Source organism: Paenibacillus aceti (assembly GCF_003614185.1).
Lineage (GTDB): Bacteria > Bacillota > Bacilli > Paenibacillales > Paenibacillaceae > Fontibacillus > Fontibacillus aceti.
Map to the genome: position 1 here is coordinate 1,165,830 of NZ_KZ987724.1, position 115,343 is coordinate 1,281,172.

102 protein-coding genes, 3 pseudogenes and 2 riboswitches (2 of these 107 cut by a window edge) are annotated in these 115,343 nt (G+C 49.8%); of the genes and pseudogenes, 74 read left to right on the forward strand and 31 right to left on the reverse strand.

All coding sequences use genetic code 11. The features are described 5' to 3' along the window. On the reverse strand, nucleotides 1-318 hold the 5' end (the start) of the coding sequence (locus tag BFJ94_RS05200; RefSeq protein ID WP_188831461.1) for a chymotrypsin family serine protease. The gene continues 816 nt to the left of window position 1, outside the view; the window shows 318 of its 1,134 coding nt (coding positions 1-318); the start codon lies at nucleotides 316-318; the stop codon falls past the left edge of the window. A 149-nt stretch (nucleotides 319-467) separates the two neighbouring features. Then, a riboswitch (Fluoride riboswitch) is annotated at nucleotides 468-528 on the forward strand. 70 nt (nucleotides 529-598) lie between these two features. Between BFJ94_RS05200 and BFJ94_RS05205 the strand changes: the two genes are divergently transcribed. Continuing rightward, a complete protein-coding gene (locus tag BFJ94_RS05205) occupies nucleotides 599-1,933 on the forward strand; it encodes a voltage-gated chloride channel family protein (RefSeq protein WP_120465097.1) in 1,335 nt (444 codons plus the stop codon). A 63-nt stretch (nucleotides 1,934-1,996) separates the two neighbouring features. Here the strand turns inward: BFJ94_RS05205 and BFJ94_RS05210 are convergent, their stop codons facing one another. Further along, complete coding sequence (locus BFJ94_RS05210) at nucleotides 1,997-2,416, reverse strand: DUF4183 domain-containing protein (protein WP_120461708.1); 420 nt, start codon at nucleotides 2,414-2,416, stop codon at nucleotides 1,997-1,999. A gap of 489 nt (nucleotides 2,417-2,905) precedes the next feature. Between BFJ94_RS05210 and BFJ94_RS25595 the strand changes: the two genes are divergently transcribed. The 5 genes from BFJ94_RS25595 (at nucleotide 2,906) to BFJ94_RS05240 (ending at nucleotide 6,856) form a co-directional block, all read left to right on the forward strand. After that, nucleotides 2,906-3,472, forward strand: coding sequence for a DUF4183 domain-containing protein (locus BFJ94_RS25595; protein WP_205571017.1), 567 nt, complete (start codon nucleotides 2,906-2,908; stop codon nucleotides 3,470-3,472). Nucleotides 3,473-3,718: 246 nt separating this feature from the next. Continuing rightward, the gene (locus BFJ94_RS05225; RefSeq protein WP_120461709.1) at nucleotides 3,719-4,597 is read left to right on the forward strand and encodes a radical SAM/SPASM domain-containing protein; all 879 of its coding nucleotides are present in this window, start codon (nucleotides 3,719-3,721) and stop codon (nucleotides 4,595-4,597) included. A 43-nt stretch (nucleotides 4,598-4,640) separates the two neighbouring features. Then, complete coding sequence (locus BFJ94_RS05230; protein WP_120461710.1) at nucleotides 4,641-5,555, forward strand: helix-turn-helix transcriptional regulator; 915 nt, start codon at nucleotides 4,641-4,643, stop codon at nucleotides 5,553-5,555. A gap of 527 nt (nucleotides 5,556-6,082) precedes the next feature. Next, a complete protein-coding gene (locus BFJ94_RS05235; protein ID WP_162944183.1) occupies nucleotides 6,083-6,562 on the forward strand; it encodes a DinB family protein in 480 nt (159 codons plus the stop codon). Between the two features lie 27 nt (nucleotides 6,563-6,589). Next, nucleotides 6,590-6,856: a zinc ribbon domain-containing protein gene (locus BFJ94_RS05240; protein WP_120461712.1), complete on the forward strand. Its 267-nt coding sequence runs from the start codon at nucleotides 6,590-6,592 to the stop codon at nucleotides 6,854-6,856. An 81-nt stretch (nucleotides 6,857-6,937) separates the two neighbouring features. Here the strand turns inward: BFJ94_RS05240 and BFJ94_RS05245 are convergent, their stop codons facing one another. The 5 genes from BFJ94_RS05245 to namA form a co-directional block, all read right to left on the reverse strand. After that, nucleotides 6,938-7,570 (reverse strand): type 1 glutamine amidotransferase family protein, encoded by a 633-nt coding sequence (locus tag BFJ94_RS05245; protein WP_120461713.1) that lies wholly within the window; start codon nucleotides 7,568-7,570, stop codon nucleotides 6,938-6,940. 74 nt (nucleotides 7,571-7,644) lie between these two features. Beyond that, nucleotides 7,645-8,607 (reverse strand): helix-turn-helix transcriptional regulator, encoded by a 963-nt coding sequence (locus BFJ94_RS05250; protein ID WP_120461714.1) that lies wholly within the window; start codon nucleotides 8,605-8,607, stop codon nucleotides 7,645-7,647. 98 nt (nucleotides 8,608-8,705) lie between these two features. Continuing rightward, entirely contained in the window at nucleotides 8,706-9,548 is an 843-nt protein-coding gene (locus BFJ94_RS05255) for a 1,4-dihydroxy-6-naphtoate synthase (protein ID WP_120461715.1), read from the reverse strand. Nucleotides 9,549-9,550: 2 nt separating this feature from the next. Beyond that, nucleotides 9,551-10,258, reverse strand: a complete 708-nt coding sequence (locus BFJ94_RS05260; protein ID WP_240431896.1) for a futalosine hydrolase — start codon at nucleotides 10,256-10,258, stop codon at nucleotides 9,551-9,553. Nucleotides 10,259-10,260: 2 nt separating this feature from the next. Then, on the reverse strand, nucleotides 10,261-11,283 hold the full coding sequence (namA, locus tag BFJ94_RS05265; protein WP_120461716.1) for an NADPH dehydrogenase NamA: 1,023 nt from the start codon (nucleotides 11,281-11,283) through the stop codon (nucleotides 10,261-10,263). A 223-nt stretch (nucleotides 11,284-11,506) separates the two neighbouring features. Here namA and BFJ94_RS05270 point away from each other — a divergent pair, with 223 nt between their 5' ends. The 4 genes from BFJ94_RS05270 (at nucleotide 11,507) to BFJ94_RS05285 (ending at nucleotide 13,956) form a co-directional block, all read left to right on the forward strand. Then, nucleotides 11,507-12,121 (forward strand): TetR/AcrR family transcriptional regulator, encoded by a 615-nt coding sequence (locus BFJ94_RS05270; protein WP_120461717.1) that lies wholly within the window; start codon nucleotides 11,507-11,509, stop codon nucleotides 12,119-12,121. A gap of 97 nt (nucleotides 12,122-12,218) precedes the next feature. Then, the gene (locus BFJ94_RS05275; RefSeq protein ID WP_120461718.1) at nucleotides 12,219-13,037 is read left to right on the forward strand and encodes a hypothetical protein; all 819 of its coding nucleotides are present in this window, start codon (nucleotides 12,219-12,221) and stop codon (nucleotides 13,035-13,037) included. A gap of 57 nt (nucleotides 13,038-13,094) precedes the next feature. Further along, nucleotides 13,095-13,202: riboswitch (guanidine-I (ykkC/yxkD leader) on the forward strand. Between the two features lie 87 nt (nucleotides 13,203-13,289). Continuing rightward, complete coding sequence (locus tag BFJ94_RS05280; RefSeq protein ID WP_120461719.1) at nucleotides 13,290-13,640, forward strand: DMT family transporter; 351 nt, start codon at nucleotides 13,290-13,292, stop codon at nucleotides 13,638-13,640. 1 nt (nucleotide 13,641) lies between these two features. Next, on the forward strand, nucleotides 13,642-13,956 hold the full coding sequence (locus tag BFJ94_RS05285) for a DMT family transporter (protein WP_120461720.1): 315 nt from the start codon (nucleotides 13,642-13,644) through the stop codon (nucleotides 13,954-13,956). A 12-nt stretch (nucleotides 13,957-13,968) separates the two neighbouring features. On the opposite strand, the gene BFJ94_RS05290 is transcribed toward BFJ94_RS05285, so the two are convergent. From BFJ94_RS05290 to BFJ94_RS05300, 3 genes are read right to left on the reverse strand one after another with little or no spacing between them, the layout of a single operon-like run. After that, nucleotides 13,969-14,697, reverse strand: coding sequence for an Rv2686c family ABC transporter permease subunit (locus BFJ94_RS05290; RefSeq protein WP_120461721.1), 729 nt, complete (start codon nucleotides 14,695-14,697; stop codon nucleotides 13,969-13,971). After that, entirely contained in the window at nucleotides 14,694-15,401 is a 708-nt protein-coding gene (locus tag BFJ94_RS05295) for a fluoroquinolone export ABC transporter permease subunit (protein WP_120461722.1), read from the reverse strand. The genes BFJ94_RS05290 and BFJ94_RS05295 overlap by 4 nt, the downstream gene beginning before the upstream one ends. Continuing rightward, nucleotides 15,398-16,252 carry an ABC transporter ATP-binding protein gene (locus tag BFJ94_RS05300; protein ID WP_120461723.1) on the reverse strand — a complete coding sequence of 285 codons (855 nt, stop codon included), beginning with the start codon at nucleotides 16,250-16,252 and terminating at the stop codon, nucleotides 15,398-15,400. Before BFJ94_RS05300 ends, BFJ94_RS05295 begins: the two co-directional genes overlap by 4 nt. Nucleotides 16,253-16,456: 204 nt before the next feature. On the opposite strand from BFJ94_RS05300, the gene BFJ94_RS05305 reads away from it, so the two are divergent. Then, nucleotides 16,457-17,050, forward strand: coding sequence for a TetR/AcrR family transcriptional regulator (locus BFJ94_RS05305; protein ID WP_162944185.1), 594 nt, complete (start codon nucleotides 16,457-16,459; stop codon nucleotides 17,048-17,050). 72 nt (nucleotides 17,051-17,122) lie between these two features. Here BFJ94_RS05305 and BFJ94_RS05310 read toward each other — a convergent pair whose 3' ends face one another. Continuing rightward, a complete protein-coding gene (locus BFJ94_RS05310) occupies nucleotides 17,123-17,314 on the reverse strand; it encodes a hypothetical protein (RefSeq protein ID WP_120461725.1) in 192 nt (63 codons plus the stop codon). Continuing rightward, on the reverse strand, nucleotides 17,307-18,464 hold the full coding sequence (locus BFJ94_RS05315) for a DUF4062 domain-containing protein (protein ID WP_120461726.1): 1,158 nt from the start codon (nucleotides 18,462-18,464) through the stop codon (nucleotides 17,307-17,309). The genes BFJ94_RS05310 and BFJ94_RS05315 overlap by 8 nt, the downstream gene beginning before the upstream one ends. A gap of 280 nt (nucleotides 18,465-18,744) precedes the next feature. Between BFJ94_RS05315 and BFJ94_RS05320 the strand changes: the two genes are divergently transcribed. Then, nucleotides 18,745-19,341, forward strand: a complete 597-nt coding sequence (locus BFJ94_RS05320; protein ID WP_120461727.1) for a nitroreductase family protein — start codon at nucleotides 18,745-18,747, stop codon at nucleotides 19,339-19,341. 624 nt (nucleotides 19,342-19,965) lie between these two features. On the opposite strand, the gene BFJ94_RS05325 is transcribed toward BFJ94_RS05320, so the two are convergent. From BFJ94_RS05325 to fadR, 3 genes are all read right to left on the reverse strand, one after another. Further along, entirely contained in the window at nucleotides 19,966-20,949 is a 984-nt protein-coding gene (locus BFJ94_RS05325; protein WP_120461728.1) for an electron transfer flavoprotein subunit alpha/FixB family protein, read from the reverse strand. A 49-nt stretch (nucleotides 20,950-20,998) separates the two neighbouring features. Beyond that, nucleotides 20,999-21,766, reverse strand: coding sequence for an electron transfer flavoprotein subunit beta/FixA family protein (locus tag BFJ94_RS05330; protein WP_120461729.1), 768 nt, complete (start codon nucleotides 21,764-21,766; stop codon nucleotides 20,999-21,001). 116 nt (nucleotides 21,767-21,882) lie between these two features. Then, entirely contained in the window at nucleotides 21,883-22,464 is a 582-nt protein-coding gene (gene fadR / locus BFJ94_RS05335) for a fatty acid metabolism transcriptional regulator FadR (RefSeq protein ID WP_120461730.1), read from the reverse strand. Between the two features lie 131 nt (nucleotides 22,465-22,595). Here fadR and BFJ94_RS25745 point away from each other — a divergent pair, with 131 nt between their 5' ends. From BFJ94_RS25745 to BFJ94_RS05385, 9 genes are all read left to right on the forward strand, one after another. Further along, entirely contained in the window at nucleotides 22,596-24,887 is a 2,292-nt protein-coding gene (locus tag BFJ94_RS25745; RefSeq protein ID WP_229717076.1) for a (Fe-S)-binding protein, read from the forward strand. A 154-nt stretch (nucleotides 24,888-25,041) separates the two neighbouring features. Then, the gene (locus tag BFJ94_RS05345; RefSeq protein WP_120461731.1) at nucleotides 25,042-27,441 is read left to right on the forward strand and encodes a 3-hydroxyacyl-CoA dehydrogenase/enoyl-CoA hydratase family protein; all 2,400 of its coding nucleotides are present in this window, start codon (nucleotides 25,042-25,044) and stop codon (nucleotides 27,439-27,441) included. Nucleotides 27,442-27,458: 17 nt separating this feature from the next. Continuing rightward, nucleotides 27,459-28,640, forward strand: coding sequence for an acetyl-CoA C-acyltransferase (locus BFJ94_RS05350; protein ID WP_120461732.1), 1,182 nt, complete (start codon nucleotides 27,459-27,461; stop codon nucleotides 28,638-28,640). 130 nt (nucleotides 28,641-28,770) lie between these two features. Further along, a complete protein-coding gene (locus BFJ94_RS05355) occupies nucleotides 28,771-30,555 on the forward strand; it encodes an acyl-CoA dehydrogenase FadE (RefSeq protein ID WP_120461733.1) in 1,785 nt (594 codons plus the stop codon). Between the two features lie 27 nt (nucleotides 30,556-30,582). Then, on the forward strand, nucleotides 30,583-32,268 hold the full coding sequence (locus BFJ94_RS05360; RefSeq protein WP_120461734.1) for a long-chain-fatty-acid--CoA ligase: 1,686 nt from the start codon (nucleotides 30,583-30,585) through the stop codon (nucleotides 32,266-32,268). 234 nt (nucleotides 32,269-32,502) lie between these two features. Continuing rightward, nucleotides 32,503-32,919: a PaaI family thioesterase gene (locus BFJ94_RS05365; RefSeq protein ID WP_229717077.1), complete on the forward strand. Its 417-nt coding sequence runs from the start codon at nucleotides 32,503-32,505 to the stop codon at nucleotides 32,917-32,919. A 529-nt stretch (nucleotides 32,920-33,448) separates the two neighbouring features. After that, the gene (locus BFJ94_RS25750) at nucleotides 33,449-33,700 is read left to right on the forward strand and encodes a hypothetical protein (protein ID WP_240431897.1); all 252 of its coding nucleotides are present in this window, start codon (nucleotides 33,449-33,451) and stop codon (nucleotides 33,698-33,700) included. Nucleotides 33,701-33,826: 126 nt separating this feature from the next. Beyond that, on the forward strand, nucleotides 33,827-34,345 hold the full coding sequence (locus BFJ94_RS05375) for a GNAT family N-acetyltransferase (protein WP_229717079.1): 519 nt from the start codon (nucleotides 33,827-33,829) through the stop codon (nucleotides 34,343-34,345). A gap of 315 nt (nucleotides 34,346-34,660) precedes the next feature. Continuing rightward, nucleotides 34,661-35,173 carry a hypothetical protein gene (locus BFJ94_RS05385; protein WP_120461735.1) on the forward strand — a complete coding sequence of 171 codons (513 nt, stop codon included), beginning with the start codon at nucleotides 34,661-34,663 and terminating at the stop codon, nucleotides 35,171-35,173. A 52-nt stretch (nucleotides 35,174-35,225) separates the two neighbouring features. On the opposite strand, the gene BFJ94_RS05390 is transcribed toward BFJ94_RS05385, so the two are convergent. Further along, nucleotides 35,226-35,984 (reverse strand): class I SAM-dependent methyltransferase, encoded by a 759-nt coding sequence (locus BFJ94_RS05390; RefSeq protein ID WP_120461736.1) that lies wholly within the window; start codon nucleotides 35,982-35,984, stop codon nucleotides 35,226-35,228. Between the two features lie 205 nt (nucleotides 35,985-36,189). On the opposite strand from BFJ94_RS05390, the gene BFJ94_RS05395 reads away from it, so the two are divergent. From BFJ94_RS05395 to BFJ94_RS05405, 3 genes are all read left to right on the forward strand, one after another. Next, nucleotides 36,190-36,744, forward strand: a complete 555-nt coding sequence (locus tag BFJ94_RS05395) for a DNA topology modulation protein (protein WP_120461737.1) — start codon at nucleotides 36,190-36,192, stop codon at nucleotides 36,742-36,744. A gap of 48 nt (nucleotides 36,745-36,792) precedes the next feature. Then, nucleotides 36,793-37,077, forward strand: coding sequence for a hypothetical protein (locus tag BFJ94_RS05400; RefSeq protein WP_120461738.1), 285 nt, complete (start codon nucleotides 36,793-36,795; stop codon nucleotides 37,075-37,077). 631 nt (nucleotides 37,078-37,708) lie between these two features. Beyond that, complete coding sequence (locus BFJ94_RS05405) at nucleotides 37,709-38,902, forward strand: bis-aminopropyl spermidine synthase family protein (protein ID WP_120461739.1); 1,194 nt, start codon at nucleotides 37,709-37,711, stop codon at nucleotides 38,900-38,902. 57 nt (nucleotides 38,903-38,959) lie between these two features. Here BFJ94_RS05405 and BFJ94_RS05410 read toward each other — a convergent pair. Continuing rightward, nucleotides 38,960-39,366 (reverse strand): annotated as a pseudogene (locus BFJ94_RS05410) (diadenylate cyclase); the annotation flags it as partial. 283 nt (nucleotides 39,367-39,649) lie between these two features. Between BFJ94_RS05410 and BFJ94_RS05415 the strand changes: the two are divergent. From BFJ94_RS05415 to BFJ94_RS26355, 9 genes and pseudogenes are all read left to right on the forward strand, one after another. Continuing rightward, nucleotides 39,650-40,270: a TetR/AcrR family transcriptional regulator gene (locus BFJ94_RS05415; protein WP_120461740.1), complete on the forward strand. Its 621-nt coding sequence runs from the start codon at nucleotides 39,650-39,652 to the stop codon at nucleotides 40,268-40,270. A gap of 45 nt (nucleotides 40,271-40,315) precedes the next feature. Continuing rightward, entirely contained in the window at nucleotides 40,316-40,864 is a 549-nt protein-coding gene (locus BFJ94_RS05420) for a GNAT family N-acetyltransferase (protein ID WP_120461741.1), read from the forward strand. 187 nt (nucleotides 40,865-41,051) lie between these two features. Beyond that, nucleotides 41,052-41,984, forward strand: coding sequence for a DUF4261 domain-containing protein (locus BFJ94_RS05425; protein ID WP_120461742.1), 933 nt, complete (start codon nucleotides 41,052-41,054; stop codon nucleotides 41,982-41,984). Between the two features lie 129 nt (nucleotides 41,985-42,113). Continuing rightward, a complete protein-coding gene (locus BFJ94_RS05430; RefSeq protein WP_229717081.1) occupies nucleotides 42,114-42,548 on the forward strand; it encodes an SRPBCC family protein in 435 nt (144 codons plus the stop codon). Nucleotides 42,549-42,550: 2 nt separating this feature from the next. Further along, nucleotides 42,551-42,907 (forward strand): ArsR/SmtB family transcription factor, encoded by a 357-nt coding sequence (locus BFJ94_RS05435; RefSeq protein WP_120461743.1) that lies wholly within the window; start codon nucleotides 42,551-42,553, stop codon nucleotides 42,905-42,907. A 198-nt stretch (nucleotides 42,908-43,105) separates the two neighbouring features. Then, a complete protein-coding gene (locus BFJ94_RS05440; RefSeq protein ID WP_120461744.1) occupies nucleotides 43,106-43,558 on the forward strand; it encodes a MarR family winged helix-turn-helix transcriptional regulator in 453 nt (150 codons plus the stop codon). 45 nt (nucleotides 43,559-43,603) lie between these two features. Continuing rightward, the gene (locus tag BFJ94_RS05445; protein ID WP_120461745.1) at nucleotides 43,604-44,836 is read left to right on the forward strand and encodes an MFS transporter; all 1,233 of its coding nucleotides are present in this window, start codon (nucleotides 43,604-43,606) and stop codon (nucleotides 44,834-44,836) included. Nucleotides 44,837-44,924: 88 nt separating this feature from the next. Next, nucleotides 44,925-45,866, forward strand: a complete 942-nt coding sequence (locus BFJ94_RS05450) for an alpha/beta hydrolase (RefSeq protein WP_120461746.1) — start codon at nucleotides 44,925-44,927, stop codon at nucleotides 45,864-45,866. A gap of 18 nt (nucleotides 45,867-45,884) precedes the next feature. Beyond that, nucleotides 45,885-45,980 (forward strand): annotated as a pseudogene (locus BFJ94_RS26355) (hypothetical protein); the annotation flags it as partial. Nucleotides 45,981-46,525: 545 nt separating this feature from the next. On the opposite strand, the gene BFJ94_RS05455 reads toward BFJ94_RS26355, so the two are convergent. Beyond that, the gene (locus BFJ94_RS05455) at nucleotides 46,526-46,711 is read right to left on the reverse strand and encodes a TetR-like C-terminal domain-containing protein (protein WP_120461747.1); all 186 of its coding nucleotides are present in this window, start codon (nucleotides 46,709-46,711) and stop codon (nucleotides 46,526-46,528) included. A 56-nt stretch (nucleotides 46,712-46,767) separates the two neighbouring features. Here BFJ94_RS05455 and tnpA point away from each other — a divergent pair, with 56 nt between their 5' ends. The 3 genes from tnpA to tnpC are packed head-to-tail and all read left to right on the forward strand — an operon-like array spanning nucleotide 46,768 to nucleotide 49,061. Further along, entirely contained in the window at nucleotides 46,768-47,076 is a 309-nt protein-coding gene (tnpA, locus tag BFJ94_RS05460) for an IS66 family insertion sequence element accessory protein TnpA (RefSeq protein ID WP_120461666.1), read from the forward strand. Then, complete coding sequence (gene tnpB, locus BFJ94_RS05465) at nucleotides 47,070-47,423, forward strand: IS66 family insertion sequence element accessory protein TnpB (protein WP_120461667.1); 354 nt, start codon at nucleotides 47,070-47,072, stop codon at nucleotides 47,421-47,423. The genes tnpA and tnpB overlap by 7 nt, the downstream gene beginning before the upstream one ends. 57 nt (nucleotides 47,424-47,480) lie before the next feature. Further along, the gene (gene tnpC, locus BFJ94_RS05470) at nucleotides 47,481-49,061 is read left to right on the forward strand and encodes an IS66 family transposase (RefSeq protein WP_120465091.1); all 1,581 of its coding nucleotides are present in this window, start codon (nucleotides 47,481-47,483) and stop codon (nucleotides 49,059-49,061) included. 34 nt (nucleotides 49,062-49,095) lie between these two features. Here the strand turns inward: tnpC and BFJ94_RS05475 are convergent, their stop codons facing one another. Next, nucleotides 49,096-49,611 (reverse strand): TetR/AcrR family transcriptional regulator, encoded by a 516-nt coding sequence (locus BFJ94_RS05475; RefSeq protein WP_162944187.1) that lies wholly within the window; start codon nucleotides 49,609-49,611, stop codon nucleotides 49,096-49,098. Nucleotides 49,612-49,795: 184 nt separating this feature from the next. Between BFJ94_RS05475 and BFJ94_RS05480 the strand changes: the two genes are divergently transcribed. Then, entirely contained in the window at nucleotides 49,796-50,524 is a 729-nt protein-coding gene (locus BFJ94_RS05480) for an ABC transporter ATP-binding protein (protein ID WP_120461749.1), read from the forward strand. Then, nucleotides 50,521-51,576, forward strand: coding sequence for an ABC transporter permease (locus BFJ94_RS05485; protein ID WP_120461750.1), 1,056 nt, complete (start codon nucleotides 50,521-50,523; stop codon nucleotides 51,574-51,576). Before BFJ94_RS05480 ends, BFJ94_RS05485 begins: the two co-directional genes overlap by 4 nt. Nucleotides 51,577-51,646: 70 nt before the next feature. On the opposite strand, the gene BFJ94_RS05490 is transcribed toward BFJ94_RS05485, so the two are convergent. Both BFJ94_RS05490 and BFJ94_RS05495 read right to left on the reverse strand, forming a co-directional pair. Next, nucleotides 51,647-52,804, reverse strand: coding sequence for an MFS transporter (locus BFJ94_RS05490; protein ID WP_120461751.1), 1,158 nt, complete (start codon nucleotides 52,802-52,804; stop codon nucleotides 51,647-51,649). A 51-nt stretch (nucleotides 52,805-52,855) separates the two neighbouring features. Continuing rightward, a complete protein-coding gene (locus tag BFJ94_RS05495; protein ID WP_120461752.1) occupies nucleotides 52,856-53,392 on the reverse strand; it encodes a GbsR/MarR family transcriptional regulator in 537 nt (178 codons plus the stop codon). A gap of 272 nt (nucleotides 53,393-53,664) precedes the next feature. Between BFJ94_RS05495 and BFJ94_RS05500 the strand changes: the two genes are divergently transcribed. The 9 genes from BFJ94_RS05500 (at nucleotide 53,665) to BFJ94_RS05540 (ending at nucleotide 65,197) form a co-directional block, all read left to right on the forward strand. Next, nucleotides 53,665-54,795: a betaine/proline/choline family ABC transporter ATP-binding protein gene (locus tag BFJ94_RS05500; protein WP_120461753.1), complete on the forward strand. Its 1,131-nt coding sequence runs from the start codon at nucleotides 53,665-53,667 to the stop codon at nucleotides 54,793-54,795. 15 nt (nucleotides 54,796-54,810) lie between these two features. Further along, nucleotides 54,811-55,464: an ABC transporter permease gene (locus BFJ94_RS05505; RefSeq protein WP_120461754.1), complete on the forward strand. Its 654-nt coding sequence runs from the start codon at nucleotides 54,811-54,813 to the stop codon at nucleotides 55,462-55,464. Between the two features lie 25 nt (nucleotides 55,465-55,489). Continuing rightward, entirely contained in the window at nucleotides 55,490-56,413 is a 924-nt protein-coding gene (locus BFJ94_RS05510; protein WP_120461755.1) for an osmoprotectant ABC transporter substrate-binding protein, read from the forward strand. Nucleotides 56,414-56,426: 13 nt separating this feature from the next. Then, nucleotides 56,427-57,104: an ABC transporter permease gene (locus BFJ94_RS05515; RefSeq protein ID WP_120461756.1), complete on the forward strand. Its 678-nt coding sequence runs from the start codon at nucleotides 56,427-56,429 to the stop codon at nucleotides 57,102-57,104. Between the two features lie 95 nt (nucleotides 57,105-57,199). Then, nucleotides 57,200-58,645, forward strand: coding sequence for a serine hydrolase domain-containing protein (locus BFJ94_RS05520; RefSeq protein ID WP_120461757.1), 1,446 nt, complete (start codon nucleotides 57,200-57,202; stop codon nucleotides 58,643-58,645). A gap of 180 nt (nucleotides 58,646-58,825) precedes the next feature. Next, on the forward strand, nucleotides 58,826-60,385 hold the full coding sequence (locus tag BFJ94_RS05525; RefSeq protein WP_162944189.1) for a TerB N-terminal domain-containing protein: 1,560 nt from the start codon (nucleotides 58,826-58,828) through the stop codon (nucleotides 60,383-60,385). Nucleotides 60,386-60,396: 11 nt separating this feature from the next. Next, entirely contained in the window at nucleotides 60,397-61,740 is a 1,344-nt protein-coding gene (locus BFJ94_RS05530; RefSeq protein ID WP_120461759.1) for an ATP-binding protein, read from the forward strand. Then, entirely contained in the window at nucleotides 61,737-63,935 is a 2,199-nt protein-coding gene (locus BFJ94_RS05535) for a DEAD/DEAH box helicase (RefSeq protein WP_120461760.1), read from the forward strand. Before BFJ94_RS05530 ends, BFJ94_RS05535 begins: the two co-directional genes overlap by 4 nt. 644 nt (nucleotides 63,936-64,579) lie before the next feature. After that, nucleotides 64,580-65,197 carry a pyroglutamyl-peptidase I gene (locus BFJ94_RS05540; protein ID WP_120461761.1) on the forward strand — a complete coding sequence of 206 codons (618 nt, stop codon included), beginning with the start codon at nucleotides 64,580-64,582 and terminating at the stop codon, nucleotides 65,195-65,197. Between the two features lie 70 nt (nucleotides 65,198-65,267). Here BFJ94_RS05540 and BFJ94_RS05545 read toward each other — a convergent pair whose 3' ends face one another. Further along, a complete protein-coding gene (locus BFJ94_RS05545) occupies nucleotides 65,268-66,161 on the reverse strand; it encodes a helix-turn-helix transcriptional regulator (RefSeq protein WP_120461762.1) in 894 nt (297 codons plus the stop codon). Nucleotides 66,162-66,293: 132 nt separating this feature from the next. On the opposite strand from BFJ94_RS05545, the gene BFJ94_RS05550 reads away from it, so the two are divergent. The 3 genes from BFJ94_RS05550 (at nucleotide 66,294) to BFJ94_RS05560 (ending at nucleotide 69,274) form a co-directional block, all read left to right on the forward strand. Beyond that, nucleotides 66,294-67,040: a sugar phosphate isomerase/epimerase family protein gene (locus BFJ94_RS05550; RefSeq protein ID WP_120461763.1), complete on the forward strand. Its 747-nt coding sequence runs from the start codon at nucleotides 66,294-66,296 to the stop codon at nucleotides 67,038-67,040. A 120-nt stretch (nucleotides 67,041-67,160) separates the two neighbouring features. Then, a complete protein-coding gene (locus tag BFJ94_RS05555) occupies nucleotides 67,161-67,697 on the forward strand; it encodes a superoxide dismutase family protein (RefSeq protein ID WP_120461764.1) in 537 nt (178 codons plus the stop codon). Nucleotides 67,698-67,945: 248 nt separating this feature from the next. Next, complete coding sequence (locus BFJ94_RS05560; protein ID WP_120461765.1) at nucleotides 67,946-69,274, forward strand: right-handed parallel beta-helix repeat-containing protein; 1,329 nt, start codon at nucleotides 67,946-67,948, stop codon at nucleotides 69,272-69,274. 84 nt (nucleotides 69,275-69,358) lie between these two features. Here BFJ94_RS05560 and BFJ94_RS05565 read toward each other — a convergent pair whose 3' ends face one another. Next, the gene (locus BFJ94_RS05565) at nucleotides 69,359-69,538 is read right to left on the reverse strand and encodes a hypothetical protein (RefSeq protein ID WP_120461766.1); all 180 of its coding nucleotides are present in this window, start codon (nucleotides 69,536-69,538) and stop codon (nucleotides 69,359-69,361) included. Nucleotides 69,539-69,910: 372 nt separating this feature from the next. Here BFJ94_RS05565 and BFJ94_RS05570 point away from each other — a divergent pair. Both BFJ94_RS05570 and BFJ94_RS25755 read left to right on the forward strand, forming a co-directional pair. After that, nucleotides 69,911-71,080: pseudogene (locus tag BFJ94_RS05570) on the forward strand (family 8 glycosyl hydrolase); the annotation flags it as partial. A gap of 27 nt (nucleotides 71,081-71,107) precedes the next feature. Then, entirely contained in the window at nucleotides 71,108-71,488 is a 381-nt protein-coding gene (locus tag BFJ94_RS25755) for a discoidin domain-containing protein (RefSeq protein WP_229716983.1), read from the forward strand. A gap of 141 nt (nucleotides 71,489-71,629) precedes the next feature. On the opposite strand, the gene BFJ94_RS05575 is transcribed toward BFJ94_RS25755, so the two are convergent. Together BFJ94_RS05575 and BFJ94_RS05580 are read right to left on the reverse strand one after the other, a co-directional pair. Beyond that, entirely contained in the window at nucleotides 71,630-74,929 is a 3,300-nt protein-coding gene (locus BFJ94_RS05575) for a DEAD/DEAH box helicase (protein ID WP_120461767.1), read from the reverse strand. Nucleotides 74,930-75,036: 107 nt separating this feature from the next. Next, nucleotides 75,037-75,375, reverse strand: a complete 339-nt coding sequence (locus tag BFJ94_RS05580) for a helix-turn-helix domain-containing protein (protein WP_120461768.1) — start codon at nucleotides 75,373-75,375, stop codon at nucleotides 75,037-75,039. Nucleotides 75,376-75,545: 170 nt separating this feature from the next. On the opposite strand from BFJ94_RS05580, the gene BFJ94_RS05585 reads away from it, so the two are divergent. From BFJ94_RS05585 to hemG, 3 genes are all read left to right on the forward strand, one after another. Beyond that, the gene (locus BFJ94_RS05585; protein WP_120461769.1) at nucleotides 75,546-76,646 is read left to right on the forward strand and encodes a hypothetical protein; all 1,101 of its coding nucleotides are present in this window, start codon (nucleotides 75,546-75,548) and stop codon (nucleotides 76,644-76,646) included. A 73-nt stretch (nucleotides 76,647-76,719) separates the two neighbouring features. Then, nucleotides 76,720-77,475, forward strand: a complete 756-nt coding sequence (locus tag BFJ94_RS05590; protein ID WP_120461770.1) for a MerR family transcriptional regulator — start codon at nucleotides 76,720-76,722, stop codon at nucleotides 77,473-77,475. Nucleotides 77,476-77,613: 138 nt separating this feature from the next. Beyond that, nucleotides 77,614-79,005, forward strand: coding sequence for a protoporphyrinogen oxidase (hemG, locus tag BFJ94_RS05595; protein WP_120461771.1), 1,392 nt, complete (start codon nucleotides 77,614-77,616; stop codon nucleotides 79,003-79,005). 427 nt (nucleotides 79,006-79,432) lie between these two features. Here the strand turns inward: hemG and BFJ94_RS25315 are convergent, their stop codons facing one another. Next, nucleotides 79,433-79,675 (reverse strand): hypothetical protein, encoded by a 243-nt coding sequence (locus tag BFJ94_RS25315; RefSeq protein WP_162944191.1) that lies wholly within the window; start codon nucleotides 79,673-79,675, stop codon nucleotides 79,433-79,435. Between the two features lie 57 nt (nucleotides 79,676-79,732). On the opposite strand from BFJ94_RS25315, the gene BFJ94_RS05600 reads away from it, so the two are divergent. After that, entirely contained in the window at nucleotides 79,733-81,457 is a 1,725-nt protein-coding gene (locus tag BFJ94_RS05600) for a proline--tRNA ligase (RefSeq protein WP_120461772.1), read from the forward strand. Between the two features lie 318 nt (nucleotides 81,458-81,775). Here the strand turns inward: BFJ94_RS05600 and BFJ94_RS05605 are convergent, their stop codons facing one another. Next, a complete protein-coding gene (locus BFJ94_RS05605; protein WP_120461773.1) occupies nucleotides 81,776-83,008 on the reverse strand; it encodes an aminopeptidase in 1,233 nt (410 codons plus the stop codon). Between the two features lie 223 nt (nucleotides 83,009-83,231). Between BFJ94_RS05605 and BFJ94_RS05610 the strand changes: the two genes are divergently transcribed. The 7 genes from BFJ94_RS05610 to BFJ94_RS05640 all read left to right on the forward strand — a co-directional run bounded on the left by BFJ94_RS05610 (nucleotide 83,232) and on the right by BFJ94_RS05640 (nucleotide 94,207). Beyond that, a complete protein-coding gene (locus BFJ94_RS05610; protein ID WP_120461774.1) occupies nucleotides 83,232-85,136 on the forward strand; it encodes an assimilatory sulfite reductase (NADPH) flavoprotein subunit in 1,905 nt (634 codons plus the stop codon). Between the two features lie 27 nt (nucleotides 85,137-85,163). Continuing rightward, nucleotides 85,164-86,894: an assimilatory sulfite reductase (NADPH) hemoprotein subunit gene (gene cysI / locus BFJ94_RS05615; protein ID WP_120461775.1), complete on the forward strand. Its 1,731-nt coding sequence runs from the start codon at nucleotides 85,164-85,166 to the stop codon at nucleotides 86,892-86,894. 968 nt (nucleotides 86,895-87,862) lie between these two features. Then, entirely contained in the window at nucleotides 87,863-89,239 is a 1,377-nt protein-coding gene (locus tag BFJ94_RS05620; RefSeq protein WP_120461776.1) for an extracellular solute-binding protein, read from the forward strand. A gap of 115 nt (nucleotides 89,240-89,354) precedes the next feature. Continuing rightward, complete coding sequence (locus tag BFJ94_RS05625; RefSeq protein ID WP_120461777.1) at nucleotides 89,355-90,248, forward strand: carbohydrate ABC transporter permease; 894 nt, start codon at nucleotides 89,355-89,357, stop codon at nucleotides 90,246-90,248. An 18-nt stretch (nucleotides 90,249-90,266) separates the two neighbouring features. Then, nucleotides 90,267-91,148, forward strand: coding sequence for a carbohydrate ABC transporter permease (locus tag BFJ94_RS05630; protein WP_120461778.1), 882 nt, complete (start codon nucleotides 90,267-90,269; stop codon nucleotides 91,146-91,148). A gap of 12 nt (nucleotides 91,149-91,160) precedes the next feature. After that, nucleotides 91,161-93,005, forward strand: coding sequence for a cache domain-containing sensor histidine kinase (locus BFJ94_RS05635; protein WP_120461779.1), 1,845 nt, complete (start codon nucleotides 91,161-91,163; stop codon nucleotides 93,003-93,005). Continuing rightward, nucleotides 93,002-94,207, forward strand: a complete 1,206-nt coding sequence (locus tag BFJ94_RS05640; protein ID WP_120461780.1) for a response regulator — start codon at nucleotides 93,002-93,004, stop codon at nucleotides 94,205-94,207. The genes BFJ94_RS05635 and BFJ94_RS05640 overlap by 4 nt, the downstream gene beginning before the upstream one ends. An 82-nt stretch (nucleotides 94,208-94,289) precedes the next feature. Here BFJ94_RS05640 and BFJ94_RS05645 read toward each other — a convergent pair whose 3' ends face one another. Next, nucleotides 94,290-94,889 (reverse strand): TetR/AcrR family transcriptional regulator, encoded by a 600-nt coding sequence (locus BFJ94_RS05645; RefSeq protein WP_120461781.1) that lies wholly within the window; start codon nucleotides 94,887-94,889, stop codon nucleotides 94,290-94,292. Then, on the reverse strand, nucleotides 94,829-99,124 hold the full coding sequence (locus BFJ94_RS05650) for a 2-hydroxyacyl-CoA dehydratase (protein ID WP_120461782.1): 4,296 nt from the start codon (nucleotides 99,122-99,124) through the stop codon (nucleotides 94,829-94,831). Before BFJ94_RS05650 ends, BFJ94_RS05645 begins: the two co-directional genes overlap by 61 nt. 199 nt (nucleotides 99,125-99,323) lie before the next feature. On the opposite strand from BFJ94_RS05650, the gene BFJ94_RS05655 reads away from it, so the two are divergent. Next, the gene (locus BFJ94_RS05655) at nucleotides 99,324-100,028 is read left to right on the forward strand and encodes a DsbA family oxidoreductase (protein ID WP_120461783.1); all 705 of its coding nucleotides are present in this window, start codon (nucleotides 99,324-99,326) and stop codon (nucleotides 100,026-100,028) included. A 261-nt stretch (nucleotides 100,029-100,289) separates the two neighbouring features. On the opposite strand, the gene cls is transcribed toward BFJ94_RS05655, so the two are convergent. After that, the gene (gene cls / locus BFJ94_RS05660; RefSeq protein ID WP_120465105.1) at nucleotides 100,290-101,741 is read right to left on the reverse strand and encodes a cardiolipin synthase; all 1,452 of its coding nucleotides are present in this window, start codon (nucleotides 101,739-101,741) and stop codon (nucleotides 100,290-100,292) included. Nucleotides 101,742-102,301: 560 nt separating this feature from the next. Between cls and rsgA the strand changes: the two genes are divergently transcribed. Together rsgA and BFJ94_RS05670 are read left to right on the forward strand one after the other, a co-directional pair. After that, complete coding sequence (gene rsgA / locus BFJ94_RS05665; RefSeq protein ID WP_229716985.1) at nucleotides 102,302-103,546, forward strand: ribosome small subunit-dependent GTPase A; 1,245 nt, start codon at nucleotides 102,302-102,304, stop codon at nucleotides 103,544-103,546. 504 nt (nucleotides 103,547-104,050) lie between these two features. Beyond that, nucleotides 104,051-104,782, forward strand: coding sequence for a tyrosine-protein phosphatase (locus BFJ94_RS05670; RefSeq protein ID WP_240431934.1), 732 nt, complete (start codon nucleotides 104,051-104,053; stop codon nucleotides 104,780-104,782). Nucleotides 104,783-105,225: 443 nt separating this feature from the next. Here BFJ94_RS05670 and BFJ94_RS05680 read toward each other — a convergent pair whose 3' ends face one another. Further along, nucleotides 105,226-106,068, reverse strand: a complete 843-nt coding sequence (locus BFJ94_RS05680) for a helix-turn-helix transcriptional regulator (RefSeq protein ID WP_120461786.1) — start codon at nucleotides 106,066-106,068, stop codon at nucleotides 105,226-105,228. A gap of 202 nt (nucleotides 106,069-106,270) precedes the next feature. On the opposite strand from BFJ94_RS05680, the gene fabF reads away from it, so the two are divergent. The 8 genes from fabF to BFJ94_RS05720 all read left to right on the forward strand — a co-directional run. Beyond that, a complete protein-coding gene (gene fabF / locus BFJ94_RS05685) occupies nucleotides 106,271-107,506 on the forward strand; it encodes a beta-ketoacyl-ACP synthase II (RefSeq protein WP_120461787.1) in 1,236 nt (411 codons plus the stop codon). Between the two features lie 180 nt (nucleotides 107,507-107,686). Continuing rightward, entirely contained in the window at nucleotides 107,687-108,715 is a 1,029-nt protein-coding gene (gene murB / locus BFJ94_RS05690; protein WP_120461788.1) for a UDP-N-acetylmuramate dehydrogenase, read from the forward strand. Nucleotides 108,716-108,982: 267 nt separating this feature from the next. Next, a complete protein-coding gene (locus BFJ94_RS05695) occupies nucleotides 108,983-109,360 on the forward strand; it encodes a hypothetical protein (protein ID WP_120461789.1) in 378 nt (125 codons plus the stop codon). Nucleotides 109,361-109,514: 154 nt separating this feature from the next. Next, the gene (locus BFJ94_RS05700; protein ID WP_162944195.1) at nucleotides 109,515-110,552 is read left to right on the forward strand and encodes a hypothetical protein; all 1,038 of its coding nucleotides are present in this window, start codon (nucleotides 109,515-109,517) and stop codon (nucleotides 110,550-110,552) included. Nucleotides 110,553-110,920: 368 nt separating this feature from the next. Continuing rightward, nucleotides 110,921-112,066, forward strand: a complete 1,146-nt coding sequence (locus BFJ94_RS05705) for a TolB-like translocation protein (protein ID WP_120461791.1) — start codon at nucleotides 110,921-110,923, stop codon at nucleotides 112,064-112,066. A gap of 5 nt (nucleotides 112,067-112,071) precedes the next feature. Next, nucleotides 112,072-112,932 carry an ABC transporter ATP-binding protein gene (locus BFJ94_RS05710; RefSeq protein WP_120461792.1) on the forward strand — a complete coding sequence of 287 codons (861 nt, stop codon included), beginning with the start codon at nucleotides 112,072-112,074 and terminating at the stop codon, nucleotides 112,930-112,932. 17 nt (nucleotides 112,933-112,949) lie between these two features. After that, complete coding sequence (locus BFJ94_RS05715) at nucleotides 112,950-114,200, forward strand: hypothetical protein (protein ID WP_120461793.1); 1,251 nt, start codon at nucleotides 112,950-112,952, stop codon at nucleotides 114,198-114,200. Between the two features lies 1 nt (nucleotide 114,201). Then, nucleotides 114,202-115,343, forward strand: partial view of an ABC transporter permease gene (locus tag BFJ94_RS05720; RefSeq protein WP_120461794.1) — the 5' portion only. It continues 751 nt past the right edge of the window; the window shows 1,142 of its 1,893 coding nt (coding positions 1-1,142); it begins with the start codon at nucleotides 114,202-114,204; the stop codon falls past the right edge of the window.

The following is a 115,343-nucleotide window of genomic DNA, read 5'->3' on the forward strand; positions in this document are numbered from 1 at the left end:
GATGACAGGGCGGATGCGCTTCATAAATTTTCCGCTGTCTACGCCGTTCTTCTTGAAGCCCTTGGAACGTACCACCCGGACAGGGACGCCGGAGATTTTCTTGGCGATTACGGGGGGCGTTTGCCGGGAATGTGTATTTTTACGCTTACGGCCTGCTGCGGTGGCTTTCGCCGGGGTAGCGTAGACGATGACAGCTGCTCCTTTTCCCGGTTTGCCGGGCTCCTTCAGACCGACGCCAATTCCGTGAATTCCCTGCTGCTTCAGCATATGGTTAGCGATACGTTGCTTCAATAAATAGGCTTTGCGAAAACTGGTCAATAGTAGTCACCTTTCTCTCTCGCTTTTTGTTTTATTGTATGCAGGGGGCAAGGCATCTGCCTGCCCAAGCTTGAGCAGCTTGACTCTACATTGAGGTACCGATTGACGCTATAACGTGAATGTAATATAATTTGGTAGTAAATTGAGTGAAACGAATAGGCGATGGAGTTCGCCATAACCGCCATGAAGGCTAATGACTCCTACCAGGAATGGGTATCCTGGTAGGAGTCTGTTTTTTTGAGCTATGGCGGCAGATTATTTAGAGAAGAGGAACTATGCTATGAAAGAACTAAATGGGGAGAGATGGGGAAGTCTGCTGTACAGATACCCGCATATTGCTTATCTGGGGTCTTTTATCAAATGGATTGTACTCGGGGGGATCATTGGCATTCTTGCCGGAAGCGCCTCGGCCTTCTTCCTGCACAGTCTCGATTATGTGACACAGCAGCGTCTATCGCATCCGTGGCTATTATTCCTATTACCTGTGGGCGGGGTGCTAGTCAGCTATTTATATATGAAATTTGGTGGTAACAGCTCTAAGGGGAATAATCTGATCTTGGAAAATATTCAGAACAGTAATGAGACGATCCCGCTGCGAATGGCTCCGCTCGTATTGTTCGGGACGCTGCTCACTCATTTGTTTGGCGGTTCGGCTGGGCGTGAAGGCACAGCGGTACAAATGGGCGGAAGTCTGGCGGAATGGTTCGGTAAAATCATCAAGATCAACCCGATGGACCGGCGTATTCTGCTGATGTGCGGCATTAGCGGCGGCTTCGGCTCGGTGTTCGGAACTCCGTTAGCCGGCGCGGTCTTCGGCCTTGAAGTAATAGCCATCGGGATGATCAGCTATCGGGCGCTCATCCCTTGTTTTGCTGCCAGCTTCGTCGGTGATATTGTGGCGACTCATGTATGGGCTGTCCATCATACGGGCTATTCTGTAGATCTGTTCCCAAGCTTATCCGCGATGGTGCTGCTTAAGGTGCTGATCGCGTCTGCCATCTTCGGTCTGGTGGGGCTCTGCTTCAGTGAATTAACTCATTTCCTGAAAAAAACCTTTACCCGCCTGTTTAAGAACCCGATGCTTAAATCGGCTGTCGGCGGCCTGATCATTATCGCCCTCGTCTATCTTGTCGGAAGTCGCGACTATTTGGGTTTGGGCATACCGTTAATTACTAGCTCACTCTCGGAGGGAGTATCGCCATTTGCTTTTCTGTGGAAGCTACTGTTTACTTCCCTTACGCTCGGCACCGGATTCCAGGGCGGAGAGGTCACGCCACTATTCGTGATCGGGTCAACTCTGGGGCATACGCTTGGTGACTTGCTTCATATATATGCACCTTTTCTGGCTGCGCTTGGCTTTATTGCGGTCTTCTGTGGGGCGACAAGCACGCCGATCGCGTGCTTCATTATGGGGATCGAGATATTCGGCTCTGAGGGAGCGCTGTATATGTTCATCGCTTGTATCGTAAGCTATGTATTCTCCGGCCACACAGGGATCTATACTTCCCAGCAAATCGGCGTTTCGAAGAGCTCTCTGCTGCAGATTGATACGGACACTTCCCTGAATGATTGGAGGAAGATCAAGAGGCAGCCTCGGGATTCTAGTAAAGAATAGCTTGTTTAAAGAATGAGCCGCAGTTGGGCTGCGGCTCATTCGGTTTCGGGGCATAGGTTACTTTTAGGAGGTTATAGTGATGATTGGTGCTGAAATATCCGGCGGTGTCGAGAGAGTCGAAGTTACGTTGGCGAAGCTGACGACCTCTAATTGAATAGGCGTGCCCGCGGAAAGATCCGGAGTCGTTGCGTTTAACACAAGACTGCCCGTAGACAATGTTGACAGAGATTGCTGCTGGAGGACGCCGTTGATATACACATTATAATAATCATTAGCGGTTAGCGTCGGCAGTGTCGTAATCGCAGTATCCGAATCATCGACGAAGCTTGCTGCCGGAATCGTCGTGTCAGTAGCTCCCAGCATCGGTGCGGTTAAGGTTGCAAAATAACGGGTCGTGTCCGGGTTCAGGTTTGTCGTAACGCCACCACCACTGGCGATAGGCGCGCTGGCTGTAGCCGTAAATACAGGTTTAATAACTCCCATTTGTGCTCACTCCTTCTTAATCTATGATGAAATCGAGAGATTCTCGATTCATAACATATAATGATTTTTTTGTAGAATGGAGACGGCCTTTCGCCGTCCAGATTAATTTCAAACATTTGACCAGGTCTAGGTAAAATGTCCATTTCCCCGCTACGTATTCTACATAAGATAACATAGTCATTGATCATGGATGAGGGGGTGGAGCTATTGTATTTACGCATCGTGAACAGGCGGGGAGCCAGGAAAGCGCGGGGGGCGAAACGACACCAAAAGTATACAGTGAAGCGAGCTTTGAAGGCTCATTATGTAAGATCGGCTAGACAACATAGCAAGAAATTTGCTGCTTGCAAGAGAGGGCACAGAAAACGGTCTTTGAGACCTCATAGAGAAGTGTTAAAATGTCATATTCCTCATGTTATCTCGAAGGATAAGGTGGATGAGTTACCGATCCAACACTCGGAAACCCGGGGTGGGACGGATCAGCATCAAATGATGAGGATACCAGGCCCGAAGGGGCCAGCAGGACCGGTAGGACCACCCGGGCCGGAAGGTCCGAAGGGTTCAGCAGGCCCGCCCGGGCCTCCAGGACCCCAGGGACCTCCGGGAATTCCAGGTCCGGTTGGCCTTCAGGGATCGGCAGGCGAACCTGGTCCGTCAGGTCCTCCGGGGCAACAGGGGCTGCGAGGATTTACCGGTGATCCGGGTCCTCCAGGACCTCAGGGTCCGCCGGGACCACCCGGGCCCCCTGGGCCGACAAATTTAAGCGTCATCGTGCTCACATTCCGGTATTTTTATTTTCCAGAGACCGATCTGCAATCCACTGTTGTCATCCCCGTAGATCAGTTCCAGAATGATGATGGAGATCTCGCAGTTCAGTTCCTGGAGCCTCAACCTAACCATTCCTCGAATCTGTATATTAACGGAATCCTGCAGGAAGGGAGGCTATACGAAGTTACCGCGGATTCCTTGATCCTTGAATTAGGCGATGATACGGTATCTGCGGGTACGCCGATTATTATCGAGCAGGTGAGAATCAACTTGCGCATTACCGAATAACTGGATCGGGTGGGCTGTCGTGCTGGAATCAGCTGGATTCATGCGGAGGGCGTGGATTCAGTATGATGCGGTGCGGCAGTCCCATCTGCGTAGCCAAGGTTTTATATTGCGTTGCGCCATCTTTTATAATGGAATAGCCGTGACTTTTGTTGCCGATCAGATAGAATAGAATTAGAGTTGGAGTTGGAGATGGCAGGTTTGCTTAACCTACCGAGTAGAGCTTGAGAATGGAGAAGATAGAACTGTATGAAGAAATTCAAGAAATTTTATATTGAGACGACGAGTGTTTGCAATTTAGCTTGCAGCTTCTGTCCACCGACCCAAAGACAAGCCCGCTTCATTAAGGTGGAGGATTTCTGTAAAATATTAGACGATATTAAGCCGTATACGGATTACATATATTTTCATGTCAAGGGTGAACCGTTGCTTCATCCCAAAATCGATCACTTGCTTGATCTAAGTCACGAAAAGGGCTTCAAAGTGAATATTACGACGAACGGAACGCTGCTTCACAAAGCCGCTCCCAAGCTTCTCGGCAAGCCAGCGCTGCGGCAAATGAACTTCTCCCTGCACAGCTTCGACGGTCATGCGGGGTCAGAGAACCGCGAGGGGTATTTGCGGGAAATTTTCAACTTCGTTCGCAAAGCGACGGCAGCATCGGATTTAATTGTGTCCTTCCGGCTCTGGAATCTGACGAGGGATAATGTGGAGAACAGCATCCGTCACCGCAATCGGGCGACGCTCGCCTTGATTGAAGAGGAATTCGGTCTTGATTACCGGATTGAGGAGAGGGTTATGCCAGGCAGTGGCATGAAGATCGCGGAGCGAATTTATCTGAACCAGGATATTGAATTCGATTGGCCGGATCTGAAGGCCGAGGAGGATGACGGCCGTGGATTCTGCCATGGGCTGCGCAATCAGGCGGGGATTCTCGTAGATGGGACGGTCATTCCTTGTTGTCTCGATGGAGAGGGAGTCATTAATCTCGGTAATGTGTATGAATCGCCCTTCGCTGAGATTATCGAGGGGGAGCGGGCTACCCGGCTGTATGAAGGTTTCTCCCGCAGGGAAGCGGTGGAAGAGCTATGCCGCAAATGCGGCTACCGGCGCAGATTCGGAAGTTAAACAGCGAACACATCAGTTAACAGACTGTGATGCAGGAGGGGCCATGTCTAAAATTACACGTTTGTTTGAAATCGTCTATATTTTGCTGGATCGGCGGAATGTGACTGCGAAGGAACTGGCTGATTATTTCGAGGTGTCTCCGCGAACGATCTATCGCGATCTCGACATTCTTAGCGAAGCTAACATACCGATCTACACGAATAAAGGCAAAGGCGGCGGAATCTGTCTATTAGAGAATTATGTCCTCAATAAATCACTGCTGTCCGAGCAGGAACAGCGGGATATTCTGTCGGCGCTGCAGGGCATGAAGGCTACTCACTATCCTGAGCTAAACCAGATTCTCGATAAAATGAGCGGCATATTCGGACTTCAGCAAGCAAGCTGGGTTGAGGTGGATTTTACAGACTGGAGTGATCAGAAGCAGGGGCAGTTCCAGCTGATTAAGACGGCCATTCTGGAACGGAGAAGATTGTCCTTCGATTATTACGGATCGAGCAACTGCGCGAGAACTTCGCGAATCGTAGAGCCACAGCAGCTATGGTTCAAGGCCAAAACCTGGTATTTGAAGGCATATTGCCTGGAGAAGCAGGGGATGAGGGTGTTCAAGCTATCCCGGATGAAGCGATTGCAGCTTCACGACGAGACTTTCCATAGAAGTAACTATGAGCTTGCTAATGATGAACAGGCACCTATAGACTGCACTGCCCAGCTGCCTATTGTTACCGTCAAACTGAAATTAGATCAGGCTCTATCCTACCGAGTCTATGACGAATTTGAAGAAGAGCAAGTCGAGCGCAGCGCGGAGGGAGACTTCATAGTGACGGTCAGCTATCCGGAGAATGAATGGGTGTATGGTTATATTCTGTCTTTCGGGACCATGGCAGAGGTATTGGAGCCGCCTCGTTTGCGGGAGATTATCAAGGATAAGTTGCAGGGGATGCTAGAGAACTATAGTTGATTTGGGGGATGCCTAGGGGCATCTTCTTTTAGTTGCATTTTATACAGTTAAAATCCCTATTTTCTCAGGAATCCAGGGAAAGTATTCTTCTAGCTGTACTTTATGCAATTAAAGGGAGGACGGAGTTGATTAGTGGTGTTTTAACTGTACTTTATGCAATTAGAACCATCAGCGGTGGATTCTCCTCAGATCGGGGCTTGGGCAAGGGAATAGTTGTATTTTCGCAGTTATATTCTAGTCTGAGGCCTATTACACGGGAGATAAGTGTATTTTTACAACTATTTGTACTTACTGCAATACGAGTTAGCAAGGGCGTGTGCGAGCGTCTACTTTTTTGACATGAAAAAGAGTTAATATGACATAATGCTGTCAGTTGATCGCTTCTATAATGTAGATAAGTTGAACTAAAGAAGGACTGGAACATTTCACCCGGCGGCAAGTGGCATCTGTGCAAGCATTAGTTCAACAGCTGAGCTGTATGGGGAATGGGGATTTATTTTCATAGGGGAGGAAGGAGGGGGATACACATGGCCAAGACGAATGCTGAACTGGTTCAGGAGTATGATGGCTTTATCGGATTTATCGATTCGTTGGAGGATGTGCTTGAGGACGGGAAGTGGGGTCTTCCAATTGCGGAGGGGAAGTGGACCGTGAAGGATATCGTCTGCCATTTGATGAAATGGGACAAGTATTTCTATGAGGAAGCGATTCATAAGATTGAGTTGAATGAGCCAGTGACGGTCAAGCATCTGGACTTTAATGAGTTCAATGCGCAGGCGGTGGAGTATGCCAAGTCCCGCACGCGGAAGGAAATCTGCGATGAATTTGTAGAGTACCGCAAGAGAATTATTAGCTCAATTTCCGGACTGCAAGATGAAGACTACCTGCGAACCTATATCGATGGGGACGGGAAAAAATTCAGTATCTGCGGCTATTTGCGGAGCTTCATTCCACATGATAAGAAGCACAAGAAGCAGATCGAGAAATTTATGAGCATGATCGCGTGAATTACAATCCCGAACGGAGGAATTACGATGAATGAAATGAAACTTTGTCAGAGCTGTGCCATGCCGATGAATCAGCCAGACGCGCAATACGGAACTGAAACGGACGGCACGAAAAATGCGGATTATTGTCATTATTGCTATGAGGACGGGAAGTTTACCTTTCACGGTACGATGGAAGAGATGATCAATATTTGTGTACCTCATATGGTATCGAATGAGCCGGGAGGAATGAATGAGGAAGCGGCCCGTTCCATGTTACAGGGAATTCTTCCTCAGTTGAAGCGCTGGAAATAGGACCGTGATAATAATGAGCTGTAGCTAAAGGCATTATTAGTTCTAGCTACAGCTTTTTATTATTCAATTCTTGAGTTTGCCTCAATTCTTAATCGAGTCCATTAACTTGAAAAAGAACTCAGATTGATGCGTTTTATTAAGGTTATACCATGCATGCAATGTTTCTGGTGCAAATACATCCAGAACTTTTAACACTTCCATCGCAAATTCCAGAGGAGCTATTCCTGATGAAGTCACTAAATTATGATCAGATACTGCCGGCACCAACTCATAGAAATCTTCCCCTTTATAATTAGGGCAGACCATTTTTAAATACTCCAGGTTATTGCTGGTATGCTTTCTTGAGTTCAGGTATCCACTATTCGCGAGCCCCTCGGTTGCACCACATATTGCAGCGACAATAGCACCAATCTCTAAGGCCTCGCCAATTTTTTTCAAGATAGGCTGATGAATAGTCTCTCCCCATGTATTCCCACCCGGTAAAATGATAAGATCTTTACTCTCTAGAATACACTCAGCAAGGGAAATATCCGGTTTTACTTTCAGTCCCCCCATTGTGGTAATCATATCTTTAGTGGCACCTACCGTAACTATTTTTAAGGGAGCTAAATCTCTTCTGAAAAATCTCCCTGAGTTTAGTTCAGCAACTAAATATCCATATTCCCAATCTGACATCGTATCAAATACATAAAGATAAGCATTGTTTACTGGCATCATAACACTCCCATATATAGTGAATTGAGCTTATTATAAAACAACTTCCCTGACAGCTAGCGTCAGGGAAGTCATCATGCTTGATAAAATTCAATGAACTCTGAAAGAACTTCAATAAGTCTTTGTTTAAGACTGATGGGCTCAATAATTTGAATGGATTTACCGTATGGTAGAAGCAAATAAGGAACATGCTTATGTAGGATGTCTTTTTCAAAAAGGAAGACGGCTTGATTCGAGGTCTGCTCCTGCAAATAATTCCCTAAAAACCAATGTTGGCAAATGTCATATAACGTATTTTCATTTCCCGTGATAACCAAAGGGATCATCTCTTCTGTATCAGCTATGGAAGGGAGGAGGTTTTTCAAAAAAAAGTCATGGGCCGGAAAATGATCTGGGCGGTTAAACTGATGTTCAGTTAGCAGAAGATGTTCAATTCGCTCTACTCTAAAACTACGGATATCGTTTCTAAGATGGCAAAATCCGATTACGTACCATTTATGATTCCAATAAATATTTTTGTATGGATCAATCATTCTACATTTTGATTCATTCTCGTTACATTTATGGTATCGAATTTCTACAGAGTATTCTTCAGTTATAGCCTTCTCCAGCAACTTCAAGTAAGTGTCCGTCGAGCGCGAATTTATTCGGCCTATTACATTTAAACTGGTTACTTGATGATTTAGTCTGGCTTCTTGCTCTTGATTAGAGTATTTGCTTAGCTTCGAAATCGCTCTATCTAGTGCTTCTCCTCCATAATATCCGGCTTCCTCTGCAAAAATAGCTGCATGAAAAAGGGAGGTCTTTTCCTCCAAATCGAAAAAAAGAGGGGCCTCCATAAAATCATTTAATAAAGTATACCCACCATGATGTCCTGTGTCTGAGATAATAGGTACGCCGCTTATTGAGAGAGTGTCTATATAACGGTATACAGTTCTTATGTTCATCTCTAACTTTTCGGAAATTTGTTTGGCAGTAATTTTTTTACCTGATTGGAGCATCCATAAAATAGCTAGTAAATTATCGATTTTAGGCATACCAAGCCGCCTTTCGTTGCTGTACTTAAATAAGATAAAATAGTCAAGGTAGCCTGGTAAGGAGATCCATAAGCAGGCTGCCTCGACTATTTAGATTCCTATATTCTCAATGCCGCCGGATCAATCGCCGGAACCAGCTCCTCATCGGCTGCACGGCTGAGCAATGCAGTGATTGCGGCATAGCCATCTTCGCCAAGATCCGCCGAGTATTCGTTCACGTAGAGGTTGATATGCGCCTTCGTCACTTCGGGCGACATCTCTTGCGCATGGCTCAGCACATACTCTGCCGAAGCTTCGGGATGAGCCCAGGCGTATTCCACGGATTGTTTGATCCAGCCGCTGATAGAAGCGAGATCAAGTGAGCGGTCGGCGATAATCGCACCTAATGGAATCGGCAGGCCCGTATCCTCTTCCCACCAGTTGCCGAGATCGGCCATGAGCTGAAGCCCATAGGATTTGTACGTGAAGCGCGCTTCATGGATGACGAGTCCGGCATCGATGGAGCCGTCTTGAACGGCTGGCATAATCTTGTCGAACGGCATGACGATAATTTCGCCGACGCCTCCTGGCACATGCTGCGCGGCCCAGAGCCGGAACAGCAGATAAGCCGTAGAGCGTTCGCTAGGTACAGCGACCCGGCGTCCCGAGAGGGAAGCGGGATCGCCCAGCTGCTCAGAATTTCCCTTAGTCAGCACGAGCGGACCGCAGCCGCGGCCGAGTGCGCCGCCGCACGGGAGCAGGGCGTATTTGTCCAGCACCCACGGCAGGGCGGCATAGGAGATCTTCATAATATCTCCGCCGTTGCCGGCAGACGCCCATCCATTTGTGCGGTCAATATCGGCATAGGTCACTTCAAATTCGGGAGTTCCCGGAATTAGCCCATGCACCAGAGCATGGAATATAAAAGTATCATTAGGACAGGGTGAAAATGCAATCTTCATCGTTATAATACCTCCGCTAAAAAATAGCTGGCTCTCTCCAGGGCCTGCAGAGCGTCGCCAATCCGCCAACTCTCACGATCACGCGGGCCGACGGCGTTGGAGATCGCCCGGATCTCCATCACTGGAATGCCCAGGCGATGCGCAGCAAAGGCCGCACCGTAGCCCTCCATCGCTTCTGCTACAGCTCCGGGAATCCGCCTGGACAACTCGTCGGCGGTAGTCTGGCTGCCGGTCACCGTGGATAGGGTGAGAATCGGCCCACAACAAGCAGGCCATCCAGCGGCCGTGATCGCGTTCATCAGGCGCTCGGGAAGGGCGGGTTCCACCGGAATCCGCGAGGAGCCGAAGCCCAGCTCGTCCACGCTGGAGAAGCCGTCCCCGGTCTCCGCGCCAAGATCGGCAGCAATGATGCTGTCGGCGATGGCGATCGAGCCGATATCGGCCAGGCCCGGGAATCCGCCGCCGATTCCGGCGCTGATGACGAGATCATACTGCGGGTTCACTGCCAGATAGGCGGCAGCCTCCGCCGCCGCCGATATCGGTCCCACCCCGCATAACTGTACGTCGAACTTCGCTTTGCCTTCTTGCCCTTGCTCGATCTCAGCCTTGGCAACGCCGCGAAGTACGGCCTCTCGCTCGGCCTCCACTGCGGTCATAATTAAGATGTGCTTGTAGGGGGACACTGTCTCAGTTCTAGTCATAAAGTCCATTATTAAAACGCCCGTTCATAGGGCTTCGGTGGCTGCACATCGGCTCCCATTGCGCCTAATTCCTTGGCGGCGTTCAAGGCCCAATACGGGTTGCGCAGCAGCTCGCGGCCAAGGAAGACCAGATCGGCGCGGCCGTTGCTAACGATCTCCTCAGCGTGATGAGGACTAGTAATAAGGCCGACGGTTCCGGTGGAAATCTCAGCTTGATGCCGGATTTGCTCCGACAGATTCACCTGATAGCCCGGGAAAATATCGATATGGGCAGGGACGACAGCCCCTGAGCTGCAGTCGATCAAGTCAACGCCCTGTTCTTTCATTCTACGGGAATAATCAATATAATCCTCCACATTGCTGCCGCCTTCAACATAGTCCTTCGCCGAGACGCGGACGAAGAGCGGACCGTCCCATTCCTGCTGCACAGCTTCAATCACTTCGCTGAGCAGACGGTAGCGGTTGTCGGCGCTTCCGCCGTATTCATCCTCGCGATGGTTGGCCAGAGGCGAGAGGAATTCATTAATCAGATATCCATGGGCGGCGTGGATTTCAATGACATCAAAGCCGGCGGCTTTGGCCCGGCGAGCTGCATCGCGGAACTTCTGTACGATCTGCCTGATCTCTGCCTGATTCACTTCCTTCGGTGTTTTCATTTTATCGAAAGGAATGGCCGACGGGGCAAGAATGGTCTCCTCCAGATTAGCCTTGCGGCCTGCGTGCGCGAGCTGAATACCAGCTTTAGCGCCATTTTGCTGAATTAGAGATACGAGTCTCTGCAATCCCTCGATATGCTCGTCATCCCAGATGCCGAGATCCTGATAGGAGATGCGGCCTTCCGGCGATATCGCGGTCGCTTCGATGATGATCAGGCCAACACCGCCCGCCGCACGAGTTGGGTAGTGGACAAGATGCCAGTCAGCAACCTTGCCGTCCTGGTTCGGTGAAGAGTACATGCACATCGGTGACATAACGACCCGATTCCTGAATGTCGTATTCTTGATCGTAAAAGGCGAGAATAGCTTTCTATCCATATTCGTCTGCACTCCTTTTTTGTCTATTTTAAAGTATAAGTATGTAACTCTAATAACTCTGCAATTATAATGTTAAAACATTGGGGAGCAGGTTACAAGCGGGAGCAAATGAGAGAATGGCATAACCTTCAAAGGATTCTTGAATTTTTTATGAAAACGCTTGACGGGTAAACGATAGTTTGCTACGTTTTAGGTAAACGATCGTTTACTTGGAGGGCCGATTATGATTGATACGAAAGAAAGGATACTGCAGGTTGCATTGAAACTCTTTGCTCGCGATGGCTATGAGGGTGTATCCGTAAGGAATATTGCAGACGTTCTTGGCATCACAAAAGGAGCATTATATAAGCATTACGAAAGTAAGCAGGATATCTTTGACAGCATTATCAAACGCATGAAGGAAAGCGATACAGAAAAAGCAAAGAAATTTGATGTGCCTGTAGGAACTTTTGAAAATGCAGGAGATGCCTGTCGCAATATTGCTTTTGAGAATATCAAGGCTTTCAGCATTGAAATGTTTAAATATTGGACTGAAGATGAGTTTGCATCAAATTTCCGTAAAATGCTGACATTGGAACAGTATCGTAATCCGGAAATGGCTATACTGCTCAATCAGTATTTAACCGGTGGCGTTGTTGGCTACGCAAAAGATTTAATCAGAGAGTCTTTGCTTAATACAAGAAATAGTGAGAAAGATGCAGAAATTGTTGCCTTGGAATATTTTGCACCAATTTATATGTTAATGGGATTGGCTGACAATTCCGACGACAAGGACACAGCTTTGAAAATGGTCGAAAAACATATTGATTATTTTATGGAAATAATGAGAAGAGAATAAGTTGACGAACAACTTGAACTCTATGGCAAGCTATTGAAGCGGATTGGCGAGGTACAAATAGCCTTTTAGGCAAGAATGATGGCAAAGGAGAAAGAATATGAAAACACTCCTAAAGATAGTGTCTATTGGGGTAATTACAACTATTTCCCGTGTGGTCATCCAGCTCTTTATACCGGATACAGGACAGACTTTATTGCCACAAAGTAAATTTGTTCTTGATGGAACGTTGCCAATTGTATTTACGATTTATGGGGTTATAGTATATAGTCTGCTTGCAACTTTGTTTTTACTTATTCAATCCAAAATCGCAGGCATCCGCATTGTTCGTGGGCTGAGATTTGGACTGGCATTAAGCTTGATCTGGATCGTTTATTTATTGGAACCATTACCACATGCAAAGTCATTTATACTAGATAATCTAGCTTATATCCTAGCAGACAGTGTTTCGCTATTGATAATGGGGATATTAACAGGATTCTTGTTAGCTGATTTCAATAGTCATGTTTTAGGAAAAATCAAGATTAGCAAAGGAGATCATGTGACCATTGGATTTACAATAATGATTTTTGTAATTGGTCGATTGATCCAATATAAGTTATTTAACATATATTCGTCATTCGATGGCAAAACAATGATGACAATTTTATGGTGTATCCTTGTTGGATTAGTTTCGGCTAGTGTAATCAATTGGTTTGCAAGAAAAAGCAATATTTTCATTGCATTAGTTATATTTGGGGTCAATCTTATTTTGTTTAATGGATTCATGGTTCTGGTGTTTGATATGAGTAAGCTTCCTTTAGGGTGGTTGGATTTAGTTCTGCGTACTATGATTGATATTCTAGCCATCTCTGTTGGAATAGTTGGCACACAGCTCATAAATAAGAGAATATCAGCCCAATATCAAACCATTGATTGACTACACCGTTCTGGATTTCTATGGTATTATCGTTATGTATTGATACAATTAAGGGTACATTTTGTTCTCTAGGGTTCCGCAGCGAAGTTTTGCGCTGGACTGGTCCGAGAGAGAACGCACAGACGCAAGCGTCTGTGGACACGGAGGGATAAAAGCCCGGGAGGATATCAGAAGGATATCTTCTGCGGGCTTTTTTTGTGCGCTTGTTAGGTATTCCGTTCGTTACTTTTAATACGGAGAGGGGTTGAGGAGATGAGCCGTAACTGGCTATTGGTATTCGTGGCCGGCCTGCTTGAGATCAGCTGGGTTATCGGCTTGAAGCATGCCGGGACGAGTCTGGAATGGATCGGGACGTCCATCGCGATTGTGCTCAGCATGTATCTGTTGATTCTATCGACGAAGAAGCTGCCTGTCGGCACGGCGTATGCTGTGTTTACCGGCATCGGTACCGCAGGTACGGTATTGACGGAGATGCTGATCTTCGGTGAACCGGTCAAGCTGGCGAAGATTTTATTAATTTTGCTGCTGCTAGCTGGTGTAGTTGGCCTCAAGATGATTACGAGAGAATCCGATACTGAACCCGCAACGAAGGAGGAAGGTTAAGATGGCCTGGATCTTACTCATATTGGCCGGCGTCGGAGAAGTGCTGGGTGTGGCCGGGATCAATAAATTGAATCAACGTAAAAATCTGGCGTCCTTCGCGCTCCTGTTCGGCGGTTTTATAGTCAGCTTCATATTCCTGTCGATCGCGATGGAGTCGATATCCATGGGGACAGCTTATGCGGTCTGGACGGGAATCGGCACGGTCGGCAGCGCGCTCGTCGGCATGATTTTCTATGGAGAGTCGAGGGAATGGCGACGGATTCTGTTCATTGCGATGGTGCTGTCCGCCGCTGTCGGTCTGAAGCTTATCGCTTGAATCATCTATCAGCTAGTCCTGTCTGCGCAGAAATCTGCGGAGCAGCACATAGACGGCCAGCATATGGACTCCCGTGCCTGCCAGCATAAGAAGCAGTGCTCGCCATGGCTGGCCTCCATGTCCAAGCTTCAGCAACTCGTAAACCCAATAGGCAGGAAAAATAGCAAACCCGTACTTCAGGGGCGAGCCGATAAACCAGGCTGCGGCGGGAACAGCAACGAAAAGGCCGGCTCCCTTGGTCAGAGCCAAGCCCTCCACTTTATTGGCTGCATAGGCTACCAGGAACAGGGCGATGAAGGGGGCCTCAAGTGCAGCCATCGGCAGCAAATAGAAGAGCTGAGCAATCGATATAGGTGCTGGAGCCGCACATAACAGCAAGACAGCATCATAAATGACGGACAGAACAACCGCAGCAGCAAGTCGGCAGACCAGATAACCTCTGCGGGACAATGGAGTTACGGCATAATATTGAATCAAATACTCGTCGCGCTCGTCCAGCATCATGAATCCGCACATGCAGCCCAGTATCAGACTGACTAGCAGTAGCGAGGCCCCTGTGATGAGACCATAATATTCGGATAAGTCAAAGGCAAAATACGATATCAAAACATCGTTGACGGCTGGCACCCCGAACCATACAGCAGAGATGAGCAACAGCGGGGCGATGAGATAGAAGAACAGCATGGCATCCCGGCGGACGAGCCGGAGATCACTTCGCAGCAGACGCAGTGCAGGAATCATGGACCATCACCTCCCATTTGCAGCATGATGAATTTCCGGAAGGAGTATCGAGCCCACAGAAAAGCCAGGCCGCTCCAGCCTGCCAGTAGAAGGATCGCGTAGATCCATTGTAATGGCGGAATCGGTTCAAAGACCGAACGGAGCAGAAGCAGCGAAGCCTGAGTCGGTAGTAAGTGATAGAGTGGTGTAGACCAGATTTGAAGATAATCAGACAGTGGCAGCACGAACACCAACGCAACCAGGGTGGACAGAAAAAAGAATCCATTAAGGGAGCGGCAGCGAAAAGCTACCCCCATCCCCGCCAGGGTGAAGAAAATGGATGTCATCACGACGCCAAGCATGAGCAGCAGCGGCTTCGTCGTAAATCCGAACTGGCTCACATGAATCATGTAACTGCTAAGAGCAGACAGAAGGGTAAGAGAGAGTGTTTTTGAGAAAATATATTCCTCTGGCTTGTAAGGGGTAACGAATAATGTATTGTGTATATCCTGACCTTTCTCCAGCAGCACCAGCCCGCCGATAAAGAAAAATCCAAGCATGCTCGGATCGGTAAATGTCAGTAGAATATTCGCCATCTCACGGGCAGAAGAAGGAAGGAACTGCAACAGAGCTATGTAAAACAGACTGATCACCAGATAAGCATAATAAAACCCGTGTCTAAATTGCAGCTTGATATCATAAGCAATGGCTGCGGTAAGTCTCATTCCAGCTTCCTCCCCGTCGCCTTAATGAATATATCCTCCAACGTAGCTTCCTCCGTATGAAGTGTCTCGATTCTCTCACGACCCAGCAATTGCACGAACTCCTGATTCGTTCCAAGCCCCTCCAGCTCGTAATATTCTTGATGGATCTGTTCATTCTTCCTATACTCCACTCGCACGCGCCTCTTTCCATGCTCCACCTTCAATTGGCGGGGGGAATCAATCAGGACGATTCTGCCATCTACGATAAAAGCGATCCGATCGCAAATATCCTCAGCAGCCTGCATGTTGTGCGTAGTGATCAGAACGGTTTTTCCGGCGGTCTTCATCTGTATAATCATTTCTTTGACCAAGCGGGCATTGACGGGATCAAGACCTGAAGTCGGCTCATCCAAAAATAAAATCTCCGGCTGGTTCAGCAATGCGCGGCATAGATTAAGTCTCATCTTCATGCTTTTGGAGAAATTGTCTACTTTCGTATGGGCATATTTCGCGAGTCCAACCCGATCCAGCAGTTCCTCAGGTTTGCTCGTTGTTCCTTGATACAGGGAACGAAAAAGACTCAGGTTCTCCATAGCGGTAAAACGGCCGTAAAAATTAGGAAACTCAAATGCTACACCAATTTTCTCGTAGTAATCCGGTTTGGTCTCGCGAACTTCCCGACCCAAGACGGTCACCTTTCCTTCATATTGCTTGAGAATGCCGATTAATATTTTTTGGGCGGTGCTTTTTCCTGCGCCGGATGGCCCCAAAAAGCCGAATATCTCTCCTTGCGGGATGGAGAAATCAAGGCCATGCAGCACCTGATCCTTGCTCCCGGGGTATTTATATCTCAAGTTCCGTACCTCAACCACCAATTCTGCGCTCCTTTCGAAAGGCGTGTGCATGATCCATGAAATACACGCGGTTCGCATTTATTTTCAATAATGAATTATAATTCACTTTTAAAATACGCCGATCCAGCTATGAAGTCAAGCAAATTATTCCTGACCTACTCCAAGTGCGTTGACAATTCAAGCCGTTCACGTCAATATTAATAGCGAATGGGGGTTCATTTAATGCAGGTTTTAAAAGAAGAGCTGCGGCAAGCTATGCTGCAGACCGCCCAACATATGTTCCTTGACCCCGGCTATGAGCAAACTTCCATGAAGGATATCGCTGCTAAGGTGGGAGTATCGGTCGGTAATCTATATCGTTATTTTCCTAATAAGGAAGCGCTGCTCGAAGCTGTGACAATGCCGGCATATGAACGTCTGCTGGAAATGATGGAGGATAGTGAGGACGCCTCGGAGGACAGTATCGCTGGCATTATAGATAAGCTGGAGGGACTGCTGGCGGAATTCTTACGCGAATATCGGCAGAGTCTGCTTATTTTATTGTATGGGAGTAAGGGGACCCGGCAGGAGGATGTCAAAAATGCACTATATAACCATTTCACCAAGCATGTGGAGATGCATTTTGCCGATTATAACCTGAAGGCTGTATCTGCTTCTGCGAAGCCACTAAATTCGGATGCTGCGCGCCCGGTGGCGATTGCTTTTATGGAAGGATTCTTTGAGATTATCCGGCTATATAGCGATGAGGAGCAGATCGTTCAGGCTGCCCGGGCCTATACCTCTATCTGGTTTACGGGACTGAAGCAGCTCCTATAATAAAATTAAAGGCCTGAACCCGGCGTAATACCGGACTCAGGCCTATCGATGATGTGTCAGTTAAAGCTTCATTTATGCTCGCTTGGTCGCTTGGGCGAACCGATCTTTGATCTGTTTGTTGTTACGCTTCACAGCTACACGCTGCTCCTGCAATATTTGCGAAGAATTCTTCTTAGAGGGAGCGAACAATAATGCTTCCTTGGGCTGAATTCCGATCGCCTTGCTAACCCGTCCGTTCTTGGATACGAATACACCGCTACCCACGCTGCATCCCTCCTAAACAAAGTTTAATGAACTCGATAATTGCTGGGTTTTTACTTATTATAGCATGGTTTACACTTTCTTTATAGCGAATAAATCTCCTATGATCCCAATTAGGCTCAGCCGGATAATGCATGGTAATGACATAAGGCCCGGAGCGGATACAATAATAGAACATATTCTTGGCGGCGGTGAAGAAGACCTGCTCTTCTTGATCGCCTAGATGGTAAGTCAGAACAGCATAAGAACTCTTGTTGTCAAGCTTGTAATGCGGCGGGCCGTGCGCTTTGCCGACTTTGGCTACAAGTATTAGCTGATCCTCCTGTTTCACATAGAGTGTCACCGCCGAGCAATCCCCATAGCTTCCCACGCATTCCGTCATATATTTCCCATAGCCATGTTCGATCATACCGCCGCAGGCGCGCTCCATCATCTGACTCAGGAACTGCTTGGCATTGTGGAAACCGCAGATCTGCAGATGCGGCATTAAGTCGTTGATCAGGTCGAAGGCATCGTCCAACTGCTCTAGTCTTGTACCGCTTAGCTGAATCGATTCCTCTAGCGGCAGCAGGAGAGAGCCTCTGCGCAGCAAATCACTGAAGTAGCTTCGCCAGTCGATAGGCACACCTAACGATAAATCATCGATATAGATGCTGCGAAGGATCATGTCGTAGAGGAAGTACCATACATAAGGATCGATATGTCCTGGAACCTGGCTATGCTGCCGAAGTGCATCCATCATATGAAGCGGGGAGGGGAAACGTTCCTCTTCGTTTATGTAATTATCGATATATTGATCCATCAGCGGCTTGACCGTGCCGAAGAAGATCCGCTTCACCTCTACGTCGGCAAATACCAGAATCGTCGTCTCTTGCTCCTGCGCCTTGATAAATTCCAGATGCGTGATGGTCCGTTCCGCAGCAGCATCATAGGTGCCAGCTTTGCTGCCGATGAACAGGAGATAAATATCACATTGCTCGACAGCCTGCAGGCAGAGCGTCACCGGATCTGCATTGGCAATCCACGGGCCGATATTCTCTTCCCACATCACCGGCTCATGGCCCAGGGCTTGAAGCTCTTGATACACACTCTTACGGAGCGGCTTCAATCCGTCCTCGTTTACAGAACTTATGAATATTTTCGTTCTTGGCAAGGTAGGTCACAACTCCCTAAACTCTTTTTTCCAGTATAACCCATTCTTGTGCAGATAGAAATATCGTGATAACCGCATTGGTGCTTACTTTTTGAAGGCTGATAACTTTTTTTGAAAAAATACTTGCATTGGGCCGATGACTTATGTAATATATAAATATAAGTTGCTGAGTAATTGTTAGTAGGGAACTTTTATTTTAAAAACGGCCTTGAGCCCGCTTGAATATCCGGTGTTTTTCAGGTCACAATAAACTACAAAAATGGATAGGAGAATGAATTACATGAGTCAATTTATCGATTTGTTGAAGAACAGACGTAGTGTGTATGGAATTAGCAAGGAGCAAGTGATTTCCGATGAGAAGATCGAAGAGATCGTAAAGGAAGCAGTTCTGCATACTCCATCCGCTTTTAACTCGCAATCTTCCCGTGTATTGGTGGTTCTGCATGAACAGCATGATAAACTGTGGAATCTGACTAAAGAAACTTTGAAGAAGGTCGTACCTGCTGAAAACTTCGGACCAACGGCTGAGAAAATGGCTGGATTCCGCGCTGGTTCTGGTACCGTGCTGTTCTTCGAAGATCAAGCGGTAGTGGAAGGCCTGCAACAACAATTCGCGCTTTACAAAGACAATTTCCCAATCTGGTCTAACCAATCCAATGGTATGCTGCAACTGGTAGTCTGGACTGCACTGGAGAATGAAGGTCTTGGCGCTTCGCTCCAACACTATAACCCATTGATCGACGATGCTGTGAAGGCGGAATGGAATATCCCAGCTTCCTGGAAGCTGATGGGACAAATGCCATTTGGTAAACCAACGGCACAACCTGGAGAGAAGCAATTCGCACCGATTGAAACTCGTCTGAAAGTGGTAAAATAAGCTAGCTAGAGTATTTGTGAGAATACTTTAAAATAAGGCGTGAGCTGATAAAGGTTTTTGATTGCGTGGTTAGCTCGTGGGGCAATATTCCGTTCCTGCGTAGTGACAAGGCATGAGAAAGCCGTTATCGGCTCATGCTTTTTTAAAATGCCTGCGATTATGCAGGCTTTTGATAAAGGTATGGCTATTGAGAGCGTGCGATAGAGGCTGCCTTGGTGCTCATCAAGTTGTAACGAAACTAGGTATCGCTATTTGCATCAAAAAGAGTGATTTTAATATTTAACGAAACTGGGGATCGTTATTGCGGCGAAAACAGGGTTAAATGGTCGATTTTGACTCAGATAGCGATATGGTGTTTCGTTAGATTTGAGTAGGGGCTAAATTTGCCTAAATAACGATATGGTGTTTCGTTAGCGCTCCGGGAGAACTTGCCAGTGCTTTTCAACAGGCTAAGATGCTGATTTTTGCAGGTGTTGGTTGGTGAAAGCTTCTGGCGACGAGGCACCCCCATCCCGAAATGTCGAAATGTCGTTTACCCTTCATAAGAAGGTAGTCTGCCTATACAAAGGTCGAGCTTAGGGTACGAAAGAGTAACCCCGGCTCGACCTTTTGTGCATCTAAAACTTAACTCGTAATGCTTAGCACTTTCCTGAATTCTTCTGTCAGCAAAGGCACGACCTCGAACAGATCACCCACGATGCCGTAATCGGCGACTTTGAAGATCGGAGCCTCCGGGTCCTTGTTAATAGCGATAATGATGCGGGATTGGCTCATACCCGCCAAATGCTGAATCGCACCGCTAATGCCGCAGGCGATGTAGATCTCAGGCGTAACGACTTTGCCGGTCTGGCCGATTTGCAGCGAGTAGTCGCAATATCCGGCATCACAGGCGCCGCGGGAAGCGCCGACCGCGCCCTGTAGCAGCTCCGCCAGTTCCTCCAGCGGCTGGAAGCCGGCTTTGCTCTTGACTCCGCGCCCTCCGGAGACGACGACCTTGGCTTCGGTCAGGTCGATTCGTCCGATGGATTTGCTGACCACCTCTTTAATTACGGTGCGCAGCGAAGGGGAAGGGCTGTACGTCAGCTCGCTGATCTCCGCTGGTGCAGGCGTAGGCTGAGCTGGGGTAATATTGTTCGGCCGGATCGTGATGATTTGGGGCGAAGCAGTAAATTTCCGGTTCTCAAAAGCCTTCCCGGCGAACAGCGGCCGGGTGTAAGACACGGTGTCGTCCGTCTGGGCAATCGCGATGACATCGGAGATTTGTCCGGCGTTCAGATGAGCGGCAGCTTGCGGAGCAAGATCGCGACCGATCGCCGTATGGCCGAAGAATACAGTATGAGGCTGCAATTGATCGAGCGCCGGGGCGAGAGCGGCCAGATAGGCCTCAGCTTGATACATCGCTAAATCCGGATGATCGATGACCATAACTTGGTCTTTAACATAGCGGGCCAGTTCAGTGGCAGCTTCCTGCAATTGATGTCCTAGCAGCAGCGCAATCAGCTTATCCTCATCTCGGCTTGCCAGGACGGCGGCTTGAACAGCTTCCAGACTAACCTGGCGCAAGCGTCCGCCCCGGGTCTCGGCGACAATAACATAGGTATTTCCCATATTGATATTCCTCCTTATCTTCTATTCCCTATCATTCATGAACTCGCAGTTATATAGCTTTTTCTTCATTTCTGAGTAAGTTAACTAATTCGGAGGTTTGCTCCTGGGCTGTTCCCTGGAGTATGCGCCCGCTCTTGCGGGCGGCAGGCAGGGAGAGACTGAGGCGCGTTGTTCTAGGTGCGATCTCGGCATCCGTAAGATGAAGCTGCTGCAGATCCAGGGTGAGGAATGGCTTCTTCTTGGCCTTCATAATGCCGGGCAGGGAAGGATAACGTGGCTCATTAAGGCCTTGCTGGGCCGTGAATAGGGCAGGGAGACTGATCTCTAGTGTCTCGGCATCCCCTTCCGCGTCCCGGATGACCGTCGCTTTATTTTGCGAAATTTGCAGTTCCGTAATGGCCGAAGTATGAGGAATATCGAGTAATCTGGCCAGGCGAATCGCGGTCTGACCGCCACCGCTGTCCACGGAGAAGTAGCCGCCGAGAATGAGGTCGAAGGCTTTGTCACGGAAATAAGCAGCCAGTAGGGTAGAGATACTGAATTCATCATAGTCCGGATGATCACTTGCGATCAGTACGGCTTCATCAGCTCCCATAGCCAACGCTGTCCGCAGCGCCTCGGCAGCTCTCTCTGGACCGACGGAAACGACGGTAACCGTGCCCCCATGCTGCTCCTTGAGACGAAGTGCCTCCTCCACAGCGTACTCATCATAGGGATTGACGATAAATTTGACTCCATCCTCGGCGATCTTGCCGTCTTGAATGCTGATTTTCTCCTCGGTGTCAAAGGTTTGCTTAAGGATTACGAAGATGTTCATTGATCCTACTCCTTTCAAAATATGATGAGAGGCAGTTCAAGAAGTTCAAGAAGCTTGCAGTTGATTATGAAGGAATTAATCAAGAAGCGGTCTTGGGCTTCGATTCTTGAACGGGCCTACTTCAAACCTCGTATGAAGAAATCAACGGTGTTCGGGACTTGTGCGATTAATGAGTACTTCTGTCCTGAGATAAGCCAGGACGTAACGACTTCGTCCATCGCTCCGAAGATAAGCTGACGCGTCAATCTCGTATCAAGATCTTGGCGGAAGCTTCCGGCTGCGACGCCCTTAATAAGAATATGCTCAATTAACTGAATATAGGGCTTCACAGCCTGACCGATGGCCTTGCGTAGATCCATAGAGCTCTGCCGCAGCTCGATCTGGGTGACATAGGCGAGATGAATATTCTCTTCGAGTAGGGAGAAATGGATATGGCATATTTTGTACAAGGCTTCCTCGGAGCTGTCCTCATCGGAAATATTGTTCTTGAACGAATCGACCAGGCTGCCCAGGCGATTCTGGAACAGGGAAATAAGGATATCTTCCTTGTTCTTGAAATATAGATATATCGTACCGTCGGCTACTCCTGCCTCCTTGGCGATTTTGGCTACCTGCGAGCCGTGAAACCCGTTCTCGGCAATGACTCTTTCGGCGGCATCCAAAATCATTTCAAATTTTTCCTGTTTTCTACTTGTCATCTTGACACCTCAATGTTAAAATTTGAATCGAATGAATGAACAATCATTCATTTTTTCTTCATCTTAGGTGAAAGCGCTTATGTTGTCAAGACGAATTACGTAATTCAATAAGGAGGGCGGGTGAAGTAAAAGTGTGGCAAATACTGCAATGGACTTTGTTTCTGCTGGTAACGGGCTATGCCATTTTTCTGTTCTGCAAAGCGGTATATCATCGTTATCTATACATGAAACTGGGACGTCCAGTGGAATTCCGAGCCAGAAGCAGGCTCTCCTGGAGCAGCCTGAGCGAATTCTTTGGCCAGGTGTTCGGTCAGCGAAAATTGCTGAAGGACTGGCGCAGCGGGATCATGCATATCGTTATTTTTTACGGGTTCATTATTTTGCAGTTTGGCGCCATCGATTTGATTATCAAAGGATTGACTCAAGGGGGTCATCTACCGCTTCCAGCCTATGATCTGTTCGGGCTGAGCCAGGAAATTACGGTTCTGCTCATTCTGATCGCCGTGGGCTACGCAGCCTACCGCAGATACGGGGAACGAATACCTCGACTGAAGAAGGGCTGGAAGCCAAGTCTAGTTCTCATGCTAATCTCTTCAATCATGTTGACTGTACTACTCTCATTAAGCTTTGAGCGCATATGGTTCCAATTAGATCCAACTGTCTATGCACCCATATCCTCACTCCTATCTTTAGCGCTCAACCATCTGTCCACCGCTACTGCTGAAGTGCTATTCTACCTGTTCTGGTGGCTGCATCTTCTCATTTTACTTTTCTTCTTAGTGTATATACCTCAATCGAAGCATTTTCATTTAATTACAGCACCGATAAATATTTGGCTGCGCCGTACAGAATCGCCCGGGCGCCTGTCCAGCCTAGACCTGGAGGACGAAGAAGCGGAGAGCTTCGGGGCTGGAGCGATCACGGATTTCAGCCGCAAGCAGATGCTGGATTTCTATGCCTGCGTGGAATGCGGACGTTGCACGAATATGTGTCCGGCCTCGAATACGGGGAAAGCGCTGTCTCCGATGCATCTGATTACCAAGCTGCGCGACCATCTGACGGATGTCGGGGCCCAGCAGACTGGCAAATCGCCTTGGCAGCCCACATACGCCTTCGCTTCGGCGCAGGGGGTTACTCATAGGCTGAACGAGCGGAAGGATTCGCCTGTTGGCTGGCCTGATTCAGAGCTGCCGCTAGATAGCGGTGATGCTGGCGTCGCGATGCTGCAGATGTCTGCCGGTACGGAAGAACTGACTGCGAAGCCGGTTAGTCAAGGTAGTCAAGGCGGAGCTGTAACTGCGGAACATCCGATTACAGATATCCGCCCGACGCTGGATTGGCAATATGCAGCCTGGGGAACCCAGGAGCAGGGGCAAGCGGATTATACGGCGGCAGCAGAGCTGGAGCTGATCGGCGATGTCATGACAGAAGCGGAGATCTGGGCGTGCACGACCTGCCGTAATTGCGAGGATCAATGTCCGGTTGGTAATGAGCATGTCGATAAAATCATCGATCTGCGCCGTCATCTGGTACTCATGCAGGGCAGTATTCCGCAGGAAGGGCAGCGCGCGCTGCAAAACATCGAGCGCCAGGGCAATCCGTGGGGGATCAGCCGGAATGAACGGGTGCAGTGGACCGCTGAGATCGAAGGATTATCCGTACCTACGGTGCATGATAATCCGGACTTTGAATATCTTTTCTTCGTCGGCTCCATGGGCTCTTATGATCTACGCAGCCGCAAAATATCCCGTTCCTTCGCCAGACTGATGCTAGAGGCGGGGATCAATTTCGCCATTCTAGGAAATGAGGAGAAGAATTCCGGCGATACGCCAAGGCGCATGGGCAATGAGTTCCTGTTCCAGCAGCTGTGTCAGGAGAATATCGCACTGTTCCAGCAGTATGGAGTACGGAAGATCGTTACGGCCGATCCGCATGCTTTTAACACTTTTAAAAATGAGTATCCCGAATTCGGGCTGGCAGACGTCGAGGTGATTCATCACACCCAGCTGCTGGAGCGTCTTGTGAAGGAAGGTAAATTGGTACTGCGTCATGAGGTACGGGAGCGTATGACTTATCATGATTCCTGCTATCTGGGACGTTATAACGGGATCTATGATGCACCGCGAGAGATCTTGCGGCGGATTCCAGGCATGGAGCTGGCGGAGATGGAGCGTTCGCGTGAGGATGCGATGTGCTGCGGAGCGGGAGGCGGCCTGATGTGGATGGAGGAGACCTCAGGCAAGCGCATTAATGTGGCTCGGACCGAGCAAGCGCTGGAGGTATCGCCTACGATGATCGGCAGCGGATGTCCGTACTGTCTGACGATGCTGGAGGATGGGGTCAAAATGAAGGAGCTTGAGGTGAAGACGAAGGATGTTGCCGAGGTACTGGAGCTGTCGGTGTTCGGCACTGCGATGACTTGAGGCCAGGTCTGACATGGATGGGATCTCTGGCTTCTGACCGTAGACTACAGATTGCAGACTTTTGGGGGAGCCTGGCTTCTATAGCACTGGTATCGTTATTTGTAGTGGTGGATTGTTAATAGTGTGAATTTCACAAGTTTGGAGGTAAGCATGGATGAATAGATCGATTTCAAAAGCGGTCGTGATCGGTTCGGGCATCATGGGATCCGGAATTGCAGCTCAGCTGGCTAACGTGGGGATTTCCTGTACTTTGCTTGATATCGTACCTGCGGAATTGACAGAGGCCGAGAAGGCCAAGGGGTTATCGCTATCGGATACGGCAGTTAGAAACAGGCTGGCTTCAACAGCAATCACTGGACTAGTCAAAAGAAAGCCGGCACCGTTATACGATCCAGAGTTCGCGGCGCGCATTCGTCCCGGTAATCTGGAGGATGATCTGCATCTGATTGAGGATGCGGATTGGGTGATCGAGGTTGTAGTAGAGAATCTGGCAGTGAAGCAGGAGCTTCTGGCCAAGATCGAGCAACACTGGAAGCCTGGAGTGCTGGTCAGCACCAATACTTCGGGAATTTCGATTGAAGCGATGAGCGCAGGCAGGTCCTTGGAATTCCGTCGGCATTTCATGGGGACGCATTTCTTCAACCCGCCGCGTTATATGAAGCTGTTAGAGATTATCCCTGGCGAAAATACAGACCCGGCGCATGTAGCCAGGCTGCGTGAAGTGGCTGAGCGTGCCCTCGGCAAGACCGTCGTCATCGCTAAGGATACGCCGAATTTCATCGCCAATCGCATCGGTACGTATGGATTGCTCGTCACGCTGCGGGAGATGCTGCAGCAGGGCTATACCGTTGAGGAGGTAGATGCCGTTACCGGCCCGGCGATGGGACGTCCGAAGAGCGCGACATTCCGTACACTTGATCTGGTCGGTCTGGATACCTTCCTGCATGTAGCCGACAATGTGCGGGAAAATGTGCAGGATGCGGCGGAGATTGAAGTGTTTACCGTACCGGAGCCGCTTCAGAAAATGGTCAAACAGGGCTGGCTCGGGGAGAAATCGGGGCAAGGCTTCTATCGCAAGCTCAAAGAAAAAGGGGAGAGTAAGATCCTCTCTTTGAACTTGCAGAGCTTCGACTATGGACCGCAGGTGAAGCCATCCTCGGGTTCGCTCCAGGCGGCGAAGGCGGCCAAGGGCTCCCGCGCAAAGCTCAAAGCACTGCTGAGCGGCGGCGACCGCTATTCCGAGTTGGCCTGGAATGTGTTGAAGCATGTGCTGCTCTATTCCGCAGCCAAGCTCGGCGAGATTGCGGATAGCATTCGCGATATCGATGAGGCGATGAAATGGGGCTTCAATTGGGAGATGGGGCCGTTCGAGACTTGGGATGCCATCGGACTGGTTCCATCCGTGAGAAAAATGGAAGCGGAAGGGCTGCCGATTCCTAAGTGGGTGAGCGAGTGGATCGCAGCCGGAGGTACTTCCTTCTATAGAAGAGAGGAAGGGAAGCTGTTCCATGTCATGAGCGGAAGCTTCAAGGCGGTAGAGCAACCGCCGCAGATCATATCGCTGCGGGACTTGAAGGAGCAGAAGCGGGTGCTTAGAAGCAATACCGGAGCCAGTCTGATTGATTTAGGTGACGGCGTAGCTTGTCTCGAGTTCCATTCTCCTAACAATGCGATTGGTGAAGATATTCTGAGCATGATCACACAGAGCCAGGAAGAGATCAGGAAGCGCGACTACGCCGGCCTGGTCATTGCGAACCAGGGGCGTAACTTCTGTGTTGGCGCCAATCTGATGCTTCTATTAATGGAGGCTGAGGATGAGGAATGGGATGAGGTCGACGACATTATATCGCTGTTCCAGAACACGATGTATCAGCTGAAGCAGTTCGAGAAGCCGGTGATCGCGGCTCCACACCGGATGACGCTTGGCGGCGGTGTCGAGGCATGCCTGCCCGCGGATCAGGTCATCGCTACGGCGGAGACATATTACGGTCTTGTCGAAGTCGGCGTCGGTTTGATCCCGGCTGGAGGTGGCTGTAAGGAGCTTACCCTGCGGGCGAGCCAGCAGGCTCATTTGCCGGATGCTGATCTGCAGCCGTATATCAACCGCCTGTTCGAGACGATCGGCACGGCGAAGGTATCGAACAGCGGTCATGATGCGAAGCGCCTTGGCTATTTAAGGCCGAGCGACCGGGTAGTCGTTAACCCGGATTATACGATCCACGAGGCGAAGCAGGCGGTACTGCGATTGGCCGCTTCCGATTATGAGCCAACTAAGGCAAGCAAGCTGCGGGTCGTAGGCTCGGAAGGTAAGGCGATACTTCAGCTAGGCGCGATCAGTATGAAAGAGAGCGGTTACATTAGCGATCATGATCTGTTGATCGCAAAGAAGCTGGCACATGTATTGGCAGGAGGAGATGTTCCGGCCGGCTCACTTGTGAGCGAGCAATATATGCTCGATCTGGAGCGGGAGGCATTCCTTAGTCTGTGCGGGGAACCAAAGACGAGGCAGCGCATGAAGCATATGCTGACGAAAGGCAAGCCGCTGCGCAATTAGTGGGGAGGGATGAGAGAATGAGGGAAGCAGTCATTGTATCGTTAGCCCGGACGGCGGTCGGTAAGGCCAAGAAAGGCAGTCTCGTGCAGACTCGCGCCGATGAGCTGGGCAAAGCTGTTCTGGAAGCTGTTGTCGAACGGGCCAAGGGCCTGCAAAAAGAAGAGGTCGAGGACATTATTATCGGCTGTGCCATGCCGGAGGGAGAGCAGGGCTTGAATTTCGCCCGCATTATGGCGCTCTATGCGGGATTTCCGGTGACCGTTCCGGCCTTGACGATTAACCGCTTCTGTTCTTCGGGACTCCAAGCGGTGGCCTTCGCCGCCGAGCGCATTATGCTCGGGCATGCGGATGTGATCATCGCCGGAGGCGTGGAGAGCATGAGCCATGTGCCGATGGCCGGATTCAAAATGTCTCCGAATCCGCGGATCGTTGAGCAATATCCTGAGGTGTATATCGGGATGGGGCATACAGCGGAGCGTGTCGCTGAGAAGCATGGGATCAGCCGGGAGGATCAGGATGCCTTCGCCCTGCGTTCTCATCAGCGGGCAGCCGCTGCTATAGCAGCCGGGAAGTTTGCAGAGGAGATTATTCCCTTGCAGACGATGTCTGGTAATGTCGATGATTCCGGAAAGCTGAGATCGAAGGTCACGGTATTCGATACAGATGAGGGGGTGCGTGAGGACACTACGTTGGCCGCGCTATCCAAGCTGACGCCAAGCTTCAAGGCGAGAGGCACGGTGACGGCCGGGAATTCCTCACAAATGAGCGATGGCGCAGCCGCCCTGGTCGTGATGAGCAGGGAGAAAGCGGAGCAATTGCAGCTTGAGCCATTGGCGACTTTCCGCTCTTTTGCCGTAACGGGGGTTGAGCCGGAGCTGATGGGCGTCGGACCAGTCAAAGCGATTCCTAAGGCGCTGGCCATGGCTGGAATCAAGTCTGACGATGTGGCGCTGTATGAGATTAATGAAGCCTTCGCTTCACAATGCTTGCATGTGATCCGTGAGCTTGGGCTGGATGAAGAGAAGGTGAATGTGAACGGTGGTGCGATCGCCCTGGGTCATCCGCTCGGCTGTACAGGAGCGAAGCTGAGCGCTTCACTCATCTCGGAGCTGCGCAGACGCGGCGGCGGATATGGAGTCGTATCGATGTGTATCGGTGGCGGTATGGGAGCTGCCGGAGTGTTCGAGGTACACGGGTAGTTTACATGCTACAAACCTCTAACGAAACGTGGTATCGCTGATATATCCTCTATTTTGGCGACAATAGCGATCTGTAGTTTCGTTAGAGTGACAATAATCCAATGAATTTTTTCAAGGAGGAGAGGTTTGAATGAGTCAGCAAAGTATTAATAAAGTACGGGGCGGCAGCTTCGTAATTGAGGACGGAGATTTCCACAGTGTCGTTACGCCGGAGGATTTCACGGAAGAGCAGCGTATGATTGCGGATATGACGAAGCAGTTCGTACAGGGGGAGATCGCTCCGCATGATGAAGAGCTGGAGAATCTGGACTATGATCTGACGGTCAAATTGCTCCGTGAAGCCGGTGAGCTAGGCCTGCTGGGTGCGGATGTGCCGGAGAAATACGGCGGCATGGGACTGGATAAGGTCAGCACTACGCTGATCAATGAGAAGCTGACTAAGGCCTCCTCCTTTGCCCTGTCCTTCGGGGCGCATGTCGGGATCGGGACGCTACCGATCGTCTATTTCGGAACTGAGGAACAGAAGCAGAAGTATCTGCCAGGCTTGGCTAGCGGGGAGAAGATTGCTGCTTACTGTCTGACGGAGCCTTCCTCCGGCTCGGATGCGCAGGGCGCCAAGGCGACGGCCCAATTGTCCGAGGATGGAACTCATTATATATTAAATGGTACGAAGCAGTTCATTACCAATGCCGGGTTCGCGGATGTTTTCATTGTCTATGCCAAGGTAGATGGGACACAGTTCAGCACTTTTATTGTGGAGCGCTCCATGGAGGGAGTCAGCATCGGTCCTGAGGAGAAGAAGATGGGGATCAAGGCTTCATCCACCTGCCCACTTATTCTTGAAGATGTCAAGGTGCCGGTCGAGAATCTGCTTTGGGAGGTAGGCAAAGGGCATCTGATCGCCTTTAATATTCTGAACATCGGTCGTTTCAAGCTGGCGGCTGGGTGTGTCGGAGCGTCCAAGGATGCGATTGAGCTTTCGGCTCAATATGCGAACGAGAGAACCCAATTCGGTGTAAAAATATCCTCCTTCCCGCTGATCGGCAAGAAGCTGGCCGACATGAATATTCGCACTTATGTGCTGGAGAGCATGGTTTATCGGACGGCCGGATTATTCGATACCGGGGTTGCGGAGGCAGATCCTGGCGCTACGGATGTCGGTTACCACTCCGCCAAGGCGATCGCCGAGTATCAACTGGAATGCTCGATTAACAAGGTATTCGGCTCGGAGACGCTGGATTTCGTTGCCGATGAAGGGGTGCAGATCCACGGTGGATACGGCTATACCAAGGAGTACCGGGTCGAGCGGATCTATCGCGATTCACGGATCAACCGTATCTTCGAAGGTACGAATGAGATTAATCGGCTGCTGATTCCTGGTACGCTGATGAAGCGGGCGCTCAAGGGAGAATTGCCTCTGCTGCCGAAGGCGATGGCGCTGCAGGCAGAAATGATGGAGCGGGTCAGTCCTCCAGAGGGCGATGGCGTTCTGGAACAGGAGGCCCATCTGCTGAAGATGGCTAAGAAGATCTTCCTGCTCGTGGGAGCCGGCGCCGTGCAAACTTATCAGGCCAAGCTGGAGCAGGAGCAAGAGATATTGGGTAATCTTGCCGATATCATGATCTCGATATTCGGGATGGAGAGCGCGCTGCTCAGGACGCAGAAGAAGATCAGTCAGAGTTCTGAAGAGAAGGCGAAGCTGGCTATTCTGATGACCACAGCTTATATTAATGAGGAATTTGGTCGTATTGAGGGATGGGCGAGAGAGGTGCTAACGGCGATGGCTTCCGGCGATATGCTGCGGACACAGCTCTCCGTCTTGAAGAAATGGGCCAAGAGGTCTCCGCTCAATTTGATCGCTATAAAGCGGGAGATCGCCGCTCAAGTTATCCAGGCGGAGAATTACGTCTCATAAAGACCATTTGAAATGGAGGTGGAAGGGATGGGTGCAAAACCTTGGCTGCAACATTATCCCGCCGAAGTACCACCGACCTATGATTATCCGCAGCAGCATTTGGCACAATTTCTAGTGGATTCAGCGCAACGATTTCCCGAGCAGACGGCCCTTGATTTCATGGGAGCGAAGACATCCTACCGGACTTTATTGGATAAAACCTATCGCTTCGCGAATGCACTGCGTAATCTTGGAGTACAGCAGGGGGATCGTGTAGCAATTATGCTGCCGAACTGTCCACAGGCGGTGATCGCCTATTATGGCGTGATGTTGATCGGCGGAGTGGTCGTCATGACCAATCCGCTGTACATGCCGCGAGAGGTGGAATACCAGTTGAGGGATTCGGGAGCGCGGGTTATCGTAACGCTGGATCTTCTCGTGGATCGGGTTAATAAGGCGATGGAGCAGCACCCGCTCGATTATACAATCGTGGCGAGAGTGCAGGATGAGCTTTCTTTTCCAAAAAATATGCTGTACCCGTTAAAAGCCAAAAAGGACGGAACAGCGGTGAAAGTGAACTACAATGAGCGCATCATCTCCTTTAAGGAGATGATCAAAAAATTTCAACCCGTTCCTTACATGGCACCTATCGATACGGAGAATGAGCTGGCCCTTATTCAGTATACCGGGGGGACGACGGGCTTCGCCAAAGGGGTTATGCTCACACATCGAAATCTGATCGCGAACACGGTCCAGACTCATCTATGGTTCTATCGCTATCGGGTTGGCAAAGAGAGATATTTGGCAGCGCTTCCTTTTTTTCATGTGTTCGGAATGACGGTGCTGCTGAATCAGGCCATCTCTCTCGGGGGGACATTGATTCTGCTGCCGCGATTCGAGATCAATCAGGTATTGAAGACGATTGACCGTGAGCGGCCCACGGTGTTCCCAGGCGCGCCGACGATGTATGTGGCGATTATCAATCATCCGGAGGTCGGGAAGTACGATCTGTCTTCCATTCAGGTCTGCATTAGCGGTGCGGCGCCGCTGCCGCTGGAGGTACAGAACCGGTTCGAGGAACTGTCCGGCGGGAAGCTGATCGAAGGGTATGGTCTTACAGAGGCTTCGCCGGTGACGCACGCCAACAATATTTGGGAGAAACGGAAGAATGGCTCGATCGGTATTCCGTTCCCGGACACCGAGGCGATGATCGTCCAGCCGGATACGCTGGAGGAGGTGCCGCTCGGCGAGGTCGGGGAACTGGCGGTGAAAGGCCCGCAGGTGATGAAGGGGTATTGGAACCGGCCGGAGGAGACTTTTAAATGTCTGCATAACGGCTGGCTGCTCACTGGTGACCTGGGCAAGATGGATGAGGACGGGTTCTTCTATATTCTGGATCGACGCAAGGATATTATTATCGCTGGTGGTTACAATATTTATCCGCGTGAGGTAGAAGAGGTATTATTCGAGTTCCCGGGTGTAGAGGAAGCGATTGTCGCCGGAATCTTTGATCCTTACCGGGGGGAGACGGTTAAAGCATTCATCGTAGCGCAGAGCGGAGTGAAGCTGAATGAGGCGGAATTGAAAAAGTTCTGCAAAGAGAGGCTGGCAGCTTACAAGGTTCCTAAGGTATATGAGTTCCGGGATAGTCTGCCGAAGACGATGGCGGGCAAGGTACTGCGCCGCAGACTGATTGAGGAGGAGCAGGCTAAGTCAGATAAGGAACAGAAGTGATCGATCCGTAGGATGATCTGAAATGGTAACGCATGATGCTGCTTGTCGCAGTAGGTCGAGTTTACATGTTTATATGGGGGAGTCAGGGAATAGGGGAGTTATAGGTAAGTATTTTTGGAAAGTAGCCATGGACTTATTAGATTTCGTAAAAGGTTGAACGGCTGAGCTGTTCTGTTGGCGAATTGAGCTGTTGAGTGCAGCTTAAAGCAGTTCTAAGGGGAAGGAGGGGGCGGGGTGGAAGCAGATGAACACCATAAGGAGACCCATATGCAGGAATGGGATCGTCTCTCCAAGGGAACCTTCTGGGATTATCTCGGCTCTCAGGTGGAGACGGTAGATGAGCGTCATGTCGTTGTCACGCTGGAAGTTAAGCCGCATCATCATAATTTGATCGGGATCGTCCATGGTGGGGTTCATGCCACGCTGCTAGACTCGGCTATGGGGCTTCTGGCGATGGTAAACCGGCCGGGTTGCAAGGTTGTGACGACGAATTTGAACATGAATTATGTGGCCAAATCGAGTACCGGCCGTATGATTGTCAGCGCCGAGCTGATCCATTCGAGCCGCACTATGATCACAGCCCATGCCTTTGCCAGAATGGACAATGGTGATCTATGCGCCTTCGGAACCGGCACGTTCCGGGTAAGTTGAAGGAGGCGCTTGCCGAGCGGCAGGAAGGTTGAACCGGGTGGTAACAGCATAGTGGAAGTAGCATTATGAAGTACGAACTGGCTGGAAATAGCATTGCATTATGAAATATGAACTGACTGGCAACAGCATAGCGGACTTAAGTAGGGGCAGTGCGGGAGAAGGGTTCCGGCGCTGCTCTTTATTTTCGCTTGTTGAGAGTTCAAGAGTTGTATAAACTGGTAGTAATTGCATGAGGAGATTTCCGCGACTTTCGGTTAGCTGCATAGCTTAGGTTTCTGCAAAGCCTGCATTTATGCAGGAATTTTGCCAATTGGAGGCCTCGAAAGAGTAAATTCCTGCGATAATGCAGGTATTTTCTCTACATCGGCCCGATTTTGCGAGAATTGGAGGAAAAGCCTGCACATTTGCAGGAATTAGCTTAAGAACAGGTCGGTTGGAGCTGAAAACCTGCATATTTGCAGTTTTGAACCTTGCCTGGGAGTGTTTACGAGAGTCGTAAAACTTATTCCAAATGAGAGGAGAGATGTTATTGCCTTGGCCTATGGTACATTTCGCGGTATCGGAGGAGCTGGCTGCTGGTCAAGCTTCCCCTAATTTGTTGCTAGGCAGTATCGCCCCTGATGCTATTCATGTGAGAGGAAATATTACGAGGGCTGAGAAGGGTCGAACCCACCTTGTACAGAACGATATTCTGCCCGAGGCGGAACAAATTTTTGAGAAGTGCACAGAATATTTGCGGAAATGTTCGGAGCCGGGAGGGAAGGATTTTATAGTAGGGTAGCATGGCTGCAGGATCAGAGGAACGAGCCTCAAATCACGCCTGGTTATTTTCAGATAGACGAGATAGAACGATTCGTTAAGGCAACGGCTGGGGAATGGAAGCGATGGTTCGGGGAGGAATACTTAAATGGAAGAACATATGAAAAACAAGTTTGAAAAGTACGTAACAATAAGACCCATAACGTTAGAGGATTATAGTGTTGTTGTCGATTGGAGCAGGGATAAGGCGTTTTGTTCCGCCAATGGGTGGGAGCAAAATAGAAGTAATGAGGAGATATATCGCTGGTGGAACCTTTGTGTCAGCGGTGAAATAGAAAATTTCATTCGAATGGGAATAGAGTGTGATGGAAGACTTGTTGGTTATGCAGACTTGGCCAATATTCAAGATAACACGGCTGAATTGGGAATAGCAATTGGTGAGAGTGCCCTTTGGGGGCAAGGGATTGGGCGTGCTTCAGCGATGCGTATGATCGAGTTTGCTTCAGAAGAGCTAGGGCTAGAAATTATTGATGCTGAGGTCAATCAAGACAATATCCGTTCCAGAAGGATGCTTGAAAAAATAGGATTCAAAGAAGTTAGTAGACTTGGCAGTGAGGAATACATGGGGGTACAGGGTCCCTTAATTCAGTACCGATTCATTCAATGATCTGAACGTTTTTCCAGAGTATAGGCGGAGAAAAGTTGCCAGTCAATTATTCGATGAATTCGAGCGGATCGTCAGCGAAACTTCCCGGTATATCGGGCTAGGTGTCGGGTTATATAAGGATTACGGAAATGCGCAGAGAATGTACATGTCTCGCGGATATGTGGCGGACGGCAACGGTATGACCTATAAGAATGTCCCTGTCATCCCAGGCAAGTCTGTCGTCGTTGATGATGAACTAATAATTTATCTAGTTAAAGATTTATGGGATGAAGCAAGAGGATAGAGGACGGGTGAGCCTTGCGAAAGGATGGGATCATGAAGAAGATACTTGCTATTTTAGGTATAATGATCGTTGTTCTTGGGATAGTTGGCCTTCCATATCGTTATTATCATTCTCTTACTCCTTCAATGACAGCGGATGATATTCAAATGATGGGAGGCATCAAGCCTTATGACGAAGATCATTTACTGGTAGAGCTTGAGGTAAATAGACTTCATGATGAACCAGCCCATCATTTTATTTACCCGATTGCGAAGGGATTAGGGAATATTAGTTTCATACATGAAGATGGTCTGTATGCCCCCAATTCTGTAGGTACTGATTATGTAGCCGAAGAGATCTTAATAAATCAGATGGACAGAGAGCGGAGTATCGATAGTATTGGGTTTGCAATCCCTGATCAGCAGGGAAAGTATAAGCTCAAATTTACAATGCAGATAATAGGTGACTCATCCAGAATGAAAGATCTTGCTCTATACTATATACATATGGAAAAGAAACTGGGCAAGGATCTGAGCTGGGTGAAGAAAATTACGCTACAACGTTGAATGCATGACACCATAAAAAAGCCCCGGACCATAAAGTCCAGGGCTATACTAACTATCTCCGTACAGCTTCAAACGTAAATGTCTGATTGCTGCTCGTTGGCTTTTGACCGTATACATAATCGGTAGAGCATACGATATTACTGAATCCAAGGTCTGCTAGGATTAGCTTGAATTCTTCGATGCCGAACCAGCGCAGTGCAAATCGCTGCAGCTCGGATTGGGCGAGCTTCCCTTCACGCCACTTCTCATATTTCAGATAGGAGACCGTGTAATTGTGAAGCAAATTAACTTCGACCAATTTGTCTTCTATCGTGATTACTTCGCCGGAAGGTAGCGCGTAGGTTGAGGTAGTGACTTTTCCGGGTTCCATCGTCTCGGGCAGGATTAGATCGATCAGAATCCGTCCCCCGGGAACAAGATGATCATGGAAGCATTGCAGAGCCTTGATCGAATCTTGACGATTCTCCACCAGACAGAAGGAGCCGGTTGGGATAATGATAGCTTCATACTTGTGAGGGAGTGTGAAATTTTGCAGTTCTCCTTCATACAATGCCGGGCTTAAGCCCCGTTCCTCACAACGCTTGCGGCAGGAAGCCAGCATTTCAGGAGAATAGTCGAGCCCATCCACAAGCAATCCTGCTTGTAATAGCGGGATTAGCATGCGGCCAGAGCCTACGGCTGCTTCCAGAATCCGGCCTTGGCAAGACTTAAGTCGTTCGAGATAGTATTCGATATCTCCGCCAATCGAGTAGCCTACAGGCTTGGTAAGATCATACACTTCCGTACATAAGTCACTATAATAACTGAACATTTCTTTTTCTCCTCCGTTTTATAAGACGGAAGGAATGATAATATAGGGTGAACCGATATTAAGCCTTCCGTCCCTCGAATTTTGGGGTGAGTTGGAAAGAGCTGACTGTCAACTAAATCGCCTACTTTCATTAAAATTAACCTAAATGTTACCATAGGATAGATCCATAAGCAATTACCCTCTATCATAAAAGGAGTCCAAAATCATGAAAATCATACTCATTGGGGCAAGTGGTTCTGGTAAGTCAACATTCGCGTACGAGCTTGGAGAGATCATGGACCTGCCGGTCTATCATTTGGATTATTATTTTTGGAAGCCGGGTTGGCAGGAGACTCCGCGAGAAGAGTGGGCTGAGTTCAATAGAAATCTGGTAAAAGAAAATCGCTGGATCATCGACGGGTACTACGGTAGAACGTTAGATATTCGATTGGAAGCGGCGGATGTCATCTTCTTCATGGATCTCTCGCCATGGATTACAACGTATAGAGTGATTAAGAGACGGATTCAGTATCATGGCAAAACTAGACGGGATTTGAATGAGGGCTGTCCGGAGTCTATCGATTGGGCTTTTATTAAATACGGTTGGAATTTCAGAAGAGATAAAAAGCCAAGAATAATGGAGAAGATGAAGAAGCATAGTGTGAATAAAAAAGTCATAATCATTAAACAGCCCAAGCAGGCTCGGCTCATATTAGATCAATTGAAAGAAAGAGGGCTAGCTTATTTGGATGAGATCGATGGTTATGAGTTCGGTCTTTAACGGGATGGTCGCTAAGTGTTTACTAATTCAAAATGGAGGATGAAGAATATGAAGGCAAAATATTTCATACTAGTCGCAATGCTGCTTGCTCTAATGTCGATGTTAACAGGCTGTGTACCAGGAGACGGAACGTATACTGCGCAAAATCAGGCCGGTTTCTTCTGGGGGATCTGGCATGGCTGGATTGCGCCGATCTCTCTAATTATCGGTGTATTTAACCATGACATCAGAATATATGAGGTGAATAATTCAGGCTGGTGGTACGATCTTGGCTATTACCTGGCTGTAATCAGCGGTTTTGGTGGGATTTCACTATTTCGCAAGAAGAAGTGAATAGATTACATGCCCTAATAGAAGGCTAATGAACTCTAACGAAACGTGGTAACGCTATTTGCGCCAAAAGGGGTTGCTGGAAATTGTAACGAAACAGGTGCTGCTTTTCGCAATTTAATGATTGACAGCAGCTGGGTTATATAGTAAAATGCGTATTGTATTATATCAAGGTAATTTTTACTAAAGGGGAGTTTTTGATGTCGGGGTTCGTTCTTAACTAAATCAAATTCCATACTTGAGGTTTTTCAACAGTCCGTACAGACCGTTCGCTTGAAATAGCGAGGTTTATTTTGTTGTGGGATTTTGAAGGGCTTCGGAATTAGTTAAGAACAGCGGATACATCATGGCCATATGGCTGCTTATTTATGTACATCCATCACATCCGTGCTGTTTTTCAGCGCGGATTTTTTAATTTAACTTCGGCCGAGGTGTTTGGTTGGAGGTGGGTGGTGTGTATGTAGGCAGCTCTAGCTCGATCAGAGGGCGGGATGACGTATGTTCATTCCTGCCCTTTTTCTGTTATACGGCAGAAATGATGGTCGCCTTAAGCAGATCCGCTGTTCTATAGGCAATCGGACAGAGCGCAGTTATTGAATCACAATCAAGAACGAACCCTTAGGAGGAAATTACATTGAAAACATATATAGAACAGGTAAGTCAACACATTAATTTGCAGGAAGGAACGCAGGTGATCGAGCAGTTATTGCTGGAATGCTATCTTAATCCGGGGATTTCCACGAAAGAGTTGGCGCGCAGGACTTTACTGCCGACCCCTGTGGCTGCGGCGATTAAACGGGAATTGATCAAGGCAGGAGCGCTGGTGCAGGATCGTGGCGTTCGCTGTTCATCTGACGGCTTGAACTGGATCGAACAGGAGTGGGGATACTACGGGCTGAATCAATCGTTATATCGCAGCTTGCTGCAAGAGACGGTGGACTGGTCTGAAGAGCTTCAGGATGTGCTCGATATATTAGAGGCGATATTTCCACTGCGGCCAACGGTGGATGTACAGATCGATCAATCCCAATGTACACCGGAGACGAGTCTGCGTCGGGCAGTTCTGTGCTTGAAGCAGCATACATTAATCGGCAAGCGGATTTTATGTGTTGGTGATGATGACCTAGTGAGCGTATCGATCGGCTTGCTGTTGCGGCGCTTATTCCCTGCTGACACTCATTCGGCAACACGAGTGGATGTACTCGATATTGATGAGAGATTTCTACAGTTTACCGAGGGAATTGCCTCCGATGCGAAGTTGCCGATTCACTGTCATCGCGTTGATTTACGGGAGCCGCTACCGGAGAAGCTACACGGACAATTCGACTGCTTCTTCACGGACCCTCCTTATACGCTGCAAGGGATGAGCTTGTTCGTGTCTCGCGGTATTCAGGCATTGAAGCCGCAGAAGGGGTTACCGATCTTCCTGTCCTTCGCACATAAGTCGCCGCCGTTCATGCTGGCTATGCAGCGTGAATTGCTTCATATGGGGCTGACTGTCAGCGCGAATTACCCTCGGTTCAACGCCTATGAAGGAGCGGAGATGATCGCCAACCGTAGTCAGATGTTCGTTCTGCGTACAACGGATCAGACGAAGCCGGAATATGCGGGGGAATTTACCGATGCGCTGTATACAGGCGAAGTGAAGCAGACGCTGCGGACTTACCGCTGCCGACAATGTTCAAGAGAAGTGCTTGTGGGTATGCAGGGCGAGTTCGCGACGATAGAGCAGCTTAAGAACGAGGGCTGTATTAGCTGTGGCCATGCCATCTTTGATCTGATCGCCAGAAAGACCGTGCTGCACGAGAAAGATGAAGAAAGAGCTTAAACGCATATAAATCCAATAACCTCAGATGCCCATCCTGGCGTCTGAGGTTATTCACATTCAGGATTCAAATGGCGACATATTGATCGGATGCAGAACTCCGCTTATGGCAAACGAGGCCTGACCTGTCTCCTCGGAGACGACCAGCACAAAAGCATCGCCGCGTTCCGTCAGACCGATCGCCGCGCGATGTCTGGTTCCCAATTTTCTATCAGTCACGTGAATGTTAGACAAGGGGAGCACATTAGCGGCGGACACGACGGTGTCAGAGCGAACCAGGACAGCGCCGTCATGAAGGGGATTGCCCGGGTAGAAGATCGATTCAAGCAAGGAATGAGTCAGTGTTCCGCCGATCGGTATATTGGATGTTATAAGGGATTCAAGAGGGTCGTTCCGCTCCACGACGATCAAGCGCCATGCTTGCGTTCGGATAGATTTTTTACACATATCGATAGATCCTGGTACTTCGGCCAACAAGCCGATATTATGCCGTGCTAATGAAGATAGTTCTTCAAGTCGCTGCTCCAAATGCTCTTTTAGCGGGGAAGAATTACAATTATTGTCGGGCATAATCTATAACCTCGATTCCCAGAAATCTGCTGTATCCCTTTTTACTTTTTCCCAAAAGAGGAGCGGATATCCGAGCGGTGCAGTTTATTTTCACAGAGCTTGAAACTATACATAGGTGTCGGTTATAATCTATAATAAACTATACACTATTGTATATTTTGCGGAAGGAGATGTTTGCTCATGGCTCCAAAAGTTAGCGAAGATTACAAGCAGGCGCGAAGGCGCGAGCTTTTGCAGGCTGCCAAAAGGGTATTCATTCAGAAGGGCTTCGTCCATACTTCGATGCAGGATATTATGGATGAAGCGGGGATTTCGCGCGGAGCATTTTATAGCTATTTTGACAATATCGATCATGTGTTTATGGAGGTTCTGAAATACGAGGACCAGCAGATCATTCAGTTTCTGGCCCCTCCTGCAGAAGGTTCAGTATGGCAGCATCTCAAGCGATGGGTAGAGGATCAGCAAGGGTATATTGAATCGCTCCATGATACGCTGCTGCTGGCGAAATCGGAATTTTTCCTCTCGTCCCTGTATGTGAAGAATAAAGAGAATTTTCCGTACATATCCGATCGCTATGATGAAACCGCGGCGGCGATAGAGGAAGCGATTGAAGAGGGGATTCGCCGGGGGGAATTTCGGACACAGCTCCGTCCAGGTACAATGGCCAGATTCCTCATTTCCTTCATGAATGGCTTGATGCTGGACACCTATCAGCTCGGTCGCGAGAGAACCCGGGTTGAGGAGCAATTAGCAGCTCTCCTGTTCTCACTGGAGCAAATGCTAAGTCCGGTTCAAGGGTAAGTTCGTACTTTTTACAAAATCCACAAAAACAAAGGAGTGACTGTGATGCTGTTCGAATCAACGCGAGTGAAGCTACGGAAAATGACGAAGGAGGATGCGGTGCTGTACCATTCATGGAGGAATGATCTGGAGGTTATGCGTTCGACGAATCTTTGTCTAGATGTGTATCCGCTTGAGGAAACAGAGGCCTTTGTCGAGCATGTGATCCTCGGCTCCAACACCTCGAAGAGCTATATTCTGCTTGAGAAGGAAAATGAAACCCCGATCGGTGTGCTGGCTCTCATTCATATTGATTATAAGAATAGAAACGCAGAGTGCATTATCGACATCGGGGACAAGAGGTTCTGGGGCAAGGGTTACGGTTCGGAGGGATTGAAGCTGCTGCTGGATTATGGATTTTATGAGATGAATCTGCATCGATTGTCACTCCGGGTGTTCTCTTTTAACGATAGGGCGATCCGTCTTTATCAGAGGCTCGGCTTCCAGCAGGAAGGCAGCAGCAAGGAGGCATTGTTCAGAGAAGGGCGATGGCATGATATTCTGCATATGGGACTGCTTCAGCGTAATTATATGGAGATGCGGGCGGGATCATGAGACGGAATTATGAAGTTCAAATTTTAATAGTAAAATGACTAAGGCGATCTGGCGATGCAGAAATCGGGGATCGTCTTTTTTTGTGGCTGACTTGTGGAGGGCAAATCCATATAATAAGAGGTGTAGATTAGAAGCTGATTGATCTGTTGGACTGGAACAGGAAAAGGAATACATAGGAGGCATGGGCATGGATGATGTGAATGAAATACTTGAAGAAGAGAAGGATTTTGGCTTCGCACGTATCTATTCGGTCGAACTGAAATACAAGCAGAAGCCGAAGCTGGACCGGGACCTGCTGTATCAGAAAATGGAGCTCTACACAGGCACGACGAGTATGCCGGATCAGAAAGAAGCCGATACGGGGGAACTCGCTGTATGGGAAGCTTATGAACCGGATATGGGGCCGATGCTGCACTTCTTCCATATGAATTATATGCTTGGATATGCAGAGGGGGAAATGCCCGCGCAGACCAGTCTCATGAATATTGAGCATCGTCCGGCGGAAGAATACATAACTGCTGTTCAGCAGTCTTGGCATTGGCGGGAGGCTGAGCAAACCTTAGAGGAATGCAATTACTCTCTGACACTGATCGACATAATGGCTTCGGGACTGGAGCCCAAATCGAGATTGGAGTTGTTCAGTGGTGCGCTCCGTGCAGTGCTTGAGACCTGTCCTTGCGATGCGATTTACTTCCGGGAGAGCGATAAGCTCGTTGAGCCGAAGGCATACCTGGCTGCCGTTGAAGAAGGTGCTATATTATACGGTGCTATGAATTTGCGCTTATACAATGTTGAAGGTACAGGTAGCGAGAGGGCGGAGAAGTTAATGGATACGGTTGGGCTGGCTGCGCTTGGTATTCCGGACATCCAGTGCCATTATTATGATCTGGAACCGAATGAGGTTGCTGACCATATGAGCAATATCGGCTATTATCTATTCAGTCAGGGCGATATCATCCAGGATGGAGAGACCGTCGGATTTACGGAGGATATGCGCTGGCGCTGTGAACATCAATATGCACTGGCAGCACCTCACCGCGTCGTACTCGACCTCGATCCGGGCGCTCCTTATTATGCTGGTAGACAGAACAACTCAGATCCGGCGGATGAGACGGAGTAAGTTAATGCCAGACCGTATCCTGATGATGGGGTGCGGTCTTTTTTAATTTGACATGAAACCATGAGGTTTCATATAATAACAATTGGAAACCAAAGAGTTCCCTATTTGAAAGGAGTTTATTTGAACGATATGGACAATCATATGGAGCATAAAGACCAGACATTACCCGACATAAGCCATTCTATTCTGGTGAATGCACCGATCCATAAAGTGTGGAGTGCGGTTTCAACTGCGGAGGGATTATCCGCCTGGTTTATGCCGAATGATCTCGAAGCGGTGGTGGGGCATGAGTTCCATCTAAATGCGGGTCCATTTGGACAATCACCATGCAAGGTGACTGAGGTTGTGGCGCCAAAGCGGCTATCCTTCAATTGGGGCAAAGATTGGACATTGACCTTCGAATTAGTTGAGCGAGAAGGCCAGACGGAGGTAACCGTCATTCATAGCGGCTGGAGCGCCGCGCAGGTTACAGAGTTCGGACAGCCGCATACAGCGATTCGCGGCAATATGGATTCAGGCTGGAGCGGACTTGTGCTCAAGCTGAAGGCATATAGCGAGGAATAAGGATGGAAGCTGCCAGGGCAAGACAAGATGTCTTTCAGGCCATCGCTGATCCGACGCGCCGCGAATTGCTTGGTTTATTAGGTGATCAGGAGCTGCCCTTGAAGGAATTAACCCGTCATTTCACAATGAGCCGCACGGCCGTCTCCAAGCATTTGCATGTTCTCGCCGATGCGGGACTTGTTCAGGAGCGGAAGGTAGGTCGGGAGACGCGCTATCGCTTGAATGCAGATCCGCTATTTGAACTGAAGCGCTGGATTTCATATTTTGACCGATTCTGGGATAATAAGCTGTCGCAATTGAAATACTATGTTGAAGCCGATTTGGAAGCTGATCCGAAGCCGGATTCGAACTTAGGATGATGAGTTTAGCCGTTGCAAATCATGGATAGAACAGGCCTTGTCGCATTTCCTTCTGGGGGGTGGCAGGGCCTCTTTATTTGAAGTGTTTAAATGAAAATGGAATAAAATGATGTGAATAACTTCCATTGACAAATATAGTTGTTTGCCATATATTTGTTAATACAACTATTTTTATTTTAGGTAACTGAGGTGACCGCAATGACAAATAATAGCAGACATGATCTCCCTCCTTCGATGGGTTCCGCGATGGGTGTGACTTATCGGAAACTGGCGATGTATATGCAGCATCATCTGAAGCAGTATGATATAACCCCGGAGCAATTGACCGTATTACTGGGGATTGGGGATTCGGAAGGCTTGATTCAGAAAGAAATCGCCCAGCGCGCAAGGAAGGACCATCCTACAACGACGCGGATTCTGGATCAATTGGAGGGCAAAGGGCTAATCCGCAAGCAGCAGGGTGAGCGGGATCGACGCTCCTTTCTGGTGTTTAGCACGGATAAGGCCAAGGAAGTGGCTGAAGCAGGCAGGCTTCATGAAGAGGACTTAAAGAATGAAATACTAGAGTGCATCTCCGCAGAGGAGTATGACATGTTAATGGAGCTTCTGAATCGTATAGGGGAGCATTTTAGTGAGGTTAACAAGGAATAAGGTTACAAGAAGAAAGTTTTAGACACAGAAAGCAGGAATGAGTATATGTTAGAAAATCAAGATCGGTTGTGGACGAAATCCTTTGTTTCGTTAACAATTTGCGCTTTTTTAATGTTTTTGAATTTGCATATGTTACTGTCGACATTTCCGGCATACGTCAAAAATGAATATCAAGCCGGGGATTTCCAAGTCAGTCTGGTCACCAGTCTTTTCGCAGTGGCGGCCATTATCGCCAGGTTCCTGACGGCGGCGTTAATCAAGAAAGTACCGCGTGAGAAGCTGCTCTATGCTGGACTTATTATCGCAGCTGTAATGACCGGGATCTATTCATTGGCAGCAACTATTGGTGGGCTCTTGGCCATGCGGGTTGGATTCGGGATCGGGTTCGGGATCTCCAGTACGATTCTGCCGACATTGGTATCGCAGATTATTCCGGTAAGCCGCATGGGGGAAGGGATCGGCTACTTCGGTCTATCTACCAGTCTGGCCATGTCCTTCGGGCCTATGATCGGGCTGAACGTCATGCATTCGTACGGATTTAACAATCTGACATTCATAGCGACGATTACTGTAGTATTGATCTTGCCTATATTGTGGATCACTCGCTCCATTCCGGAAGATCCTTCTAAATCCATGAGTAAAATCACCAAACAGCACGACAAAGGGCGAGCAAAAGCGAAATTCAACCATAAAATCTGGTTCCCCGCTTTGCTTAATACAATTCTTTGCATTACTTACAGTGGACTGCTCGGTTTCATCGCCCTGTTCGGCGAGTTTATTCATCTGCAGCAGGTAGGCTTGTTCTTCCTGTTCAACGTAATTACGATTATTATCATTCGTCCTATTTCCGGCCGGATCTTTGACCGCAGAGGGCATGCGGCTGTCTTGATTCCAGCGACTCTCTTCGTCGTAGCAAGTATGCTCGTGCTGTCTTATACGCGGACGCTACCATTATTGATCGTATCTGCGCTGCTGTATGGTCTCGGCTTTGGAGCAATTCAACCGACACTGCAAGCCTGGATGATCCGTACTTCAACGCCAGAGCAATATGGTACAGCTAACAGCATGTTCTATAACTCGACGGACTTTGGTGTTGCGATCGGCTCGATTATTCTGGGACTGATTGCTTCGGCTACGAATTATGCCGTGATGTATCGTTATTCAGCTGGTTTCATGGTTCTATTCCTGGTGCTGTACTGTCTGGGGCAATTCACGAAGAGACCGGGAAATCGGACGCGGACACAGACGAGAACACAAACTGCCAAGTTGGAAGCCTGATGTTTGATATTGAACGCTCTCTTAAATATTGTTATAGTGAATGAAGTCTATTAACTATATATTGAGGGAGCGAGTTTCAGAAACCGAGATGACATACGCAATTGTAGCAATCATCGTACTGCTGTTCATCATTACCGTTGCCAGCTTCTATTTTTATCATATGGCCGTTGCCCGTGCTGCCAAGCATTTCATGATCGACAATCCGGATTTGCAGGCCCGCGAGCAGCTTGAGGAAGCCAGAGAAGCGATGAACGCGGATCAAGATTGGTGGAGACAGCAGAGCTTCGAACCATGGGAAATGACATCGACAGATGGACTTCGCCTGCGGGCCTACTATTTGGCTGCCCCGGTGGATTCCGGCAAGACAGCGATTCTTGCGCATGGATATACAGGTAATGCGATGGGAATGAGCAGCTATGCTCGCATGTACTATGAACGGCTGGGGTACCATGTTCTGGTGCCGGATGCCCGGGGTCATGGGCAGAGCGAGGGCAGCTATATCGGCTTCGGCTGGCCGGAACGCAAGGATTATTTACAATGGATTCAACGCGCTATTGAGGTTCATGGTCAAAATACACAAATTATTCTGCATGGAGTCTCGATGGGCGGTGCAACGGTCATGATGACAAGCGGAGAAAACTTGCCTGCCAATGTCAAGGCTGTTGTGGAGGATTGCGGTTACACCTCAGTGAAAGACGAACTGTCCTTCCAATTGAAGCGGATGTACCGCCTGCCGAGATTTCCACTATTGCATACAACCAGTCTGTTAGCGAAGCTCAGGGCCGGATATTTCTTCGGAGAAGCATCAGCACTGCGGCAAGTGAAGAAGTCGCAGATTCCGACACTGTTCATCCATGGCGCTGACGACAGCTTCGTACCGACGGATATGGTACATAGCGTGTACGAGCATAGTCCGGTAGAGAAGGAGCTCTACATCGTTCCTGGCGCCGGGCACGCAGAGGCGTACCAGGCTGATCCAGAGAAGTATGAGCACGTGGTTACCCAGTTTATCGAGCGTTTTGTGAAGTAGCTAGAGAAAGTTGCTAAACGTATGATTGACTTGGGGCTGGAAGCCTCAGTTATCGCTGCAGCTACTGGTTTCTCTCCTCAAAAGATCGAACAGCTGCGAGAACAATCCCATTAACCATTGATTGAAATAACGGCCGCTCGTAGAGCGGTCTTTTTTTGTAATTTCTAATGCAAAATATGCAGCTAAAAGATCACAGCTCGGCTCTAGCTCCACTTTAATTGTAAAAGTTACAGTTAAAAAACAATTTTCCTTGATTCGCGAGAAAAGTGGGATTTTAACTGTACTAAATGCAGCTACAAGAGTACCTATATAATCGTCCCCAAAAATAAGTGTATAATCTGCAATTACATCATACGCATCCTGTGACACAGTTTAGCTCTAAACAGTTGCCCTTAAGGTCCTCAAAAAAATAAATGCAAAAATACATCTATTCCCCCAAAAAACAGTCTGCCATCAGAAATAACTGCATCCGTGCAACTATTTTCCTGCTTAAGCTCCGTTTTCGAGGAGAATCCATCTGGATAGTTGTATAATTGCAGTTATATCTCCTGTTTCGGCGATAAAGGGGCCAGATAGCTGCATAAAAGCACTTATTATCCTCAGCTCGCCCCTAACCCGCCCAACCTATCCCACGGAATCTCGCCCCTACGGTCGTTCCATCACGGAATCATCGGATCCTTAATGACGCCTGCAGCATATAGAGGGCCTCGGGCCGAGAGCTTGAACATGATCGAAGCGATCTCTTGCGGGGATTCTTTCCGTCCTTGTGTCAGCCATTGCTGGATAATGCCGAAATGCGCTGACGCGATATAAGCGTAAGCGTCAAACCCAGCACACCTGTCCATAATGGTTTGAATCAGTCACAATAAATCCATCACACATACGAAAGGATGGATTGTGAATGGAGATGAATTTACAGGCGTTATGGGCGGAACGAATTCAGGCTTATCGGGCCAGTGGGCAAACGATGAAAGCTTGGTGCGCGGAGCAGAATCTGACCGTTCATCAATTAAAATACTGGCTCTACAAAGCCCAAAGACAAGATCAGGCCGCTTCCGCCACTACCTTCCGTCCGGTTACGGTTACCCATCAGGCTGCAGCAACCGAATCGCTTCAAATCCAAGTCGGGGTCGCTCGGATCGATGTTCGTTCCGGTTTTGAACCGGGGCTGCTTCGCGACGTGGTTGCGGCTCTTGCCCCGTTATGCTGAGTTTCACTTCAGCATCACCGGTATATCTGGCTTGTGGCGCAACCGACATGCGTAAATCCATTGACGGACTTGCGGCGATCGTGCAGGAGCAATTCGCGCTTAACCCGTTTTCCCCGGCGCTGTTTGTGTTCTGCAATCGCAGGCGGGACAAGCTCAAAATCCTGCACTGGGATCATGCCGGCTTCTGGCTCTACTATCGCAGACTGGAACGTGGTTCGTTTCAGTGGCCCGCAGGCGGCACGACTCCTTTGTGCCTTTCGCAGCGTGAACTGCGCTGGCTGCTGGACGGCCTTTCGCTCACCCAGCGTCAGGCGCATGCCCCTGTTTCGCCGGAAGTAGCGATCTAATAGGATCTAAACTAGGGCATGCAGGATTTGGAGCTGCGCTTGTCGAATCATACCCTCATGAAAAATGAACCGGAATCCCTCACCCTTGAACAACTTCAACAGCAAAATGCCCAGTTGGAACAACAAAATCGCCAGCAGGAACGGGAGCTTGCCGAGCTGTCCGCGAAACTGAAGTGGTATGAAGAACAGTTTCGGCTCGCGCAGCAGAAGCGCTTTGGCGCTTCCAGCGAGAAGACGCATCCGGATCAACTGGAGCTGAATCTGTTTAACGAAGCGGAAGTAACGGCTTTGCCAGAACCGGAAAAAGAATCGATCACGTATGAGCGCCGTAAAACCAGCGGCAAACGCGAAGCCGATCTATCCAAACTGCCGGTGGAAACCGTCACGTATACCCTTGCGGAACACGAGCAAATCTGCGACTGCTGCGGGGGCTCGCTGCATGAGATGACCACGGAGACCCGCCGTGAAATTGCAGTGATGCCCCCACAGGTCAAGCTCGTAGAGCATGTGCGTCACGTGTATGCCTGCCGTCATTGCGAGCGCCACGAGCTGCAAACGCCGATCCTCACGGCCCCGATGCCTCGGCCCGTCTATCCTGGCAGTCTAGCCTCGCCATCGGCGATGGCGCATATCATGTGCCAAAAATACGTCAATAGTCTGCCACTGTACCGGCAAGAGCAGGATTGGGCCCGTTTGGGGTATCCGCTGTCGAGGCAAACGATGGCGAACTGGATGATCTACGGCGCGGAGCAGTGGCTAAAACCCGTTGTCGCGGAAATGAAACGGTATTTGCTGAAGCAAGAGGTGCTGCACGCGGACGAGACAACGCTGCAGGTGCTGAAGGAGCCTGGGAAAGCGGCGCAGTCGGAGTCGTATATGTGGCTGTACCGCACAGGTCAAGGAGTGGGTCCGGTGGTGCTCTACGACTACCAGCGTACGCGAGGCGGCGAACATCCGAGAGATATGCTGGCGGGGTTCAACGGCTATCTGCATGTGGATGGGTACCCCGGCTACCACAAGGTCAAGGATGTGACACTGGTTGGATGCTGGGCGCATGCGCGTCGCAAATACGATGAAGCCCTGAAAGCGGCGCCGGAGGCCAGAAGCAATCCGCACAGTGTGGCTGCGCAAGGGCTTGCCTGGTGCAACCAGCTATTTGCCATTGAGCGGGAGCTCAAAGAAGCGACGCCTGAGGAACGACGGAAGGCACGTGAGGAGCAAAGCCGTCCGGTGCTGGATGGTTATTATGCTTGGCTACGTCAGCAGAAACCCCGGACGATGCCGAAGAGCTTGCTGGGTCAGGCGATTGCCTACAGTCTGAACCAGTGGGACAAACTGACGGCTTTCCTGAAAGATGGTCGGCTGGAGATTGACAATAACCGCGGGGAGCGTTCGATCAAGCCGTTTGTGATCGGACGAAAAAACTGGCTGTTTGCCTATACACCGAGGGGAGCTGCAGCTAGCGCAGCAATCTACAGCGTAATCGAGACGGCCAAGGAAAATGGGCTGCATCCGTTCCGTTATCTCACGTACCTGTTTGAACAATTGCCGCAACAGGTTAATCTGCAAGAGGCGCAGGTATTAGAGCCCTTCATGCCGTGGTCATCGACATTACCGGACTTCTGTCGTCTAAACTAATCTCATTCATCATACACGGGCCCCAGTCTGTCCGCTAGGTGGGGTCTATTTGACGTTCACGGATAATGCCGAAATGCGCTGACGCGATATAAGCGACAAGGTACTCGGTCGGGACGAGCGCATTTTCCTTCTTAATGAATGGCACCACATTTTTCTCAAATAAATGCTCCGTCATCATCGTTTTAAGCAAAGAATGAAAAGAAATGTCGCCCTTGGGCCCGAGAATGGTCTTCAAGAAATCGGCGTGCTCGCCCAAATACTCAATTACCCTGACAATATAGTGAAAAGATTGCTCCAAATGATCAACGTCGAAGCTACGGATGGTGCTGAGAATCGCGATCAGGCCTCTGATCAGCTCCTGCTCACTTTGCTCCAGAAGATCGTATTTATCACGGTAATGTAGATAGAAGGTGCCGCGGTTTATTTGCGCTCGGGTCGTAACATCCTTTACGGTCAGCGCGTCAAAGCCTTTTTCCTCCATCAATTCTGTTAATGCTTGGCGAATGGCGGCCTTAGTCCGCGTAACTCGCCGATCAGTTGACGGGTCCATGATTCTGATCTCCTCCATATATGCTATTTAAATCATAACCTACTTAAATCAACATCTTTTGCCGAACTGTTCAGTAATGATCACATCGCGACATTCTGTTTATTGTACTTGAAATATGTATTGATTATAATGAAACCACCAAAGATAATCAACGCAGTGTTCATTAACATAGGAGGTTGGCAAGATGACAGCAGCAACCGTTAAAGTGGAGCAGGTCAGCAAAAGCTTTGGACGCAAGACTGTACTGAGCAAAGTGGATCTGCAGATGGAGGAAGGGCAAATTTACGGATTGATCGGTCCATCGGGCGCTGGCAAAACAACGCTCGTCAAAATGATGGTCGGCATGGATCTGCCGGACGAGGGACGCATCGAAGTGCTGCGAACAGCAATGCCCAGCCTGTCCATGCTACAGCAAATCGGCTATATGGCGCAATCGGATGCGCTATACACTGAACTCACAGCAGAGGAGAATTTGAAATTTTTTGCCTCGATGTTCAAGATGAGCAGAAGGGAGCAGAAGCAGCGGATCGCCTATGCGGCGGAGCTGGTTCATCTGACGGAAGAGCTGGGGAAAAAGGTGGCCGTCTATTCCGGTGGTATGAAGCGGAGATTGTCGCTGGCGATCGCCCTGATTCACGATCCTGCCGTGCTTATCCTCGACGAGCCGACGGTCGGCATCGATCCGGAGCTGAGACAGTCGATCTGGAAGGAGCTTATCCGCTTGAAAACCAGCGAACGGAAGACGATTATCGTAACTACGCATGTGATGGATGAAGCGAGCAAATGTGATCAATTGGCGATGGTGCGTGAGGGAAGGATTTTGGCCGAAGGAACGCCAGAGCAGTTAAGGCAGCAGTATGATGCCGCAGACCTGGAAGAAGTGTTCCTACGGGCAGGGGGTGTCACCTTATGAGAATCAGAGCGCTGATCAAAAGAATCTGCGAACAGATGCTGCGTGACAAGCGCACATTGGCTCTACTTTTTCTGGCGCCGCTGCTCGTGCTGTCCCTGATGCATTACTTGTTCAATCACACGGGTGATGTTGCTGACGCTAAGATTGGTGTTGTCGGCCTGCCTCCACAATTGACCGCAAGTCTGGAGCAGCAAGGGCTGGATGCCATTGCGTATGACAAGGCGGATAAAGATACATTACTGCAAGATCAGCTGGATGCAGTGATTGAGATGCAGGCGGGCAGTATTCACCTTATCCTGGAAAATAGTGACCCATCCCAGTCGAAGGCACTGCAGATGAAGATCGGGCAGGCGACCGAATTATTGGCGGGCGGTATGCAGCAGCAAGGGCAAGCAGCCACTTCCCCCAAGCCTGGAGTAACTGTAGAGTATGTATATGGCAGCGAGGACACCAGCTTTTTTGATACCTTAAGTCCAATATTGATCGGTTTCTTCGTCTTCTTCTTCGTATTTCTGATTTCCGGAATCGGCTTGCTGCGGGAGCGCACGACCGGAACACTGGAACGGCTCATGTCAACGCCGGTACGCAGGGGCGAGGTTATCACCGGATATTTGGCTGGCTATGGCATCTTCGCGTTCATTCAAACCGTGATTGTCGTTATATACGCAACGATGGTGTTGGGCATGAATCTGTCCGGCTCGATCTGGTATGTGCTGCTCACGAATCTGCTGCTGGCATTTGTAGCTCTATCGCTCGGTATACTATTATCGACCTTTGCCGCGTCGGAATTCCAGATGGTTCAATTCATTCCGCTTGTGATCGTACCGCAGATCTTTTTTGCTGGCATTTTCCCGCTAGAGCATATGGATACCTGGGTACAGGTGGTGGCCAGAATCATGCCGCTCTATTACGGAGCCGACGCGCTAAAGGGTGTAATGTACAAAGGACTAGGATTCCCTGATATCGCCTTCGATCTTTCCGTGCTAGTTCTATTCGCCGCTTTATTTATCCTGTTGAATGTTGTAGCGCTGCGGAAATACCGGAAGCTCTAACAAGCGAGGGTAAGCTCTAACAATCCATGTTAACTCAAGATAGGTCAACAAGATAAGTCAAAAGCCGGGGTTAAGATACTTCCCCGGTCTTTTTGCGTCCGTACCTACGATAGAGCAGTAACCCGAATAAGGTGCCGATCAACGACATTATAGAAATAGAAAGGTACATAGTGTGTCCGCCAAAGGCTTGATACAGCGCTCCGCCGACAAAAGATGCGAGGATGCCGGATACTCCGAAGAAGAGCAGCGCCAGTACGGTCTGACCGGTTGCCCGCCACTCCACAGGCACAATATTGTACAGGTATTGGATCGCAGCGGTGTAGAACAAAGGGAATGTAAGCAACTGCAGTAGCTGCAAATACGCGAGCCAGTTTGGATCTTTGATCCAGGCGGAAATGAAGAAACGGACGAAATAAAAGGCCCCGGCAAAAGTAATTATCGCCAATTCCTTGTCCTTACGCAGCCACCAGAAACTCAATGAGAATACTAGAATTTCACTGCCTGCGGCCAGAAACCAGGCGAGCCCGAGCAGATCAGGCTTTCCACCCAAATCTTTAATATATAGTCCCAGATAGGTGTCATTCATCCGTGCCGGAATGGAGCTGATGAATACGAGAATGAGAAATAACAGCGTCTCTCTATTGCTCAGAAAGTTCTTCAGACTCTGGATCGTCACCGGCTTGCCCGAGACCGGGGCGTCTGGCATAAAGAAGGTAACGATCAGACTGATGACGCCGATAATGGCAAATGTAAAGCCCAGGCTGCGGGAGCCAAATTCAGTCATCAGAAATCCAGCCGCCAGCGACATGACCGCATAGCCTAATGCACCATAGGTACGCAGGGAGCCATAGCTGATTCCTTCGGATTCAGCGACGCGGAAATTGAGGCTCTCGGTGAGCGGATCGATCGGCATGAGGAAGAAATAGGTCAGCATAACGAAGAGCAGGATTAATGCGTAGTTGTTCGAGCTGAATAAAGAATACCCTGTAACAGTACAGCATATTACGAGCAGCAGCAGCACTTTGCGGACGGTACGCAGGCGGTCACTGATCATACCCCATAACGGCTGGGCGATCAGGGTGATAAATCCACCGATGCCGAGGATGGTCCCAATTTGCGTCTCGCTTAGCCCCTGGTCACTGAAGTAAAGAGGCAAAAACGGAATAAACATCGCCAGCAGAGCGAAAAAAAGAAAATTAAATGATTTTACAGTATAAGCAGCCTTCATCGCTTTCCCCCAATTTCTTCACGAAAAAAACTCATGGATATGATCGTTCATCTATGTCCTTGGGACATGCTCGAAAATTTCCCCACTGTCAAAAAAGTCAACCAAGCGATCCAGCCAGCGGTAATAATCCTGGCATTCCTTGGTTTGCTGGAGCAGCATACCGATCCTTTGCTGCGTCTCCCCATCGATCGCTTCATTCTCCACAAGCTCCGTTAATTCTGCAGACAACTTCTTCTCGAACAGTTTATTCCTGTTAATCGCCTTTTTCCAATTCGATGTGAACAAGGATATGAACGTTTGATAATAGTCCTGCTCTACATTATATAAGTCTTTTCGGACCCCTTTTTCAAACACCTTATCGGCGATATTTAGATCGAGCATCTCCCGGACCACCTGACTCATCCGCGTCTTGCTCATACCTGTCGATTCCGACAATTCATCGAGAGTCATCGGCTTTCGATTCATATAGATAATGCCCAATACCCGCCCGACTGTCGTCGAGACGCCGTAGGTGTGCATATTGTCTGCGATCCTATCAATAAATTGATCTTCGATATGTTTTATTTTGATTAATGGTTGTTCTTCCACAGAGATCATCCTTCCAATTTACCATTTCATAAGCCAATGTATCATATTTGGGCTCAAAGCGGAAAAGGAGAATTTGGCAGGAAATGAAGAGAATAGAGAGGATTAATAAGAGAAGCCTGCTATAACTCCGCTCAAGAATCGTTTCGCGTAAATACAATACAATACGTACAGTTTATAAACTTTTTATTTTATAAAGTTTATTATATACTGAATATTACAAATTAGTTTTGAATTCCTACGAGATATACAGAAAAAAATGGAGGTGCTTACATTTGTTGAGATTTGAACATGTTTCAAAAATGTATAAAAACGGAAAAACAGCGGTTGACGATCTATCATTTGAGTTTGAACAGGGAGAATTTATTTGTTTTATCGGACCTAGTGGTTGCGGTAAGACCACGACCATGAAAATGATCAATCGCTTGATTGAACCTACCAAAGGCAGCATCTATATCAATGGGGAAAATGTGATGGAAAAAGATCCAGTCCAGCTTAGAAGGGAGATCGGGTATGTCATACAGCAGATCGGCCTGTTCCCGCATATGACCATTCGGCAGAACATCTCGCTGGTCCCCAAGCTGTTAAAATGGCCGGAAGAGAAGCGCCGGGCCCGTGCAGCAGAATTGCTGAATCTGGTGAATATGACTCCGGATTATCTAGATAAATATCCGCATGAATTAAGCGGCGGGCAGCAGCAACGTATCGGGGTTTTACGGGCATTGGCTGCGGATCAGCCGCTTATTTTAATGGATGAGCCGTTCGGGGCGCTCGACCCGATTACTAGAGATGCATTACAGGAAGAATTCAAGAAACTGCAGAGAAGGCTGGGCAAGACCATCGTCTTCGTCACTCACGATATGGATGAAGCGCTGAAGCTGGCGGATCGCATCGTCATTATGCGCGATGGACGGATCGTGCAATGCGACACACCTGATGAAATTTTACGCAATCCGGCGGATGATTTTGTGGAAGAATTTATCGGGAAAGACCGCTTGATCCAGGCCAGACCTAACATCCAGACCGTTGAACAAATCATGAATCCTAGTCCTATAACTATCACGGGAGACAGGACCTTAACGGATGCGATCCAACTCATGAAGCAGAACCGGGTCGATTCTCTGCTCGTCGTCGATGATCAGAAGATACTGAAAGGCTATGTCGATGTCGAAATCATTGATCAGAAACGTAGAAAAGCAAGGCTAGTCAATGATGTGCTCGAAACCGAGTTTACGGTGGCGAAAGACACACTTGTACGAGATACCATCCGCGTCATATTAAAAAAAGGCGTGAAATACGTTCCGGTTACGGATCATGAGCATCGTCTTGTCGGTATCGTAACAAGGGCAAGCCTGGTAGACATCGTCTATGATTCGATCTGGGGAGAAGAGGAAGTAACGCAATAAGAAAGGGGAGGTATGATGGATACGATTTTACAATTTCTAGATACTTACGGTGGTGAAATGCTGTTCAAAACCTGGGAGCATCTATATATATCATTAATCGCTACATTATTAGGGATTCTCGTGGCGGTTCCGCTTGGCGTGGTGCTCACGCACTTTCCGAAAGGAGCGGGCATCGTGATGGGAATATTGGGTGTGATCCAGACATTTCCTAGCTTCGCGATTTTAGCATTCTTTATTCCTATTTTTGGGGTTGGCAAAATACCTGCGATCATCGCTTTATTTTTCTATTCAGTCCTACCTATCCTGAGAAACACATATACAGGGGTCAGTGGTGTGAAACCTAGCTTGCTGGAAGCCGGGCGCGGGATGGGTATGACTGGATGGGAACTGATCCGGTACGTTGAAGTACCACTTGCTGTTCCGGTGATTATGGCTGGTGTCCGCTTATCGACGGTTTACTTGATCGGCTGGGCGACTCTGGCGGCTTATATTGGTGCCGGCGGTCTGGGCGACTATATTTTCAGTGGATTGAATTTATATCAGGCCGAATTCATTATCGCAGGGGCAGTTCCTGTCACGATTCTGGCCTTATTAGTTGATCTCCTGTTGGGGCGCATCGAGAATTGGGTCACCCCTAGAGGGATGAGAGAGTTGAAAGAGACGGCTTAAGCTTAGGAAGGAGGCGACACGAATTATGTTAAAAAGAAATCGGCTTTTCATGATATTAGGCATTAGTCTGTCTGTTCTTATAAGCGGCTGTTCTCTTCCGGGGCTGAGAGGACCAGCAAAGAATACGATTGCCGTAGGAACACTAAGCACCTCAGAGTCTCAAATTATGGGGAATATCATTCGGCTTATGATTGAGCATTACACAGATCTGCAAGTCGAGATGGTGAATAATTTAGGCTCATCTATCGTTCAGCATAAGGCGATGATCAACGGGGATGTCTCCATTACAGCTACCCGGTATACAGGAACAGACCTGGCCGGGGTGTTAGGGATGGAGCCGGTAAAAGATCCGGAGCAAGCGCTTGAAATCGTCCAGCGTGAGTTCCAGGAGAGATTTGATCAAACCTGGTTTGACTCCTATGGATTTGCCAACTCTTATGCGTTCACCGTAACGAAAGAAATGGCTGAGCAAGAAAACCTAAACACCGTTTCGGATCTCGAACCCTTGGTCTCGGATTTGAAATTAGGGGTCGATAATGCTTGGCTAAAACGCAAGGGTGACGGCTATGAGGGATTCGCCGAAGAGTATGGCTTTAAATTTGGCAAGACCTTTCCAATGCAGATTGGTCTCGTGTACCAGGCTGTAGCGAATGGAAAAATGGACATTGTGCTGGCTTATACGACGGATGGCCGGATCAAAGCATTTGATTTAAAGGTGCTGGAGGATGATAAGCATTTCTTCCCGCCATATGATACGTCAGTCGTGGCTCGGAACGATGTGTTGCAGAAGCATCCCGAGCTTAAAGATATCCTGCAGAAACTGTCCGGAACCGTGGACACGGAAAAAATGCAAGAAATGAATTATGAGGCCGACGGGAAAATGAAGGAGCCTTCTATTATCGCGAAGGAGTTTTTGGAAGCACATCATTACTTTGAAAAGGAAGACTAGGGGGTGCAGCATTTTGAAGACGATCAATGAAATTTTACAATATTACTCGCAAAACGCGAGCTATGTCTGGGAACAATTCTATCGCCATTTCCTGATGTCCGCTTACGGGGTCTTGTTCGCTGCGATTGTGGGCATTCCGCTTGGGATTTTGATCGCGCGGCATTACAAGCTGAGCGTGTGGGTCATTTCACTGGCAAATGTGATCCAGACCATTCCCGCCTTAGCCATGCTGGCCGTGCTGATGCTTGTCATGGGTCTGGGGACGAATACGGTGGTGTTCGCCTTATTTCTCTATTCCTTACTGCCGATTATTAAGAACACGTACACGGGAATCCGTCATGTGGATCATACCTTGCTGGAATCCGGCAAAGCCATGGGGATGACCAAATTCCAGGTGCTGCGTATGGTCGAGCTGCCGCTGGCGATGTCGGTGATTATGGCCGGCTTGCGCACGGCCCTCGTCATCACGATTGGCATTGCCACGATCGGTACATTTATCGGCGCCGGCGGGCTGGGCGACATTATTCTGCGCGGAACGAATGCCACAGACGGCACAGCCATTATCCTGGCCGGTGCGATTCCAACCGCCCTGATGGCGGTTATTGCGGATATCGGCATGGGCTGGATCGAACGAAAACTATCTCCGAACAAAAATAGTCAAAGCACTGCCCAACAAAATCTAGCATCGTAAGTTATAATGGTAATGATTGTCTGCATTTAAGTAGCTTTATACATTGATGGGTCCAGCTGCCTAGCAGATATCGACCTATAAGGAGAGAGTAACGGATGCACAAGACGAAGAGATCATTACCAAGAATGAGTCCGGAACAATTGGGGATAGTACCGCAACAGGTCATTTCCTTTCTGGATGATGTGAAGGCGCATCAAATTGAAATGCACAGCTTCATGCTGCTGCGGCATGGTCAGGTAGCGGCGGAAGGCTGGTGGGCTCCTTATGCGCCGGAGTTGCCTCATATGCTGTTCTCGTTAAGCAAGAGCTTCACTTCAACGGCGATCGGTATGGCGGTTCACGAAGGCATATTGAAGCTGGATGATCCCGTTGTATCATTTTTCCCAGAGGATCTGCCGAATACCTTGTCTGAACATCTCGCCGGGATGCAAATCCGCCATCTGTTAATGATGGGAACGGGACATGATCAGGATACTATGGATGCACTAATTAATGCGGAGGATGGCAACTGGGTCAGGGCGTTCTTGCAGCTGCCTGTACCGCACGAGCCAGGAACCCATTTTCTCTATAATACCGGGGCGACCTATATACTGTCTGCGATTTTGCAGAAGGCTTCAGGGCAGTGTCTGCTTGATTACCTAACCCCTCGATTATTCGAACCGCTTGCTATCGAGAATCCGACATGGGCTGCTTGCCCGCGCGGGATCAATACTGGTGGTTATGGATTGAATATCACGACGGAAGATATCGCGAAGTTCGGCCAGTTATATTTGCAAAAGGGCGTTTGGAATGGAGAGCGGCTTATTGATGAAGACTGGATCGCAGAGGCGACAAGCAAGCAGATCTCGAATGGCGATGGTGGAGATAGCGACTGGGCGCAGGGCTACGGATACCAATTCTGGCGCTGCCGCCATGGGGTACATCGTGGAGACGGGGCATTCGGCCAATTCTGTATTGTGATGCCGGAGCAGGATGCTGTGTTAGCGATCACCTCAGGTACAGGAGATATGCAAGGGATTCTCAATAGTGCGTGGGATTATCTGCTGCCAGGCTTCCTCCCTGAACCGGTCGCAACTAATGAGGGATCAGCCGAGCTGAGCGAATATATTGCCAAGCTGCAGCTCGAGGCTCCACAGTTAAGAAGTGAGTCGATACTGGAAACCCAAGTCAGTGGAAAAAGATACGAAATCGATCAGGATCAGATGGCGCAAGTTCCGTTCCCGTTGAAGGAACTGCGTATCGAATTCGATAGAGATTCCGCACGTCTGAATATGAAGCTGGAAAGTGAAGATAGCATCACATTGGGACGTGAGCATTGGCTGGTTGAATCGACGATTACTATCGAAGGTAAGAGGACTAGAGTAGCTGGTAGCTTCACTTGGAAATCGCAAGACGAGCTTGTATTAACGATGCAAGCGATTGAGACGCCTTTCTGTGCCACGCTGGAGATCCGGTTTGCCGATAATACCTTAACTATGAATTCGAGATATAATGTCGGCTGGGATGAGGTTATTACGGTACAGGGAAAAGCGATAAATTAATAATTCAAAGTTGAGCCTGCTTGAAAGCCGATATGATACGGCTTCTGGCGGGCTTTTTTAGAATCATTTGGCTGAAAGGTTCTTAAAGAACGTGTGTTCTGGCGTCAATAAAAATGTTATGATCATAGAAGAGAGTTTTGAGATGAGCATAAAAATGGGATGAATGGTGATGTGTATTCCATGAATTCAGATGACAAATCGTTAGAGTTTGCGGAGATCGATATAAGTGAAGCGCAGGAGCAGAGCGGCTCGTTGCAGGGAATGACCATTCCTGAACGAAAGGATATACCTCGTCCTGCTCAGGGAGGCTCGCTGTCAGGGCAACAGCTTACGAGAGAGCAGAGATTTGTGAAGCAAGCCAGGGAGTGGGCCCAGCGGGAAGGGGAGCCATCGCTCTATATGCCGTTCATGAGCTATTGGCCAACCTACGACCAGATGGACAAGGAGCAGCTGAGCTGGTATTTTTTCTGGCGCAGTGAGGTGAGGCAGGGGCGGTATCCTTTTACCGATCTGTCCTACATATTTGTCTATTTATATGAGCTGATCCATGGTGTTGGCTGGGAGGAGCCCAAGCAGGGCTATACTCTGCTGATGGACTTATGGGATGCTTATCAATCGATGTACCCGAAGCTGAACAACTATATTGCGGAATGGGTCTGTGACTTTGTGCTGCTGCATAAGCTGAACCTGCCATTAATGGACATCGTCATGCGCTCTTCTACGGCCCGGTCAGGAGAACTGTTCGATCTGGAATTGCAGCGACTTTTGGCGAATGATCCTGGCAAGCTGCGTGTCGAGCATATATTAGCTTTTTCGGATTATGACTTGCAGCGCAGTAAATTTTATGTGCGTGGTGGACGCGCACTTTTGGAGGAGTACGTGCCGAAGGTGGTGGCGCTGGTCGATTCCTATTTGCGGAAGACAACCGATAAAAATCTGGTCGATACCTTCTATAAAGGAAAAGGAAAGACAATCGAGCGTTATTTGTTCCGCAGTGCGGTGTATGATGCAGAGTTATATGGACGCACGCTGCCACTGCGTATTTTCCAACTCCGAAGATGTCCGCCGCTTCGTTATTACATCACGCAATTGATCCGCTGCACGGAGAATAAACTGCGGGAGCTTCAACACTATAGAGGGCGGCTGCGCGGCATTTCTCTCATGCCGGAGACGCAGATGCTGATCGAGCGCTTCCTGGAGAAAGAATATACCGCAGGACAGAAGCCTGCCGGTCCTGTAATCTCTATCGATCCTGAACGGCTGGCCACGCTGCAGAAGGATAGTGAGGAAGTGCGAAGCATGCTGACTGTTGAGGATGGACAGGCGGTGGAGGTGGAGGAGATCGAACAAGCGTGGATGGAGCCGAGCACGGATTGCGTGCAGGAAATGGAGCTGGAGACGGAAGAAGTGTCAGCACAGCCAGAACAGGTGAATGAGCAGGATGATCTATCCTATACAGACTCCAGCCAGAAGATCGTTTGGGACACATCCAGCCTGGACGAGGATTGGCTGCTGTTTGCGGTGCAGCTGGAGCTGGCACATCTTGAAGTTTTGTATACGTTAAAGGAGTCGAGCGGCCATATAAATGAAGTTGCCGATAAGTACGGGATGATGCCCGCGCTGCTGCTCGATGAAATTAACGAGCTGGCGATGGAGACGATTGGGGACTTGGTGGTGGATGGTGAATCCATCGCGGAAGATTATATAGATTATTTTGCACGATTAAGGCGGAATGGATGAGGTGAAGTGGAATGACGGAATCAAAAACAGCGGAGATCAAAATACCGAGGCGGTTGACGACCGCGCTGGTCAATTCATTGACTGCGGGCGTGGTGCCGAGAATCGGACTGGAGCATATCGCGGTGGGCCGTAAGGCGGAGGTTGAAGCTATCCTGCGCGACATGGACAATATCGCCGCTGGCGGAGCGGCCATGAGGCTAATCACTGGACGTTATGGCAGCGGGAAGAGCTTCCTGCTGCAGACGATACGCAATTATGCGCTCGACCGGGACTTCGTGACGGCTGATGCCGACTTATCTCCCGAACGGCGTCTAGTCGGTACGAAAGGCCAGGGCTTGGCCACCTACCGTGAGCTGATGACGCATCTATCGACCCGTACCCGACCGGACGGCGGAGCGCTGGAAACCGTCCTGCAGAAATGGATTACGACGATTCAGCAGGAAGCGATGAAGGCGGATGGCCTGCGCCCCGGTGATCCGGCAATGACCGCGGTGGTCGAGCAGCGGATTTTCACGGTGACGGCGCAGATGCAGAACCTGGTGCACGGCTTTGATTTTGCTCGTGTGCTGGCTGCTTATTGGAACGGGCATAAGCTCGGGGAGGATGGGCAGAAGCAGGCCGCTCTGCGCTGGCTACGCGGTGAGTTCCCGACCAAGACCGAAGCGCGGAAAGAACTGGATGTGAGCGCCATTATCGATGATGACAACTGGTATGACTATATCAAGCTATGGTCGGAATTTGTAGCGATGATCGGCTATCAAGGCCTGCTGCTATTTATTGATGAGGGCGTTAATTTATATAAAATATCGAACAGCATCGCCCGGACGAGCAACTACGAAAAGCTGCTGACGATGTTTAACGATACGATGCAGGGCAAGGCGGAGCATCTCGGGATTTTCCTGGGCGGTACGCCGCAGTTTGTCGAGGACGAACGGCGCGGTCTGTTCAGTTATGAGGCGCTGCGCTCCCGTCTGGTGGAGAGTCGCTTTGCCGGAGCTGGCTACCGCAACTATACCGGCCCGATTCTCAAGCTGGAGATGCTCTCGCATGAAGAGATTCTGATTCTGCTGCAGAAGCTGCGGCAAATCCATGGTTTGCATTTTGGCTATACTCCGACTTTGACGGATGCGGATTTGATTCAATTTATGGAGTTGGCCGTGAGCCGGATGGGAGCGGACGAGCTATTGACACCGCGTGAAGTCGTACGTGATTTCATGGATTTGCTGCATACCTTGCAGCAGAATCCAGAGGCTTCGTTCAGCCAGCTGCTTGGCGAGCGGAGGGTTGAGTCAGCAGCGGGTGCAGGGGAGCAGAAGGATGAATTGGATGATTTTCTGGCGGAGTTTGAATTATGAGCGGCGGGGCGAATCAGCTATTTTATCGCTTGGCACCGTTTATTCAGGAATTTATTTACCGCAAAAGATGGGAGACGCTGCGTCCAGCCCAGGTCGAGGCGCTCAAAATTTGCATGGACACTCCGCACCATATGCTGATTGCCGCAGGAACGGCGTCGGGGAAGACGGAGGCGGCTTTTTTCCCGGCCTTGACCGAGCTGCATGAGCGTCCATCTGCTTCGGTAGGTATTTTGTATATCGGCCCTTTGAAGGCGCTCATTAACGACCAGTTTGAACGGATCAAAGAGCTGCTTAGGGATGGGAATATCCCCGCCTGGCACTGGCATGGCGATGTCTCGCAGACGGAGAAGACCAAACTGATGCAAAAGCCCTCGGGTGTGCTACAGATTACGCCGGAATCGCTGGAAGGGCTGCTGATGAATCGGCCCAATGCGATCCCCGCTCTGTTCCATGATCTTAGATATATAATTATCGACGAGGTTCATGCTTTTATGGGGGCGGACCGGGGCATCCAGGTGTTGAGCCTGATCACGCGGATTGAGCGAATGGCGAGCTGCACGCCTAGACGAGTCGGCTTGTCCGCCACGCTAAGCGACTATGAAGCGGCCAAGGCCTGGCTCGGCGCGGGAAGCAAGCAGCCAGTCGACGCGGTATCCGTGCCCGGCGGACGCAAGCTGCGGCTGAGGGTCGAGCATTTCTCGTTCCCGGATGCCCGCGACGAGGAGCAGGCCGAGCATTTGCAGAATGCTCGCAAGGCCTATTACAACTTCGTCTATGACAGCACGCATCTGAAAAAAGCGCTCGTCTTCACCAACAGCCGCTCCGATGCGGAGCTGACGACGCTGGAGCTACGCAGGGTGGCGGCGCACCGTCATCAGCCGGATGTGTTCTATGTGCATCACGGCAGTATCTCGGCGATGCTGCGCGAAGAAGCGGAAGCCGCGCTGAAGGATAAGCCGGGCCCGGCGGTTGCCGCCGCGACAGTAACGCTGGAGCTGGGCATCGACTTGGGCGAGCTGGAACGGGTCGTTCAGTTGGGCGCGCCGTATAGCGCCTCCAGCTTCGTGCAGCGGCTGGGCCGCTCCGGAAGACGAGGGGATGCGCCATCCGAGATGCTGTTCGTCTGTCCGGAGGAAGAGGACGAAGATGCGATGCTGCCGGCGCGGATGCCGTGGATGCTTCTGCGGGCGATCGCGGTCATCGAGCTGTACGTCCGCGACCGCTGGGTCGAGCCACTCGACATCCGGCAGATGCCGATCGGCCTTCTATACCATCAGACGATGAGTATATTGAAGAGCAGAGGCGAAGCGACACCTGCCGAGCTGGCCTCGGATGTGCTGTCGCTGCCTTCTTTTCGCCGGATTTCCCCGGAGACGTATAAAGTGTTCCTGAATTACTTGCTGCAGACGGATCATATTCAGTGGACGGAGCAGCAGACGCTGATCATCGGCCTGACGGGGGAGAAGATCGTGAACAACTTCCGTTTCTATGCCGTGTTCAAGGATGATGAGGAACATGCGGTGTATAACGGAACGGAGGAAATCGGCTCGATTACGACGGTGCCGCCACCGGGATACTGCTTCTCACTGGCAGGTAAGCTGTGGAAGGTCACTGAGGTGGACACCAAGCACAAGGCGGTGTACGTAAAAGCGGCCTTAGGCAAAGTCGATACGCTGTGGCTTGGGGCAGGCGGCGACATTCATACGTTGGTGCTGCGGAAAATGCGCGAGGTGCTGGCGGATAGCACGATCTATCCGTACCTATCACCGCAGGCTGTGAACCGACTGGAGCGGGCTCGCCGTCTGGCAAGGGAGAGCGGGCTGCTGAGATCGGCGGTCATTCCGGCAGGCGGCGACTCGTTGTTCATCCTGCCATGGGTCGGCAGCAAGCAATTCCGCACGCTGGAGCGACTGCTCAAGAACAACCTCTCCCCGCGGCTGTCGCTTCGTTCGATCGTGCCTATGGAGCCGTATTATTTCGTGGTCGCAGGTAAAGCAGACAGCCAGGCGCTATTGGAGCAGATTTTGTTCGAATGCGGTTCCTGCACGGACCCGTCGATGCTGCTTGGGCCTGATGAGGCGCCGTATTTGGGTAAATACGACGAGTTCGTCGCCCCGGAGCTGGTGCGCCAGGCTTTTGCTGTGGACGGGCTGGATGTAGAGGGGCTAAGAGCTGGGCTAGAGCTTCACAAATAACTGCAAAAATACAACTATCCTCGTAACAATAGTCTTGAGATTATACAATAGCTGCGTATATACAATTATTTGCCCACTTAAGTCGTTATCAGGGGAAATTCCACCCGGATAGTTGTATCAAAGCAGCTATTTTCTCTGTACAGGGTCAGAAGAGCTGATATAGTTGCAAATACGCAGTTAGCTATACGATGTAGACAATCTTATTTTACTCGTAACCGAAGGAGCCCCTAAGATCAATGAGGCTAATTGCATAATGTACATCTAAAATCACATAAATCGCTTCTAGCTAAACTTTAATTGCAAAAAGTACATTAAGAAAACTAAATTTCTTTGCTTCATCCGAAAGGGGTTATTTTAAGTGTACAAAATGCACTTGTAAGAGAAGGGCTCCGGTAATCCGGTGGAATAAGTGTATGATTTACACTTGTGCTATCAGTTTAGATTGTCTCACTCAGTCTAGATGGTTAATTAGGAGGCCGGAAGCTCGAATATGACCAGTAGCAGAGTGCGATCTCAGACTAGCGTGGGGTGAAGTATATTGTGCTCCTGGTACTGTGCCAGTCATATAGCAGCGGTTAAATAGTAACGGTCAACTGAGCGTACCACGAACATGTACCACAAACGGCGGGAGGAGGAATTAGTAAATGAAAGTATTGATTACGGCGTTTGAAGCTTTTGGAGAGGATGCCACAAATCCGACTGAGAGGTTGCTTGCCGATATCGGGAAGGAGCAGATTACCGGGGCGGAGCTTCATACCTTGCTGCTTCCGGTCGTCTTTGATGAATGTGCGGATAGGTTGCTTGAGGCGGTGCGGGCGCTGCAGCCGGATGCCGTTATCTGCTGTGGGCTTGCGTCGGGGCGGACTTCGATTACACCGGAGCAGATCGCGATTAACTTGAAGGAAGTCGCTAAGGAATCGAGCGTAGCCGACAATAACGGGAATCGCCCCCATGACGAGCGGATCAACCCGGATGGCCCCGACGGTTTGTTCAGTCTGCTGCCCATACGCAAAATGGTGGATAACATGAAGGAGCAAGCTATACCAGCTGCAATCTCCTATTCGGCCGGAACGTATATATGCAATAACACGATGTATGCCCTGCTCGACTACATTCGCATTCACCAGCTGCCGATGCTCGGTGGCTTCGTGCATTTCCCGGCATCGCAAGAGATGGCCGTGGCTAAGCCAGGCTTGCCTTCTATGTCGCAGGAGACGATGCTGAAGGGCTTGAAAGTGATGATACATACATTGATGCAGTAGCCTGTCGGACACACGGCGCCCCGGGGGGCCCTGCCTCTGAAGAAAGCCCGATACTACCTCATGGTATGTATCAGGCTTTTCCTTTTTTGCGGAATTGGTAGGGGGAGATGTCCTTATACTGCCGAAACTGCTGGATGAAGTAACTTGAGCTGGAGAAGCCGACCTCCAGGGCAATCTCGGTCATGCTCTTATCCGTGGTCAGCAGCAGCTTCTCCGCCTCGGTAATGCGGATGTAGTTCAGATAATTGGTGAAGGTCTTGCCCATAATCGCCTTGAACCTGCGGGAAAAATAGCTATAGCTCATATTACAGAGCGAGGCCGCGGTCTGAGCGTTAATATCATTCATATAGTTATAGTCGATGTATTCGAACACCTTCTGCAGCATCTGATAGTCGCTGTCATTCAGGGAATTCGCCAGTTCCCAGTTCCAATGCTGCTGGTGGTGGGTCTGGCGCAGAAACCACAGGAAGACGCGGCAGATCAGCGTGCGTACAGCAAGCTCAAATCCGAAGCTCTTGGCGCTGAATTCATCGTAAATCTCCCAGATCATATCGGGGATGGGCGTATCTCTAATCTCCGAGGCGGTGAAGACGCGCTGGGTATTGGACTCAGCCAAGGTGAATGGCAGGATATAGGTCGACTCCAGAATCGTCCGGGATGTGGAATACAGAATCTCAGGATCGAACTTAATGACGATATAGGAGACCTGTTCATCCAGAGTATAGATCGAATGCGTCTCATGGGAATGGATCAGAATCAGATCGCCCTGGCTGAGGACATGAGCCTTCCCTCCTGAATACACCTTGGCGCTGCCGGTCAGGAAGTACAAAATTTCAATATATAGATGCCAATGAGGGCCGACCAGGCAGCTTTGTTCCTCACCATAGTGAATCATGCTTTCGTATGGATAGTGGATCGCTCCAGGCTGGGAGCGGCTGGATTCGAAATACGGCTCGCTCATCATTTTTCACCTCGATTTTAGAGATAACAAATATTTGATGTTTTTAAGTAGCTTCATTGTATTACTTCTACTCGGATTTTGGTATCTTTACCTTACTTCATTTTACCTTAACTATATGGCAGGAGGTCTGATTACATGGAAAATATAGCTCTTCAGCTGTATTCCATCAAAGAACTGACGAACGAGGATTTTCTAGGCACATTGAAAAGCGTGGCTGAGATCGGCTATGACGGTGTGGAGTTCGCCGGGTATTTCGGCACTTCAGCGGGGCAGCTGAAGAAGGCTCTGGATGAATATGGTCTGAAGGCGGCGGGGAGTCATATCGGCATGCCTGATCTCACTGAGCGTCTGGAAGAGATGATTGAATATTCGCTGGCCATCGATAGCCCTTACATCATTTGCCCGGGAATTCCCGAAGATTTGCGCGATCATGCGGATGGTTACAAGCGGGCTGCGGAGATGTTCGATCGGATCGGAGAGCGCTGTAAGGAACAAGGCCTTCGCTTCGGTTACCACAATCACGGCATTGAGTTTCAAAGGTATGACGGCCTGACAGGAATGGAACTGCTTGCAAGCCATACCCGGCCTGAGCATATGTTCTTCGAGCTGGATACGTACTGGGCGGAGTATGCAGGCTTCCGCGCGGTGGAATGGATGGAGTCCTTCCAGGATCGCTGCCGTATTCTGCATATCAAGGATATGAAGAGCAAGCAGGATCAGCGCAATACGGAGATCGGCTCCGGTATTCTGGACTTCAGAGCGATTACAGCGACTGGCAAGCAGCTTGGGGTGGAATGGTACACCGTAGAGCAGGAGGAGTACGAGATTCCGCAATTGGAGTCGATCCAGAAGAGTCTGAGCTATTTGCGACAAATATTATAAACAATGTGAGAAATACGGATTAAATCTGGTGAGGGAGTTATCTTTTTACGCTAAATAGGAAATCCTGAGGTATGAACCAAAAACCACTAGAACATATCTACAGGAGGAAGAAATAGCATAATGAGAAAACAAGTCATTTGCCTGGGCGTACTTGGTGCTTTGATGTTCGGGACTGCCCCCATGAATCCGGCTTGGGCCAAGTCAGAGGAGCTGCAAGTCAAGACGACGATTGTCGATACGAAGGGTGCTGAAATTGGTACAGCGGTCCTGACGCAAAAAGGAGACGCTGTTCATATCCATCTGGAGGCGAAGAACCTCACTCCGGGCGAACACGGCATCCACTTCCATGAGAACGGGAAATGCGAGCCGCCGGATTTCACTTCCGCGGGAGCTCATTTCAACCCGCAGGGCAAGCAGCATGGCTTCAATAATCCGAAAGGATTCCATGCCGGCGATCTGCCCAATATTACCGTCAAAGCCGATGGAACTGTGAATGAGGATCTGGAGAGCAAAGTGGTCACGCTCAAAAAAGGAGTGCCGAATTCGCTGCTGAAGGAAGGCGGCACCTCGTTGATGATTCACGAGAAAGCCGATGATTATGTCACCGATCCCTCCGGAAATTCCGGCGCACGGATTGCCTGTGGTGTAATCAAATAATTTAATAGCCTATATAACTAAGCAGCTGAACCTTTAGGATTTGGCTGCTTTTACATTATTTATCATGAATGGTAAAAGTGAATAATTGGGTACTAATGCTTATGTGTAAAAGCCTGATCTTGTTTATACTGGGGACGACAGAGATCATATGCATCAGTAGCCTGGATGAGAGGAGGTTAGGGCGTTTATTGACGAAGGAAACCCGCAAACATAAGAATCCACCAATATGTTAAAAAGGAGTGATTCGTATGTCTAGCACTATCCGCAAATTAAGAATGTTGCCCCTTAAGCTGGGATTATGCCTTTTGGTGCTGCTGTTTGGCTTATCTTTTACAGAGACCGCTGTTTTGGCCTCGCCTGCAACCTTAAGCCCGATCAGTGACTCATATGTAAATCAAGGCAATCCCTCTTCAAATTATGGTACTTCCACTTCTTTGTACGTCAAGAACGATGCGGCGAGTTCTCGCCAAGCCTTCTTAACATTTAATCTCTCCGAAATTTACGGAAGCTCATCATACAATACGGTCTTGTCTGATACGACTTACAATTACTATATTATTGCTAGAGATGTCTTGGGTAACCGCTCCTTGCCTAGCAGCAGCACGGTGACAGTCAAAACGATGGCATATAGCGGTCCTCCTCCGATATGTACGAATGCGCTAAATAGCACGGCTGCGATCCAGAATGCGATGAAATCGGCCGCACCTGGCGATATCATCAATATTGCCCCAGGAACCTATACGGGGGTGAGGTCTACCAGCGGTGATCCGGGTGGACAAGGCCTATTCTATTCTGGTCAAAATGGTAACGAGGCCGCGCCGATCATTATGAAGAGCTGTGACCCGGCCGATCCAGCTGTGCTCAAGGGCAGTAAGGTTAATGACGGCTCCTATGGTATCCATCTAACCGGGGACTATTGGCAAATTCGCGATATTGAAATCGATACCGCACAAAAAGGAGTTGTCTTGGACCACGGCAATCATAATCTGTTACATGGGTTGAAGGTGCATAACATCGGGGATGAGGCGGTTCATTTCCGTGATGGCAGCTCGTACAATACATTGGAGTATTCGACCATCTATGACACGGGTCAATATCAGCCTGGTTATGGGGAAGGGGCCTATGTCGGTTCTGATTCCAGCTCGAATTATGAGCATTTACTGTATGACAATGTGATCAGGCATACGGTATTCGATGGCGGAATTACAGGTGAGCATATCGATATCAAAGAAGGCGCAAGCGGAACTATCGTTGAATATTGCACCTTTAATGGCACGGGCATCAGTGGGGCAAACAGCGCGGACAGCTTCATCGATGTTAAGGGCGTGAATACGATTGTTCGCTATAATCAAGGATACCGCAACGGGAACGCGAACATTACGGATGCTTTTCAGGTGCGAACCCACGGTACGGTTTATCCGACGGGAACGAATAATTCCTTTTACAGCAATACAGTGAATCTGGATGATTCCTCTGGCTATGTCGTATATGCGACCGGTGCGACTACGGGAACAACAGCCCAGGATGATGTACGGATTGGCGGCGGCAAGCTGTATAACAACAATGTCAATAAGTGATCTATGGCGGGGGGCCAGGAAGGAATGAGAAAATCCGCCCAGCGCCTTCACTGTAGCGGATTATAGTAGATCTCAGATCTTGAGCTATTCTTCCTTGTCCGAATCGGTGAATGCCACCGGCTTGGCAATCCATTCATCGGCTTCCGGCTCGATATCGACGCCTTGCTCGATTTTTTCTCGTTCCTGCAAAGAGTCGCCCTCTGGATTTAATTTATTGCGAAGCTTCGCTTCATCCTGTGAATGATCTTGATTGTTGCTGCTCATAGCTGGTACCTCCTGTACATGCATTACGCATGGTGTTTTTTTAGTAGAATCCAGTTTATTATTTTCAGAAAATGTAATATTATACAAGCGTATAGACATCCTTGCTTAAAGACATAACGTATCTTCCAACGTTGTAGTTCATTCACCACGAATCGGCCCAATGAACCACTACCCAAAGGAGGAATAACGATGTTTCAACCAAGGACGAACGTTTACACCCGAACACAGAACCATGCTCGAGGAGGATTGGCTTCAGCGGTAACTTCGACAACAGGCTCAACCAGAAGCCGGAGTAAATGGTACAAGCAGCTGATCGGTATGCTCATTGTCGCTTTAATTGCTGGAGTAGGAACCGTGGTCCCGTCGCAGAGCAGCTATGCAGCGGGGGAGAAGAAGCCTTTTCCGCAGCAGACAAGCTATCCTGGGACCATCAAGCCAAGCCATGTGACTCAGAATGCGATGAATCAAGCGGTCGCCCAGTATTATGATTACTGGAAAGGCAAGTATCTGAAGAATAACCTCAGCTCTCTGCCTGGCGGCTATTATGTGAAAGGCGAGATTACCGGAGATCAGGATGGCTTCACCGCTTTGGGGTCTTCGGAGGGACAAGGGTATGGCATGATCATCACCGTGCTTATGGCTGGCCATGATCCGGACGCACAGACGATCTATAACGGCCTGTTCAAGACCGCCCGCGCCTTCAAAAGCTCGGAAAACCCCAACCTGATGGGCTGGGTCGTTGCTGACAGCACGCAGGCACAGGGGCATTTTAGTTCGGCTACGGACGGGGATCTCGATATCGCTTATTCTCTAATTCTCGCCCATAATCAGTGGGGGTCGGGCGGCGCGATCAATTACCTGCAAGAAGCGAAGCAGATGATCACAGATGGTATTAAAGTCAGCAATGTCACGACCAATAACCGCTTGAATCTGGGAGATTGGGACGGGAAGAATGCGCTCAATACAAGACCGTCTGATTGGGCGCTCAGCCATCTAAGGGCTTTTCACGAGGTGACCCAGGATCCGATTTGGCTGCAAGTCATCGATAACCTCTATTCGGTATACAATCAATTTAGCAATTCATACTCGTCTGCAACCGGTCTTATTTCAGATTTTGTGATTAATGACCCGCCCAAGCCTGCACCTGAATGGTATCTAGGTGAGTTCAAGGAGACGAATATATATTATTATAACGCCAGCCGGGTTCCACTCAGAATTGTGATGGATTATGCGATGTATGGAGACCCGCGCGGTAAAGCGATTTCGGATAAACTGACCAACTGGATTAAAGGAAAAACGAATAACACGCCTGCGAAAATAAAAAATGGCTACAAGCTAAATGGTACTGAGGTCGGGGACTATGCGACAGCGGTATTCGTCTCTCCGTTGATTTCGGCAGCGACGACGGATAGCGCCAATCAAGCCTGGGTTAATAGCGGCTGGGATTGGATGAAGAATAAGAAGGAGGATTATTTCAGCGACAGCTACAATCTGCTGAATATGCTGTACATTACCGGGAACTGGTGGAAGCCGGGGGCGGACGCGCAGCCTGAATTACCGAATCTGGCGTTGCATGCAACGGCGGTAGCCAGTTCGATCGAAGGGATTAGCTTTGAAGCGGATCGCGCCTTCGACGGCAATCTGCAGTCCAGATGGGCCAGCAGCGAAGGTTCAGATCCACAGTGGATATCCGCCGATTTAGGCGCAGTGAAGGCGATCGGCAGCGTAGGATTGCATTGGGAGGACGCCTATGCCACTAAATTCAAGCTTCAAGTCTCTAATGATGGCGTGAACTGGCAGGATGTATACTCCGAGACGAATGGAAGCGGGGGAGTGCAGAATATTCCGCTTAACCAGGTGCAAGCCAGATACGTGAAAATGTACGGCATCGAGCGGGCCACCCCTTATGGATATTCTCTGTATGAATTTGAAGTGTATCCACCGAACTAAGCAGAAAATAGCAGTTAGTTTACGTAACAAAAGTTATGTTAACTTATGTTAAGAAGATCGATCTCTATCCAACCATAGAGCAAAAAAGAGCAGGCCTGGGCAAAACCAGGCTTGCTCTCGTTAAATATCGTTATCTCCCCGTCAGATCATTAATATTTCGCGGATTTCCTGCTCGGTCATGCTGGAGATCGACTGTTGCCCAGGCTGAATGACTTCGTCGATCAGGTCTTTCTTCTTCTGCTGTAGCTCGTACATTTTCTCTTCAACCGTTCCTTCCGTCAGAAGCCGGATAATTTGTACTACCTTCGTCTGTCCGATACGATGCGCGCGGTCGGCCGCCTGCTGCTCGACCGCTGGATTCCACCATAGATCGTACAGGATTACCGTGTCAGCTCCGGTTAAGTTAAGCCCAGTACCGCCAGCCTTCAGGGAGATGAGGAAGACATCCTTCTCCCCATCATTGAACCGGTCGCAGAGCTCGACTCGTTCGGCGGCAGGAGTCTGTCCATCCAGATAGAAATAAGGAATTTGGGTATAACCCAGCTCCCGTCCAATCAGACCGAGCATTTCCGTAAACTGCGAGAAGATCAGCATCCGCTTGCCAGAGCTTAAGCACTCGTCAATGATCTCGAAGAGCTGCTCGAATTTTGCTGATTTTCCAGGATACTCTTCAACGAACAGGGCAGGATGGCAGCATAGCTGGCGCAGTCGGGTAAGACCGGCCAGAATTCGGATCTTATTCTGCTGGAAGCTGTCTTCATCCAGATGCTTGAGCGTCTCCTGCTGCAGCTTGGCCAGGTAAGCGGCGTACAGCTTCTTCTGCTCGGGCAGCAGCTCCGATGTTTGCACCGATTCAATCTTCTCCGGCAGCTCGCTAAGCACATCCGTCTTCAAGCGGCGCAGCAGGAACGGCCTGATGCGGCTAGCTACATTCTCCCGCGACAACTCATTGAAATTGCGACGATCGCGGAACAGGGCAGGGAAGACTGCGTCGAAGATCGACCATAGCTCCTCCAGAGAATTCTCGATCGGTGTCCCGGTCAGCGCGAACTTATGCTTGGCCTGTAGTGTTTTAACCGCATGAGCCGTCTGGGTCGTATGATTCTTGAAGTTCTGGGCCTCGTCCAGAATCAAGGTGTGATAGTCCTGCTCGGCATATAGCTCAATATCCCTGCGCAGCAGCGGATAAGAGGTGATGACGATATCGAAGTCGGCTTGCTTCCGCAGGTGATGGACTCGCTCGTTTTTACTGCCATCAATAATCATGCTCCGCACCTCTGGAGCGAATTTCCTAAGCTCATTTCGCCAGTTATAGACGAGCGAAGCTGGAGCCACGATAATCGCTGGCAGCTGCTGCTCCCGAATCTCCGGTAGCACCGAGACGATGAAAGCGATGCTCTGCAGCGTCTTGCCCAATCCCATATCATCGGCGAGAATCCCGCCGAAGCGATAGAAGGCCAGCGTCTTCAGCCATTGATAGCCGTAGACCTGATAATCGCGCAGAACAGGGGCGAGGCTTGGCGGAACCGTAAATTCCAGATTGTCGGGATTCTTCAGATTTGATAATAAGCGACGAAGCGATTTCTCCGGTTTAAGCAATTCATTGTAGCGCTGCTCATCCAGCAGATGGAAGGAGCTGGCCAGGGGCAGACGGAAGCCGTCCCCGCGCTCGTTGAACTGTATTTTCCCGGCATCATTCATGAACCCGATCATTTGCTTGAACTTCTCGTCAGACAGGGGCATTAAAGAACCGTTCGGCAGCTTATAGTATTTGCGCTTGACCTCAATCGCTTCGATCACACGGCGAATCTCATTCTCCGAGACACCGCTTAATTCGAATTTAAATTCCAGCCAGTCTGTTCGTTCATCCCAGATCGCTGATATTCTCGGCGGTACAGATGGCTGCTGAATTCGCAGCTTAACCGCTGTCGTTGCATAGATTTGCAAGAGTTGCTCCAGTCTTGGCACCATATAATAGAGGAAATCGAACTCCGCGTTCTCGTCATCCAGGAAGAAGCCGCTCTCGGTGCGGACGAACGAGCTCTCCTCCAGCAGCTCAAGGATTTGTCGTTCCTGATCATCATCACGAATGAGAATCAGATCGCTGCTCCGCTGCAAATCGGTATCCTCCAGCGGATTAAGCATGATATCACCGTATTGGAACTCCAGTCCGGCCAGCAGGCGATTCTTCAGGCGATCCAGATATAGTCTGGCCTGTAGTGGTCTACGTACGATCCGATCTGTGATGGCATCATCTATTTTCACTTCTCCCAGCTTCATGAGCCCCGGTAGCGCCTTCTCGATAAAAGCGGCCATCTCGTCTGCCTGAAGACCGACCTTCGCTCGGTGATAAGTCTGCAGCAGCTTTTGCAGCTGATGGATTTGCTTACATTGCTGCGGATCGAGCGTGATCAGTTCATTATAGATCAGTGCCATATGATAGGAGTCCAGAATTGTAACCTCATCCAGCCCGGCCACCTCGAAATAATAGGAGTCATCCCCATCGGACTGCTTAATGTCATATTGGATTGGCAGAGGTCTGTTTGAGACATAGAACCCTTTGTATTGAATGCCATTGGCCTCCAGTTTAACGGCAGGGTAGGAGCGAAGTAGCGGTAGCAGCTTAGTCCAGGCATTAGGCGGTATAATCAGGCCGCGTCCATCACCGCCGCTGCTCCAGACATCATACCTGCTCCCGGCTTCACGGATAAAATACTCATTGCGCCGGATATCCATCAGCGCCTGTATAATTTCAGATAGCTGCGCAGGGAAGCTATGGAGATCAGGGTCGTAGCTGAAGTTAGGCGTGAATTTATATTTCTTGCCAAGCTCGACCTGCTCCAGAAATTGCTTAATATCCTTCACAATATAGAGCCGCTTCGTCCCCAGCCTCATTTCGATCGAGAAGCTCTGTTTCTCATACTTGTAAGAGTTCAGCCTCAAAGTGAATTCAGCTTCGAGCGACTCGCGTGAATCAAAATAGGAGCCGGTGCGCAGAACACGGGCTTTATGATCACCGCTGCCGAACAGCTGCATAATATCACGCATCAGCCGCATGTCCTGGGTTGAGCCGCGGTGGGGGAGAGACGACTTAGTAGCATCGGGCCGCAGCATGCTCAGCTCCGCTTCACGGGCCGCATCAGGGGATTGCTCCTGCTTTTGCAGAGCGTGCACGGCGTACATCACACCTGCGATATGATGGCAGTATTTTCTGCTGGCGGTGAAGGCTGGACAAGTGCAATCCGCCGCCAATGCTCCAGATGAATAAAACCGCAAATTCACATAGTACAATTCTGTACCCGACACGATTGCCAAAAAGGACTGCCCATCCTGGCTCTGTCTAATGAGACTGACTTTGCCCGACTCGAAGTAGGTCTGACCTTTCTGACAGGCCGGACCGCAGTACATTTGGATTGCGCTCTCTGTTAATAGATTTTGCATCGTAATACATCACCCTCATACTTCCGTAACGATCTATTCTATACTCCCATTAAGGATAAACAAGTTTCCCACCAAAATAAAGCAAGGCCGGCACCTTGCTATCGGTGTCAGCCTTTTGGCGGTTCATAGTCAATAATCGGTTTGATAATCTGCATAATCAACTTGATCTTCTCCGGAGGACAATCCTCCAGCATTTCGATAATTTCATTACGTAAATAATCATTGGACAGCTTATTGGTGCCGCTTAGAATATATTCCGGCGACTCCTCAAGCACCAGGCATAACTGGGAAAGCCTGTCCAGATTAATCGGTGTCTTGCCACGTTCAATCTTGCTTATATATGCATTCGATACATCCAGCCTCTCAGCCAGTTTTTCTTGTGTAATTCCTTGTTCTTCCCGGGCTTGCTTGATGCGTTTGCCAATCAGGGAATAATCAAAGCTCATGCTCATCACCTACATGAATTGTAGCAACCAAAGTTGATCTATAACATGCATGGAAAGTTTAATTGAACTTATAAGTTTAGAGTAGTAATATATAGGTAATTGTGTTTATAAATTATCTTTTTCCCTAAATTATTGAATCTATGTTCGGCAATTTCAAAGGAGATTATTCGATGATGGCTGAGCGCGGAGACTCATCCAAGCAGGAACAGGATTTGTTACAGAAGCAGCTGTTTCAGAAGGCGGAGTCCTTTTTTGCAAACGGCATGTGGAGTCCTGCAACCGAATTGTATGAGGAAATTATCGAAATGAATAATGAGCGTGATGTTTCGGATGAGCAGCTGATGAGCTATTTCCGGATGTTTTATATAAGTTGTCAGATAGAGCCTGGCAATACGGAGGAGCTGCTGCGCTTCATTCCTTTTCGGCATCGGCTTGAAGATATTTACGTTCTGGAAGGGCTATATTTGCTGTCCCGAACTTATGCGATCCTCGACCGTTGGGAGGAGGCGCGGCAGTATTCCAGCGAGCTGCTGAAATGGCTCGAACCGCTATGCTCGAAGCGAGGCTGGAGCAGGTTCAGACGAAGACCTGCCTATAAGCGCTCTCCAGCAGCTTATTATGGGCGAGGGCTGCTGATTATCGCGGAATCCTATAAAAATGAAGAGTTATACGCTGATGCGCGGGAGTGGCTGGAACGTTGTACCGGATTGACTGAACGATTTGGTGCGAACTCGGACAAGGTGGAGGCTCAGCACTATGTACTGCTTGCCAGGATGAGGGTGCTGGCGCTGGATATTGCAACAGGGGATCTGTCGCAAATGCCGCAGCTTGCCGCGCTGATGGGTGAATACCCGCAGTTAACTCTCGACGGATTAAGCGGCGCATTGCAGGCGGCGAACAAATACGGCTTCCCATTAGAGGATGACTTGGAGCAGGGGCTACAGCTATTCACGGATTCCAACCCGTCCTTTATGCTATACGATTGGGGCCAACACACGCTCCGCTGCCAATACGGCCGGTTCTATTATCAATGTGCTGCCTACTGGCTGAGGAGGGGAGAATTGCAGAGGGGGGCTGAGGAATTACTGCGCAGCTTGAAGATCAGCTTGCATTTGCGTAATCAGTATCTGATGCTGCAATGCCTGTCCCTGTATGAGAAGCATCATGCCAGCTTGCCGGATATGCTCGGAGACGAGATCAGAAGGCTCTGCCAATCGAGAGCTAATAAAGAGAATAAGCTGCGCTTTCCCTGGCGACAGATGCTGCTATGATGGAAGGAGACGAATAAGAGTTGACCTTCACGTTACGTAAAGGTGTAGAGTGAAGCTGTCAGGAGGGGAGCCTATGGAATATACCATACAGAAGCTGGGCCAGTTGGCTGGGATCAGTACGAGGACCCTGCGTTATTACGATGAAATCGGGCTTCTTAAGCCGGCCAGAATGAACTCGTCGGGGTATCGGATTTACGGAGCAGCCCAGGTGGATCAATTGCAGCAAATTATGTTTTATCGAGAGCTTGGCTTCTCCTTGGAGCGGATCAGACAGGTGATCACAGACCCGTCCTTCGACCGGATCGTCGCGCTGAAGCAGCATCGCAGGCAACTCCTTGACCGCAGACAGCAGCTCGATCTGCTGATTGCGAATGTAGATTATACGATTGCAGAAGCGGAAGGGAGATTACGCATGACAGATTCAGAGAAGTTCACAGGGTTCAAGCAACAGTTAATCACAGAGAATGAACAGAAGTACGGAGCTGAGATACGTAAGAAATACGGAGATCAGACCATTGATCAGGCGAATAGCAAGCTGATGAATATGACACAGGAGCAATATGACCGGGTGAAGGCGCTGGAGGATGAGGTGATATCTACGCTGCTGGAAGCCTACCAGACGGGGGACCCCTCGAGCGAGTTAGCGCAGCGGGCCGCAGATCTGCATAAGCAGTGGCTGACCTGTTACTGGGATAGCTATAGTAAGGAAGCCCATGCCGGTGTGGCGCAAATGTATGTAGCGGACGAGCGGTTCCGTGCCTATTATGACCAGCATCAGCCGGGCCTGGCCCAATTTCTGCGCGATGCTATTGATGTGTATGTATCTTAAGTCCCGACATCCCCGCACGGTACGTTGATTGAATGTGAATGAACAATATATGACAAGATGACTTCCATATTGTCCGCCTCAAGATAAGTAGGGTATGATGATGAGAGTTAACATAATCCTTGATCGAGGTGGAAAGTATTGAAAACTGTTGCAGTAATCGGTGGAGGAATTACAGGTCTATCCACAGCTTATTATTTGCACAAAATCATTCAGGAACGAAAGCTCGATGCTAACATCGTGCTGATCGAAGCGGACGAGCGGCTGGGCGGGAAGATTCATACCGTGAAGCGGGATGGCTTCATCATGGAGGTTGGAGCGGATTCCCTGGTCGCTCGCAAGCGCAATATCGACCCGCTGATTGACGAACTGGGGCTGCGGGATCAGGTGGTCTACAATGCAACCGGGAAATCGTATCTACATACGGATGGCAAGCTTAAACTGATTCCCGAGGAAGCTGTATTCGGCATCCCGCTCAGTTTACAGGCGCTGGCAGAGAGTGAGCTTGTCTCGGCAGAGGGCAAGGTAGAGGCGCTGAAGGATTTCTATACGACGAATGAGACATTCACGAAGAATGATTCGATCGGTCTGTTCCTGGAAGCCTTCCTGGGCAAGGAGTTGGTCGAGAAGCAGATCGCCCCGGTATTATCAGGGGTCTATTCTGGCAAGCTGACTGAACTAACGATTGCTTCAACACTACCTTACCTGCTGGATTACAAAAATCAATACGGCAGTATCATGAAGGGTCTCGCTGAGAACCGTCAGGTCTTCAAGTCGCAAGGGGAGCGGAAATTTCTATCCTTCGAGGGCGGCACCTCGACATTGGTTGAGCAGATCGAGCGGGCGTTGCCTGATATCGAGTGGATCAAAGGCTGCAAGGTAAGCCGCGTGGAGAGAAGCGAACAGCAGTATACGCTGGAGCTTGAAGATGGGCGCAGCCTAACGGCCGATAGCGTAATCCTGAGCGTACCGCATCAAGCCGCACAATCCATGCTGCAGGATGAGCGTCTGAATGCTGACTTCGGCCAGCTTCTGGGCAGCTCTCTGATCAGTGTATATATGGCTTTTGAGGTTAGTGATGAATTCTTGCCGGAGAATGGAACCGGCTTTATCGTAGCGGATAGCAGCGACTTGAAATGCCAGGCTTCGACCTGGACCAGTCGCAAGTGGACTCATACATCAAGGAATCATCAATTGCTGGTACGTCTGTTCTATAAGAGCTCTGGCCCACATTATGAGCGGCTGCGGAGCTTATCCGAGCAGGAAATGCTGCAGGAAGCCATGCTGGATCTGAAGCAGAGCATCGGTGATCTGCCCGAGCCGCAAGCCTATGAAATTACCAATTGGGTGAATGCGATGCCGAACTATCATTTACAGCATCATGAGATCGTTCAATCGCTGGAGCGCAAGATCGCCGAGCAATACCCAGGCCTCTACCTGGCGGGCTGCTCCTATTACGGCGTAGGCATCGCCGACTGTATCGCCAATGGCGAAGCCACTGCGGCGAAGGCGGCTGAGATGCTGGGCGAGTAGCAGGCTAGTGTTAAAGCCCGGGGGATCCGATGGCGGATGAAGTCACTTGATGAAGTCTCCTGATGAGTGGATGGGCGGCCGGGGGATAGGTGAATCTGTTAGCTAGTAGACGGATCGTCGAAGGCTTGATAATTGCGTTTGCTAGTAGATAGAGGGGCTAGTAACTGGATGGCTAGATGGCTGGATGATGGCGGGCGGATCATAAGTTGGCGGTGAGCGCTTCCGTTTCTGGGGAATAAAGTAACTTTAATGTTGTGCTTCACGCAAATACCTGCAAAAGTGCAGGCTTTTGTTGAGCGTTCCGCTTGAAGTAACTATAGCAGTCCGCCATTATGCCCTAAACGATTAGCTGACGTGACTTCGGTAGACATAATTTCCGACGGCCTGAGCTTTTAACCCAATGAATTATTTGTACGTCGGGTATTGACTATCGCTCAGGTCCATGATAAAGTTTCACAAAAGCGATGACCAAGACAAGTGTTCCAAGGATCGCGGTGCAGAGAGAGAATCCCGTAGGCTGAGAGGATTCTTCCGGCGTGGGGATGCTTTCCGACTTGGGAGCTGTAGCGGGATAACCGTTACCGGTCATTCGGCCGTTATTCGAACTGAGGACGATCATGCGTAAGGCGTAGGTAGGCTGGGCATTATCGTCGAAATAGGGTGGTAACACGACACATTCGTCCCTAACGAGTGTGTCTTTTTTTATTTTTAGAAGGAGAGTGTTGACATGCGACAGAGCACATTACTATTGAATACGTTACGGGAATCCCCAGCAGAAGCGGATGTAATAAGTCATGAACTGCTGCTGCGAGGCGGATATATCAGGCAGCTGGCTGCCGGAATTTATACATATTTGCCCTTGGGCAGACGGGTGCTGCGTAAGCTCGAACAGATCATTCATGAGGAAATGGAGCGGGCCGGGGCCCAGGAAATTCTGATGCCAGCGCTGCAGCCGGCGGATCTGTGGAAGGAGTCCGGACGCTATCAGGTGTACGGCCCTGAGCTGATGCGTCTATCAGACCGTCATGAGCGGGAATTCGTGCTCGGGCCAACCCATGAGGAAGTGATAACGGCGTTGGTGCGGGATGAGATTAAGTCTTACCGGAAGCTGCCGGTCATTTTATACCAGATTCAGACGAAATTCAGAGATGAGCGGCGTCCCAGATTCGGACTGCTGCGCGGTCGGGAATTTGTGATGAAGGATGCCTATTCTTTTGATTCCGACTGGGCGGGGCTCGATCACTCTTACCGGACAATGTATGCAGCTTATGAACGAATCTTCCAACGGCTGGAGCTTCAATACAGGGCTGTCGAGGCGGATGCCGGGGCGATCGGTGGGGAAGGGGAGACCCATGAATTTATGGCGCTGGCCGACATAGGCGAAGATATCATTGCGGCTTGTACCTGCTGTGATTATGCAGCAAATCTAGAGACGGCGACCGCCAGGACTGGGGGCCATTCAGACCTTAACTCGTTCACAGCAGCCGTGGCAGCACGGGAGAGAATCCATACGCCAGGAATCCGTACCATCGATGAGCTCGCCACTCACCTTCAGGTGGAAGCACGGCAGATCATCAAGACCCTCGTCTATGAGGCGGATCAGCAGATCGTCGCGGTATTGGTCAGAGGGGACCACCAGGTGAACGAGCTTAAGCTGCAAAAATATTTACAAGCCGAGCAGCTGGAAATTGTCGAGGCGGATGCGTTGCAGAGGCGGGGACTGGCACCAGCAGGCTCAATCGGCCCCTGTGGTTTGAATATACCTGTGCTTGTGGACTACGAGGTATCCCAAATGAGGGAAGGGATCGCCGGCGCCAATGTGGCGGATTATCACGAAATCCATGTTCGGCCGGGACGTGACTTCGCGCTTGAGCGGGTCGGGGATTTCCGCAATGTCGTTGAGGGAGATTCATGTCCGCACTGCGAACAGGGCAAATTGATATTCTCGCGCGGGATTGAGATGGGGCATATTTTTAAGCTCGGTACTAAATACAGTGAGAAGCTGCAGGCTCATTATTTGAACAGCTCAGGTAAAACAGAGCCGATCATTATGGGCTGCTACGGGATCGGGATATCGAGGCTGCTATCGGTCATCGCTGAGCAAAATCATGATGAACGGGGAATCATCTGGCCGATGTCTGTGGCACCATTTCAGGTTCATCTTATTCTTATATCCAGAAAGAATGAGGAACAGACCCGTGTCGCAGAGAGCCTATATGCGGAATTTACGAAGCAGGGGATCGAGGTTCTGCTAGATGATCGGAATGAAAGCGCCGGCGTGAAATTCAAGGACTCCGAGCTGCTCGGGATTCCTCTGCGCATTACGGTGGGCAAAAATGCCGGGCAGGGTGAAGTAGAGCTGACTATCCGCAAAACCGGGCAGAGTGACTCGGTCGCAGTCGAGACCATCGTTAATCAGGTAAAGCAGCATATCTCTAACGAAACACCATAACGCTATTTCTCCAAAAACAAGGCAAAATTCAATTTAAAGAAACTCCATTTCGTTATTGGCGCGAAATACACGCTTCTAGCCCCAAATAGACCTAAATAGCGATATCCCGTTTCGTTACAATTCGAAACTCCTCTTGTTGACGCGAATAACGATACCCAGTTTCGTTACGATATGGAGTAGGGCAAGCCAATCAAAAAACAGCTCCCGCCGTAATTGATAGTCCCTTTCTGTATAGAATAGAAGTGTTTTCTATTGTCTACTGGACAGGGGTGTTTCAATATCAATTCACAGCGAGAGCTGTTTGTATTTCAAAGTTGTTTAATTGGCCCAATTCCCTTGGCGGAATACGGGTTCAATCGTGCCGTCAGGCAATTCGCCGTCGATATCGAGCTGGGTTGAGCCAACCATGAAGTCCACATGAGTCAGGCTCACATTGGCCCCGCGCTCCAGCAATTGCTCCTTGCTTAGCTTAGTGCCGCCTTCGATATTGACTGGATAGGCGCTGCCGAGTGCGAAGTGGCAGGAAGCATTCTCATCGACCCCGGTGTTGTAGAAGACCCGGTTCATCCGCGAAATCGGGGAATCATGCGGTACGAGCGCGACTTCTCCAAGATGAGTGGCACCCTCATCGGTTTCCAACAGCTTGGCGAGATGCTCGCGTCCGGATTTGGCGTCGAATTGCGTTACCTTGCCATTCTCAAACTGAAGCTCGATCCCTTCAATCAGCTGACCGTTCAAATTGAGTGGCAGTGTGCTGACTACCGTGCCGTTAACACCTAGACGATGCGGCATGGTGTAGATCTCCTCCGTAGGCATATTAGCTACAAAATAAGTCCCCGCGCCATTGACATCCCCGCCGCCCAGCCATTGATAGCCTTCTGGCAGCTTGACGCGCAGATCGGTGCCCGGAGCTCGGTAATGCAGGCTGCGGTAGCGCTTCTTATTCATATACTCCTGACGCTCTTTGAGCTGCTTGATATGCTCCTGCCAGGCCTGCACAGGATCGCCATCGCCGACCCGGTTCATTGCGAATACCGCTTCCCACATCGCCTCGATCCGCTGCTCCTCTGGCAGATCGGCGAATACCTTGTCGGCCCAGGCGCGGGTCGGCGCCTTGATCAGCGACCAGCTGATGATGTTGTTGCGAGTATATTGGCTGAATTTCTCACGAGCGATTGCCGCAGTTTTCACAGCGGTAGATACCTTGAAGCTGTCTACTCCACGCAGCAGCTCGGGATCGGGTACTTTAATATGTAACAGGGCGCCGCCGGCTTCTGCGAATTGCTCCATTTTGTCAGCCTCCCATTTCGGGTAGAAGCTGAAGGAATCCTCAGGGGCCTTCTCGTATCTGATCCGTGAGATCATCTCGTCGATCCATTCCACCTGGACGAGCTTGGCTCCGGCTTCATAGGCTTTCCCGACAATCAGCCGGGTTAGATCCACAGTTTCGATAGGCGCTTGCACGATAAGAAGCTGGCCCGGCTGGATGTTAACCCCGACCTTGACGACCAGCTCCGCGTATTTTTCCAGTAATTGATTAAACTTTTCCACGACATATTCCTCCTTGATCCAAGATGCAATCCATCTTTATACCATCCAAACTCCATTATAACTCAATCGGCAGCAAGTGTTGGCGCGCTTTATCAATATTATTGATAGAATTCATAAGATCATTCTAATTGACCTGCTATCCAGGCTATGGTAATTTCAGTTTATATAATTCTTATATAAATACTCGGAATTTAAAATGTGCATGTTGGACGGGGGGAAATGATTGGTCTTACAGGTTACGAACAGTCCTTTTAATGAAGAACAGGTGGAATTATTAAATCGTTTATTGCCGGGCTTGAACGATGCACAACGGGTGTGGTTGAGCGGTTATCTCACGGCGATGTTGGGCACTGCCGCGGTAGAAGCGGCTCCAATAGCTACTGCGGCAGCTAGTCAGACAGTGACGGTGAGTACGGCGGCTTCTGCGATACCTACGACAAGTGAGCCTTCTTCAGAAGTGCAGGTAGTTGCTCCAGTATCCAAAGAGGTGACGGTGTTATACGGCAGTCAGACGGGTAATGCGAAAGGACTGGCACAGCAGTTGTCACGTAGATTAGAGGGAGAAGGCTTCCAGGTGGCGACGGTCTCGATGGGAGATTTGAAGCCGAACCAGTTGAAGAAGATCGAGAGACTTCTGCTTCTGGTCAGTACGCATGGGGAAGGCGAGCCGCCGGATGCGGCGATCTCATTCTACGAGTTCCTGCACAGCAAACGCGCTCCGAGACTGGATGGACTGGAGTTCTCCGTGCTGGCACTTGGCGATACGTCCTATGAATTCTTCTGTCAGACCGGCAAGGATTTTGATCAACGTCTGGAGGAGCTTGGCGGCAAGCGAATCGCTGAGAGAGCGGATTGTGATGTCGACTTTGATGAAGCAGCGACGGAATGGATGAATCAAGTTCTGGCAGCGCTAAATGCAGGGCTTGGGGCAGGCTCAGACACTACCGTTCACGCCAATATGTCTCAGGTTACGGGAGACCAGGCCAGCGGAAATTCCTCTGCATACTCCCGGACGAACCCTTTTAAGGCTGAAATCCTAGAAAATCTGAACCTCAACGGACGCGGATCAGAACGCGAGACACGGCATATTGAATTATCGCTGGAAGGCTCAGGTCTGCAGTATCAACCAGGGGATTGCTTGGCTATTTACCCGGAGAATCATCCTCAGCTCGTGCAGGATATTCTGGAAGCGATGGGCTGGTCGGGTGAGGAATTCGTGACGATCAACAAAAATGGTGAGCAGAAGCCGCTTCGTGATGCTCTGTTGACCCATTATGAAATTACAGTGTTAACGAAACCGTTGTTAATCCAAGTCGCTGCCTTAACAGGGAATGCTCAGCTGCAAGAGCTAGTACAGCCTGGGCATGAGGCGGAGCTGAAATCATATCTGAACGGGCGTGACTTGCTGGATCTGATTCAGGATTTCTCGTTGCTGGGGTATGCGGCACAGGAAATCACATCTATTTTACGCAAAATACCTCCCCGCCAGTATTCGATCTCCAGCAGCCCCACGGCATATCCAGATGAAGTCCATATAACGGTGCGCACGGTGAGCTATGAGAGCTATGGCCGGGCAAGATACGGGGTCTGCTCGACGCAGCTGGCGCAGCGCGCTGAGGTTGGCGATTATCTGCCGGTATATATTCAGCAGAATGACCACTTCCGGCTTCCGGATAATCCGGATACACCGATTATTATGATCGGTCCTGGCACCGGCGTAGCTCCGTTCAGAGCGTTCCTGGGAGAACGGGAGGAGACGGGGGCAACCGGAAAATCATGGCTTTTCTATGGGGATCAGCATTTCACGACTGATTTTCTCTATCAGATTGAATGGCAGCGCTGGCTGAAGGACGGAGTCCTCACCCGGATGGAGGTAGCCTTCTCCCGGGATACGGCCGAGAAAGTATATGTTCAGCATCGCATGCTGGAGCATAGCCGCGAGGTATACGAATGGCTGGAGGAAGGAGCCGTCATCTATGTGTGCGGAGATGAGAAAAGAATGGCTCATGGCGTTCACGCCACCTTGCTTCAGATCATAGAGCGCGAAGGCGGCCTAAATGCCGAACAGGCTGTGGAATATTTGGCTCGCCTGCAGCAGGGGAAGCGCTACTTGAGGGATATATATTAATAGAGGCAGTTGAGAGGAGCATGGCTAATGTCTGACAATAATTTATTGTCTCCGAACAGTGCGCCGCATAGTGATGTGGAGGATATTAAACGCAGCAGTAACTATCTGCGCGGTAATCTGCGGGAGACACTGGAGGATCGCATTACGGCATCCATTCCCGAGGACGATAACCGATTGATGAAGTTTCACGGCAGCTATATGCAGGATGACCGTGATCTGCGCAATGAGCGTAATAAGCAGAAGCTGGAGCCAGCTTATCAATTCATGCTTCGCGTCCGCGCGGCGGGTGGAGTCGTGACACCGGATCAATGGCTGATGATGGATTCCTTATCCGAGCGCTATGGAAATGGCACGATCCGCTTAACGACGCGGCAATCCTTCCAATTGCACGGGCTCTTGAAATGGAATTTGAAGCAGACGATCAAGGAAGTCAATGATTCCTTATTGACGACGATTGCGGCTTGTGGAGACGTGAACCGTAACGTGATGTGCAACCCGAATCCGTACCAGTCGGAGATTCATGAGCAGGTCTATGCCTGGGCCAGTGAGCTGAGCAAGCATCTTGAGCCGAGAACACTCGCCTACCACGAGATTTGGCTGGACGGGGAGAAGGTGGAGAGCAGTCCTAGCAAAGAGGAACAGCAGGAGCAGGAGCCGATTTATGGCGCGGTATATTTGCCGCGAAAATTCAAGATCGGGGTCGCCGTTCCACCTTCGAATGATGTAGATGTCTATTCCCAGGATCTTGGTCTCATCGCAATCGTAGAGGATAGCAAGCTGCAGGGCTTCAATGTAACGGTCGGCGGAGGAATGGGCATGACCCACGGAGATACCCATACTTATCCGCAGGTGGGGCAGTTGATAGGCTTCTGCCGTCCGGAGCAGGTTGTCGAGCTGGCGGAGAAGACGGTAACGATTCAACGTGATTATGGTGATCGTGCGGTGCGCAAGCATGCTCGCTTCAAATACACGATCGATGATCGCGGTATCGACTGGTTCATCGAAGAACTGACGAAGCGGCTCGGCTGGAGCCTGGAGGACGCGCGTCCGTACCATTTTGAGCATAATGGCGATCGCTATGGCTGGGTGAAGGGCAGTGACGGCAGATGGCATTATACATTATTTATTCAGAATGGACGTATTAAGGATGAAGATGACTATTTGCTGAAGACCGGACTGCGTGAGATCGCCAAGGTTCATAGCGGTGATTTCCGCTTAACGGCGAATCAGAATCTAATTATCGGCGGCGTAACGAGCTATAAGAAGAAGAAAATTGACGAATTGGTGCAGAAATACGGATTGAGCGATGGCGCAAACTACACAGCCCTGCGCAGAAATTCGATGGCTTGCGTCGCCTTTCCGACCTGCGGTCTGGCGATGGCTGAATCAGAGCGCTACCTGCCTTCCTTGCTCGATAAGATCGAGCCGCTGCTGCAGGAAGTGGGGCTGGCGGAGGAGGATATCGTCATCCGTATGACCGGATGCCCGAACGGCTGCGCCAGACCGGCATTGGCCGAGATTGCCTTTATCGGCAAAGCGCCTGGCAAATACAATATGTATTTGGGCGGCGGCTTCACCGGTGACCGCTTAAGCAAGCTGTTCAAGGAAAATATCGGCGAAGCGGAAATTCTCGATTCACTCTCAGCGATCATTAAGCACTTTGCAGCAGACAGACGGGCAGGAGAGCATTTCGGTGACTTCGTCATCCGCAGCGGTTACGTCAAGGAAGTCCGCTCGGGACTTGATTTTCACGCCTGATAGATTTAGCGCGCAGCAGTGCTGGCTTTTTGAAGCCGGCACTGCTGTTTCTCACGCCCATGACAACTGTGTGCCTCCTCTGCCACTCCTCCGCATATCCCGGCATATATCGTAACGGCCTCTTGCATATCACAATACCGCACAAATTGTGACTTCCCCGTATTATGTGATGCCAGTGCTAACCCTTGTCGCTAGTGTACATCATGCGTGATACAAGATCATTAATGACTGCCTCGCCTAGATATTTCGAAGTATCGTGACCTTTGCACATATTGTGATACCTCTACTTGCCGCAATCCCCGGACCGATCCAGCCAATTTCTCCCGTCCAAACTTAAAAGCCTGCAAATATGCAGGAATTATCACTCCAAACCCGTGGTTCTGAGTAAATTCCTGCAAAAGTGCAGGCTTTTACCCCTATTTCCTTGAAATCAAGCCGATCCGAAGAAAATTCCTGCATAATCGCAGGAATTTATCATTTCAGGCCGGAAGTAAGCAAAATTCCTGCATATTTGCAGGAATTTGCCACCAGCGCGCGATTTCCATGTGAGCACAGGCACTATAAGTGGTAGTTCGATTGCGCCAACATCTTAATTTTACAAACATAACTCCTTAAGATCACGCATTGTAGGGTGTACCCACTTCCAACATAATGAAACTATAGATGTTGAGCTAAATTGCTGATAAGTGCGAATATGCAGCTATATGGCTACTTTTCAGCCTCCACTCAAGATATAACTGCTCCTATACAACTATTCGCAAGGATTTCTTACAAACGGGGCTTTCGTCAGGAAAATAGTTGCAATTACGCAGTTATTCCCTAATTCAAGGGTCGTTTCCCGAGAAATAAGTGTATTTCAGCAGCTATTAGCTATAGATGTTGAACTGGAGGAAGGGCAGGCATCATCGGGACGATCATGGGTTCAACTTATATAGATAGTAAATATAAAGCGAGGGGGATTTATAAGTATGAAGTTCAAGCCACTGATGATTGCGCTGCTTGCTAGTGCACTGACTTTGGGATTGGCTGCTTGCAGCAGCGGCAATAATGGAAGCGCCAGCAGCAACGGCGGGAAGAACGAAGGCAGCACGAACACGAACAGTCAGACGAACTCTGGTAACCAAGAAGATACGAGCAAGAAAGAGGTCAAGATTACTTTCCAGAACATCTACCCGGACCCCAGCGATCCGAAGTACAAAATGCTGCGCACCGTGGTCAGCAATTATGAAGCCGAGCATCCAAATGTCAAAATCGAGCTGGATTCGCTAAATACCGACCAGCAGAAGGTGAAGCTGAAGACTCAGGCGGCTTCCAAGGAAGTGCCGGACATTACGATCGTGAACCCGGCGGCACAAATGAAGCCATTTGTGGATGCAGGCCTGTTTGCACCGCTCAATGAGATGGTTGAGAAGAATGGACTGAAGGGAACCTTCCAAGAAGGCATCCTGGATTATTATACCTTCGACAACAATCTCTATGCGCTTCCGGACGGCAACAATATCGCCATTGTCTATTATAACAAGAAGATGTTCGAAGAAGGCGGAGTCAAGGTTCCTACTACCTTCGAGGAAATGGTCGATGTGGTGAAGCAGCTTAAGGCGAAGGGCATCCAACCGATGGCGATCGGGGAGAAGGATTCCTGGACTGGTTCCTTCCTGTTCATGAATATTCTGCTCCGCACGAACGGCGGCCCTGGCTTCCTCCAGGATGTAATCGATGGCAAGAAGACGTTTGAAGATCCGGCGTTCACCGAAGCAGTTAATGCTTTTGAAGATCTGGTGCAGGCCGGAGCTTTCCAGGAAGGAGCCACTTCCTTCGACTATAACGCAGGCGAGAACTTGTTCAAGACAGGCAAAGCAGCGATGTATTTCATGGGCAGCTGGGCTACAGGCGGTATCGAAGAATCGACAGCTAACGAGAATCAGAATGTCGGTGTGTTCAAGTTCCCGACCGTTAACGGCAAGGGGAATCCTAATGAATTCATGCTTGCTCCGGGCAGCGCATTCGCCGTCTCCAAGGATAGCAAGCATTTGGAGGAGACCCTCGACTTCCTGAACTACTTCCTGATCAACTATCCAAAGGAGATGTTCAATCTGAAAGGCGCGATCGGTCTGGCGCAGACCGTGGACGGTGATTTCAAAGCAGCCGGATATTCCGATATGGCGATGGAGGTTCTGAACCTGTTCAAGGATGTGAAAGGGGGAGACCTCGCCTTCGACAATACGATGAATCCAGGTACGGCGCAGGCTCATCTAAGCAGCATTCAGAATCTGTTCGTATCGAAGACAGATGCGGGCGTAGTGGCGAAAGAGCATCAGACGGCTTATGAGGAAAATAAAGACTAACACCGGCTTAAGAATTAAGTAGAGGAGATCATAGATCGTCGAGGAGACCGGAAGGAAGCGGCCTATGTACCAAGCGCCCTTCGGTCTCCTTGCTATAAACAACGGGAGGGAACCCATGAATGTACTTAGAGTGTCAGGCTGGAAGATCGCCGCTTTCGTGCTGCCATGCCTTATCATATATAGCTTGCTCGTGTTCGTGCCGATTCTCGTATCCTTCTATAGCGGGCTGCTCGACTGGAACGGAATCGGAGATGCCAAGTTTATCGGCCTGAAAAATTTCGAGAAAATGCTAACTAACGACTCCATTTTCTGGCCTGCGGTAGGTAGAACGCTGCTGCTGGCCGGGGTTTCCATGGGCGTGCAGCTCCCGATCGCCCTATGTGTGGCCATCTTAATCAGCCGCTATGTGAGGAAGCCTAACTTTCTCGTGTCGAGTTATTTTTTGCCGGTTATCCTCTCGGTCGTCGTCATCGGACAACTCTGGAAGACCATCTATAATCCGGCTTCCATGGGCGGCATGCTGAATCAGATTCTGGAATCACTAGGACTGCAATCCTGGACCCATTCCTGGTTGACCGAGCCGAAGATAGCGATCTATTCCGTGATCGTCGTCGCCCTGTGGCAGTATCTCGGCTATCATATTCTGATTCAATTCACCGGCATTCAGAATATTCCATCTGACATTTACGAAGCTGCCAAGATCGATGGGGCCAGCGGACTGAAGGCAGATCGTTACATTACGCTGCCGCTCATTGTGCCCATCTTCAAAATCTCGGTGGTACTATCGTTTATCGGTTCGCTGCAATCTTTTGACTTGATTATGGTAATGACTGGCGGAGGTCCGGCTCATGCGACAGAGGTCGTGGCCAGCCTGATGTATAATATGTCGTTCTTATCGATGAAGTATGGATACGGCAGTGCGATCGCTTCTTTCCTGGTCATTCTATGCCTGGTAGCAACGATTATTATCAACGGTTTGTTCAGCAAGCTGGACAAACGGTATTCATAGAAGAAAGGGGGAGATAAGATGAGTTACACGGCACCTGTCCTGCGGAAACCAACGGTGCGAAATGATAGACGCGGACGCTTCTCAGTTACCACTTCCATCGTCTATGTGATCTTCGCGATCCTGATCGTTACTCAGCTCTATCCTTTGCTGTGGCTGCTGATCTATTCCTTGAAGACGAACGAGGAGATTCTCTCCGGCAGCTTCTTCGCCTTGCCAGCCAGTCTGCAATGGCAGAATTACAGCGATGCGCTCGGAGGCGGACAGTATTTCCGCTACCTGGGCAATAGCCTGTTCGTCACTTCGGTAACGATGGTCTGTGTGATTGTGCTCGCTTCGCTGACTGGATTCGCCATCGCCCGATTCCGTTGGAAATATGCCAATGCCGTGTTGATGGTCTTCCTCGTTGGCATGATGATCCCGATGCAGGGAACCCTGCTGCCGCTGATGATCATCTTCAAGCATCTGGGCATTCTGAATACGCATCTGTCGCTAATCTTGCCTTATATGGCTTTTCAGACTCCGATAGCCGTCTTTATTATTAGCGGTTTCATGCGCTCGATCCCTCACGAGATCGAAGAATCAGCGATTGTGGATGGCTCCGGCGTATTCCGGATTTACTGGAACATCGCTCTGCCTATTTCCGTCCCCCCGATCATGACGGTCTGCATTTTGACCTTCATTAATATTTGGAATGAGTATATTCTCGCAGCCACCTTCGTTACAGCAGAACGGTTAAAAACACTACCTTTTGGCGTATACAGCTTCGTCAGTCAATATTCGGTGAACTACGGCGGGATCGGGGCTTTTCTCGTGCTCGGGGCACTGCCGGTCATTCTGATCTACTTCCTGTTAGCGGAGAAGATTACGAAGGGGATGGTCGCCGGAGCAGTCAAGGGGTAAAATAAGCTTACTATGAGAAGCCTTCGTTCCATCCACAACCGTCTTTTTCTATTACTATTTGTCAGTATGCTGGCTTTGCTGCTCATCACCACTTACCTATATTACCAGCGAGCGACCGAACAGATCCGTACCAAGATTAGCGATATCGCCGAGAAAAATATGTCACAGACCGCGGGGCTATTGGATCTGCTATTGAGAAGCTATGACAGCGCTACCAAATCATTGAACAGTAATACCGAGCTGATGCGACTACTGCAGAATCGCAGGTCAAGCTATGATCCGACCTTCTTCGTGAACAATGATCAGAGAATAACGGACACATTAGGCTCGATCTTCTACTCGCGGGATGATATCGTCGGAATCCATATCGTGACGTATTCAGGCAGGGTGTATAGCTATGAACGCTCGATGGGTGGCAAAGTACGGGAATACGCAGAGACAGCCTGGTTCGGGAAATTGCGGCAGTCCTCCGGGGAGATGAAATGGTTGGGGGTGTACCCGCAATCGCTCATGAGCGGGGGCTTCGACCAACCGGTCTTTGCCTTCGGCCGTCAGCTGTTCGAGCTCAGCGAGCTTAAGCCGATCGGGATCGTATTAATCGAGACGGATGCTTCGGCAATTCTCTCGGCGCTGTCCAACGCCAGTCTGGGTACCGGAAGCATGGTGGCGATCCGCGATGAACAGGGTGTGGAGATCATTCGTACCCCTGATTCCGCCGACAGTGAGGGCGATGATGAGACCATCATTGCCGAGGACTGGCCCTCCATGACTAAAGTAGAAAGGATATTCATAGAGGAGCATGCTGGTGCTCTCTTCACAGCAGCGCCGATTCAGAAACCGGAATGGACATTAATTAGCAAGACCCCGCTTTCTGAGATGCAGCTCGAATTGAAGAAGACAAGAGAGTATCTATTATCAGTCGTCATCGGGGTCGTTATCGCGGCTACGATTCTGGCCGGTTTTATCTCACGTACTTTCTCTCTGCCGTTCAAGCGTCTGATCCGTGAAATGAAGCAGGTGGAGATGGGGAATTTCCGCGGAGAGGTCAAGGTGGATTCCTATGAAGAAATCAATGTGCTGGTCGCCTCCTTCAACCGCATGGTCGGCCGGATGGATGAATTGATCGAGGGGATCAAGCTGGCTTCCATCAGCGAGAAGAATGCCCAGCTGCAAGCGCTGCAGACCCAGGTAAACCCGCATTTTCTGTTCAACACGCTCGATATGATCTATTGGATGCTGGATGAGCGGGAGAATGATCGGCTTGGCCGCGTGATTCTATCCCTGTCCCACATGTTCCGCTACAACAGTGAATGGGAGGAAGGGGCTAGCTCGACCATCGGCAAGGAACTAGAGCAGATGCGGAATTATCTGACGATTATAGAGACTCGTCTCGGTGAACGGCTGCAGGTGGAGATCGATATTCAGCCACAGCATTTGGGAGTAAGAATCCCGAAAATGACCTTACAGCCCATCCTCGAAAATGCAGTGAAATACGGGCTTGAACCGCTGGAGCATACCGGTCGGCTGCGTGTGTACAGTGAGGAGCAGGATGACCTGCTGTTATTCATCATCGAAGATGATGGAGCAGGCATGGATGATTTAACGCTGCAGAGAATATCAGCGATTTTGCTTCCCGGACGCCGCGAGCAAGCTGGCGAGCCGAGCTTATGCAGGAAGGGACTAGAGCAGGCGGAAGGAGAGGGCCAGCGCCAGGGAATAGGCCTCTTCAATGTCGATCAGCGACTAAGGCTTATGTTCGGAGAAGCCTTCGGTCTGCTTCTTGACAGCGAAGCCGGGCGAGGAACTAAAGTAATGATTGTGATGCCGATATCCGATACGAAGGAGGCGGAGAGATGAATATTCTGGTAGTTGATGATGAGAGCATTATTCGCGAGGGGATTCAGCGCACACTGGCGCATCATTTTCCAGAGCATAGGGTCTATCTGGCGGCGAAGGCAGATGAGGCGGCTTGGCTGCTGCGGACGGAGTCGATTGATCTGGTATTGACCGATGTGCGGATGCCGGGGATGACCGGCCTGAAGCTAATGGAGCTATCCCGCAGCCGACATCCTCATGTCCATTGGGTGGTGATATCCGCTTATTCCGAATTTTCCTATGCCCGTGAAGCAGTGCGCCTTGGCGCCCGCGATTATCTACTCAAGCCGATCGGCAAGGAAGCGCTGATTGAGATGATCGAGTATCTGGGCGCAGAAATAGAGAAGAGCAATCTTCGTAACAGGGAAGCCCAACTGCTGCGGCAGAATGTGCGCCTGCTGCGCGAAGGGGCGCTCGCCCGGCTGATGACGGGGCTGGATCTCGGCGGTCTCGCTGCGAAGGAGCTGTTGGAGGACTATCCTTTCTTCTATCTCGTGATGGTGCAGATGGAGCAGGCGCGGGCGGGGCATCTGGAGCATTTTATCGTGGAAAATATACTGACTGAGCTGCTGGAGAGCTTCGGTCATGGGATCGTTGCCAGCACATCGCTTAATGATCAGGTGGGCCTGGTGACGTTCGATTTCCCGAATCAATTGCCTGTCTTATTGACAGAGCTGAAGAGCCAGCTCCGGCGCTGCCTGAAGGTGCCGTTCCAGATTCGCGCCTCCGAGGAGCTGGACAACTTCGCACAAATCCCCGAGCAGGTGCAGTTGCTTGCGCAGACGACGATGGGCAGTTCCGACGAGCCTCATTATGAGCATAGTAATAATCAGGCGATCGAGCTGGCCCTGAAATATATCAAGGCCCATTATTATGAGGAGCTGACGCTGGAAACCGTCTCTTCCGTTGTATTCCTGAACCCGGTCTATTTCAGCCAGTTGTTCAAGCAGAAGACCGGACATGGCTTCAAGGATTATATGACCCACTTGCGGATGGAGGAGGCCAAGCGCCTGCTGCGTTCCTCAAGTCTGAAGATCTCTGACATCGCCGATCGGGTCGGTTATCAGGATATGAGGCATTTCTCGCAGGTGTTTCGCCGTAAGCTCAACATGACACCGAGCGAGTATCGGCAGCAGATGGGCGCTTCCGGTAAGGATGATTACAATCGTTTATCATGGAGTTAGAGAGGCAGATCGACGCAAAAAACCGGGGAATCGCCAGCACTTGGCTGGGATGCTCCGGTTTTATTTATACTTCAACTTTTGACTATAGAGACATTTTGCTCATAATCTCTTCTACCTGCTGCTCGATATCGGGCAGGGGGCAATGATAAATGCCGCTGATCAGCGGCTCCATCAGGATCGGGAAGAGCAGGGCGCCGAAGATTTGCATACCGGTCATAATCAGCTTGTTCGAATCGGCCTCCTGTGTTATTTCCTGCAGAACGGTCAGGATTTTGGGAAACCCCATCGTTTTGACAAAATGGGCGAATTCAAATTGCGATTCGAAGGGGAAGCTGCTATGCTTGACAATTTGTCTTAGCAGGTCAGGATATCTCTGAAAAGTCTTGGCATAATCGGTTAAGAAGCGCTTCAGCCGTTCCTTGGCAGGCAGCTCCGTCTGATCCAGAATGGCGAAGCAGCCTTTATAGGAATTCAAAATCGCCTTGATCGTCTCATTCAGCAGCTTGTCCTTCGATCCAAAATAATAGTTGACCATTGCAATATTCACATTTGCTAGCGCAGCAATCTTTCGTGTCGTTACAGCCTCAAATCCCGTCTTCATAATAAAATCATGGGTTACCTTCAAAATATGCTCCTTGGTTGACAGTTCCTGTTCACTGTGTTCACTGGGTTGCTGCTCCATTTCATCACCTCGGTTCGTTCTATATTTTTGAATGCAGTCGCCAGCATCAGCTTCAGGCGGTTGATCTGGTTGACCTCCGTCTCGCTGGCATCATAGTCGATCGCTGTAATATTAGCTGACGGGTATAGCTCCTTCAAGCCTTTGAGCATGCCACGTCCGGTAACATGGTTCGGCAGACAGGCAAAGGGCTGGATACAGGCGATATTCGCTACTCCGCTCTCAATCAGTTCCATCATCTCTGCGGTGAGGAACCAGCCTTCGCCAGCCTGATTGCCGACGGAGAGCAGGCGGCTCGCCTTCTCAGCCAGCTCGAATATCGTCAGCGGAGCAGTGAACCGTTCGCTGAGCAGTAATGCATCCTTGAGTGGCTTACGGAATTGCTCCAGGAAATAGATGGCGCTTCGTCCGCCAGCCACACCCATCTTGCTCTTGCCAAGATGCTGTCCTTTGTACATCGGTCCGAAGCTGCAGTACAGGAAGAAATCGAGAATATCCGGCACCGCGGCCTCTGCGCCTTCCTGTTCAATCACCTCTACGATATGATTATTAGCCCCGGGATGGAATTTCACGAGAATCTCGCCGACCACGCCGATTCTTGGCTTGCGCTGCTCCGTAATCGGCAGGGCGTCGAATTCCTGCACGATCGCTGCCAGATTGCTTCGGTAAGTGCGGAAGCTGAAGTTATAGAGCGAGGCCCGGCAAATGTTCATCCATTTGCGGTACAGCTCATTAGCGCTTCCGGGATGGAGCTCGTAGGGACGGACGCGGTTGCTAACCCGCATCAGTGCATCACCGTAGACCGTCGCGGCGATCAGCTTCTTCACCAGGCTTAAGCTGAACTCAAAGCCTGGATGCTTCTCAAGCCCAACGGCATTCAGGGAGATGACGGGCACTTGCTCCATACCGGCGTCCTTCAGCGCTTTGCGCAGCAGAGCGATATAATTGGTGGCTCGGCAGGCACCTCCGGTCTGCGACATGATGACCGCCGTCCGGTTCACATCATATTTGCCGCTTCTTAGCGCGTGGACGAGCTGACCGATCGTCAGAATCGCCGGATAGCAGGCATCATTATTGACGAAGCGCAGCCCGTCATCGACCGTCGCCGCGCTCACTTCCGGGATGAGCTCGGCCTGGTAGCCTTCGCTGTTCAGCACCGCTTCATACAATTCGAAATGAACCGGCGACATTTGCGGAATCAGAATCGTATAGTTCTCTCTCATCTCCTTCGTGAACAGGATCGGGCCCTCATGCTCGGGATCGGGCCTAGTGGCTTCCACCCGGATCTGCTTCTGTTCGCGCTCCTTCATCGCTGCCAGCAGCGAACGGATGCGGATGCGGGCCGCCCCGAGATTGTTGATCTCGTCGATCTTGATCATCGTGTACATCTTATGATGCCGCTCTAATATCTCCTGCACCATATCGGCTGTTACGGCATCGAGACCGCAGCCGAACGAGTTCAATTGCACAAGCTCGATCTCAGGACGAGCGGCTACGACCCGCGCGGCCCGGTACAGACGAGAGTGGTACGTCCATTGATTGACGACCCGCAAGTCACGAGTCGGTTCAGCCAGATGGGCGATGGAATCCTCAGTCAGCACGGCCAGACCATAAGTATTGATCAATTCAGGGATGCCATGATGAATTTCCGGGTCGACATGATAGGGGCGACCGGCAAGCACGATCCCTTTCGTGCCTGTCTCTTGCAGGAAGCGCAGAACTTCCTCGCCCTTGCGGCGAATATCCGCTCTGGCCGCCTCAGCTTCCTCCAGCGCGGCATCGACGGCCTCGTTGATCTCCTGCCGGGGAATGTCCGAGAATTGGGCGATCAGTTCTTTCTTAAGCGCTCTCGGATTGTCCAGGGTCAGGAATGTCTGGATATAGGGGATGCCCGCCTCTTTCAAGCGGTCCATATTCACGCGGATGACTTCAGGGTAGGACGTCACCACCGGACAGTTAAAATGATTCCGCGCTTCCGGGTCTTCCTTATGCTCATAGACAATCGAAGGATAGAAAATGAAGTCGACCTGCTGATCGATTAGGCTGTCGATATGGCCATGGGTTAGCTTGGCCGGGTAGCAGACTGATTCCGAGGGAATCGATTCCATGCCGCGCTCATACAGCTTCTTGCTTGAACGAGGGGAGAGGATCACCCGGTACTTCAGCTTCGTAAAAAAGGTGTGCCAGAACGGATAATTCTCATACATATTCAGCACCCGCGGAATACCGATTGTACCACGCTCGGCCTCGTCAGCAGGTAGCGATTCATAATTGAGGATACGTTCATACTTATATTCATACAGATTAGGCAGGCTGCTCTTCTCTTTGCGCAGACCGGCTCCACGCTCGCAGCGGTTGCCGGTAATGAAGAAGCGCTTATCCTGGAAGCGATTGATCGTCAGGGCGCAGTTGTTCCCGCATAGTCCGCAGCGGCTATGTGATACCGCGCAGGAGAATTCGTCGAGCTCGGCTGGCGTGAGCATGGAGCTGCCGCCGCTACTGTACTGCTCCTTGGCAATCAGAGCGCAGCCATAGGCACCCATCATCCCGGCGATATCGGGTCGGACGACCTGCTTGCCAATCAGCAGCTCGAAGGCGCGGAGCACGGCTTCATTATAGAATGTCCCGCCCTGCACGATAATGTTCTCGCCCAATTCCTCGGTATTGCGCAGCTTCAGCACCTTCTGAATCGCATTCTTGATGACGGAATAGGACAGTCCAGCCGACAGATTGGCCAGCGAGACGCCTTCCTTCTGCACCTGCTTCACCTTGGAGTTCATAAAGACGGTGCAGCGGGAGCCTAGATCCACGGGCTCGTCGGCCAGCAGCGCCGCCTCGGCGAACTGCTCGATCGGAACGTTCAGCGACTGGGAGAAGCTCTCCAGGAAGGAGCCGCAGCCAGCGGAGCAGGCCTCGTTCAGCATGAGTCCGTCGATGGCGCCGTTCCTGATCTTGATGCATTTCATGTCCTGCCCGCCGATATCGAGGATGAAATCCACATCCGGGGAGAAGCGGGCCGCCGCTTTATAATGCGCAATCGTCTCGATCTCTCCGGCATCGATCTTGAAGGCCGCTTTGATGAGGCCTTCGCCATAGCCGGTCACCGCTGCATTCGCGATATAGACATCGGGCGGCAGCTCGCGGTACATGGCGAGCAGACCGCTGCGCACTGATTCCAGCGGATGGCCGTTATTGCTGTCATAAAAGGTATAGAGCAGCTCATCGCCCGTTCCGGTCAGCACAATCTTCGTCGTGGTGGACCCGGCATCGATGCCGAGGAAGAGCGGACCTCGATAGGAGGATAGCTCCTCCTTCGATACGGAGGCCTGGGCATGGCGCTCGCGAAACTGCTGCAGCTCCGCCTCGTCCTGAAACAAGCGGGGGAGGGAGGAAGCACCGCGACTCTTGCCGCTCATGGTGAAGCTCTCGAAGCGGGTACAGAGCTCGTCAATGGCGACGCACTCACTGCCTTTGCTCTTGATCGCTGCGCCAAGGGCGACGAAGTACAGGCTGTTCGCCGGGAATATAACGGCCTCATCGGCGATCTTGAGCGTCTCGATGAAGCGCTGGCGCAGCTCGGAGAGATAGGTCAGCGGTCCACCGAGAAAGGCGACGTTGCCGCTGATCGGACGGCCGCAAGCCAGCCCGCTGATCGTCTGGTTGACGACGCTCTGGAACACCGAGGCGGCGATATCCTCCTTGCGCGCGCCTTCGTTAAGCAGCGGCTGGACGTCTGTCTTGGCGAATACGCCGCATCTGGAGGCGATCGGGTAGATCGTCTTGCAGCCTTTGGCCAGCTCGTTCATCCCTGCCGCCTCGGTCTTCAGCAATGCGGCGATCTGATCGATGAACGCGCCGGTTCCTCCAGCACAAGCGGCATTCATACGCTGCTCCAGGCCTCCCGTGAAATAGATGATCTTGGCGTCCTCGCCGCCCAGTTCAATGACTACGTCGGTCTTTGGTATGTATTGTTCAACCGCCTCTGTGCAGGCGATAACCTCCTGGATGAAGGGCAGCTTCACATGCCCGGCTATCGTTAATCCTGCTGATCCGGCTATATTCATGGATACGGAAGCATCCGGGAATCGCTGTCTGAGTTCATGAAGCATTTGCAGTGTCGTGCCTTTTACGTCCGAATAATGTCTGCCGTATTCCTGATGTATGATCTCGCCATCCGCTGTAATTGCAACCAGTTTCGCCGTAGTTGATCCAATGTCCAGTCCAATGTGCAGTAGCATACAATAGCGTCTCCTTTAAACTATGATTTAAACACTGTTTAACGCGAATATAACATGTGACTTTTGTCCCGTCTGTGAGAAACGGCACACTATTTTTCTGTATTTATTAAATTTAGGTACTGTAGTTTTGTAAGTCTATGCTTTATAATGTAATTGTCATAGTTACAGCTAGTAACCAGGAGGATAAGGAGGATTTATGATGAAGGTAGAAGTATGGTCTGATGTTGCATGTCCTTTCTGCTATATAGGGAAAAGAAAGTTCGAACAGGCGCTGGAGCAGTTCCCGCATAAAGATCAGGTGGAGCTCGTATTCAAGAGCTTCCAGCTCGATCCCGATGCACCGAAGCAGTATGATCAGTCGATGAATGAGATGCTGGCCCAGAAGTATGGAATTTCTGTGGAACAGGCGAGAGGGATGAACGCCCAGGTCGTCGCCCAAGCTAGCGAGGTCGGTCTGAATTATCAGTTGGACACGGCGATCATGACGAATACGCTCGATGCTCACCGGGTCAGCCATTATGCGGATACGAAGGGCAAGGGCAGAGAAATGGTGGAGCGTCTATTGGCAGCTTATTTTACGGAATCGAAAAATGTAGGGGATCATGATGTACTGGCGGCGCTGGCTGCCGAGGTCGGACTGGACGCCGCTGAGGTGAAGCAGATGCTGGCTGGGGATGAGTATAAGGAGCAGGTGATCCGCGATCAGCAGGAGGGAGGACAACTGGGCGTGCAGGCGGTGCCGTTCTTCGTACTGAACCGCAAATATGGGGTTCGGGGAGCGCAGCCGGTGGAATCCTTCCTGGGCGTGCTGAACCAGGTATGGGAAGAGGAGAATCCGAAGACGAAGCTGGATGTGGTCGGCGATGCCGGCGCAGCGTGCACAGATGATTCCTGTTCATTGTAAGAATGAGCTCTGGACCGACGCTTAGTTGCAGAAATACACTTATTCGGGCAAAATCAGCTTGAAGTCAGAAAATAGATGCGTATATGCAACTATTCCCTGTAAAAAGCACCGATCGAAGTAAAATTCATCCGTATAATTGCATAATTGCAGTTATATTACCGGTTACCCGAATCATGCAGGCGTATAGTTGTATATATGCAGTTATATCTCTATAACTGTAAAAAACCGTCAAGGAAGATCCTTCCTGACGGTTTTTCTATGCTATAGAATCGGCGATAGCAGACGAGATATGGACTCCTTGATACGGACGAATCTGGAACGCTGCTCGTATTCTTCCAGAGTAAGGAGGCTGGAATGCTCGATATCTTTTATGAAAATTTGATTTAATTCCTTGGCTGTAGGTTCATGATAAATAAATGCATTCACCTCAAAATTGAGACGGAAGCTGCGGTAATCCATATTCGCCGTTCCTACAGACGCGATTTCGTCGTCGATAACGACGGTCTTGGCATGGATAAAGCCCTTCTCATAGAGATAGACCTTGACGCCCAGCTTCAACAGTTCGCCGACATGGGACAGAGTTGCCCAGTAGATGAACGGATGATCCGGTTTGTCCGGAATCATGATATGTACGTCAACGCCAGATAGAGCAGCGATTCGCAATGCATCAAAGACGCTCGGGTCCGGCACAAAGTAAGGGGTCTGGATATACACGGAGCTCTTGGCTGACAGTATCATTTTGATATAACCGTTCTTGATATGTTCGAGACTGGAGTCAGGTCCACTGGTCACAACCTGCATGCTTACCTGATCCTTCGTCTCCATTTCCGGGAACAGACTAGGACTATATGTAATTTCATGATGCTGTGATGCCTGGCTCCAATCCAGAATGAAGCGGATTTGCATGGAATAGACGGCGTTGCCCTCAACTCTTAGATGGGTGTCGCGCCAATAGCCGAACTTCTTCTTCAAGCCCAGGTATTCATCTCCGACATTGAACCCGCCGACGTAGCCGATCTTGCCGTCAATGATGACGAGCTTGCGATGATTACGATAGTTGATTCTTAAATTGATCAGATGCAGCTTGGATGGGAAGAAGGCCTCGGCTTCCCCGCCCGCCTCCAGGAAATCCTTGAAGAACCCTCTCGTTAACTGCCGCGACCCTAGCTCATCGTACAATAGCCGCACTTTGACACCTTGCCTTGCTTTCTCGGTCAGAAGGTCGAGCAGTTTCTTGCCCAGATTATCCCTGCGATAAATATAATACTGAACATGAACGGATTGCTGCGCTGCCTGTATATCCTGAAATAAACGGTCAAACTTGGCTTTACCTTCTGTGAAGATCTCGAGCTGATTATCTTCGGTCAACAAGGCTTGATTCTCGTTCAGATACATGTAAATGAGATCATCATACTTCTGCGCGATTTCATTCTTGAACTGGAATTCACCCGCCTGGATGCAATCCATTTGAGCGAGCAATCTTTTCTCGTAGTGCAGCTTCTTGAAGTCATCCCAATGGAATAGCTTGATGGTTCGGAAATTCTGCGCGAAGAGCAGGTACAGAATAAATCCAAGCACCGGGATGAAGGAAAGAACAAGCAGCCAGGCCCAGGTCGAGCCGATATCTTTTCTTTCCTGAAAGACGATGATGATGGCTAACAGGACGTTGAGCACAAGGACGATACCAACAACGATAGAAATAATAGAAGACATACTCATGACAGGTTCGTTTAGTCCTCCTGCAACTGGTTTATAATATTGTGATGATTATGCCACATCATTATACTTGAGCCTGTCTCTGAAATACAAGCTTCAAGTCAGGATGAAGCCTTCGTATTGTCTTTTGGGTAGGTTAAGTCTTCACGGCCCCATGCTTGAATATATGCTGAAAAGCTAGCTCCCGAGCCAAAAGATCATTATAGTTATTCTGTCCATTGACGGAGTTTGGCGTTGTTCAGTACACTGTGAGAAATGCTGAAGGAGGCGATTGTATATGAGTAAACAGATATTTGCTGAGTGGATTGGTTTCGTCGTGTTTGTTGCTGATAACATAGAGTCTCCCGAGCGGACTGCAGTCTTTTGATAGAGGTAGGCTGCTTATTTCATGATGTGAAATAGGCGGACTATCGTATACACAAGCTGTACATGGAGCATCCGTAGAGGGATTTCTGCGGGTGCTTTTTGATGTGTCTGTGAGATCAGTCCTGTCAACAGCCTGTTGACTGTCTGTCGCTAGGACGGGAGTGAATCGATGGGGCTAGTGTGAAGTGGCTATGCGCAGAAATGACCTTACGGTCTCCTGGTCTGTTCAGGGGAATACGAAGGGAGAATATATCATTAAAATGGAATACGAGTCATTGAAGGCCTTTGGTTGGACGGCAGATTGGCAGCCGAAGTGGTTAAGTGTAGCGGAGAAATATGATGGGGATCGGTTAAAAGAGGGCGGCTATGGAGCTGAAGTTGCGGATGGAGTCCATGGATTCAATGGGGCCGCCAGGGCAGATGGGATCGAGCCTGCACGAATTGTCGCCGATTACGGACAGAAGTATGAGATTCGCAGCGAGCGAGGAACGAGCTGGGCCGCCTTATCCGGCAAGGCCAGACTTAGATGCAAAGAGCAGAGAAGCTATCCCGGTGTCGGAGATTGGGTTGCTGTCAAGATGATGAATGAGGGCGATGATGCGGTGATTCATGAAGTACTGGAGCGGAAAAGCTTAATCGTCAGGCAAGCCGCCGGCTTTGAGACGAAGGAACAGGTTATAGCAGCCAATGTGGATACGCTGTTCATCGTCTGCGCCTTGAATCATGATTTTAATGTGCGCCGCATCGAACGGTATTTGATCATGGCCTGGAACAGCGGGGTGAATCCGGTCATCGTCCTCAGCAAGAGTGATCTGTGCGAGGATGTTCCATCCTATGTAGCTGAGACGGAGATGATTGCCCCCGGAGTGCCGATCATCAGCGTGTCGGCGCATCTGGGAATCGGGAGGGAACGGCTCGAAGCTTACGTCTCGCCCGGGACGACGATTGCTCTCGCCGGGTCCTCAGGGAGCGGGAAATCGACGCTTATTAACTGGTTGACGGGGGCTGAGATACAGCTTACGCAAGAGGTGCGGGAGGAAGATAGTCGAGGCCGGCATACGACGACGCACAGGGAGTTGTTCCTGCTGCCGCAGGGCGGCGTACTGATCGATACTCCGGGGATGCGCGAGCTGTCGATCTGGGATAATGACGGCGGGCTGGAACGGACCTTCGAGGATATCGAGCATCTGAAGGAAGATTGTCTGTTCAGCGATTGCCAGCATCGGCGCGAGAAGGGATGTGCGGTGTTACAGGCCGTGCAGGATGGGACTCTGGATCAGAAGCGACTGGATAATTATCATAAGATGCAGCGTGAGATCCAGTTCCAGATGAGAAAAGAAAGAATCGCCGCGAAGAAAAACGCCAGCCGCTCCAGCACCGGCCCGAAATCAGGGCAGCGAGACCGTCGGGGGTGGCGTAGGGAGATAGAGGAGTAACTTCGCAAGGGTGGGGGGGCCGCGAGGGTAAATTCCTGCAAATAGGCAGGAATTACTTCTACCCAGCGCCCTAAAGTGGAAAATTCCTGCGAAAATGCAGGAATTTGCTCCGGATGAGCTTGATTCGAAGGAAATACGAGTAAAAGCCTGCACTTCTGCAGGCTTTTACTCGTAACAGGTGGATTCATGCGCCAAAGCCCGCATATTTGCATCTTTTTTGGTCTGTGCGGCGGAGATGGTGCGATTCAGTTGCTCAGCTATTGCGGCGGGACACCTGTTTTGAAGAGCACCAAGTCCCACTATCCGCTACCTTATCTTTAGCAGCAAGTAACTCAGGGACGCCGCCTTTGTCGAAATAAGCACCGCCTAAACACTGCCGCTGTCACTTAAAATTGACGGACAAGAGGTGCATTTCCTATAATTTGTAGTAGGAAGATGTGAATAGAGTGACTGATATTATAGCATCCAGCAATGGATGGGGGAAAGGCGGTAAGTTTATTGACGATGGCAATGAATGGCATGGAACGTTTGCTTAAATTAGACGGAGCTTACAATGTGCGTGATATTGGTGGATATAGGACGTTATCCGGGGCTATAGTGCAGCGTGGACGCTTGTTCCGTGCGGATGGTCTGCATCAGCTTTCGCAGCGGGATCAAGAGACGATTCTGGGGCTAGGCGTCAAGACGATTGTTGATCTACGCTTCGATGATGAAACTGCGGCCAAGAAGGATGTATTCGCGGAGCACAGCGAGGTTGACTATCACAATATCTCACTAGTTAACCCGGCTACTACCAAGCTGAGCGAGATCAGCAACTTAAGTGATATGTACAAGATTCTGCTGGATCAAAGCAACTCATTATTGATTGAGGTGTTCCGTCTGATCGCAACGGTGAAGGAGGGGCTCTTGTTCCACTGCTCAGCCGGTAAGGATAGAACAGGCGTTGTAGCTGCGCTGCTGCTCGATCTGGCGGAGGTGCCAAGGGAGACGATCATCAGCGATTATGCGGAGACGGAAACCAATCTGGCACCGATCATGGATGAGCTTCTGGCGCATCGTCCAGCGGAGATGAGCGAGGCTGAATTCCGCCTATTCATGGGCAGCGCGCCAGAGAATATGGAGATCATGCTGGATCATCTCTATTCTGTCTATGGCGGAGCGGAGCAGTATTTATCCGGTAATGGCCTACTTGCGGATGAGATCGATTCGTTGAAGCATAAGTTACTAAAAGGCTAAGAAACCAGCTGTCTCATAAGTCGATCTTCCGACTTGGAGACGCCTCTTTTGCGTACCCAAGCGTGCCCAAAGATATGAACAGCCCCCTGTTCTGGTCGGATCACTCGGACACGGACATCAATGTCCGTTAGCGTTGATTCTGTGGCACTCCTGCCCTTGTAACGGTCAAAAATGTCCGTTACAAGGGCAATAGCCACGAAAAATGGCATTTTGTGCTTCTAAGGGTCAAAAGTGTCCGTTAGAGGAGCAGAGTTGTTGTTTTCAGGCTCTAACGGACATTTTTGACCGCTAGATTAGCGGAGGGTTCTGACCGACCGTGTTTGTCTCTTGCGCCACGCAAGCTTAATGGATTGTACAGAGATTGAAGTCGAAGCGATTAATACGGAGTTTGAGATTGTGGCTTTGCCCACAAAAAAGGTTGGACAGCCCCTATTTTTCACTGCTCATGATTGCTTCGTCAGTAATCTTCTCAATTTATTCTCAGTGTTCGATTCGGGCGCTGGGGTGTAGATGCTGCAGCGTAAGTCCGTCTCGCCCTGCACCTGAAAGGAAGTGAGGTGGAACAGCATTTTGCCAGCTTTGGCGTGCCTGAATTCAATCAGCACCTCTGGCGCGGTGCTAACCTTGCTCTGCTGCCATAAGGTGTTGAACTCCGGCGCGGCTTCGTTCATCTCATTAATGAATTGTTCATACCATTCATCCTCTACGTACTGTCCGTAATAGGCGCGGAATATGGCCAGAAATCCGCTGACGAAATCCTCCCAGTTCACGGCAAGCCGCCGTAATTCCTTCCTCGTAAACAGTAAAGAAATCATATTCCTCTGTTCAAAGGGAATCTGATCGAAATTGACGAACACCTGGGAAGCCGCTGCATTCCAGGCGACGATATTATAGTGGCGGTCATTGATAATCGCCGGGCAGTAGCGTAGCTCCTGAATGATCTTGATCAGAGCAGGGCTGATCTCCGCGAAAGTGTCCTTGGGCCGGGCAGCAGGAGAGACGGGACCCATAGCCAGGGCGAACAGATATTTACGCTCATCCCCCGTTAACTTCAGTGCGGTAGCAACGCAATCCAGTACAGAAGCAGACACTTGAATATCCCGGCCTTGCTCAAGCCATGTGTACCAGGTTGCGCTAACTCCGGCCAACTGGGCGACCTCCTCCCGGCGCAGCCCGGGAGTCCGCCTGCGTGTGCCGTGCGCGAAGCCGACCGATTCCGGGGAAATCTTCGCCCGGCTATATTTTAGAAATTCCGACAAGGCTTGAAGCCGTCCTTGGTCCTTCATCTATCGTTCACCCTCCAGAACATCATTAAGCTGGTACTCTTTATACTATGATAATATACAACTTGTAATAGCATAAATAAAGTGACAAGATGGATAATGGAAGGTGGCTTGTCGCATAAACACGCTAGAATACGATTAGATGAACCATATATTAGGATGTTGGACGAAAGGATTAGGCAAGAGGGGAAAGGATGGATAAGTTATGGAACGAGTAGTGGTTACGGGAATGGGTGTCATCTCTCCAGTCGGTAATGATGTCGAGAGCTTCTGGAGCAGCTTGACACAAGGTAAATCAGGGATTTCACCGATTGATATATTCGATACGTCGGCGCATAAGGCGAAGATTGCCGGGATCGTCAGAGATTTCGACGCTGAAGCGGAGTTCGGCCGTAAGGAGGCCAGACGCATGGATCGCTTCTGCCAGTTCGCGATGGCGGCGGCCGATCAGGCGATGAAGGATTCGCGGTTACAGCTGGGAGAGATCGATCTGCAGCGTATGGGCGTATATGTCGGCTCAGGTGTGGGAGGGATACAGACGCTGCTGGATCAGCATGATCAGCTAAGAAACAGAGGAGCGCAGCGGGTCAGTCCGACACTGGTGCCGATGTTGATCTCCAATATGGCAGCGGCGCTCATTAGCATCAAGTACGGAGCGACCGGGCCGACGATGTCACCGGTTACCGCCTGCTCCGTCGGCAATACAGCGATCGGCGAGGCGACGAGGCTGATTCGCTCTGGCGGAGCCGATATTATCATCGCTGGCGGTACAGAGGCGGCCATTACAGAGATCTCCCTGGCCAGTTTCGCCAATGCCGGGGCTCTATCCACCCGTAATGATGCGCCGCAGCAGGCCAGCAGACCGTTCGACCGTGATCGGGACGGCTTTGTCATGTCAGAGGGGGCGGGGATTCTCGTCTTGGAATCCCTGACGCATGCGCAGCGCAGGAATGCGAGGATATATGCGGAAGTGATCGGCTATGGAGCGACCTCAGATGCTTATCATATGGTAGCCACGCATCCTGAAGGAATCGGGGCCTGCCGCGCCATGGAGCTGGCGCTTAAGGATGCCGGGGTAACGCCTGAGCAGATCGATGTCATCAGCGCTCATGCGACGAGTACAACAATCGGAGATATATCGGAGACAAAAGCGATCAAGAAGCTGTTCGGCGAAGCGGCAAAGCAGGTGCCCGTAACGGCGAATAAATCGATGATCGGCCATCTGCTCGGCGCATCCAGTGCGGTAGAAGCGATAGCTCTCGTCAAGAGCCTGCAGGCTGGTCTCATCCCGCCGACGATTAATCTGGATGAAGTCGATCCGGTCTGTGATCTCGATTATGTTCCGCATGAAGCGAGAAGTAAGGAACTTGAGATCGGCATGTCCAACTCCTTCGGCTTTGGCGGACATAACGCCGTCATTGTGCTGCGAAAATTCAAATAAATTCGAAAGAGAGACCTGAACCGCTTCGCCGGCGTTCAAGGTCTTTCTTTTATGGATCATACCCGTGGGTCGGAAGCGCAAATCAGAAATAAACGCATATCTTGTATAGGAACCCATAACTCTTTATACTTAAAGAATCGCTATGTTAGCGGTTTTTTATTGTTGAAAGGAGACTTACCCATGCTTTGGGAGCACAGACTAACTGAGATATGCAAAGAGAATGAAGATTTGTCTAAATATTCGACTTATGAAATCGGAGGGGTTGCCAGATTCGTAGCCAAGCCTAGACGTACAGAAGAGATTGTCCTGCTATTGGAGCAAGCGAAATCCAGCGGAATGCAAACGGTCATGTTCGGGATGGGCTCCAACTTATTATTGCCCGATCATCCTGATCCAGAGACCTTATATATATCGATGCGCGATCATATAGAAGTCATGCCTAGAGAAGATTTGCTCTATGTATCCGCCGGGACTCCATTATCCCTGCTGTCCTTATTCGGCGAGTTAAGCGGATTTACCGATTATCATTTTACTTTTCTGCTGCCTGGAACCTTAGGCGGGGGCGTCTATATGAACGCCAAATATTTTGACAATGTGATGTGTAACTTCCTGGATACGGTATACTATATCGATCTGGATGCGCCAGGGAGAGGGATTCAGAGCATTAAGGTAGAGGACTGCGAATTCGCTTATAAACAGTCGATCTTCCAGCATCGTCCCTGGTTCATTACTGGTGCGGATTTGAAGCTCAAATCGGAGGGGGCGGCCTTTCATTATGAACGGATCGAAGCATATTTGAATCAACCGTTCGTTCGTGAGAGCATCGACAATTCCAGTCTCAGCTCCTTCTACAGCTTCTATCGCAGCTATCTGACCCGACTTGAGCAGCAGCAACTCTCTGTTCCAGAGGCGATGATGAATGTCGTCCACGACCGGACGGGGAAGAAGCACTTCGACTATCCTTCCTGCGGCTCGGTCTTCAAGAATGATTATTCCATCGGGACACCGGTCGGGAAGCTGGTGGAGAGTATCGGCCTGAAGGGAACAGCACGGGGGAACGCGATGATCTCGCCCGTACATGGCAATGTTATTCAGAACCGCGGCGGCGCCAAGGCTGCTGACGTGATTGAATTGATTAAGCTCGTCCAGGACGCTCTTCACCAGAACTATCACTTTGTACCAGAACCAGAGCTGGTTATTGTGAAATAGGAATAGCTTACATCTGCGCCTCAGCCGTAAATTAGCGGTTGGGGCTTTTTTTGCAATCGTCCAAAAATTATTTTACAAAATAATGTGATTTCACCAGTTTTGTGCAATGTAATCATATGAAAGGTATATTTTGTAAGACATACTATCATTTGGGGTGTTTTAAGAGTAGGAGCAGTAAGAGACTAGCATTTCAGTCAGAATGAATCGCGGGTGCACTTATTAAGTAATATATAGAAATCTATTTAAGAATGAGAGGGAGATAGGTGTATGAAAAATTTAAAAGTTAAAGTTCTAGGTGCCGCAGTTGCAGTTATGGTTATGGCCTTTGCCGGAAGCGCAAGCGCTGAATCGGTCAATACAAGTGAATTTGGCAAATTTACTTATACTCTGACGAAGAGTGGATCATCCGTGACAGCTAATACATCTATCGCGAAATATAAATCTTCCACGAAAGTAATCACCGCCTTGGAAGTTCAGGATAATGCAACAGGCAAGACGATCGGAAAAGTAACAAGAACAGAAACAGGTAAAAGCTCCTCATCGATCAGTGTAACTAATCTTACGGCGAAGAAGCTGGCTGCATTCAGTGCACATGAAGCAAGAGGCAACGGCAGTGTTGCTAAATATTTGGCAAAAACGTTCTAATCTTTCAAACATATTCGTAGATTTAAGTTGATGAATATCCATATTACTTAATAGTGTGCCGAAATAGCATGACGATGTAGGTGGAGTATCACTTACAGAGTCATGCTAGTTTTTCTAGTTGAAGGAAATTACTATAATTACTAGGAGTGTTAATGTGAGGAAAATAGTGCTTGCTATAATGATGTCGGTCAGTCTATGTCTCCTGCTTGCGGGCTGTTTTGGATCAGCCAAAGAAACGACGGTAAATAACAACCTCAACTCGTCGCCTGGGGAGGATTCCCCGGCAGATATATTTGCAAACGATCCTTCGCAGATTGGGATGGGCATGTTCAGTTACGGAATTGTGGCGCCTAATGATGATCAGCAGGTGTATGAGTATACAGGCGAGGAAGTTCATATCCCTTTTAAAGTGACCGGTCTTGATGAAGAAGTCAGCTCCGACTTCGGCTTGCTGGTATTCGTGGATGGATTGGCACAGCCATACAGAATCCAGGCGAATCCTGCTGAACCGAGTGCAGAACAGCTGATGCATAAGTTCTCGCTCAAGTATGAGGAGACAGAAGAGTTCGACATCGTGTTCACACCGGTCTCCGGGCAAAAAGGCGATAAGGTCGGCGTCGTATTCGCCACGATTCTTCAGCCCGATTACAAGCCTGAGAATGAGAATAAGCCCAATTATGGGATCTATCATAGCTTAAGTGCGACTTTATCGCAGGAAATTGAATTCCAGGCGGATCTGAGCGGAGATAAGATGCTGCAGCCTTATAAGGATGCGGTTACCGAGGATATCCCGGAAGAAATCAAAAATCAGGCAGAAACGGTTCTGACGGATGGGAGCTCCGATTATCTCGATGAGACGACGGTAAATGAGCTGCTGCCGGAAGATCCCGATCAAAATCTGATTACCGCAGCTAACGGAAAGGCTAAACTGAAATTCCGCATATATGGCGGATTGGAGACTACTTATCGCACCACGATCTTTGTAAATCATACGCCGGTTCAGGTGAAGGGCGCTGATTATATCGAGACTACGCTGCAGAAGGGGAAGATGAATACCGTCGAGATCGAATTGGATACGAGTGCTTATGATAAGCTGAACACGATTTATGCGATCTCCGTCGTTTCCGGCAAAGACTATTTAACGAACAACAACTCTCCACTCAAGACTAAATCGCTGCTGTTGTATAATTGAACTGAATTTAGCTGCGGAGACGCAGCTATTTTTGGTTTCAGGGTGAAAAGCCTGCATTTTGCAGTTTTCGAGCTTATGCGAGGGGCACGGACAGGAACAGACAGTCATTTTATCCAAAATATTGATTATAATACATTTATATGTTACTATTTATCGTGTGTAATCAAATTAATGGTAATTATTATATTATATTCCATATCACAATTTTATGTAATCACACCATCACCAGGTCCTTACGCATCTATCACTCTACTAATCTTCCTCACATAACTATTAACGTTATTAGACTCCACGATGTTGCAGACGAGAATTCTCACCTATCGCTACATTTCAGTATTTGCTAACCCAATAAAGGATGTGGATGAACTATGAAAAAACTCAAAAATCCCCCTCTTTTGGCGCTGCTCATTCTGCTAGGCGCTGTTTTGCTGCTTACAGGTTGTTTCCAGGATAAGCCCAAGCCCTCCCCGGGGGAAGAGATCAAGAATGTGGATACCATCGGCAAGGAAATAAATAGTGAGAATAAAGTTACAAGCCAATCCCGCGAGTTAAAATTCGACTATAAGACGAATCAGCTTATTCTGTTAGATCTTGCGGCGAATGCTGAGTTGGAAGCTATTACGCTGGATCAAAAGAGCTTCGCCAAGAACATTGCGAGCTGGGATCAAGGCTATGCCGTGGAGGTGCTATTGGCAGATGAACCGGTGAATGTAAAGCGCTCATCCGAACTGGAAATCATCTCAACTCCGCAAGATATTCACGGCAAGCTGCTGCAGATTTATGATGAGGAATTGAAGCTGCAGAAGGAAATCGACCTGACCTCCGTCCTGCCGCAGGAGTTGCTTGAGAATGAGCCGTTCATGGCAGTCTCCAGCGACGGCAGTAAGATCGCCTGGGCCAGCACTACGAACCTCTATTTATATGATATCGCCAGCGGAAATTTCAGTAGGATCGTAGATGAGACGAATAATCCAGTAAGTCTGGAGAAAATCGCTTTTACGAAGGATAATGCTAGAATCGTCTTCTTCGGCAGTCAGGCGGATCATGATGAAGCTGAATTTAGCTATGGATTTATTGAACTAGCCTCCCCGAAAATCAAACTGCATACTTACAAGCGATTCCTGGGCACGGATATTCAAATATCGGAGCCATATGCCAGCTTTACCGATGTTATTAATCCTATTAACGATACATCCAGCGGTCAGGTTCTGCTGCTTGACTGGCATACAGGAGAGGCTTCTTCGTTGCAGGTGGATGGGGATGAGAGCACGATGGCCAGAGTGACCGAGGATGGAAAATATCTGCTTGCGGTGAAAAAGCAAGACGCGAGCTACCGCATCCGCCAGTACGAACTGAAGACAGGTGATGTAGTCAAGGAAGAGGACTACCACCCAGCGCAGAAGGTGAGCGAGGTATACCGCATCGAGCCTGCCGTCAATCCGAATGAATATAGCATGATCCTGTTCACCGAGGATGGCAAATATGATTTGTTTTCATTTATAAGTGAGGAATGATAGGAATGGAACTGAGATTGGAGCATATCAAGAAGCGGTATGGCAAGCAATGCGCTCTGGATGATTTTGGCGCTACGCTCTCGGAAGGGGTCTACGGGCTGTTAGGCCATAACGGGGCGGGCAAGACAACGCTGATCAGCATTCTGATCGGAATCCTCGAGGCTACTGAAGGCAGAATATTGCTGGATGGAGTCGATGTGAAGCAGATGGGGACCCGGTATTTGGACCGCATCGGCTACTTGCCCCAATACCCTCTATTCTATAAGAACTTCCGCACCGATGAATTTCTGAAATATATGTGCGCCCTGAAGGCGATCCCCCGGAGTCTGGTGAGCAGCCGCATCGAAGAAGTGCTGGAGCAGGTCAATCTTACCGCTGCCTACAAGAAGAGAGTCGGCGCACTGTCGGGCGGGATGAGACAGCGGCTCGGCATCGCCCAGGCGATTCTGAACAGGCCGGATATTCTCGTGCTCGACGAACCGACCGCCGGGCTTGATCCGGGCGAGCGAATCCGCTTCCGCAACATTATCTCCCGCTTGTCCAAGGACAAGCTGGTGCTGCTGGCCACTCATATCGTGCCCGATGTAGAGCATATCGCCAAGGAGATCCTGATTTTAAATAAAGGCAGGCTCGTGATGCAAGGTTCCCCAGAGCAGCTAGAGAAGCAAGTCGAGGGGAAGGTGTGGGATGTGATTGTGGCTGAGGATGAAATAGAAGAATGGGTCGAAAGCTACCAGGTCAGAAATGTGAAGCGGCTGGATGGCGAATTCCTGCTGCGGATTGTCAGTGATGAAGCCCCGTCGGGGAGGAGCCACCAGGTTCGACCTTCCCTGGAGGACGTATTTCTATCTATTTTCGAAAAATAAATTAGGAGTACACGTGTATGCTAAGGCTTGTCTATTATGAGATCCGTAAAAACTATTTAAGAAGCTATGTATTGGCTGCCATCCTCCTGTTCCTGGTGCTCAATGCCTGCATGATCTATCGGGGCTATGTAAGCGGCGATGGGTTAATGGGCTACTTCATGCCGCATACCCGCGACACGAAGGTGGAATGGGATTTCTATCATCGGATGCATCGGCAGCTGGATGGTCCGTTAACGGCCGACAAGGCCCGTTACGTCAGTGATGAATATGAGCGGTTAAGCGCTCTGACAGCAGATGGAACCTATAATGAGCAAGGTCAGACGGATACGTACACCGGACATATCTGGAATGACTATGTGATGATCACGAAATACTTCTATGAACCTATGAAATATGCAGCAAGCTATGAGAAGGAAATCGAACAGGTCGTCGTGAAAGCCAAGGACAATGTAAGCTTCTACCAAAATTATAATAACAGCTACGAGCAAGCGAAGAATAAGTATATTCAGGATCATTACAGCGGAAGGAAGATCCCTGTTTTTTATGATGGCAAGCCGTGGGAGCTGCTGTTCAATTACCGTTTCTCGGATCTGCTGATCCTGCTGCTTATGCTTCTGGGGCTTGTGCCGATCTATGCCCATGAGAAAGAGACCAAGATGGATGATTTAATGATGTCTAGTCGCAGAGGAAAGGGAAATATGGGCCTCGCCAAGGTGCTGTCGGCATTCATCTATATAGCCTGCTTGCTACTGATGTTCTCCGGTGTGAATCTGGCGACATTCGCCGCTCTTTATCGGCTCTCCGGGGCCGGCATGCCGGTCTATGCCATTGAAGCTTATCAATATACGCCTGTTTCGCTCTCGGTCGGGGGTTTTTATATTTTATTAATCTTATTGAAAATGATCGGACTTGCTGTGGCCGGACTTGGGCTCTGTCTGCTGTCTGCATTATTCCAGCGCGTGATCTATCCGTATCTACTGGGCGTGCTGCTGTTCATCAGCGGGCTTTATGCTAGCGGTTACCTCGCTTCCGTTGAAGCGGGATATATGGTCTGGGCCTTGGTCAGTCCGTTCAGCTTGCTTAAAGGTCATGAGCTACTCATCGACTTGCTTGGGGTGAATATCGGGTATACCTTCGTGCTCAGATTAACCGTCTGCGTTATTCTACAGCTGATTATCTCTATCGTGCTGTATGGGGTGATCCGCCTATTTAGCACCTCAAGCCGATTTAGCCGGAGTACAGGGTTCGCCGTAAAGGAGGGGGCTTAATATGCTGTATCCAGAATGGCATAAATTATTGATCAAGCAAAAAGGACTGCTCATCCTCGGCTTGATGATCCTGATTAAGATCGCCCTGACCCTGCAGCAAGGCTATGATTCAAGCCTGATCATTAATCGGAACCCGGAGGGCTACGCCGCCTATATGAATCAGTATGAAGGCAAGCTGACGGCAGAGAAGGAGCAGCGCTTGCAAGCAGAGTATTATGCGGTCGTCCATGCTGGCGCGGAGCTGGATGAACTGGCGCGGCAGTGGAAAGACGGAGAAATCACACAGGAAGCCTATGAATCATCGAGCAAGCAATACTATGAGCGAATGAAGAACAGTGCGGTATTCAACGTAATCTATAATCAGTATTACTATGCCAAGGAGGCGCCGGAAGAGCGGTATCTGATGGATGAGAGAGGGTGGAGCACGCTGCTCGGTCATAGCAAGCCCGACTTCGTGCTGCTGCTTAGTCTGATTATTGTGTTGACCCCGTTATTTTGTCATGAATATGAGAGTGGGATGGATGCCTTGCTGCTGTCGAGCTCCCGAGGAAAATATCGGACTGGTGCTGCGAAGCTGGTGATCGGGGCGATGTTGGCGATGATCGTTACTATGATCTTTACCTTCATTGAATATCTCTGCCTGGATGGTATGATCGGTCTGCCGCATGGGAGCTTCCCACTTCAGAGTCTCGAGTTCTTCGCCAATAGCGAGTATCCTGTCACGCTGAAGCAGGCATTCTTGGCCCTTTTGCTGATCCGCATAGTCGGGGCAGTTTTATTCGCCGGATGCATCGCTTGCGTGGGTATTCTCAGCAAAAGGTCAATCATCACTCTTTTTACATGCAGCGTTCTGATCTTCTTACCTTACATCCTGTTCCCGGAGAAATCCCTGCTCTATTATCTCCCGCTGCCCTCGGGCCTGCTCGCGGGTACGGGCTATCTATGGGGAACGGTCTACGAGAGCGCTTATAGCGATCAAGGCACGGTGGAGAAGTTCGTGAAATTCCAGGCGATCGGCAGGGGCGTGTTCCTGCTGCTGATGATCGGATATATCGTAGAGATCGCCTTGCTCTATCTATATAGTCTGAAGAAATACTCAAGGTATATGCTAAGATCGCGGTTGCGCTATAAGAAGCAGACTAA

Coding starts and splice junctions, on each gene's coding strand:
- BFJ94_RS05205 (WP_120465097.1), top strand. CDS start 599: ATGAAAGAACTAAATGGGGAGAGATGGGGAAGTCTGCTGTACAGATAC.
- BFJ94_RS05210 (WP_120461708.1), bottom strand. CDS start 2,416: ATGGGAGTTATTAAACCTGTATTTACGGCTACAGCCAGCGCGCCTATC.
- BFJ94_RS25595 (WP_205571017.1), top strand. CDS start 2,906: ATGATGAGGATACCAGGCCCGAAGGGGCCAGCAGGACCGGTAGGACCA.
- BFJ94_RS05225 (WP_120461709.1), top strand. CDS start 3,719: ATGAAGAAATTCAAGAAATTTTATATTGAGACGACGAGTGTTTGCAAT.
- BFJ94_RS05230 (WP_120461710.1), top strand. CDS start 4,641: ATGTCTAAAATTACACGTTTGTTTGAAATCGTCTATATTTTGCTGGAT.
- BFJ94_RS05235 (WP_162944183.1), top strand. CDS start 6,083: ATGGCCAAGACGAATGCTGAACTGGTTCAGGAGTATGATGGCTTTATC.
- BFJ94_RS05240 (WP_120461712.1), top strand. CDS start 6,590: ATGAATGAAATGAAACTTTGTCAGAGCTGTGCCATGCCGATGAATCAG.
- BFJ94_RS05245 (WP_120461713.1), bottom strand. CDS start 7,570: ATGCCAGTAAACAATGCTTATCTTTATGTATTTGATACGATGTCAGAT.
- BFJ94_RS05250 (WP_120461714.1), bottom strand. CDS start 8,607: ATGCCTAAAATCGATAATTTACTAGCTATTTTATGGATGCTCCAATCA.
- BFJ94_RS05255 (WP_120461715.1), bottom strand. CDS start 9,548: ATGAAGATTGCATTTTCACCCTGTCCTAATGATACTTTTATATTCCAT.
- BFJ94_RS05260 (WP_240431896.1), bottom strand. CDS start 10,258: ATGGACTTTATGACTAGAACTGAGACAGTGTCCCCCTACAAGCACATC.
- namA (WP_120461716.1), bottom strand. CDS start 11,283: ATGGATAGAAAGCTATTCTCGCCTTTTACGATCAAGAATACGACATTC.
- BFJ94_RS05270 (WP_120461717.1), top strand. CDS start 11,507: ATGATTGATACGAAAGAAAGGATACTGCAGGTTGCATTGAAACTCTTT.
- BFJ94_RS05275 (WP_120461718.1), top strand. CDS start 12,219: ATGAAAACACTCCTAAAGATAGTGTCTATTGGGGTAATTACAACTATT.
- BFJ94_RS05280 (WP_120461719.1), top strand. CDS start 13,290: ATGAGCCGTAACTGGCTATTGGTATTCGTGGCCGGCCTGCTTGAGATC.
- BFJ94_RS05285 (WP_120461720.1), top strand. CDS start 13,642: ATGGCCTGGATCTTACTCATATTGGCCGGCGTCGGAGAAGTGCTGGGT.
- BFJ94_RS05290 (WP_120461721.1), bottom strand. CDS start 14,697: ATGATTCCTGCACTGCGTCTGCTGCGAAGTGATCTCCGGCTCGTCCGC.
- BFJ94_RS05295 (WP_120461722.1), bottom strand. CDS start 15,401: ATGAGACTTACCGCAGCCATTGCTTATGATATCAAGCTGCAATTTAGA.
- BFJ94_RS05305 (WP_162944185.1), top strand. CDS start 16,457: ATGCAGGTTTTAAAAGAAGAGCTGCGGCAAGCTATGCTGCAGACCGCC.
- BFJ94_RS05320 (WP_120461727.1), top strand. CDS start 18,745: ATGAGTCAATTTATCGATTTGTTGAAGAACAGACGTAGTGTGTATGGA.
- BFJ94_RS05325 (WP_120461728.1), bottom strand. CDS start 20,949: ATGGGAAATACCTATGTTATTGTCGCCGAGACCCGGGGCGGACGCTTG.
- BFJ94_RS05330 (WP_120461729.1), bottom strand. CDS start 21,766: ATGAACATCTTCGTAATCCTTAAGCAAACCTTTGACACCGAGGAGAAA.
- fadR (WP_120461730.1), bottom strand. CDS start 22,464: ATGACAAGTAGAAAACAGGAAAAATTTGAAATGATTTTGGATGCCGCC.
- BFJ94_RS05345 (WP_120461731.1), top strand. CDS start 25,042: ATGAATAGATCGATTTCAAAAGCGGTCGTGATCGGTTCGGGCATCATG.
- BFJ94_RS05350 (WP_120461732.1), top strand. CDS start 27,459: ATGAGGGAAGCAGTCATTGTATCGTTAGCCCGGACGGCGGTCGGTAAG.
- BFJ94_RS05355 (WP_120461733.1), top strand. CDS start 28,771: ATGAGTCAGCAAAGTATTAATAAAGTACGGGGCGGCAGCTTCGTAATT.
- BFJ94_RS05360 (WP_120461734.1), top strand. CDS start 30,583: ATGGGTGCAAAACCTTGGCTGCAACATTATCCCGCCGAAGTACCACCG.
- BFJ94_RS05375 (WP_229717079.1), top strand. CDS start 33,827: ATGGAAGAACATATGAAAAACAAGTTTGAAAAGTACGTAACAATAAGA.
- BFJ94_RS05385 (WP_120461735.1), top strand. CDS start 34,661: ATGAAGAAGATACTTGCTATTTTAGGTATAATGATCGTTGTTCTTGGG.
- BFJ94_RS05390 (WP_120461736.1), bottom strand. CDS start 35,984: ATGTTCAGTTATTATAGTGACTTATGTACGGAAGTGTATGATCTTACC.
- BFJ94_RS05395 (WP_120461737.1), top strand. CDS start 36,190: ATGAAAATCATACTCATTGGGGCAAGTGGTTCTGGTAAGTCAACATTC.
- BFJ94_RS05400 (WP_120461738.1), top strand. CDS start 36,793: ATGAAGGCAAAATATTTCATACTAGTCGCAATGCTGCTTGCTCTAATG.
- BFJ94_RS05415 (WP_120461740.1), top strand. CDS start 39,650: ATGGCTCCAAAAGTTAGCGAAGATTACAAGCAGGCGCGAAGGCGCGAG.
- BFJ94_RS05420 (WP_120461741.1), top strand. CDS start 40,316: ATGCTGTTCGAATCAACGCGAGTGAAGCTACGGAAAATGACGAAGGAG.
- BFJ94_RS05425 (WP_120461742.1), top strand. CDS start 41,052: ATGGATGATGTGAATGAAATACTTGAAGAAGAGAAGGATTTTGGCTTC.
- BFJ94_RS05430 (WP_229717081.1), top strand. CDS start 42,114: ATGGACAATCATATGGAGCATAAAGACCAGACATTACCCGACATAAGC.
- BFJ94_RS05435 (WP_120461743.1), top strand. CDS start 42,551: ATGGAAGCTGCCAGGGCAAGACAAGATGTCTTTCAGGCCATCGCTGAT.
- BFJ94_RS05440 (WP_120461744.1), top strand. CDS start 43,106: ATGACAAATAATAGCAGACATGATCTCCCTCCTTCGATGGGTTCCGCG.
- BFJ94_RS05445 (WP_120461745.1), top strand. CDS start 43,604: ATGTTAGAAAATCAAGATCGGTTGTGGACGAAATCCTTTGTTTCGTTA.
- BFJ94_RS05450 (WP_120461746.1), top strand. CDS start 44,925: ATGACATACGCAATTGTAGCAATCATCGTACTGCTGTTCATCATTACC.
- BFJ94_RS05455 (WP_120461747.1), bottom strand. CDS start 46,711: ATGGACAGGTGTGCTGGGTTTGACGCTTACGCTTATATCGCGTCAGCG.
- tnpA (WP_120461666.1), top strand. CDS start 46,768: ATGGAGATGAATTTACAGGCGTTATGGGCGGAACGAATTCAGGCTTAT.
- tnpB (WP_120461667.1), top strand. CDS start 47,070: ATGCTGAGTTTCACTTCAGCATCACCGGTATATCTGGCTTGTGGCGCA.
- tnpC (WP_120465091.1), top strand. CDS start 47,481: ATGAAAAATGAACCGGAATCCCTCACCCTTGAACAACTTCAACAGCAA.
- BFJ94_RS05475 (WP_162944187.1), bottom strand. CDS start 49,611: ATGGACCCGTCAACTGATCGGCGAGTTACGCGGACTAAGGCCGCCATT.
- BFJ94_RS05480 (WP_120461749.1), top strand. CDS start 49,796: ATGACAGCAGCAACCGTTAAAGTGGAGCAGGTCAGCAAAAGCTTTGGA.
- BFJ94_RS05485 (WP_120461750.1), top strand. CDS start 50,521: ATGAGAATCAGAGCGCTGATCAAAAGAATCTGCGAACAGATGCTGCGT.
- BFJ94_RS05490 (WP_120461751.1), bottom strand. CDS start 52,804: ATGAAGGCTGCTTATACTGTAAAATCATTTAATTTTCTTTTTTTCGCT.
- BFJ94_RS05505 (WP_120461754.1), top strand. CDS start 54,811: ATGGATACGATTTTACAATTTCTAGATACTTACGGTGGTGAAATGCTG.
- BFJ94_RS05510 (WP_120461755.1), top strand. CDS start 55,490: ATGTTAAAAAGAAATCGGCTTTTCATGATATTAGGCATTAGTCTGTCT.
- BFJ94_RS05520 (WP_120461757.1), top strand. CDS start 57,200: ATGCACAAGACGAAGAGATCATTACCAAGAATGAGTCCGGAACAATTG.
- BFJ94_RS05525 (WP_162944189.1), top strand. CDS start 58,826: ATGAATTCAGATGACAAATCGTTAGAGTTTGCGGAGATCGATATAAGT.
- BFJ94_RS05530 (WP_120461759.1), top strand. CDS start 60,397: ATGACGGAATCAAAAACAGCGGAGATCAAAATACCGAGGCGGTTGACG.
- BFJ94_RS05535 (WP_120461760.1), top strand. CDS start 61,737: ATGAGCGGCGGGGCGAATCAGCTATTTTATCGCTTGGCACCGTTTATT.
- BFJ94_RS05540 (WP_120461761.1), top strand. CDS start 64,580: ATGAAAGTATTGATTACGGCGTTTGAAGCTTTTGGAGAGGATGCCACA.
- BFJ94_RS05545 (WP_120461762.1), bottom strand. CDS start 66,161: ATGATGAGCGAGCCGTATTTCGAATCCAGCCGCTCCCAGCCTGGAGCG.
- BFJ94_RS05550 (WP_120461763.1), top strand. CDS start 66,294: ATGGAAAATATAGCTCTTCAGCTGTATTCCATCAAAGAACTGACGAAC.
- BFJ94_RS05555 (WP_120461764.1), top strand. CDS start 67,161: ATGAGAAAACAAGTCATTTGCCTGGGCGTACTTGGTGCTTTGATGTTC.
- BFJ94_RS05560 (WP_120461765.1), top strand. CDS start 67,946: ATGTCTAGCACTATCCGCAAATTAAGAATGTTGCCCCTTAAGCTGGGA.
- BFJ94_RS05565 (WP_120461766.1), bottom strand. CDS start 69,538: ATGAGCAGCAACAATCAAGATCATTCACAGGATGAAGCGAAGCTTCGC.
- BFJ94_RS05575 (WP_120461767.1), bottom strand. CDS start 74,929: ATGCAAAATCTATTAACAGAGAGCGCAATCCAAATGTACTGCGGTCCG.
- BFJ94_RS05580 (WP_120461768.1), bottom strand. CDS start 75,375: ATGAGCTTTGATTATTCCCTGATTGGCAAACGCATCAAGCAAGCCCGG.
- BFJ94_RS05585 (WP_120461769.1), top strand. CDS start 75,546: ATGATGGCTGAGCGCGGAGACTCATCCAAGCAGGAACAGGATTTGTTA.
- BFJ94_RS05590 (WP_120461770.1), top strand. CDS start 76,720: ATGGAATATACCATACAGAAGCTGGGCCAGTTGGCTGGGATCAGTACG.
- BFJ94_RS05600 (WP_120461772.1), top strand. CDS start 79,733: ATGCGACAGAGCACATTACTATTGAATACGTTACGGGAATCCCCAGCA.
- cysI (WP_120461775.1), top strand. CDS start 85,164: ATGTCTGACAATAATTTATTGTCTCCGAACAGTGCGCCGCATAGTGAT.
- BFJ94_RS05620 (WP_120461776.1), top strand. CDS start 87,863: ATGAAGTTCAAGCCACTGATGATTGCGCTGCTTGCTAGTGCACTGACT.
- BFJ94_RS05625 (WP_120461777.1), top strand. CDS start 89,355: ATGAATGTACTTAGAGTGTCAGGCTGGAAGATCGCCGCTTTCGTGCTG.
- BFJ94_RS05630 (WP_120461778.1), top strand. CDS start 90,267: ATGAGTTACACGGCACCTGTCCTGCGGAAACCAACGGTGCGAAATGAT.
- BFJ94_RS05635 (WP_120461779.1), top strand. CDS start 91,161: ATGAGAAGCCTTCGTTCCATCCACAACCGTCTTTTTCTATTACTATTT.
- BFJ94_RS05640 (WP_120461780.1), top strand. CDS start 93,002: ATGAATATTCTGGTAGTTGATGATGAGAGCATTATTCGCGAGGGGATT.
- BFJ94_RS05645 (WP_120461781.1), bottom strand. CDS start 94,889: ATGGAGCAGCAACCCAGTGAACACAGTGAACAGGAACTGTCAACCAAG.
- BFJ94_RS05650 (WP_120461782.1), bottom strand. CDS start 99,124: ATGCTACTGCACATTGGACTGGACATTGGATCAACTACGGCGAAACTG.
- BFJ94_RS05655 (WP_120461783.1), top strand. CDS start 99,324: ATGAAGGTAGAAGTATGGTCTGATGTTGCATGTCCTTTCTGCTATATA.
- cls (WP_120465105.1), bottom strand. CDS start 101,741: ATGTCTTCTATTATTTCTATCGTTGTTGGTATCGTCCTTGTGCTCAAC.
- rsgA (WP_229716985.1), top strand. CDS start 102,302: ATGCGCAGAAATGACCTTACGGTCTCCTGGTCTGTTCAGGGGAATACG.
- BFJ94_RS05670 (WP_240431934.1), top strand. CDS start 104,051: ATGGCAATGAATGGCATGGAACGTTTGCTTAAATTAGACGGAGCTTAC.
- BFJ94_RS05680 (WP_120461786.1), bottom strand. CDS start 106,068: ATGAAGGACCAAGGACGGCTTCAAGCCTTGTCGGAATTTCTAAAATAT.
- fabF (WP_120461787.1), top strand. CDS start 106,271: ATGGAACGAGTAGTGGTTACGGGAATGGGTGTCATCTCTCCAGTCGGT.
- murB (WP_120461788.1), top strand. CDS start 107,687: ATGCTTTGGGAGCACAGACTAACTGAGATATGCAAAGAGAATGAAGAT.
- BFJ94_RS05695 (WP_120461789.1), top strand. CDS start 108,983: ATGAAAAATTTAAAAGTTAAAGTTCTAGGTGCCGCAGTTGCAGTTATG.
- BFJ94_RS05705 (WP_120461791.1), top strand. CDS start 110,921: ATGAAAAAACTCAAAAATCCCCCTCTTTTGGCGCTGCTCATTCTGCTA.
- BFJ94_RS05710 (WP_120461792.1), top strand. CDS start 112,072: ATGGAACTGAGATTGGAGCATATCAAGAAGCGGTATGGCAAGCAATGC.
- BFJ94_RS05715 (WP_120461793.1), top strand. CDS start 112,950: ATGCTAAGGCTTGTCTATTATGAGATCCGTAAAAACTATTTAAGAAGC.